95 protein-coding genes, 7 pseudogenes and 1 riboswitch (2 of these 103 only partly in view) are annotated in these 115,343 nt (G+C 38.0%); of the genes and pseudogenes, 74 read left to right on the forward strand and 28 right to left on the reverse strand.

What is annotated here, in order from left to right:
• On the forward strand, nt 1–9 hold the final stretch of the coding sequence (locus V471_RS06370) for an ASCH domain-containing protein (RefSeq protein ID WP_073949580.1). 435 nt of this gene lie to the left of the window's left edge; 9 of the gene's 444 nt are visible here — the last part of the coding sequence; its start codon lies beyond the left edge, outside the window; it ends in the stop codon at nt 7–9.
• 121 nt (nt 10–130) lie between these two features.
• Nucleotides 131–2,770 (forward strand): carbohydrate-binding domain-containing protein, encoded by a 2,640-nt coding sequence (locus tag V471_RS06375; protein WP_084871275.1) that lies wholly within the window; start codon nt 131–133, stop codon nt 2,768–2,770.
• Nucleotides 2,771–2,837: 67 nt separating this feature from the next.
• Here V471_RS06375 and V471_RS06380 read toward each other — a convergent pair whose 3' ends face one another.
• The 3 genes from V471_RS06380 to V471_RS06390 form a co-directional block, all read right to left on the reverse strand.
• Nucleotides 2,838–3,032, reverse strand: a complete 195-nt coding sequence (locus V471_RS06380; protein ID WP_084871276.1) for a CsbD family protein — start codon at nt 3,030–3,032, stop codon at nt 2,838–2,840.
• Nucleotides 3,033–3,098: 66 nt separating this feature from the next.
• Nucleotides 3,099–3,731, reverse strand: coding sequence for a DUF421 domain-containing protein (locus V471_RS06385; protein WP_002885232.1), 633 nt, complete (start codon nt 3,729–3,731; stop codon nt 3,099–3,101).
• On the reverse strand, nt 3,728–4,180 hold the full coding sequence (locus tag V471_RS06390; RefSeq protein WP_002885310.1) for a DUF3290 family protein: 453 nt from the start codon (nt 4,178–4,180) through the stop codon (nt 3,728–3,730). The genes V471_RS06385 and V471_RS06390 overlap by 4 nt, the downstream gene beginning before the upstream one ends.
• 374 nt (nt 4,181–4,554) lie before the next feature.
• Here V471_RS06390 and manA point away from each other — a divergent pair, with 374 nt between their 5' ends.
• From manA to msrB, 7 genes are all read left to right on the forward strand, one after another.
• The gene (manA, locus tag V471_RS06395) at nt 4,555–5,496 is read left to right on the forward strand and encodes a mannose-6-phosphate isomerase, class I (RefSeq protein ID WP_013990384.1); all 942 of its coding nucleotides are present in this window, start codon (nt 4,555–4,557) and stop codon (nt 5,494–5,496) included.
• Nucleotides 5,497–5,708: 212 nt separating this feature from the next.
• Complete coding sequence (gene brnQ, locus V471_RS06400) at nt 5,709–7,037, forward strand: branched-chain amino acid transport system II carrier protein (protein WP_084871277.1); 1,329 nt, start codon at nt 5,709–5,711, stop codon at nt 7,035–7,037.
• A 159-nt stretch (nt 7,038–7,196) separates the two neighbouring features.
• Nucleotides 7,197–9,671 (forward strand): dynamin family protein, encoded by a 2,475-nt coding sequence (locus tag V471_RS06405; RefSeq protein WP_084871278.1) that lies wholly within the window; start codon nt 7,197–7,199, stop codon nt 9,669–9,671.
• Nucleotides 9,672–9,690: 19 nt separating this feature from the next.
• The gene (locus V471_RS06410) at nt 9,691–13,203 is read left to right on the forward strand and encodes a helicase HerA domain-containing protein (protein ID WP_084871279.1); all 3,513 of its coding nucleotides are present in this window, start codon (nt 9,691–9,693) and stop codon (nt 13,201–13,203) included.
• Complete coding sequence (locus V471_RS06415; RefSeq protein ID WP_084871280.1) at nt 13,203–13,796, forward strand: HNH endonuclease; 594 nt, start codon at nt 13,203–13,205, stop codon at nt 13,794–13,796. Before V471_RS06410 ends, V471_RS06415 begins: the two co-directional genes overlap by 1 nt.
• Nucleotides 13,793–14,170, forward strand: coding sequence for a hypothetical protein (locus tag V471_RS06420; protein WP_049528082.1), 378 nt, complete (start codon nt 13,793–13,795; stop codon nt 14,168–14,170). Before V471_RS06415 ends, V471_RS06420 begins: the two co-directional genes overlap by 4 nt.
• Before the next feature lie 151 nt (nt 14,171–14,321).
• Nucleotides 14,322–15,272: a peptide-methionine (R)-S-oxide reductase MsrB gene (msrB, locus tag V471_RS06425; RefSeq protein WP_084871281.1), complete on the forward strand. Its 951-nt coding sequence runs from the start codon at nt 14,322–14,324 to the stop codon at nt 15,270–15,272.
• A gap of 878 nt (nt 15,273–16,150) precedes the next feature.
• Here the strand turns inward: msrB and V471_RS06435 are convergent.
• Together V471_RS06435 and V471_RS06440 are read right to left on the reverse strand one after the other, a co-directional pair.
• Nucleotides 16,151–17,500 (reverse strand): MATE family efflux transporter, encoded by a 1,350-nt coding sequence (locus tag V471_RS06435; protein WP_084871282.1) that lies wholly within the window; start codon nt 17,498–17,500, stop codon nt 16,151–16,153.
• Nucleotides 17,501–17,563: 63 nt separating this feature from the next.
• A complete protein-coding gene (locus V471_RS06440) occupies nt 17,564–18,397 on the reverse strand; it encodes a helix-turn-helix domain-containing protein (RefSeq protein WP_037601006.1) in 834 nt (277 codons plus the stop codon).
• A gap of 91 nt (nt 18,398–18,488) precedes the next feature.
• Between V471_RS06440 and V471_RS06445 the strand changes: the two genes are divergently transcribed.
• Entirely contained in the window at nt 18,489–20,090 is a 1,602-nt protein-coding gene (locus V471_RS06445) for an ATP-binding cassette domain-containing protein (RefSeq protein WP_084871283.1), read from the forward strand.
• A gap of 121 nt (nt 20,091–20,211) precedes the next feature.
• Here the strand turns inward: V471_RS06445 and V471_RS06450 are convergent, their stop codons facing one another.
• On the reverse strand, nt 20,212–21,480 hold the full coding sequence (locus V471_RS06450; RefSeq protein WP_045772319.1) for a nucleobase:cation symporter-2 family protein: 1,269 nt from the start codon (nt 21,478–21,480) through the stop codon (nt 20,212–20,214).
• The gene (locus V471_RS06455; RefSeq protein ID WP_004182304.1) at nt 21,480–22,061 is read right to left on the reverse strand and encodes a xanthine phosphoribosyltransferase; all 582 of its coding nucleotides are present in this window, start codon (nt 22,059–22,061) and stop codon (nt 21,480–21,482) included. Before V471_RS06455 ends, V471_RS06450 begins: the two co-directional genes overlap by 1 nt.
• A 147-nt stretch (nt 22,062–22,208) precedes the next feature.
• Nucleotides 22,209–22,304, reverse strand: a riboswitch (purine riboswitch).
• A gap of 205 nt (nt 22,305–22,509) precedes the next feature.
• Here V471_RS06455 and V471_RS06460 point away from each other — a divergent pair.
• The 26 genes from V471_RS06460 to V471_RS06585 all read left to right on the forward strand — a co-directional run bounded on the left by V471_RS06460 (nt 22,510) and on the right by V471_RS06585 (nt 52,811).
• Complete coding sequence (locus V471_RS06460) at nt 22,510–23,190, forward strand: response regulator transcription factor (RefSeq protein ID WP_084871284.1); 681 nt, start codon at nt 22,510–22,512, stop codon at nt 23,188–23,190.
• Complete coding sequence (locus tag V471_RS06465) at nt 23,180–24,154, forward strand: sensor histidine kinase (protein ID WP_084871285.1); 975 nt, start codon at nt 23,180–23,182, stop codon at nt 24,152–24,154. Before V471_RS06460 ends, V471_RS06465 begins: the two co-directional genes overlap by 11 nt.
• A gap of 144 nt (nt 24,155–24,298) precedes the next feature.
• Nucleotides 24,299–25,057 (forward strand): ABC transporter ATP-binding protein, encoded by a 759-nt coding sequence (locus tag V471_RS06470; protein ID WP_037610458.1) that lies wholly within the window; start codon nt 24,299–24,301, stop codon nt 25,055–25,057.
• Between the two features lies 1 nt (nt 25,058).
• The gene (locus V471_RS06475) at nt 25,059–27,059 is read left to right on the forward strand and encodes an ABC transporter permease (RefSeq protein ID WP_084871286.1); all 2,001 of its coding nucleotides are present in this window, start codon (nt 25,059–25,061) and stop codon (nt 27,057–27,059) included.
• Nucleotides 27,060–27,143: 84 nt separating this feature from the next.
• Nucleotides 27,144–27,638: a YkgJ family cysteine cluster protein gene (locus V471_RS06480; RefSeq protein ID WP_004182309.1), complete on the forward strand. Its 495-nt coding sequence runs from the start codon at nt 27,144–27,146 to the stop codon at nt 27,636–27,638.
• Nucleotides 27,639–27,650: 12 nt separating this feature from the next.
• Nucleotides 27,651–28,316, forward strand: a complete 666-nt coding sequence (locus V471_RS06485; RefSeq protein WP_084871287.1) for a hypothetical protein — start codon at nt 27,651–27,653, stop codon at nt 28,314–28,316.
• A 137-nt stretch (nt 28,317–28,453) separates the two neighbouring features.
• Nucleotides 28,454–29,131, forward strand: coding sequence for a hypothetical protein (locus tag V471_RS06490; protein ID WP_084871288.1), 678 nt, complete (start codon nt 28,454–28,456; stop codon nt 29,129–29,131).
• 66 nt (nt 29,132–29,197) lie between these two features.
• Nucleotides 29,198–30,079 carry an ABC transporter ATP-binding protein gene (locus V471_RS06495; RefSeq protein WP_084871289.1) on the forward strand — a complete coding sequence of 294 codons (882 nt, stop codon included), beginning with the start codon at nt 29,198–29,200 and terminating at the stop codon, nt 30,077–30,079.
• Entirely contained in the window at nt 30,076–30,813 is a 738-nt protein-coding gene (locus tag V471_RS06500; protein ID WP_084871290.1) for an ABC transporter permease, read from the forward strand. Before V471_RS06495 ends, V471_RS06500 begins: the two co-directional genes overlap by 4 nt.
• A gap of 10 nt (nt 30,814–30,823) precedes the next feature.
• Nucleotides 30,824–31,273 carry a cytidine deaminase family protein gene (locus V471_RS06505; protein ID WP_084871291.1) on the forward strand — a complete coding sequence of 150 codons (450 nt, stop codon included), beginning with the start codon at nt 30,824–30,826 and terminating at the stop codon, nt 31,271–31,273.
• A gap of 145 nt (nt 31,274–31,418) precedes the next feature.
• Nucleotides 31,419–32,357 carry a bile acid:sodium symporter family protein gene (locus tag V471_RS06510; protein ID WP_084871292.1) on the forward strand — a complete coding sequence of 313 codons (939 nt, stop codon included), beginning with the start codon at nt 31,419–31,421 and terminating at the stop codon, nt 32,355–32,357.
• A gap of 160 nt (nt 32,358–32,517) precedes the next feature.
• Nucleotides 32,518–32,727, forward strand: coding sequence for a hypothetical protein (locus tag V471_RS06515; protein ID WP_004182317.1), 210 nt, complete (start codon nt 32,518–32,520; stop codon nt 32,725–32,727).
• Between the two features lie 10 nt (nt 32,728–32,737).
• Complete coding sequence (locus V471_RS06520) at nt 32,738–32,917, forward strand: hypothetical protein (protein ID WP_084871293.1); 180 nt, start codon at nt 32,738–32,740, stop codon at nt 32,915–32,917.
• Nucleotides 32,910–33,788 (forward strand): ABC transporter ATP-binding protein, encoded by an 879-nt coding sequence (locus tag V471_RS06525; protein ID WP_084871294.1) that lies wholly within the window; start codon nt 32,910–32,912, stop codon nt 33,786–33,788. Before V471_RS06520 ends, V471_RS06525 begins: the two co-directional genes overlap by 8 nt.
• The gene (locus V471_RS06530) at nt 33,788–34,525 is read left to right on the forward strand and encodes an ABC transporter permease (protein ID WP_084871295.1); all 738 of its coding nucleotides are present in this window, start codon (nt 33,788–33,790) and stop codon (nt 34,523–34,525) included. Before V471_RS06525 ends, V471_RS06530 begins: the two co-directional genes overlap by 1 nt.
• Nucleotides 34,518–35,612 carry a sensor histidine kinase gene (locus tag V471_RS06535; RefSeq protein WP_084871296.1) on the forward strand — a complete coding sequence of 365 codons (1,095 nt, stop codon included), beginning with the start codon at nt 34,518–34,520 and terminating at the stop codon, nt 35,610–35,612. The genes V471_RS06530 and V471_RS06535 overlap by 8 nt, the downstream gene beginning before the upstream one ends.
• A complete protein-coding gene (locus V471_RS06540; protein ID WP_084871297.1) occupies nt 35,609–36,211 on the forward strand; it encodes a response regulator transcription factor in 603 nt (200 codons plus the stop codon). The genes V471_RS06535 and V471_RS06540 overlap by 4 nt, the downstream gene beginning before the upstream one ends.
• A gap of 170 nt (nt 36,212–36,381) precedes the next feature.
• On the forward strand, nt 36,382–37,932 hold the full coding sequence (locus tag V471_RS06545; RefSeq protein ID WP_198166461.1) for a DUF262 domain-containing protein: 1,551 nt from the start codon (nt 36,382–36,384) through the stop codon (nt 37,930–37,932).
• 2 nt (nt 37,933–37,934) lie between these two features.
• Nucleotides 37,935–40,019, forward strand: coding sequence for a DUF262 domain-containing protein (locus tag V471_RS06550; RefSeq protein ID WP_084871299.1), 2,085 nt, complete (start codon nt 37,935–37,937; stop codon nt 40,017–40,019).
• A 157-nt stretch (nt 40,020–40,176) separates the two neighbouring features.
• A complete protein-coding gene (locus tag V471_RS06555; RefSeq protein ID WP_084871300.1) occupies nt 40,177–41,184 on the forward strand; it encodes a helix-turn-helix transcriptional regulator in 1,008 nt (335 codons plus the stop codon).
• A 665-nt stretch (nt 41,185–41,849) separates the two neighbouring features.
• Nucleotides 41,850–42,005, forward strand: a complete 156-nt coding sequence (locus V471_RS06560) for a hypothetical protein (protein ID WP_155214083.1) — start codon at nt 41,850–41,852, stop codon at nt 42,003–42,005.
• 527 nt (nt 42,006–42,532) lie between these two features.
• A complete protein-coding gene (locus tag V471_RS06565) occupies nt 42,533–43,525 on the forward strand; it encodes an ABC transporter ATP-binding protein (RefSeq protein WP_084871302.1) in 993 nt (330 codons plus the stop codon).
• 1 nt (nt 43,526) lies between these two features.
• On the forward strand, nt 43,527–44,345 hold the full coding sequence (locus V471_RS06570; RefSeq protein WP_084871303.1) for an ABC transporter permease: 819 nt from the start codon (nt 43,527–43,529) through the stop codon (nt 44,343–44,345).
• A 1-nt stretch (nt 44,346) separates the two neighbouring features.
• Nucleotides 44,347–45,132, forward strand: coding sequence for an ABC transporter permease (locus V471_RS06575; protein ID WP_045768591.1), 786 nt, complete (start codon nt 44,347–44,349; stop codon nt 45,130–45,132).
• Nucleotides 45,133–45,170: 38 nt separating this feature from the next.
• Nucleotides 45,171–45,632 (forward strand): GNAT family N-acetyltransferase, encoded by a 462-nt coding sequence (locus V471_RS06580; protein ID WP_045768592.1) that lies wholly within the window; start codon nt 45,171–45,173, stop codon nt 45,630–45,632.
• Nucleotides 45,633–46,316: 684 nt separating this feature from the next.
• Nucleotides 46,317–52,811 carry a S8 family peptidase gene (locus tag V471_RS06585; protein ID WP_045768593.1) on the forward strand — a complete coding sequence of 2,165 codons (6,495 nt, stop codon included), beginning with the start codon at nt 46,317–46,319 and terminating at the stop codon, nt 52,809–52,811.
• 427 nt (nt 52,812–53,238) lie between these two features.
• Here V471_RS06585 and V471_RS06590 read toward each other — a convergent pair.
• Nucleotides 53,239–53,435: pseudogene (locus V471_RS06590) on the reverse strand (transposase); the annotation flags it as partial.
• A gap of 32 nt (nt 53,436–53,467) precedes the next feature.
• On the opposite strand from V471_RS06590, the gene V471_RS06595 reads away from it, so the two are divergent.
• Both V471_RS06595 and V471_RS06600 read left to right on the forward strand, forming a co-directional pair.
• Entirely contained in the window at nt 53,468–53,980 is a 513-nt protein-coding gene (locus V471_RS06595) for an NAD(P)H-dependent oxidoreductase (RefSeq protein WP_004182329.1), read from the forward strand.
• A gap of 177 nt (nt 53,981–54,157) precedes the next feature.
• Nucleotides 54,158–54,256, forward strand: a pseudogene (locus V471_RS06600) (helix-turn-helix domain-containing protein); the annotation flags it as partial.
• 87 nt (nt 54,257–54,343) lie between these two features.
• Here the strand turns inward: V471_RS06600 and V471_RS06605 are convergent.
• The 4 genes from V471_RS06605 to V471_RS06620 form a co-directional block, all read right to left on the reverse strand.
• Entirely contained in the window at nt 54,344–55,255 is a 912-nt protein-coding gene (locus tag V471_RS06605; RefSeq protein WP_084871305.1) for a helix-turn-helix domain-containing protein, read from the reverse strand.
• A gap of 155 nt (nt 55,256–55,410) precedes the next feature.
• A complete protein-coding gene (locus V471_RS06610) occupies nt 55,411–56,130 on the reverse strand; it encodes an ABC transporter permease (protein WP_004182331.1) in 720 nt (239 codons plus the stop codon).
• Complete coding sequence (locus tag V471_RS06615) at nt 56,123–56,959, reverse strand: ABC transporter ATP-binding protein (RefSeq protein ID WP_037600683.1); 837 nt, start codon at nt 56,957–56,959, stop codon at nt 56,123–56,125. The genes V471_RS06610 and V471_RS06615 overlap by 8 nt, the downstream gene beginning before the upstream one ends.
• Before the next feature lie 72 nt (nt 56,960–57,031).
• Complete coding sequence (locus V471_RS06620; RefSeq protein WP_084871306.1) at nt 57,032–57,955, reverse strand: helix-turn-helix domain-containing protein; 924 nt, start codon at nt 57,953–57,955, stop codon at nt 57,032–57,034.
• Nucleotides 57,956–58,172: 217 nt separating this feature from the next.
• Between V471_RS06620 and V471_RS06625 the strand changes: the two genes are divergently transcribed.
• The 7 genes and pseudogenes from V471_RS06625 (at nt 58,173) to V471_RS06655 (ending at nt 68,373) form a co-directional block, all read left to right on the forward strand.
• On the forward strand, nt 58,173–58,694 hold the full coding sequence (locus V471_RS06625) for an RDD family protein (RefSeq protein WP_197016868.1): 522 nt from the start codon (nt 58,173–58,175) through the stop codon (nt 58,692–58,694).
• A gap of 60 nt (nt 58,695–58,754) precedes the next feature.
• Nucleotides 58,755–59,198 carry an 8-oxo-dGTP diphosphatase gene (locus V471_RS06630; protein ID WP_014634653.1) on the forward strand — a complete coding sequence of 148 codons (444 nt, stop codon included), beginning with the start codon at nt 58,755–58,757 and terminating at the stop codon, nt 59,196–59,198.
• Nucleotides 59,199–59,384: 186 nt separating this feature from the next.
• Complete coding sequence (locus tag V471_RS06635; RefSeq protein WP_014634652.1) at nt 59,385–60,734, forward strand: DUF262 domain-containing protein; 1,350 nt, start codon at nt 59,385–59,387, stop codon at nt 60,732–60,734.
• Between the two features lie 4 nt (nt 60,735–60,738).
• Nucleotides 60,739–62,571: a GmrSD restriction endonuclease domain-containing protein gene (locus V471_RS06640; RefSeq protein WP_014634651.1), complete on the forward strand. Its 1,833-nt coding sequence runs from the start codon at nt 60,739–60,741 to the stop codon at nt 62,569–62,571.
• A 178-nt stretch (nt 62,572–62,749) separates the two neighbouring features.
• Nucleotides 62,750–63,685: pseudogene (locus V471_RS06645) on the forward strand (IS30 family transposase).
• Entirely contained in the window at nt 63,686–64,207 is a 522-nt protein-coding gene (locus V471_RS06650) for a multidrug resistance efflux transporter family protein (protein ID WP_232326830.1), read from the forward strand.
• 254 nt (nt 64,208–64,461) lie between these two features.
• Entirely contained in the window at nt 64,462–68,373 is a 3,912-nt protein-coding gene (locus tag V471_RS06655; RefSeq protein WP_084871307.1) for a GH32 C-terminal domain-containing protein, read from the forward strand.
• A gap of 181 nt (nt 68,374–68,554) precedes the next feature.
• Here V471_RS06655 and V471_RS06660 read toward each other — a convergent pair whose 3' ends face one another.
• The 8 genes from V471_RS06660 to V471_RS10960 form a co-directional block, all read right to left on the reverse strand.
• On the reverse strand, nt 68,555–69,520 hold the full coding sequence (locus V471_RS06660) for an IS3 family transposase (RefSeq protein WP_045771628.1): 966 nt from the start codon (nt 69,518–69,520) through the stop codon (nt 68,555–68,557).
• On the reverse strand, nt 69,517–70,194 hold the full coding sequence (locus V471_RS06665; RefSeq protein ID WP_045771627.1) for a helix-turn-helix domain-containing protein: 678 nt from the start codon (nt 70,192–70,194) through the stop codon (nt 69,517–69,519). Before V471_RS06665 ends, V471_RS06660 begins: the two co-directional genes overlap by 4 nt.
• 39 nt (nt 70,195–70,233) lie before the next feature.
• Nucleotides 70,234–71,115 carry an L-serine ammonia-lyase, iron-sulfur-dependent, subunit alpha gene (gene sdaAA, locus V471_RS06670; protein ID WP_084871308.1) on the reverse strand — a complete coding sequence of 294 codons (882 nt, stop codon included), beginning with the start codon at nt 71,113–71,115 and terminating at the stop codon, nt 70,234–70,236.
• Between the two features lie 12 nt (nt 71,116–71,127).
• Entirely contained in the window at nt 71,128–71,799 is a 672-nt protein-coding gene (sdaAB, locus tag V471_RS06675; RefSeq protein WP_084871309.1) for an L-serine ammonia-lyase, iron-sulfur-dependent subunit beta, read from the reverse strand.
• A 129-nt stretch (nt 71,800–71,928) separates the two neighbouring features.
• On the reverse strand, nt 71,929–72,948 hold the full coding sequence (locus V471_RS06680) for an IS30 family transposase (RefSeq protein WP_198166462.1): 1,020 nt from the start codon (nt 72,946–72,948) through the stop codon (nt 71,929–71,931).
• Nucleotides 72,949–73,086: 138 nt separating this feature from the next.
• The gene (locus V471_RS06685; protein WP_172453852.1) at nt 73,087–73,461 is read right to left on the reverse strand and encodes a transposase; all 375 of its coding nucleotides are present in this window, start codon (nt 73,459–73,461) and stop codon (nt 73,087–73,089) included.
• Nucleotides 73,462–73,492: 31 nt separating this feature from the next.
• Entirely contained in the window at nt 73,493–74,062 is a 570-nt protein-coding gene (locus V471_RS11220; RefSeq protein WP_231910688.1) for an IS110 family transposase, read from the reverse strand.
• Nucleotides 74,031–74,210: a hypothetical protein gene (locus V471_RS10960; RefSeq protein WP_145959540.1), complete on the reverse strand. Its 180-nt coding sequence runs from the start codon at nt 74,208–74,210 to the stop codon at nt 74,031–74,033. The genes V471_RS11220 and V471_RS10960 overlap by 32 nt, the downstream gene beginning before the upstream one ends.
• A gap of 295 nt (nt 74,211–74,505) precedes the next feature.
• Here V471_RS10960 and V471_RS06695 point away from each other — a divergent pair, with 295 nt between their 5' ends.
• Genes V471_RS06695 through V471_RS06720 form a run of 6 tightly spaced genes read left to right on the forward strand, consistent with a single transcriptional unit; the run spans nt 74,506 to nt 79,465 of the window.
• Nucleotides 74,506–75,513, forward strand: a complete 1,008-nt coding sequence (locus tag V471_RS06695) for a nitroreductase family protein (protein WP_157108261.1) — start codon at nt 74,506–74,508, stop codon at nt 75,511–75,513.
• Nucleotides 75,514–75,549: 36 nt separating this feature from the next.
• Entirely contained in the window at nt 75,550–76,380 is an 831-nt protein-coding gene (locus tag V471_RS06700; RefSeq protein WP_084871313.1) for a thiopeptide-type bacteriocin biosynthesis protein, read from the forward strand.
• Nucleotides 76,377–77,147 carry a SagB/ThcOx family dehydrogenase gene (locus V471_RS06705; protein ID WP_084871314.1) on the forward strand — a complete coding sequence of 257 codons (771 nt, stop codon included), beginning with the start codon at nt 76,377–76,379 and terminating at the stop codon, nt 77,145–77,147. The genes V471_RS06700 and V471_RS06705 overlap by 4 nt, the downstream gene beginning before the upstream one ends.
• Nucleotides 77,144–77,974: a hypothetical protein gene (locus V471_RS06710; RefSeq protein ID WP_084871315.1), complete on the forward strand. Its 831-nt coding sequence runs from the start codon at nt 77,144–77,146 to the stop codon at nt 77,972–77,974. Before V471_RS06705 ends, V471_RS06710 begins: the two co-directional genes overlap by 4 nt.
• A 17-nt stretch (nt 77,975–77,991) precedes the next feature.
• A complete protein-coding gene (locus tag V471_RS06715; protein ID WP_084871316.1) occupies nt 77,992–78,717 on the forward strand; it encodes an ABC transporter ATP-binding protein in 726 nt (241 codons plus the stop codon).
• Complete coding sequence (locus V471_RS06720) at nt 78,707–79,465, forward strand: ABC transporter permease (protein ID WP_084871317.1); 759 nt, start codon at nt 78,707–78,709, stop codon at nt 79,463–79,465. Before V471_RS06715 ends, V471_RS06720 begins: the two co-directional genes overlap by 11 nt.
• A 60-nt stretch (nt 79,466–79,525) precedes the next feature.
• Here V471_RS06720 and V471_RS06725 read toward each other — a convergent pair whose 3' ends face one another.
• The 4 genes and pseudogenes from V471_RS06725 to V471_RS06740 all read right to left on the reverse strand — a co-directional run.
• Nucleotides 79,526–79,729, reverse strand: coding sequence for a helix-turn-helix domain-containing protein (locus V471_RS06725; RefSeq protein WP_084871318.1), 204 nt, complete (start codon nt 79,727–79,729; stop codon nt 79,526–79,528).
• Nucleotides 79,719–80,222, reverse strand: a pseudogene (locus V471_RS06730) (DUF2326 domain-containing protein); the annotation flags it as partial. The gene V471_RS06725 and the pseudogene V471_RS06730, both read right to left, overlap by 11 nt.
• Before the next feature lie 36 nt (nt 80,223–80,258).
• Nucleotides 80,259–81,514, reverse strand: a pseudogene (locus tag V471_RS06735) (ISL3 family transposase).
• A 76-nt stretch (nt 81,515–81,590) separates the two neighbouring features.
• Nucleotides 81,591–82,151, reverse strand: a pseudogene (locus V471_RS06740) (DUF2326 domain-containing protein); the annotation flags it as partial.
• A 194-nt stretch (nt 82,152–82,345) separates the two neighbouring features.
• On the opposite strand from V471_RS06740, the gene V471_RS06745 reads away from it, so the two are divergent.
• The 10 genes and pseudogenes from V471_RS06745 to smc all read left to right on the forward strand — a co-directional run bounded on the left by V471_RS06745 (nt 82,346) and on the right by smc (nt 96,401).
• Nucleotides 82,346–83,041, forward strand: coding sequence for a YjjG family noncanonical pyrimidine nucleotidase (locus V471_RS06745; protein WP_084871319.1), 696 nt, complete (start codon nt 82,346–82,348; stop codon nt 83,039–83,041).
• Between the two features lie 59 nt (nt 83,042–83,100).
• Nucleotides 83,101–84,888, forward strand: a complete 1,788-nt coding sequence (gene uvrC, locus V471_RS06750) for an excinuclease ABC subunit UvrC (protein WP_084871320.1) — start codon at nt 83,101–83,103, stop codon at nt 84,886–84,888.
• An 88-nt stretch (nt 84,889–84,976) separates the two neighbouring features.
• Nucleotides 84,977–86,527, forward strand: coding sequence for a cardiolipin synthase (gene cls, locus V471_RS06755; RefSeq protein WP_172453862.1), 1,551 nt, complete (start codon nt 84,977–84,979; stop codon nt 86,525–86,527).
• Between the two features lie 80 nt (nt 86,528–86,607).
• Nucleotides 86,608–87,120, forward strand: coding sequence for a GNAT family N-acetyltransferase (locus V471_RS06760; protein WP_084871322.1), 513 nt, complete (start codon nt 86,608–86,610; stop codon nt 87,118–87,120).
• A gap of 128 nt (nt 87,121–87,248) precedes the next feature.
• Nucleotides 87,249–88,823, forward strand: a pseudogene (cls, locus tag V471_RS06765) (cardiolipin synthase).
• Between the two features lie 14 nt (nt 88,824–88,837).
• On the forward strand, nt 88,838–89,491 hold the full coding sequence (locus tag V471_RS06770) for a DNA alkylation repair protein (RefSeq protein WP_084871323.1): 654 nt from the start codon (nt 88,838–88,840) through the stop codon (nt 89,489–89,491).
• A 294-nt stretch (nt 89,492–89,785) separates the two neighbouring features.
• Nucleotides 89,786–90,862 carry an aspartate-semialdehyde dehydrogenase gene (locus V471_RS06775; RefSeq protein WP_003096845.1) on the forward strand — a complete coding sequence of 359 codons (1,077 nt, stop codon included), beginning with the start codon at nt 89,786–89,788 and terminating at the stop codon, nt 90,860–90,862.
• 221 nt (nt 90,863–91,083) lie between these two features.
• Entirely contained in the window at nt 91,084–92,019 is a 936-nt protein-coding gene (dapA, locus tag V471_RS06780) for a 4-hydroxy-tetrahydrodipicolinate synthase (RefSeq protein ID WP_013990425.1), read from the forward strand.
• Nucleotides 92,020–92,175: 156 nt separating this feature from the next.
• Entirely contained in the window at nt 92,176–92,865 is a 690-nt protein-coding gene (gene rnc, locus V471_RS06785) for a ribonuclease III (RefSeq protein ID WP_002885331.1), read from the forward strand.
• A gap of 2 nt (nt 92,866–92,867) precedes the next feature.
• The gene (smc, locus tag V471_RS06790; RefSeq protein ID WP_084871324.1) at nt 92,868–96,401 is read left to right on the forward strand and encodes a chromosome segregation protein SMC; all 3,534 of its coding nucleotides are present in this window, start codon (nt 92,868–92,870) and stop codon (nt 96,399–96,401) included.
• Between the two features lie 389 nt (nt 96,402–96,790).
• Here the strand turns inward: smc and V471_RS06795 are convergent, their stop codons facing one another.
• Both V471_RS06795 and V471_RS06800 read right to left on the reverse strand, forming a co-directional pair.
• Nucleotides 96,791–97,336 carry a DUF3278 domain-containing protein gene (locus V471_RS06795; protein WP_084871325.1) on the reverse strand — a complete coding sequence of 182 codons (546 nt, stop codon included), beginning with the start codon at nt 97,334–97,336 and terminating at the stop codon, nt 96,791–96,793.
• Nucleotides 97,337–97,362: 26 nt separating this feature from the next.
• Nucleotides 97,363–97,560 carry a helix-turn-helix transcriptional regulator gene (locus tag V471_RS06800; protein WP_002891190.1) on the reverse strand — a complete coding sequence of 66 codons (198 nt, stop codon included), beginning with the start codon at nt 97,558–97,560 and terminating at the stop codon, nt 97,363–97,365.
• A gap of 439 nt (nt 97,561–97,999) precedes the next feature.
• Here V471_RS06800 and pheS point away from each other — a divergent pair, with 439 nt between their 5' ends.
• The 6 genes from pheS (at nt 98,000) to V471_RS06835 (ending at nt 104,539) form a co-directional block, all read left to right on the forward strand.
• Nucleotides 98,000–99,043 (forward strand): phenylalanine--tRNA ligase subunit alpha, encoded by a 1,044-nt coding sequence (gene pheS / locus V471_RS06810; RefSeq protein WP_084871326.1) that lies wholly within the window; start codon nt 98,000–98,002, stop codon nt 99,041–99,043.
• A gap of 16 nt (nt 99,044–99,059) precedes the next feature.
• Nucleotides 99,060–99,578, forward strand: coding sequence for a GNAT family N-acetyltransferase (locus V471_RS06815; RefSeq protein ID WP_070655800.1), 519 nt, complete (start codon nt 99,060–99,062; stop codon nt 99,576–99,578).
• 364 nt (nt 99,579–99,942) lie between these two features.
• Nucleotides 99,943–102,351 carry a phenylalanine--tRNA ligase subunit beta gene (gene pheT / locus V471_RS06820; protein ID WP_084871327.1) on the forward strand — a complete coding sequence of 803 codons (2,409 nt, stop codon included), beginning with the start codon at nt 99,943–99,945 and terminating at the stop codon, nt 102,349–102,351.
• 68 nt (nt 102,352–102,419) lie between these two features.
• Nucleotides 102,420–103,001: a hypothetical protein gene (locus V471_RS06825; RefSeq protein ID WP_049554077.1), complete on the forward strand. Its 582-nt coding sequence runs from the start codon at nt 102,420–102,422 to the stop codon at nt 102,999–103,001.
• Nucleotides 103,002–103,092: 91 nt separating this feature from the next.
• Complete coding sequence (locus V471_RS06830; RefSeq protein WP_002891184.1) at nt 103,093–103,431, forward strand: ATP cone domain-containing protein; 339 nt, start codon at nt 103,093–103,095, stop codon at nt 103,429–103,431.
• Nucleotides 103,432–103,552: 121 nt separating this feature from the next.
• Nucleotides 103,553–104,539 carry an IS30 family transposase gene (locus V471_RS06835; RefSeq protein ID WP_013990094.1) on the forward strand — a complete coding sequence of 329 codons (987 nt, stop codon included), beginning with the start codon at nt 103,553–103,555 and terminating at the stop codon, nt 104,537–104,539.
• Nucleotides 104,540–104,557: 18 nt separating this feature from the next.
• Here V471_RS06835 and V471_RS06840 read toward each other — a convergent pair whose 3' ends face one another.
• On the reverse strand, nt 104,558–105,823 hold the full coding sequence (locus V471_RS06840; RefSeq protein ID WP_084871328.1) for an aminotransferase-like domain-containing protein: 1,266 nt from the start codon (nt 105,821–105,823) through the stop codon (nt 104,558–104,560).
• 159 nt (nt 105,824–105,982) lie between these two features.
• Between V471_RS06840 and V471_RS06845 the strand changes: the two genes are divergently transcribed.
• The 6 genes from V471_RS06845 to nox all read left to right on the forward strand — a co-directional run bounded on the left by V471_RS06845 (nt 105,983) and on the right by nox (nt 111,878).
• Complete coding sequence (locus V471_RS06845; RefSeq protein WP_084871329.1) at nt 105,983–106,513, forward strand: DUF5067 domain-containing protein; 531 nt, start codon at nt 105,983–105,985, stop codon at nt 106,511–106,513.
• Between the two features lie 138 nt (nt 106,514–106,651).
• Nucleotides 106,652–107,161, forward strand: coding sequence for an ECF transporter S component (locus V471_RS06850; RefSeq protein WP_002891181.1), 510 nt, complete (start codon nt 106,652–106,654; stop codon nt 107,159–107,161).
• Nucleotides 107,162–108,019 (forward strand): pyridoxamine kinase, encoded by an 858-nt coding sequence (locus V471_RS06855; protein ID WP_084871330.1) that lies wholly within the window; start codon nt 107,162–107,164, stop codon nt 108,017–108,019. It abuts the gene before it with no gap.
• Nucleotides 108,009–108,539: an ECF transporter S component gene (locus V471_RS06860; protein ID WP_073686722.1), complete on the forward strand. Its 531-nt coding sequence runs from the start codon at nt 108,009–108,011 to the stop codon at nt 108,537–108,539. The genes V471_RS06855 and V471_RS06860 overlap by 11 nt, the downstream gene beginning before the upstream one ends.
• A gap of 138 nt (nt 108,540–108,677) precedes the next feature.
• Complete coding sequence (locus V471_RS06865; protein ID WP_002891178.1) at nt 108,678–110,216, forward strand: ABC-F family ATP-binding cassette domain-containing protein; 1,539 nt, start codon at nt 108,678–108,680, stop codon at nt 110,214–110,216.
• A 288-nt stretch (nt 110,217–110,504) separates the two neighbouring features.
• Nucleotides 110,505–111,878, forward strand: coding sequence for a H2O-forming NADH oxidase (gene nox, locus V471_RS06870; protein WP_004182358.1), 1,374 nt, complete (start codon nt 110,505–110,507; stop codon nt 111,876–111,878).
• Nucleotides 111,879–111,974: 96 nt separating this feature from the next.
• Here nox and V471_RS06875 read toward each other — a convergent pair whose 3' ends face one another.
• The gene (locus V471_RS06875; protein WP_004182359.1) at nt 111,975–112,961 is read right to left on the reverse strand and encodes an L-lactate dehydrogenase; all 987 of its coding nucleotides are present in this window, start codon (nt 112,959–112,961) and stop codon (nt 111,975–111,977) included.
• Between the two features lie 221 nt (nt 112,962–113,182).
• On the opposite strand from V471_RS06875, the gene gyrA reads away from it, so the two are divergent.
• A protein-coding gene (gene gyrA / locus V471_RS06880; RefSeq protein ID WP_084871331.1) for a DNA gyrase subunit A crosses the window boundary here: on the forward strand, nt 113,183–115,343 show its 5' portion. 308 nt of this gene lie beyond the right edge of the window; the window shows 2,161 of its 2,469 coding nt (coding positions 1–2,161); the start codon lies at nt 113,183–113,185; the stop codon falls past the right edge of the window.

The raw sequence follows: 115,343 nt of genomic DNA on the forward strand, positions 1-115,343 counted from the left end.
ATAGATTGAAAGTTCCCATAGTTTTGGGGATTTTTTTTACTTTAAGGAAAGATTAACCTTTCTTTAAGTCTTGTCTTAGGTTTCTTGTGTTTAATAGAGGCATCTCAAAAGTAAGAAAGAGGTCTAACATATGACATACAAAGATACGAAACAAACACAAGAACGTTACGCCATTAAAAAATCATCAAAATGGAAAACAGCGGGTTCAGTCCTAGTAGCGAGCTTAATTTTTGGTAGCTCGGTCGTCTTAAATGAAAATAAGGCTTCAGCCGATGAGGCAAACACCGAATCAACACTCTCAACGGTTACGACGGGTGAAACCACTGCCGATTTGATTGAAGAAAGTGTTCAGACAGAATCTTCGTCAAATACTACTGAGACAAGTACAGACACTGATACAAGTACTACAACTACGACATCCGACACGGCTTCGTCAGCAACAAGTACAACATCCGACATAACAGATACATCGACAAGTAGTGAAACCTCTGATCATTCAAGCACATCCGCAACATCAGAAGCAAGTTCTTCTGAAACTGCTACAACAACTAATGAAACTTCAGAAACGGCAACAACTACTACAGATGAAAGCAGTGCTACTCATACAAGCACAAGCTCCACTGAAGCGACTGCTTCAGAGACAGCCTCAGTTCTAACTAACAATTCTTCAGATACTACGTCTGAGACAACAACAACTGAGTCTAGCAGTGATGATTCAGAAAGTACGACGACCACGATTACCTTTAATGGGACAACTGTGGTAACGAGTGATAGCAGCACAGTAACAGTTGACGGCACTACCGTTACCATTAATCAATCAGGTTCATATACTCTAACAGGTAATGGCTCAAGTTACACTATTATTGTGGCTGGTAGCGTGACGGATCCAGTTACAATCTACTTGGATGGAGTGATCTTAACAGATTCCTCAATCACTTCTAATTCCTCAGCAGAATTGACAGTGAATGTCCTTTCAGACAGTTCTATCTCTTCAACCTCTGCTAATGCAATCGAAGCAACGGGAGCTTTGACCATCACAAGCGGTACTGGAAGTAGCTTGACACTTTCAAGTACTGAAAAGCACGCCATTAAGGCTGATAGTGTAACGGTTGACTCTGTAACGCTTGATTTGACTTCTGAGGCCAAGGATGGCATCAATGCGACGACAGCTGTAACCATTAAAAATGCTACAGTTAACATCACAGCAACTGATGATGGTATTCAAGTCGAAGACGAAACAGATGTGAATAGTGGTGATTTGACAATTACCGACTCAACGGTAACCATTAATGCGACTGATAAAGGTATCACGGTTACGGATGAATTGACCGTTGAAGGCAATTCTAAAGTAACGGTCGTGGCGGGTGACGAAGGTCTTGAAGGACGCTATATCAATTTGACAGGTGGAACCGTTGACATCACTGCTGGAGATGACGGTATTAACGCCACTGAGTGGACGACCAAGGACAGTGCAGACACTTCAAGCCTAACCAACTCGACTTCTGATTTGGAAAATGAAGTTGCCATCAATATTGACGGTGCAACGGTTACAATCCTAGCAGACGGTGATGGTATCGACAGTAACGGGAATGTGACAGTTAAAAGTGGTTCTCTCTATGTCGCTCAGACAAGTGCAGATAATGCCGCTATCGACTACGATGGAACAGGTATCATCTCGGGCGGTATCGTTTGGGCCATTGGTAATCAAGGAATGGCTCAGGCCTTTACAACGGGTTCAAGTCAATCTTACATCATGGCCAACATTTCAGGTAGTGCAGGGGACACCATTACAGTCACTGATAGTTCCGGAAATGTTGTTGCCACAACGACAGCGACGTCTTCATTTGGAAATGTGGTCTTTAGTACCGAGAGTCTAACTTCGGGTGAAACCTATACCATCACGACCTCAAGTGGGTCGAGTGCCACTGCAACAGCTACTGAAGAAGGCACAAACAACGGTCCTGGTGCAGGTGGAATGGGTGGCTTCCCAGGTGGAAGCTTTGACAATACCTCAATGTCTGATAATTTCGGAGGCTATGGGGGACCAACTAGCTATGGTGGAAGCTCTACCAATACTGGTAGCATTAACACACCATGGGGACAATCTGGTTCAACAAGTTCCGAGAATACGTCTAGCACGAGTACTACAAGTTCAACAAGTCAGACAGCTAATACAGGACGTCCAACCCCACCAAACTTTGCTAGTCAAACAAGTAGCTCAAGCTCTACAAATACTAGCACTACGGCAAGCAACAGTGCTAGTCAACTAGCAGCCAACGCTTCAGAACTGACAGCAACAAACACAGCCCTATCAAGTCAAAGTACGTCAACTTCAAAAACTTCAAATCCTGAAGGAGCATCGCTTAAAACAAATACTTCTGTTGCTAACCAGTCGGCAGAAGAACAACCGACACAAAGCATGACTAATGCGACAGGTGTTGCCCAACAAGAAGGTCAAGAGACTGCTGAAAAGTTGGATAAGATCCAAGCTCAAAATCAAACTCCTGAAGCATCAAAAGGTCAGCCAAGAGAAGTTTCAAGTCAAAAGGAAAATGTAAGCCCAGTCGTACAAACGAATCTTGCACAGAAACAAAATACTCAAACAAGCTCTAAGGCTAACCAGTCTGACAAAAGCTCACAAACGAACCAAACAAGTAAATCAAGCCTACCAAATACTGGTGATGTGAGTAGCTTGGGACTAGGTGCATTAGGGGCTGTACTCATGACAACATCGTTTGCACTTAAAGGAAGTAAGCATTCTCGTAAGTAATCTCATCTTAGACAACAAATAAAAAAGAAGTTCTCTTGCCAAATGGCTTGAAAACTTCTTTTTTGTTTTATTTTTTAAAACTATTTTTAAGGCCTTCAACAGCACCTTCAACGCTATCTTTAACGTCTTCGAAACCATCTTTTGCTTTAGCTACAACTTTTTCAACAGCACCTTCGAGTTCAGTTTTTTTATCACCAGAAAGTTTGCCAGCGCCTTGTTTAAGAGCGCCTTTAGCTTGATTCAATTTATCTTCGATTCCCATGATAGAACCTCCTTTTTATGATGAGACCATTGTAGACAATATTAAACGGTAATGCAAGTATTTTGTTTAATAAGTGACAACATTAATCTTTCCTTTATCATATTCAGCGATGAAGATATCTGAAATGTTGTCATATCCCATTTTTTGAAGCTCTTCATTTAACCAATCCTCCGTTTTACCAATAGTATCAAGAATTTCTGTTTGAATGACCCCATCAGTAACGATTGGGTATTTCGGATTTTCATCACCCGCACGAACCACAATCAATTGGCCGTTCTGTTCAATAACTGCACGTTTAACCTCTTTAAGTTGAAAAATTCCTTGGGAACGTAATTTTAAAGCGACATCAGAGGCTGAAAGTCCTTTAGAGCGACAAGCTTCAGGATCTAGTTGACCATGTTTGATGATGACAGTTGGTTTACCGTCAATCAAATGTTTGATAAAGAGAATATTGGTAATTAGCCATTTTAGAAGTAAAATCAAAATCGTCCAAATAATCAAAATCACGATATATTGGAGGATTGAAACGGTACTACTATAAATTGTACCACCGAGGATTGCACCAAGAACAAAGTTCTGTACTTGGTCAGTAGCTGAGCTAGGTGCTAGGTTTCCTTTACCTGTTAAATTGATAACAAAGACGAGTGAAATAAGCCCCAAAGCTAGTTTAATTGCAACAGTAAGATAAAAAGATGTCATTTTTTAACCTCCACGAGTTCAACATCAGACTTGTAAAGTTTTATTTGTTCTAGCAAGTAGCTGTCAGGTTCTGAACCTGAGATGGCACGATAGTACTTGTTTCCAACTTTGAGGATAGCGCCATCTGTAGTAGTAGAAGTATTGACATAAACCTTGCTCTTATCAACGTCAAGATTTTTAGACACAACCTCGATAAAGTGAAGAGATGCTCTAAATTGGTCGTTGTTAGATTGATTGCTTTGGAAATTACTGATAGCAATTAGAACCACGGCAACTAAGGTTAAAATAGAAATAATAGAGAGTTCACGAAACTTAGTATCATGGCGTTCTTTGAAGGCTTTAAAAGCAAATACACCGGTCACTAAAATAAGTCCTGCAGTAATGGCAACCATAACCCAGTTTTGTTGGCTAATCTGACTTAGCACATAGTCATAGGAATAGAATTTCATTGAGAGATTTCCTTTCATAATATCAATAACATTATAGGTTAAAAAGTCTTTAAATTCAATCAATCTATCCGAAAAATGAAGGAATGAGTAGGATTCTTAAAGGAAATTTGCTATTGAAATGACTTGCAGCCATTAAGCCAAAATCTTATGATTTCTTTAAGGACTCTGTTGATATTTTCACAAATTATGCTTATAATTGAGGTAATTACTCGTCAAAGTCTGTTTGTGATTTGCTGATGATGGAGCTTACTGGCTATAGGTGATTTTTGGAACATCCGCTTTAAAGTGGAACTGATTCATTTATCATGATGTGAGTAATCATCTATGTTAAGACATAGATTTTGAGTCTATTCATTCTTATATAAGGAGTTTTTATGTCTGAACCATTATTTTTACAATCTGTTATGCAGGAGAAGATTTGGGGTGGCACGCATTTGCGTGATGTCTTTGGCTACGACATTCCAAGCGACCATGTAGGAGAGTACTGGGCTATTTCCGCACACCCAAATGGTGTTTCTACTATTAAAAATGGTCGCTATGCCGGTCAAACTTTAGATGTTCTTTATGCAGAGCATCGTGAATTGTTTGGAAATCGTCAGGAACCTGTTTTTCCACTTTTAACTAAGATTTTGGATGCCAATGATTGGCTTTCAGTTCAGGTCCATCCAGATGATGCTTATGGACTTGAACATGAAGGTGAACTTGGTAAAACAGAGTGTTGGTATATCATTGCTGCTGAACCAGGTGCTGAAATTATTTATGGCCACAATGCCAAATCAAAAGAAGAACTGCGTCAGCAAATTGAAAGTAAGGATTGGGAAAATCTTTTGACTAAGGTTCCAGTTAAAGCAGGTGATTTCTTCTATGTGCCAAGTGGTACCATGCATGCTATTGGTGCAGGTATCTTAGTTCTTGAAACCCAACAGTCAAGTGACACAACCTACCGTGTGTATGACTTTGACCGTAAGGATGACCAGGGCAACCTGCGTGAGCTCCATCTGGAAAAATCTATCGATGTCCTAAATATTGGTGAACCTGCCAACAGTCGCCCAGTCACAACAAAAGTAGATGACCTCAAATCAACGCTTTTAGTAGCAAGTGATTTCTTCGCCGTTTATAAATGGGAGATTTCAGGTAAGGCTTATTTTGAAAAGACTGCAGATTACAGTTTGTTTAGTGTACTTGACGGTCAAGGAAGTCTCCTTGTTGATGGTCAAGAATATCCAATTGCAAAAGGAAGCCACTTCATTCTACCAAGCGATGTTCAAGCTTGGGAAATTCAGGGAGAGCTTGAATTGATTGTTAGTCATCCTTAATTAAACTATCAAACTAGACGAGATAAGAATCTTGTCTAGTTTTTTCGTACAATGATACAGAAAATTTGCAATTTTAAAAACCTTTCCTAATAAGTCTGAATAGCTTGAAGTTCCAAACTAATCATGTCATACTAAGTAAGTTGACTAAAATAGTAATAAACAAGTTATCTTTTTTGAGATGATATCTTGTTTGTCTTAGATCGGAGAAACTTATGTTAAAAAAAGGAGGCCTTACAGCTTTATTGTTGTTTGGTATGTTCTTTGGAGCCGGAAATCTGACCTTTCCGCCTCAGCTAGGCTTTGAATCTGGAGGTCATTTTTGGCCTGCGATTGCAGGGTTTGTCCTATCAGGTATTGGTATTGCCATCCTAACGCTGGTGATTGGGACCCTAAATCCTAAGGGGTACATTCATGAGATTTCACAAAAAATCTCGCCTAAGTTTGCCCTAGTCTATTTGGCAGTCCTTTATCTGTCTATTGGTCCTTTCTTTGCCATTCCTAGAACGGCAGCAGCAGCCTTTTCGATTGGCTTCTCGCCTTTGATTGGCAGTGGACATACCAGCCTTTGGCTCTTTGTCTTTACCGTAATCTACTTTGCTTTAGCACTTTGGATTGCCATGAACCCATCTAAAATTCTAGATAGTATTGGACGTATCTTAACACCTGTCTTTGCTATTATGATTGTTATGGTTATTGTGGCAGGAGCACTTAAATACGGTGGTCACAGTCCTCAGGTAGCTAGTCAGGCCTATCAGGCTTCTGCTTTTGGTAAGGGATTCTTGGAAGGCTATAACACCTTGGATGCCTTGGCTTCTGTGGCCTTCAGTGTAGTGGCAGTAGTCACCCTCAACCAATTAGGCTTTAAGTCTAAAAAAGAGTATATTTCGACTATTTGGGTTGTTGGTTTTGTAGTGACGCTTCTCTTTGGTGCTTTATATTTGGGACTCGCCTTTTTGGGCAATCATTTCCCACTCCAAGTGGCAGGCCTACCAAAAGATGCCAATATTGGTGCTAGCGTCTTGTCACAAGCCACACAAGCTATCTTTGGACCAGCGGCTCAAATTTTCCTAGCTATCATGGTGACAGTGACTTGTTTCACAACAACCGCAGGACTTATCGTTGCGACTGGGGAATTCTTCCACAAGGCATTTCCGAAAGTATCATACAAGGCTTACGCTATTCTCTTTACCTTGATTGGGTTTGCGATTGCCAACTTGGGACTTAACAATATCATTGCTTTCTCAGTGCCAGTGCTTTTGATTCTCTACCCAATCACGATCACGATTGTCATGATTGTAATTGCCAACAAGTTCGTGGCCTTGTCTAAACCAGGTATGCAGGTCACAGTTGCTGTAGTCACTCTGATTGCCTTGCTCAGCGTTCTTGGTAGCCAGTTCGAGCTTGCAGGACTAAATGCCCTTATTAACTTCCTACCATTGTCAGGAGCTTCCTTACCATGGTTGATACCAGCCATCTTGTGCATCCTCTTGTCTCTCATCTTACCAGATAAGATTAAGAGCGAAAGCTTTGAAATGGAATAAAAATAAAATCCTATCACAATGTGATGGGATTTTTTGTGTGGGGTGAAAAATGAGTTAAACATTAGATAAATAAAAATAGTTAGATTTTATAGAAAGCGCATACAGAAAACCGTTTGCTGTGATATAATACACTTGTATTATTAAATAATCGGAGTAATTATGAATAAAATTAAAGTTGTAAGTAATCCTTACGAGAAGACAGTAACTTTTTGTCGCTACGACTTATCTAGTGAAAGTTGGATAACAATAAATAGTGAAAATAACTCAAATAGTAAGTTGGTTTCAGCCGTTTTTCAACGTGGCTTTTTTCCTTTTAAGGTATATGATATTTTAAAAGAAATTGAAAATGAGTATTCTGTTCCAGATGAAAAACTTGAATTAATTTTTGAGGGGCCAAATGATGAAAAGCAACAGTTAGAAGAAGCATTAAAAGATGAGCGCTTTTCAAATATTATTTTATCATCATCTACAAGCTATTTAGAGAACGCACGCGATGTTCTGCCAGAAATTAATCGTATTTTTAAAAATCTTGAGCCACTGATTATAAAGAATATTGGGGAGAGCAACAAGGAGATTGAAACACAGTTAAAACGCTTTTCGGATGCCTCCGGAGATACAGTTCCTATCTGTGTATTAGGAACCTATAGTGCAGGGAAGTCAACTTTTATCAATGCCTTGATTGGGCAGGAATTACTCCCAAGCGCTGAGACTCCTGTGACCGCTAAAATCTATAAAGTTACGGCTAGTTCTTATGAAGATCGTGCCAAAATCTCTTTTGTATATAAAGATGAAAGAGTCGTTCTCACTTTCCATGATAATCAAGTATTTTATGATGGATTGAATGTCACTGATTCATTTGGTAAGAAAGTCGATGGTATCTTGAATACTTCTTTTGATTCAATCATTTCAAAGCTACATGCAGTATTAGAAGTTATCAATGATTCTGCTGACGAAGGCGTTGGAGATTTAATCGAAATACTTGTCCCATTTTCAAAAGGTATTTTAGGAGATGTAGGTTCAAAAATTACGATATTCGACACTCCAGGTTCTAATTCATCAACTAATAGTCAGCATTCAGAAGTCCTAGCTAATGCCATGGCTGGTATGTCAAATGGCTTGCCAGTCTTTGTTACTGATAGTAGTTCCTTAGACAGCACTGATAATAGTAATTTAAAAGAAAAACTTATTTCAGTAGAAGGATTAGATGAACGGTTCACCATGATTGTGGTTAATAAGGCCGAAGCAGCGGCTCTAAGCTCGACTAATCTTAAAAGTGATTCTTTTAGAGATAGAATCATGAATCAAGCCATTCCAAGAGAATTATATGCTCAAGGTATTTATTACGTTTCATCAATTTTAGGACTTGGAGCGAAGTTAAATGGGCATTTAGAGGGAGAATTCTACTCTGAGCAATTTGATACTTATAGAGAGAAATACTCAAATCCTGAAACAAAATACTATAAGAAGCTGTATGAGTTTGACATTCTTCCAAGACAAATGTCTAATACTGTTCGAGCAACTGCTGAAAAAAGTTCCGACCTTATTTATGCAAATAGCGGTTTATTAACCATTGAGGATTCTATTAAAACCTTTGTTGACCGCTATTCACATTATGACAAGTGTCAACAGGCAAAAGCTTTATTAGATAAACTACTATTGAGAACAAATGCAGTAATTACAGAGAAAAACGAAGATTTACGTAGTAGAGAGGCAGAATTAGAGGCTAATCTTGATGGCCAAAAATCTGTCATTGTTGAAAGATTGAAATCCACTTCATTATCCCAAAAAAATGACCTTTTGATTAAGTATCCAAAGGAAATGAAGATTTTCCAAGAACGTCTAATGAAACAGATTGAAAAAGGGGATGTTCTAGACCGTTATAATGAAATACACAAAGAGATACTCTCATTAAATCCAACTTTAAATTTAACTGAGCATCAACAAATTGATATTAGTAATCTAAAGTTAGGAAATATCAGTAATGAGGTTAGTAACTATTTCAGTGTTACACGTGAGAACAAGACAAAGAAAATCAACTTAGAGAATCTAGCTTCTGCACAAACAGTCGACTATTTTAGAAATAAATTTGTAGAAGAACTTTATTTTTCAAGGATTGAATTTGAACGTATTTCTAGCAGTTTTTGGTCTAATCATGCTTCTGAGATAAAATCTCATTTTGAGCGTATTATTTCAGGTGATTTGGGACTTGAACCAGAAAAACGTCAAAAGCTTTCTCAATTGATTCTATCTTATGAAGAGATAGATTTTACTCAATTAAATCTTGAAAAGTTTAGTAAAGAAGAACTTAGTTATGTATTTAGATTGGGAGACTTTACTTTGAAATCAAGTAAAGTTAACGTATCTGGCCTTAAGAAGACCTATAATGATTTATTTAAATCAAAGATGACAGAATTTGCAGGAAGTATTTGTTCGGAACACGAGAAAGCTTTTAAAATTTGGCTAGTAAATCTTACAAGTATAATTGTTCAAAATATCATTGAATTTAGTCCAGAATTAAGTGCTTTGAATACGAAAATTCAGAGAACAAGAAACGAAGTTGCAAGCTTAGAGGAGCAACAGCAACAAATTGAAAATTATACTAACCAGATTAAACAAATGATTACTTGGAAATAGCTTTTTGTAGGTGAATCGTATGGGAATAAAAAACATTATTAATAAGGCAGGAGCTAAGGCTGCAGACAAGGTTGCGAAACTTTCAGCTTTGAGCCCTGAGCAACTCAAACAAGTTGAGGAGCAAAGAGAGAAGTATCTGGCTGATCAACCTAATATTAGCGATGAGGAGTTAACGAATCGTTTATTAGCTTCATGTGGAGTAGAAATTTTCAATTCGTATTTGGAACAAATAAAAGAACTTTATGTTCCTATAGAAAATAAGGTAGAATTTGGTACAGACTTTCAGGAATCATATAATATCAGGTATTTCAATATCACAAAATGGGTCGTTGACAAAAAAGAAAATAGTTTAGAAAAACTGGTTAATGTTTATGAAGTACTTTCTAACGAGGACTGTAATATTGCTCTCGTCTTCAATCGAACTGAAACCAATACAGAAGTTTTTCTAGCTGTAGTAAATACCAAGAATGATTCTGATAATGTCAATGTCGAAAATTATCGTAAGCGATTGTTAGAATCCATTAAAGGTAACTTTCCTGGATCTACAGTCCAGAATGAAAAGGGAATCGGTAGGATTCCTTGTCTAGCAAACTCTAAGCCTTATTCAGTGGCAACGGTGTCTAATTTACCAACTGCCAAATCTGAAAAATTTATTAGTCAAACCATCGAAAAATTGATTGATGGCATCATTCCGTCACAACCATCCGAAAACTATACCTTAATCCTTTTAGCAAGTCCTATTCAGGATATAGAAAATAGAAAGTTACGTTTATCTGAGCTATTTTCAGCTTTAGCTCCTTATGAAAAATGGCAAACCAACTATACTTTCACAGCTTCAGATGCAACGACTTCCATGGCTACTTTTGGAGTCAATGTTGGAGCAAGTGCTGGTATCCAACATGGTAAGAATCAATCAGTTAACCAATCTGCTGGGGATACGCAAACTAGTGGTCAATCTCAAACGGATTCGTCTGGTCAGACTGATGGTACCAATACATCTCATACAGATGGTACAAATAAAGGATCCACAACGACGGGAACAGTTGGAATGAGTTCTAGTTCAACTACAAGTGCTAGTGTTACTGCGGGTTCAAGTGCAAGCGTTGGTACAGCTGGTACTAAACTGGGAACTAACCACAGTGTTACTGCAGGAGTGAGTGAGACAGTGGGAGTTAACACTAGCCTTAGTCAGGCACTAACAAAGGGAATTTCATCTTCAGACACTATCGGTCAATCGACCGCAAAAACTGTTAGCCGTGCCCTTGCTAAAACTGCTAGTCGTGCCCTATCACAAACGGTTGGACAGACCTTGGGCTCTTCAAGTGGTGTTAACTTAGGTTCTAATATCGGTGCTAATTTTGCGCGTGCCTCAAATGTGACTGCGACAGTCGGTAAGAATGAGGGAATCACTCAGTCCTTTACCAATCATAATATTTCTCACGCCCTTAAGGTCCTTGAAGAACAGATGAAACGTTTTGAAAAAGGAACGGCTATGGGCATGTGGGAGTTCGCTGCCTATGTACTCAGTGAGGATCAAAATATTGCGAATAATGTTGCTCACACTTACTTAGCTTTGACCCAAGGAGAAGAGTCCTTTATGAGTCAGTCTTCGGTTAATTTATGGAGAGGGGATTTAGGTGAGAGCAGTGGTGACGCAGAGGAGATTGTAGCATACCTAAGAGAATTACGTCACCCTTTATTTGGATTGAACCCTAATTTGCTATTAGCTGATTCAACCTTTAGTGTCTACCCATCTATCGTGACATCAACAGTACCTCTTACTGGTCAAGAATTAGCCTTTTCATTGAACTTCCCAAGAAAATCTATTCCTGGACTACCGATATTAGAGTGTGCAGAATTCGGCCGAAATATTGCTAAATTTGATGAAGAAGATGTTACTGATAAGATGCTTCATTTAGGTGATATTTTCCATATGTATCATAAGGAAGATGTACCAGTAAATCTGAACCAAAACTCTTTAGCCTCTCATGTTTTTGTGACAGGTAGTACGGGATCTGGTAAAAGTAATACGATTTATCAACTCCTTAATGAAGGCAGAAAGAATGGCTTGAAATTCCTAGTTGTTGAACCTGCAAAAGGAGAATATAAGCATGTCTTTGGTAATCACGACGATGTTTCAGTTTATGGAACGAATCCTCAGTTAACACCATTGCTGAGGTTGAATCCGTTTAGTTTCCCTAAAGAAATTCATATTTTAGAGCATCTAGATAGACTAGTTGAAATTTTCAATGTATGTTGGCCGATGTATGCGGCTATGCCAGCTGTTTTAAAAAAAGCTGTTGAACAATCTTATCAAGATTGTGGATGGGATCTTCTTGAATCAAACAACCCTTATGGTAGACTCTATCCAAATTTCAATGATATAGCAGATAATATTAAGACAATTATTGATTCCAGTGAATATGATGATGAGAATAAAGGTGCTTATAAGGGAGCCTTACTAACTCGAATCGAATCTCTGACAAACGGTATTAATGGACTTATCTTTTCAAATGATGAACTCACAAATGAACATCTATTTGATACGAATGTCATTGTTGATCTCAGTAGAGTTGGTTCCACTGAGACTAAATCCTTGCTAATGGGTATTTTGGTATTGAAGTTGCAAGAGTATCGCATGACTAATGGGGATATGAATGCAGAATTAAAACACATCACTGTGCTTGAAGAAGCGCATAATCTCTTAAAACGCACATCAACAGAACAAATGTCTGAATCAGCTAATCTCCTAGGTAAGAGTGTGGAGATGTTGGCAAATGCCATTGCTGAAATGCGTACCTATGGGGAAGGATTTATTATTGCTGATCAAGCACCAGGTCTAATGGATTTGTCAGTTATCCGAAATACTAATACTAAGATTATCATGCGATTACCTGATTTTTCAGATCGTGAATTAGTAGGTAAGTCAGCTAATCTAAACGATGACCAAATCATAGAACTCGCCAAATTACCAAAGGGTGTTGCAGCAGTTTATCAAAATGAATGGATTCAGCCAGTTTTATGTAAGGTTGAAAAAGTTGAGCATGATTCTAATACATTTCAGAATACATTTGTAGGAAGTGCTACGTCTAAAAGTTTCAAAGCCAACAATGTCAAATCGGTTATTTTAGATTATCTTATAACAAATTGGATGACCAAAGGTAAGCATGTAGATTGTTCTAGTGTAAGTGAATTGATATTAAATTCAAATATCAGTTCAAAGATTAAAAGGCTTCTTATGGAAGTCAATGATTCTAGCGGGGACGTTAATTTGAAGAGTTTGAGAGAACTTGTGTATGAATTGCTAGATGCCAATAGGGCAATCGAGAAATCAAAGGATGAAGACGATATTCATGATTGGGTTGACACTGTTGTACATAACTTCCAACTACCTATCGAATCTTACCCTAAAGAAACGATTAATATCATCTTGGCATTGGTAATTGAAGAACATCAGTTTCGAGATTCCTCTTACGAAAATCTATTTAAACGTTTTGTAGAAGTTCAAACAAAAGAAGGGGGCGTATACTAATGGAAGGAAAAAATCTTGAAGCTGAAAAAAATACTGCCGATAATTTTAAAAGTATTCTCCCAAAGGATAAATTGTCTGGACAAGACATTAAAAATTTTACAAAATCACTATTTAAAATAAATGACAATAATTTTGAAAAGCAATTTATTCCTAGCACAAATGGTAACTGGACTGGTGAGCCTGGAAATTCGAAATGGATTCCTGATCCAAACTATGTCCCGCAGAATACACAAACTAATCCAGAACAGAAAACGATTAAGGAAATATTTCAACCATATGGTATTGATGGAATTACCTTTAAAAATTTTGAACCAGATTTTACACCTATAGCTAAAGAAAGCTTTAAATTAAAAAACTTTTCAGAAAAAAGGAATAAAAATTTTAAACAAGGTGATTTACAATTAGCTATCAAAATGGGAGTCAGTCCCGAAGAGGCAAAAGCTTATAGAAAAGAACATAGGCTAACCTATCATGAAAGAAGTGACATGAAAACCTTAGATCTAGTACCTATAGATGCCCACGGTGCAATTCCACATAAAGGTGGAATTGCGAAATGTAAAGAATTAATTGAGAAGAAAGGTAATGAATCATGATAGAGTCAAAATTTGGTGAATTAGAATTTGATTTTGGGTATTACACCAAGCTTGAAGTAAATTTGTTTTCACAGTCTCAAATTGTGCCAGTTGATTTTTCTGCGTATTATGAAAATGATGGTATTACAGAACAGCAAGAGTCGGTATATTCTCAGTTTTTAGAGGAAAAAGATAAACAGTTAGAAAAGCTTCAAGCCCTGTTGATAGCTGAATTTGGTATTGAAAGTAAACAGAGATTTAGTTTAAGTGAATTGTACATCGAGAGAACTGGAGAACTAGCATTCCTATTTGATGATTCTGAAAATCCTGATGAAGGAATTGTTGTCCAGTTGTTACCTAAGGTATTGATTACCAGTCAATCTGTTTATTTGTAGATTTATCAAGGTAATAAAGTCATCTATTTGAATCCTATCACACTTGTGATGGGATTTTTTCTCCCTCAAGTCACTATAAGTGCGAAATCTTCTCAAAAGCGTTACACTTAAGGCGTGGAGATGAAAGTATCTATTGAAGGGAGTGTTAAAAATGTCAAATCTAAATAATCATACTATCTATCTTGCTGGTGGCTGTTTCTGGGGTGTTGAGGAGTATTTTTCTCGCGTACCTGGTGTGCTTGATGCGGTTTCGGGTTATGCCAATGGCCGTAGTGAGACAACTCGCTATGAGCTTATCGGTCAGACGGGCCACGCTGAAACCGTTCAGGTGACCTATGATGCTAGCAAGGTATCCTTGCGTGAGATTCTGCTACATTTCTTCCGTATCATCAATCCTCTGAGTAAAAACAAACAGGGCAATGATGTGGGTAGCCAGTACCGTACGGGTGTTTACTACACGGATGTAAATGATTTATCGACTATCGAGCAAGTTTTCCAAGAAATGACTGAGCAATACGGTCAGCCTTTGGCGGTTGAATTGTTTCCACTTCAGCACTTTATTCCTGCTGAAGATTATCATCAAGATTATCTCAAGAAAAATCCTAATGGTTACTGTCATATCAATGTCAATCAGGCAGCTAGTCCTGTTATTGATGCTAGTGCTTATCACAAGCCAAATCGGGAGGAACTTAAGGAAAGTTTGAGTCCAGAAGCCTACGCTGTGACTCAGGAGAATGGAACAGAACGGGCCTTTACGAGTCCGCTTTGGAATCAGTTTGAGCCTGGGATTTATGTTGATGTGGCGACTGGTGAGCCACTCTTTTCATCAAAGGACAAGTTTGATTCAGCCTGTGGCTGGCCAAGTTTCTCTAGACCCATTAGTCCTGAGGTAGCCAACTACAAGGAAGATCATTCTCACCATATGGATCGTATTGAGGTTCGTAGTCGTGTGGGCGACTCCCATCTAGGTCATGTCTTCCCAGATGGGCCAAGTGATAGAGGTGGTTTACGCTACTGTATCAATGGGGTAGCGACACGATTTGTTCCTAAAGCTGACATGGCAAAAGAAGGCTATGCTTACTTGCTTGATCAAGTGGACTGATTAGTTATTCTGAAGGAATGAATTATTTACTAAAAAGAGGTTGGTTCCCCTTGGTTCTAACCTCTTTTTTCATGACAGAAGAAGATGTAAATAAGATGAAAGCCTTTTAAACCTAACATGATATGTAACCTAACCATTCAGGACAAAAAAGTGACCTTTCATTACATTTTTTTACAATTTTATACAAATTGTTTTACGTGTCAAACTAAAAAGTAGTACATTATAACAGTGAGAAATCTAACAAGTGTCAAAGTGTTATTTTTCTATAGATTTTGCTAGTTTTGGTGTCTGTAAACATTATTGTACTTTGTGTAATAACTAGTCTTCCCAACCTCCCAATTATGATTTTATATGTCTTAACTTACCTAAACATAGCTAGCAAAAGAGTATAAATTTCCATAAAGAAATATGACAGCACTTGTTAGATTTTGTGATAACATTCAGATAGTTCTAAGGACTATTATATTGTGCTAAACCTTTTTGACGGAGCTTATTATGGAATTGCTGAATAAACTACTCATATTAATAGCCATTTGTGTCTTGTGGTTCTTGTCTTTTCTTTTACTTCCTAAAACAGCGGAGAAAGTAGTTTATCTTTATCATTTCCTAGCTCTGTGTGGTTTAGTCATGATTTATTTTGCCCTAGTTGACCCAGCTGGTCTCTGTGATACTTTTTTCAATATTAAACATCTATGTTTTCATTAATGAATCTAGTTTGGCGATAGGTCAGGAAAATCTGAATAAAATTAATCACTCATAAAAAAAGCTTTGTGTACATTGACAACAGTTTATCTGTTTTCAATATGCAGGAGGCTTTTTCTTTATTATCAGGATGTGAGCAGAGAAAAAAGCAGTCTGACGAGACTGCTTCAAGTATATCAAAGTTGATTTTCGTAACGTTTGACGATTCTATTTAGGCGCCATTGATAACAAATACCACTGACGATAAGACTGGCAATCAGGCCAATCCAGTAACTATATGGGCCCAGTTCAGTGACTTTTTCAAGAAGGTAACCAACAGGGAAAGTCATGCCCCAGTAAGCCAAAACACCGAGATAGAAAGGGACCTTGGTGTCCTTATAGCCACGCAGAATTCCTTGAAGGGGAGCCGCAAAGACATCCGCCACTTGAAAGAAGAGGCTATAGGTCATGAAAATAGCCGTCATTCTCAAAAACTCAGGTTCATGTCCATAGAGTTCAGCCAAATCGTAGCGCAAGAAATAGAGGAAAATCAAGGTAAAACCAGCAAAACCTAAAGCAGTCAGACGACCTAGCTTGCTATAGCTCTTGACCGCATCCATGCGTTTAGCTCCAAATTCGTAAGAAATAATGATAGCCATAGCACTGGAAACACTGAGAGGAAAGGCATACATGAGGTTTGAGAAATTCATGGCTGCCTGATGACTAGCAATCACAAGGGATGGATACTTGGCCATAACTAGACCAACACCTGAGAAGATGGCGACCTCTGCAAAAACCGTTCCACCAATAGGGAGACCCAGTTTAAGTGCCTCAAGTAGAGAATTTTTATCAAGGGGTTGAACCTTTTCAATGTGGTAGGGTTTAACCTTCTTATGTTTTCTGATAACTGCGATGGAAATAAGGAGAAGGGCCCAGTAAGCCAATGAAGTTCCCAGACCTGCTCCGGCTCCCCCCAACTCTGGTAGACCAGCAATGCCATAGATAAGGAGAAAATTGAAGAAACCATTGAGAGGTAGAAGCAAAAGCATGAGGTACATGGACAGGCGCGTGAGGCCAAGCGCATCAAGGAAGGAACGAATCACGCTAAAGAGTAGAAGGGGAATAATCCCAAGACTCAAAAATCGTAGATAACCAAGGGCGACTTCTCTGACCAAAGGCTCCAGACCTAGATGATTCAAAACCAAGGGTGCCCCCAGAAAAACGAGGGCAAAGAGGATTAGTGATAGACCCAAAGCCATATAAAGAAATTGATAGAAATCAGGTGCCACTCGGTCCTTGCGACCTGCCCCTAGATGGTGTCCGATAATCGGAACCAAGGCAGAGACGATACCTGTTAAGAAGGTGAAAAAAGGACTCCATAAACTCGTTGCCATGGCTACCCCCGCCAAGTGTAGGGCATCGTATTGCCCAGTCATGGTAGTGTCCACAAAAGCTGCTGAAAAGTTGGCAAACTGATAGATCAGTATGGGCACAAAAATCTTGAAGAAAACAAGAAATCGCTCACGGAGAGAATGTGTTTCGTGCATTCTGTTTTCCTTTCTAAATTTTTCAAATTATATAATCATTGTACAACTGTTATCCAATAAAGTCTATAATTGACGGAAAGTTTGGTCCCATTCTCTCAAATTATCGTCATCTCCCATAAAAGCCAAGTAGTGGAGAATTTCTTTATGTATAGTCATTCCCATATTCTTATCGATAAATTTATAAAGGTATGCGGCTTTTAGTTCTTTAAGATAGAGTTTTTGTAACATGAAATAGTCTGGTAATTGAATAGTTTTTAGTTCGTTTATATAGTAGTCACTATCTTCTTGATTTCCGTAAAGAATGATTTGGAAAATACAACGACTGATAACTTCTAAAGTGATTCGATCTAAATTATTTCTAGGATTTTTATTGAGTATTGATAGGAATTCCTTAATGTAGATTTTTAGCGCATCTTCTGTGAAGATATCCTTTACCATATTCAGTAAATTAATATCGAGAAGTGTCCAAATATCAATCGAAAAGAAGTAGTTTTGAAGTTCTGTAGCAATATCTTGGTTAACTGAACGGTTTTGAAGTTTTGAAATCTGACAGTCAATACAAAGACTAATCAGATAATCACTATAATTGGTTTCTCCTAAAATGCGAAACTTTTCTGCGACTTGCTCCAGTGCTTCAAAGTCTAGATGATTTGAGGCTTGATTGAATTGATTAGCAAGTTTTATGTAGGTTTCGTCCACAAGATATTCTTGTCCGAAAAATTCATTATATTCGACTTTTAGATGTTTTAAAAGTTTGAAAAGAGTATCATTTGAGAGTGATGTTTTGTTATTTTCAAAGTCTGAAAGACTCGCTACAGATCCAGCTACTTGAGCGAGTCTCTGAATAGTGTATTTTCTCTGTTTTCGAATCTGTTTAAATTTTTGACCTTGTTCCATATAAAATTCCCTTATCGGATTTCCGAAATTTCAATAGTTGATACTATTAATAAACTAAAATAATAGTATCAAATTGAAGGAGGTAAAAGCAATGATTATTGAAAAAACTAAATCGGTTGCTGTGTCACTGCTTAGATTTATTAAGCTACTTCCTAAGAAGGAAATGGTACTTTATATCATTTTTGCGCTTCTTTATTCGTGTCAAGGCATTGTAATACCTATAATTATCCAGATGGCAGGTCATATAGATAGTAGTGATAGTCGGGATTTAATAGTTTTTACATTTTCGAGTATCTCTCTTTGGGTGGTTGTGTACGCTTTTATGTATATAGAGAATATTCTGCTTCGTTCTATTATTAGAGCGTTTAATGTAAGCCTATCAGAAAATATTTTAAAGAATCATGCTGCCTTTCCTAAAAACATATCCGATTCTGAGCTTTGCTCACTCTTGACACAAGATCTTGGAATTGTAGACCAGGAGTTCCTCCAATCTTTTCTTATCTCGCCAGTGTGGGGCGCCTCTGTCCTAGTATCTGTAATTTATCTGCTCAAACAAAATATTATTGTAGGTAGTCTTTTTACTGTAGGTGCCTTTCTGATGATTTTGCCTCAGTTTATATTTAAGAGAAAGTTAAAAGAGTCAGGAGAATTACTAAGTAGCTCAAAAGAGAAAAATTTAAGAGCTATTACAGACTTTGGTAAAGGGATTGAAACTATTATTTGCAACCAAGCAGAAAAAGAGAATGTAAAGCAAACTCTCATAACCCTTAGTGAGATGGAGACGACACAATTTAAGTATTATACACTTCATAATTTAGTTATGTTTTGGACAGGACCTCTGAAAGCTGTCGGCTTGATTGGACCATTTGTGATTGGTCTTGTCATGAAACAAAATTCAATTACTACACTTATTGCTATGATGTCTGCTTCAACATATCTTATTAACCCCTTACAACAGATTCTGGAGGCTATTGCAAGTATTCAATCAAGTCAAGTGATAAAAGATAAATTATTGACATTTGGAAGTGAGTCAGAAATTCCTTCAAAAGGGCTTCACATACATACTTTAGAAGAAATTCAGTTAAAAAACGTCACTAAATCTTATGATAATCAAGAGATTTTTCGAGATGTTACGGTTACTTTTTCATTGTCTCAGCATAATCTTATAGTTGGTGATAGTGGTATTGGAAAAACAACACTTTTTAGGTTAATATCAGGGCAAGATAAGGCATATAGTGGGAAAATCATTTTTAAAAGCATTGATGGAAGGGAGCTGACTCCAAATTTAGATAATATTGCAATTATTCATCAAAATCCCTATGTCTTTCATACAAGTGTGCGACATAATCTAACTCTTTATCAAGATTATTCTGACTCATTGCTCATTTCAACACTAAAAAAAGTTGGACTATGGGAGGCTTGTTGTCACCAATTAGACTATGAATTAACTGGAGATAACTTTTCAGGTGGTCAAATCATAAAACTTGAGATTGCACGTGCTATTTTGAGGGGCAAGCAGGTTTTACTTGCGGATGAGATGATGGCTTCTTTAGATGCAGCAAGTTCAAAAGAAATAAGTAATGTCCTGAAACAGTTGCCTAATAGCATTATTGAAATTGCCCATCATTACAATCTGGAAGATTATGATGCTGTCTATAGAATTGAAAATAAGTCAATCGTAAGAATTAAATAGCAAGAGCTACTTTCAGTAAAAGTTAGACAGATTAGTTGCTTAGTTTTTTCTTTTGCTTTACAACTTGAAGATTTTAATTTCAAAGAAAACACCTAAGTCAAGTGACTCAGGTGTTCTTGTGTTATTTTTCTTTTTTGTTATGGTTCAAAATGGCATTGAGGACGATGGCAAGCAAGCTTGCAACGACGATACCGTTTGAGAAGAACATTTGGAAAGCATTTGGTAGGCTGTTGAAGAGGTTGCTACCGTTAAGACCAACCCCTGCAGCGATTGATACCGCAGCAATCAAGAAGTTGTGTTCGTTGTTGGCAAAATCAACACGTGCCAAGATTTGCATCCCTTGGATAGAAACAAAACCGAACATAACAAGCATAGCGCCACCAAGGACTGGGCTTGGGATGATTTGAGCCAAGGCACCAAACTTAGGAAGGAGTCCAAGAAGAACAAGGAAACCAGCTGCATAGTAGATTGGCAAGCGAGTCTTGATACCTGACAATTTCACAAGACCAACGTTTTGTGAAAAACCAGTGTATGGGAAGGTGTTGAAGAGTCCACCAAGGAGAACAGCCAAACCTTCAGCGCGGTATCCGTTACGAAGGCGAGTGCTATCGAGTGGTTCTTTGGTAATATCAGAGAGGGCCAAGTAAACCCCAGTTGATTCAACCATAGACACAGTAGCGATAATACACATCATAATGATTGATGACAACTCAAACTTAGGTACCCCGAAGTAGAATGGCGTTGGCACGTGGACAATAGGTGCCGCAGCTACTGGTGAGAAGTCAACCAAGCCCATGCTTGCTGCGATAGCAGTACCGACAACCAAACCGATCAAGATTGAGATGGATTTGATAAATCCTTTGGTGAAAATATTAACCAAGAGGATGATGAGAACCGTGATAGCGGCAAGGAAGAGGCTTTGACCAGTTGGTTTATCAACATTGTTTCCCATATTTCCGATAGCGACAGGGATGAGGGTCAAACCAATAGTTGTGATGACTGATCCTGTAACGATCGAAGGGAAGAGATTGGCCACTTTTGAAAAGACGCCAGAAACGAGGATAACATAAATCCCTGAAACGATAAGGGCACCAAACATAGCACCGCTACCGTGTTTCTCACCAATCATAATAAGTGGTGCTACTGATTGGAAGGCAACCCCGAGAACAACTGGAAGACCGATACCGAAGTATTTATTAAGTTGAAGTTGGAGGAAGGTTGCTACACCACACATGAAAATGTCGGTTGAAATCAAGTAGGTTAATTCATGAGCTGAATACCCCAAGGCTCCAGCAATCATGATTGGCACCAGGATTGATCCCGAGTACATGGCAAGTAGGTGTTGCAGTCCTAGGACCGCTGCCTGCGAGTGTTTCTCTTTGTTTTGCATTAGATGTCTGCCTCCTTAAATACGACCTGACCATTTTCAAAACGATCCAAACGAGCAAGTGAAACGACTGGGTAGCCAGCTTCTTCCAGAAGGGCACGACCATCTTGGAAAGATTTCTCAATAACGATACCAACCGCTTCAACGTGTGCACCAGCTTCTTCAATGATTTGAATCAAGCCTTTGGCAGCTTGGCCGTTAGCTAGAAAGTCATCAACGATGAGGACCTTATCTTCAGGAGTGAGGAACTTGCTTGCGATAGAGACAGTACTAGTCACCTGCTTAGTGAAGGAGTAGACCTCAGCAGTGAGAATCCCTTCATTCATGGTGATATTTTTAGCCTTCTTAGCAAAAATCATAGGGACATCCAAGGCCTCAGCAGCATAGAGGGCTGGAGCAATACCAGATGCCTCGATAGTCACCACCTTGGTGATGCCTGCATCCTTGAACTTTTCAGCAAAGACCTTTCCAATCTCACGCATGAGGTCAAAGTCCACTTGGTGAGTGAGGAAAGAGTCAACTTTGAGGATGTTCTCCCCAAGGACATTCCCATCTTTGAGAATGCGGTCTTCCAGTAATTTCATATTACCTCCTATAAAAAATATAACTAAAGTGTATTTTGATTTTCCCAGATTCTATTAAGACTCTGACAAAGATCAAAACCATCGAATAACAGAAAAAGGCTTGCAAAGCAAGCCTTTAAAATCATAAAAAGACGGTAAAATCTTTTGATGACTTTCTGACTTACTCATTGTTAGGTGTTACGGCACCTTGTAGAAACGTCACGCCGATTCGTGACATAAATAAGTAATGTTCTCATTATTCGATGAAGCTGTCGTTGGTTGATGATAAACCAACATCAACTCTATTATAATACTATATTTTCTTTGAAGACTCAAAGGATTTTTCCTATGAAAACGCACTATTTTAAAAGTTGGAAAATTCAATCTAACATTATTGTAAGATTTGCTGAGAATTGTCGTTTCTTATAGCATTTCTGTTATAATAGTGGGAAATGAAAGAGGTAGAGTTATGCATAAGATTTTATTAGTGGAGGACGACGAGGTTATCCGTCAACAAGTCAAAAAAATGCTAGAACAGTGGGGTTACGAAGTTGTTCTTGTTGAAGATTTCATGGAAGTATTATCTATTTTTGTAAAAGTAGAGCCCCACTTGGTTCTTATGGATATTGGTTTACCTCTATTCAACGGTTATCATTGGTGTCAGGAAATTCGTAAGGTCTCCAAGGTGCCTATTATGTTCTTGTCTTCGAGAGATCAGGCCATGGATATTGTTATGGCAATCAATATGGGCGGGGACGACTTTGTGACTAAACCTTTTGACCAAAATGTTCTCCTAGCAAAAATTCAAGGGCTTTTGCGTCGTTCATATGAGTTTGGTAAGGATCAGAGTCTCTTGGAATATATGGGTGTGATTCTGAACCTTAAGGCCATGGATTTGGTTTATCAGGGAGAGGTCGTTTCTTTGACAAAGAATGAGTTTCAGATTTTACAAGTTCTCTTTGATCATGCTGGTAATATCGTTAGTCGGGAAGACCTGATGAAGGAGCTTTGGAATAGTGACTTCTTTATTGATGACAATACCCTGTCAGTTAATGTAGCTCTTTTACGTAAGAAGTTAGAGGCAGTGGGTTTGAAGGATTTTATTGAAACCAAGAAAGGTGTTGGCTACGGGTTGCGTCATGATGGGTAAGTGTCAATTTATCAAATACCATATTAGGTCTCGTCTGACTTTCTATCTTTTGTTTGTCTTTAATGGAATCATATTGGTCTTGTTTGCCTTTTTATTTGAAGAGGTGGCAGATATTCTTTATTATGCTTTGACCATAATGACCTTTGTGACTATCATCATGGTTATTTGGGACTTGGTTAGGTCCTATCACTCTTATAACTTAGCCTATCTCTATGAGGAAATAACACCATCAAGTCCTTTAGAATTTTACCTGGCCCAAGCTTTGGAAAGTGCTAGGGAGGGCCAGATGTCTCAGACTGAGGAGGAGCGCAAGCGCTATACAGATTTGATGGACTACTATACCCTTTGGGTGCATCAAATCAAGACGCCAATAGCAGCCAGTCAATTATTGCTTCAGGATGTTACGGATAGTAAAACGAGGGCTCTCTTGGAGCAAGAGGTATTCAAGATTGATTCTTATACCAATTTGGTTTTGCAGTATTTACGTTTAGAGAATTTTCATGATGATTTGCAGTTGAGGCAGGTTACATTAGAACCCTTGGTTAAAGAAGTTGTTAGAAAACATAGTCTTTTCTTTATTCAAAAAGGATTGACTATTAATCTACATGACTTAGATGTTAAGGTCGTTTCAGATGAAAAATGGCTCTTGGTTATCATAGAGCAGGTCTTGTCAAATAGTTTGAAGTACACAAAAAGCGGTGGTATTGAAATTTACTTCAAAGATAACTGGCTTCATCTTAAAGATTCTGGGATTGGTATTAAAAATAGTGATATTCTACGGGTTTTTGAGCGTGGCTTTTCAGGTTACAATGGTCGACTGACTCAGCAGTCCTCTGGGCTAGGTCTCTATCTTTCTAAGAAAATTGCTGATCAGCTTGGACATGATATTAGTATTAGCTCACAAGTTGGCCAAGGAACCACAGTCTCCATTCATTTTCAAAAGCAGAAGTTGGCGATTGATTAATAACTTACAAAAGTGTAAGAAATATGACCACAAATGAAAGCAAGGGTTATGGTTGAGACCTTGCTTTTTCTATAAAATGGTATCAGAAGTTAAGTAAGAGGTTCCAAAAATCTCTTCCAAATTTATTAAATAAAGGAGCTTATTATGGCGTTACTAGATGTTCAACATGTTAAAAAAATCTATAAAACACGTTTCAAAGGAAATCAGGTTGAAGCCCTTAAAGATATCCATTTCACAGTTGAAAAGGGTGACTATGTTGCAATCATGGGTGAGTCTGGCTCAGGAAAATCAACCTTGCTCAACATCCTTGCCATGCTTGATAAACCAACAGCAGGGCGTGTCTATCTTAATGGTATGGACACAGCAACCATTAAAAATAAGGATGCTTCCAGTTTTCGTCGTGAAAAATTAGGGTTTGTTTTCCAAGATTTCAACCTTTTGGATACCCTATCTGTTAAAGATAATATCTTACTACCTTTGGTCCTTTCTCGACGCCCACTTAAGCAAATGATGACACAAGTAGAAGCTATCAGTCGTCAATTGGGGATTCATCCCTTGCTAGAGAAGTACCCTTATGAAATTTCAGGTGGACAAAAGCAAAGGGTTGCGGTTGCGCGTGCAATCATCACTAAACCAGAAATACTCTTAGCAGATGAGCCAACAGGTGCCCTGGATTCCAAATCTTCAGCAGCTCTCTTGGATGTCTTTGATGCAATCAATGCCAGTGGTCAGACCATTCTTATGGTAACTCACTCGACAGCGGCTGCCAGTCGTGCACAGCGTGTTCTCTTTATTAAGGATGGTATTCTATATAATCAAATCTTCAAAGGAGATAAGTCTGAACATCAAATGTTCCAGGAAATTTCCGATACACTAACTGCAATGGCAAGTGAGGTGAACTAATATGTTTCTTCTGACCAATAGACTGGCTTTGTCCAATCTCATAAAAAATCGTAAGCTTTATTATCCATATGCTTTAGCAACTATTTTGGCTATTGCCATTACCTATATTTTTACATCTTTAACGCTTAATCCGCATCTGGATGACTTAACTGGGTCAGATCCTATCAAGATGGTTTTGGGGATGGGACTTGTGATTGTCGCCCTCTCTTCTGGAATTATTGTTCTTTATGCCAATAGCTTTGTTATGAAAAATCGTTCAAAGGAGCTTGGCCTCTATAGTATGTTAGGCTTAGAGAAGCGTCACCTCTTTAGTATGATTCTAAAAGAAACGGTGATTATGAGTTTTGTGACTCTGCTTCTAGGTATAGGTGTGGGAGCACTATTTGATAAACTCATTTATGCTTTTCTTCAAAGGCTTATCGGTGAAAGTACTGGTTTAGTTTCGACCTTTCAAGTAATGACAATTCCTATTGTTCTTGTCATCTTTGCTTGTATTTTTAGTTTATTGGTTTTGGTAAATGGTTTCCGATTGCTACGGCTTAATCCTTTACAATTAACTAAAGATGGCCTTAAGGGTGAAAAAAAGGGACGTTTCCTAGTTATTCAAACCTTTTTGGGGCTTGGGTCTATGGGGTATGGTTACTATCTTGCTCTCTCTGTTCAGAATCCAGTAATAGCTATTATGAGTTTTTTCTTGGCTGTTTTACTAGTTATTCTAGGAACTTATCTTCTCTTTAATGCCGGGACTACAGTAGTTCTGCAACTCTTGAAAAAGAAGAAAAACTACTATTACAAGCCTAATAATATGATTTCCATTTCCAACCTTGTCTTTCGGATGAAAAAAAATGCAGTTGGTCTGGCGACTATTGCTATCCTCTCAAGCATGGTTTTGGTGACGCTTGTAGGCGCTGCAAGTATCTATGCTGGTAAAAAAGACTATCTAGCGAGTGCTACTCCACATGATTATTCAGTTGCGGGCAATAAAGTTGACCTTACAAGCACTAAAAAGCTTATGGATGATTTCTTAATCAAAACAGGTGAGCAAGCAAATGAAAAAGTAGCTGTCTCTTATCTTTTATTTGGTATAAAAAATCAAGAAACTAATAAGTTAACCGTTTTTACTAAAAATGAAAGAAAAGTTGTTCCAAAATCAATTGTTCTGGTCTTTTCTCAAGAAACCTTTAAGCAATTGACAGGGAAAGAACTCAATCTCAGTTCTAATCAAATTGCCTTATACACTAAGAATAAAACATTGAAGACGCAAAAGAGTCTGTCCATAGATGGTAAGAACTACCAGATTCATAGGCAACTTGGTGACTTTATCAATAAAAAAATACCAAATATCTATAAGATTATTGTGTCAGATTATAGCTACTTAGTTGTACCAGATATCAAGATTTTTGAGTCATCAATGAAAGGGACATCAATAACGCAAGCTACTTATGTTGGTGTTAACGTCAAGAACCCTACACATGATGCCAAGAAAAATTTAGATTTGCTAGACCAAATAGCAGGTGAAGCAACAAAACAGTTAGATAGTCAAACTACTGGTGTCCCTGTGTCTTACTTCTCTGCAAACAGCCGATATGATGCAGAAGGGATGGTAAATGGCTTTGTTGGTGGAACCTTCTTTATTGGTATCTTCCTATCCATCATCTTCATGCTTGGCACAGTTCTTGTGATCTACTACAAACAGATTTCTGAAGGTTATGAGGATCGTGAGCGTTTTGTTATTCTTCAAAAGATTGGTTTGGACGACCTTCAAGTCAAGCAAACCATTCGTAAGCAAGTTCTTACAGTCTTCTTCCTTCCTTTGATTTTTTCCTTTATTCACTTGGCCTTTGCCTATCATATGATCAGTTTGATTGTCCGTATCATTGGAGTTCTCAATCCAGATCTTATGTTAGTAGTTACAATCATTGTTTGTGGGGTATTCTTCCTAGCCTATGTCTTGGTTTTTGCCCTTACTTCACGTTCATATCGCAGAATCGTATCAATGTAACTGACCTAGAGTCTAGCTTCAAACTAGGCTCTATTTTTTTATGCTATAATAGATGACAGAATTATAAATCATCGGAGAAAACACATGTCACAGACCATTGATGTCAAACGTTACGAGGAATTGGCACGTCAAAAGCAGGGGGAGCACCGTAAATTTCTAGCACAACTCAAGAAGAAAGCTCCTAAAAATTTAGATAAGATTGTTCAGCAGGTACACAATGAAGTTTTTCAGGAGATTGATTGTGTCCAGTGTGCCAATTGTTGTAAGACGTTAGGCCCAGACTTTACAGAGCAGGACATTACTCGTATTGCTAAGCATTTTCGCATGAAGTTACCTGCCTTCGAGGAAATGTACCTGCAGGTAGATGAGGATGGCGACAAGGTCTTCAAGTCCATGCCTTGTCCATTCTTAGGGCCTGATAATCTCTGTGACATCTATGATGTCCGTCCTAAGGCTTGTGCCGCCTTTCCTCACACGGATCGTAAGAAAATCTATCAGATCAATCATCTGACTATTAAAAATACGCTTTTCTGTCCAGCCGCCTACCTTTTTGTGGAAAAACTCAAGGATAGGATTTAGAAAGGAACTGTTATGAGACGCTTTAATGCAGGTGTTATCACCCTACTTATCATTGCTGCCTATTTTATCGCAACAGCTTTTATTCCAGATTTGTATTTGGCCTTTAATTATAAATTGATTTTAGCCTTGCTTTTTGTGCTTTTGAGCTGGCAATCTAAGGGGAAATTTCTCTTTTTCTTGGGGATGGCTTTTCTATCAACCTATATTCATGACCTCTTTAGATTGGACTATTCGGAATGGACCCTCTTTGTAGGGATTCTTATCTTGGGAATTGCGGTGGACCGTTTGAGCAAGCCAAGTTATAAGAAGAACTTCTCTTACAAGGTGTCTAAAGAACATGAGCGAGAGATTTTTGCTAAGACCTTATTTTCAGAGTCTGTTCAGGTGGTGACTTCACAAAACCTCGAAACTGTCTATGCCAATGCCGATTTTGGACGTTTGACTTTAGATTTGCGTCAGGCTCAGTTTATGACGGACCGACCTCAGATTGTGGTTCAAGCCAATTTTTCTCAGGTTATCATTCGAATTCCTAAGGATTGGCAAGTGGATACACACGGGCTTCATACAAGTCTAGCAGGAGTGAAAGGCTACGATAGTCTGGGAGAGCGAGACTTGTCTAGCACTACAGTTTCTCTAACAGGTTCAGTATCCTTTGGACAGGTAACTGTCAAACATTGAAAATGATGAAAGGGCGAAAGCTCTTTTTTTCTTGAAAATCCTTCTTAGATAACATTGAATACGTTTACAAATAGTGCTATACTGATAGTGAAAATAATTGGAAAATTGCAATCATTTTTTTAGAAAGGAGTTTCCTTATGAAACGGTTTAATGCTCGGGCCTTCTTGTTGCTTTTGCTAGCAGCTTGTTTTATCGCCAGTGCCTTTATTCCAGATTTTTGGATTATGGTCAATTATAATCTGGTTTTCTTCGTGGCCTTCTTTTGTTTTGGTATCTTGAATAAGCGGCCTCTCCTCATTTTTCTTGGTTTGGCCTTCTTATCACCCTATATTCATGACTTGTTAAACCTCGATTTTGCACAGTGGAATCTCTTTAGCGGTATCTTTCTCATTGGTTTGGCCTTAGAGCTTTTTTATGGCCGTAGTGAAAAGAAAGGCCTTACTAAAGACTATAAGGTTAATAAGAACGACCAAGAGGGACCTCATATTTCTGTTAAGACCTATATGGCTGAGGATAGGTATCGCATCTATTCTCAAGAAATCGAAACAGTTGATATGAATCTAGCTTTTGGTGAGCTTTGGTTGGATTTGAGTCAGGCCAAGTTTGCGTCAGATCAGGTAGCTGTTCATCTTGATGCTAAGTTTGGTGAAGTTCATATCCGACTTCCTCACGGCTGTGTCATGGATAGCACTGGAATTTCACATCCTCTGTCATCTGTGAAGGTGGATCGTTTTGAATCTGATATCGAGCAAGTTGAAACTAGGCTTCATCTGAGCGGAAGTCTCTTCTGTACGGAGTTGGAAGTGGAGTATTAAGGGAAGTCCAATGATGTCAGCGATATTGTCAAGCATAGCTTCTATATAAAAGAAAGGAAAGCACTGATGGGTGAGACAGTTATTCAGGTTTCTTCTCTTGGAAAACGTATCAAGGGAAAGACCATTTTAGAGGAGATTAGTTTTGAGATAAACAAGGGCGATTGTGTGGCCTTGATTGGACCTAATGGGGCAGGTAAGACTGTCTTGATGTCCTGTATTCTTGGTGATAAAAAGCCGAGTAATGGTCAGGTCCTCATTGATGGTAAGGCAGGTAAGGCCAAAAATCAAATCGCTGTTCTCCTTCAGGAAAATACCATTCCAAATAGTTTGAAAGTGGAAGAGCTGATTGCCTTCTTCCAATCTATTTCTGATAATCCCTTGACCAATCAAGAGGTACAAGACCTCTTACAATTCAAGGAAGACCAGTACCAGCAGTTTGCGGACAAACTTTCTGGTGGACAAAGACGTCTTCTAGCTTTTGTCCTTTGTTTGATTGATAAACCTAAAATCCTCTTTTTGGATGAGCCGACAGCGGGTATGGATACCTCCACTCGTCAGCGTTTCTGGGAGATTATCAATGACTTGAAAAAAGCTGGGACAACTATCCTCTATTCCTCTCACTATATCGAAGAGGTGGAACACACAGCTGACCGTATCTTAGTCCTCCATCAAGGGAAACTCATCAGAGATACCACGCCATACGCTATGCGACACGAAGAGAAAGAGAAGCAGGTCACTCTTCCAAGTAGCTTTGTTAACATTGTTCATGGACTGCCAGACATCTATGAGATTACCGAAAAGAGGGATGTCATCAGCTTCATGACCAAAGATATCGAAAAAGTATGGCAAAAGCTTGAAGAAGCAGGCTGTGGAATTTCTGATATTGAAATTCAAAATAAAACACTCTTGGATAGCCTATTTGATTCAACAAGGGAGGACAAGTCATGAAAGCATTATTAAAAATAGAATGGATAAAAACGTGGCGTAGCTGGCCAGTCTTTATCATGGGAATCGGGATGCCTGTTGGCTTTTTCCTCCTTTTCTCAAGTATTGTCTCAACACCTAATCCTGAGGCTCAAAAAGAGTTTTTGCTGTCTTATATGTTAACCATGACTGGCTTTTCCATGTCTAGCTTTGGTTTATTCACCTTCCCTTATATGTTGCAAGAGGACCAAACGGAGCATTGGCTGACCTATATCGAGCATTCCAAAATCAGCATTTCGGCTTATTATCTATCTAAGATCTTTCGTGTTTTGCTGAATTTTATGGTTGCTATCATTGTGACCTTTTGTGTGGGAGCTTTTGTTCGAGATGTTGAGTTGCCTTTGTCGGGTTGGCTAGGGTCAGGTGCCCTCTTACTCTTGTCAAGTCTGGTTTTTCTAGCTTTTGGTTTGCTTATCGCTCAGATTAAATCTCAACAAATCATGTCTGTGGTTGCAAATATCACCTACCTTGGCCTAGCTATCGTGGGTGGGTCATGGATGCCTATTTCCATGTTCCCTAAGTGGGTTCAGAGCATCTCTGAGTGGACACCTGTCTATCATGTCAATGAGTTGGTCGTTAATTTTGCAAAGGACGGGACATTTTCATGGAAATCACTCTTATTTATTTTGGCTTATACTGTAGTAGCAACAGGGCTTGCACTCTTTATCAAGTCGCAAAGAGAAAGTGATCGAGGTTAAAGGAGAAATAATGGATATTTGGCAGGAAATGTATGAAAAGGCTCAAGCCTTGTATCAGCCACAGGAAGTCTCAGACTTTGTCTATGCTAGGCACGTTGTCGCTGCCGTTGAGGCTGAAGATGGACAAATTTTCACAGGCTTTTGTATGGAAGGGACGTGTGGTGTTTTCCACCTATGTGCTGAAAGGGCTGCCCTTTTCAATATGTATCAAGAATCTGGTCAAACTAAGGTCAAGCGTATTATCGCCTTTCGTGACCAGCCACCTCATGGTGGACCGTCTGGTATGCCTTGTGGGGCCTGTCGAGAATTTCTAATGGAACTCCATCCCGATAATCGTAGCTTGGAGTTTATGGTTGACTACGAAACACGTCAAACCATTACTTTGGGCGAATTATTGCCACTATGGTGGGGAGAAGAACGGGCTCTACAGTTTGAAGAAAAGTCGCAAGACAAGGCTTAAAGTTTATCGAAATTACAAAATCCTCACATCTTGAGTGTGAGGGTTTATTTTTTTTTGGAATTAATTTCAGAAAATTCGAAATTTACCTTGAAATTCAAAATGAAAGTGCTATACTATTCTGTGAAAATAGAAAGAAGGTTTCATTATGGAGTCACTTGTATCTTTTAGTAAATGGCTCAGCAAATGGTTTACTGTAGCTGTTATCCTTTGGGCGGCCTTTAACTATGCCCTTCCCGCAACTAGTAGTTGGGTCATTCCCAATACGGCTTATCTACTTGGTTTGATTCTCTTTGGTATGGGACTTACCTTGACCACTGAAGATTTTAAACGTATTGCTAAGCGTCCAATTACAGTTGTCCTTGGGACTGTTGCCCACTATGTCATCATGCCTGGTTTGGCTTGGTTACTTTGTATGATTTTCCATCTGAAAGGTGCGACAGCAGCAGGGGTTATCCTTGTTGGGTCTTGTCCAAGTGGAACTTCATCTAGTGTTATGGCCTTCCTTTCAGGTGGGGATGTTGCCTTGGATGTCTCTATTGAAACCCTCTCAACTCTCTTGGCACCACTCATGATTCCAACCCTCTTGTCATTCTTGGCCGGTCAGTACGTGAGTGTCCCTGCCCAAAGCCTCTTCCTTAGTACCTTGCGTATCGTGGTTGTCCCTATTATCTTGGGTGTGCTTGTTCACTCAATCTTTGGTAAGAAAATTGATGCCATCATCAAGATTATGCCTTTGATTTCTCAAGCTGCCATCCTCTTGATCGTTGGAGCAGTGGTTTCTGCCAACCATGCTAATATTTTCACAGCAGCGACAGCTCTTGTCATTCCAGTCGTTATGCTCCACAATCTTTGTGGTTATGCCCTTGGTTTTGGATTTTCAAAAATTCTTGGTTTGGAAGAGCCACAACAAAAAGCTATTACCTTCGAAGTGGGGATGCAAGACTCAAGTCTTGGAGCAACCCTTGCCATGAAATATTTCGTGCCACAAGCTGCTATCCCATCAACTATCTTTAGTATTTGGCACAATATCTCAGGTTCTATCCTTTCATCATGGTGGAAGAACCATTCAAAAAATAGTCATTAAGATAAATAAAAGCTAACCTTGGGTTGGCTTTTTTTCTTGTCTTTACGTCACATGACAAATGTCATGTCATGTCATGACATCTGGTGCTAAAAAGAGAGTGACTAAAAAGATATACTTTAGTCATAACTTAGAAATAATAAAAAACGAAAGAGGTCATCTCATGAAAATCAAAACATCTTATCTTATCTATGCTGTTATCGGAACTGTCTTTGCTGGACTTAGCATGTTTACTGATATCTTTGAAAAAGGCAACTTTGAAGCTATTTTCTCAAATCTTGGCATGATTATTGGCTTGTCTATCTCAGCCTACATTCTCATCACTATGGCTAAAAGTTTTATCGACCTTGTTATTAATGAATTGAAAAACTAGGAGATCCAGCATGAAAAAACTAAAAATACTGAGCATCATGCTCCTAGCGGCAATTTGGACTATCCTCTTTGCCTATGTCCTATTTCATGGTAGCAGTGATATTCTCTACAGTGTTATGGGCGTCTCAATTGCAGCCTGTTATGTTTTTCTAGCCTTCTACCAAAAGAAAGGAAGTCACAAACATGAGTGAAGCGGTCCTTCAAGTCACAAATCTTGTCAAAAAGATCAAAGGTAAAACGATTTTAGATCATATTAGTTTTGAGGTGGGACAAGGTGACTGCCTTGCCTTGATTGGGCCCAACGGTGCGGGTAAGACGACCTTAATGTCCTGCATACTTGGTGATAAGAAAGCCAGTAGCGGTCAAGTCTTTATCAAGGGCAAAAAGGGGAAAGCACAAGATCAAATTGCAGTTCTCCTCCAAGAAAATACCATTCCCTCAAAATTAAAAGTTAAGGAACTGATTGTTTTTTTCCAAGATATTTCTGAAAATGGATTATCTAAGGAAGAGATTCAAGCACTCTTACAATTCAAAGACGACCAGTATCAGCAGTTTGCGGACAAACTTTCAGGGGGACAAAAACGTCTTCTTGCCTTTGTCCTCTGTCTCATTGGCAAGCCTGACATTCTCTTTTTAGATGAGCCGACAGCAGGGATGGATACGACGACACGCCAACGCTTTTGGGAAATCATCAATGACCTGAAAAAGTCTGGTGTAACCATCCTCTATTCGTCCCACTATATTGAAGAAGTGGAACACACAGCTGACCGTATCTTGGTCCTCAATCAAGGGAAACTCATCAGGGATACTACACCACATGCCATGCGTAGCGAGGAAAAGGAAAAACAAGTCACTTTACCAAGTCGCTTTGCGCCAAGTCTTGATAAACTGGCAGCCATTTATGAAGTAACTAAAAAACGTGATGTTGTAACCTTTATGACTAAAGATATTGAAAGTATTTGGAGTAGTTTACAAGCTCAAGGCTGTCGCATTTCTGACATTGAAATTCAAAATAAGACACTGTTAGATAGCCTATTTGATAGCACAAGGGAGGACAAGTAATGCAAGCACTACTTAAAATCGAATGGATAAAAACATGGCGCAGTTGGCCTGTCTTTATCATGTCTATCGGAATGCCCGTCGGATTTTTCCTCTTGTTTTCAGGTATGGAGATGAGTCCTGACCCAGCGTCACAAAAAGCTTTTATCTTGTCCTATATGTTGACCATGACAGGATTCTCTATGTCCAGCTTTGGCTTTTTTACCTTTCCCTACATGCTTAGAGAGGACCAAACGGAGCACTGGCTAACCTATATCGAACATTCAAAAATCAGTATTCAGGCCTATTACCTCTCTAAAATCTTCCGTGTTCTTATGAACTTTATGGTAGCTATCCTAGTGACTTTCTGTGTGGGAGCTTTTGCGCGTGATGTTGAGATGCCATTATCACATTGGCTTGGTTCAGGGGCTCTTTTACTCTTGTCAAGCCTAGTCTTCCTATCCTTTGGCTTGCTTCTTGCCCAAATTAAGTCTCAACAAATCATGGCTATCGTCGGAAATATCGTCTTTCTAGGTCTTGCTATTATCGGTGGTTCTTGGATGCCAGTAACCATGTTTCCAAAATGGGTTCAGCACATTTCGGAGTGGACACCCATCTATCATATCAATCAGTTAGTAGTCAATTTCGCAAAAAAAGGGGAATTTTCATGGAAATCGCTCATTTTTATCTTGGTCTATGCTACAATAACTACAGGCTTAGCCCTTTTTATCAAATCTTACAGAGAAAGTGACCATGTTTAGAAGTTACCAGAAGAATGATTTCGCTTATTTTGTTAGTCTGATTTTCCTTGTTTTCCCAATCTTAGGAGTTTTTGGCGGGTATTTTCCAGTCTGGACCCTGTTATTGACAGGTTTGTTTACCATCGCTTATCTCCTTATAGTGTATTTGAAAAAAGCTTATAGCAAGTGGATTCCCTTTCTGTGGTTTTACACTCTAGCTTACATTATCTTTATGTCCATGACCTTCCAGGGTGGCATGATGTGGTTTGTTTTTTTCAACGTTAATCTTCTCGTTTGGCACTTTGAGGATAGCATATCTTCTTATCGATTCTTATCCTTTCTAACGACACTCTTGATTTTGACGTCATCATCCTTCCAACTGACAGACGATTTGAGCACCCACCTCATGTCTCTGGCTATTACTCTTTTTTCTTTGGGAATGTACTATTTTCAAAACCGTATACGTCAGGAGAGAAAGATGGAAGAAGCCCTTGCAGAGCAGAATCGGACCATTAATATCCTGTCAGCTGAAAATGAACGCAATCGTATCGGTCGTGATTTGCACGATACCTTAGGACATACCTTTGCTATGATGAGTCTTAAAACAGAGTTAGCTCTGAAACAGATGGACAAGGAGCAGTATGAAGCTGCTAGAAAGAATCTGGAAGAATTGAACCAGATTAGTCGTGACTCCATGTACGAGGTGCGTGAGATTGTCAATAAGCTTAAGTACCGAACCGTGGCCGAGGAGTTACTGGAACTCGAGCGACTCTTTGACCTATCTGATATCGTCTTGACCGTGGATAGTAGTCTTGACTTAGACAGCCTGTCACCTGTTAGCCAGTCGACCTTGTCCATGGTGCTTCGTGAACTGGCCAATAATGTCATCAAACATAGTCAGGCTGAAAGCTGTCAGATTCGTCTAAGACGTGATCATGGTATTGTCCTTGAGTTTGAGGATGATGGTTGTGGCTTTGAGGAAGTCACAGGACAAGAGCTACACAGTATCAGAGAGCGTCTTAGTTTGGTAGATGGAGACTTGGAAATTCTGTCTCAATCGCATCCAACCATTATTCGTGTGCATTTAAAAGAGGGAGGAAAAGCATGAAATTATTAGTCGCCGAAGACCAGTCAATGTTGAGGGATGCCCTCTGCCAACTCCTTATGTTGGAAGACGATGTCGAAGAGGTCCATGCGGCCAGTGATGGCCAAGAAGCCATTGCTCTCTTGGAAAAAGAAGAAGTCGACGTAGCCATTTTAGACATTGAAATGCCAGCTAAGACAGGCCTTGATGTCCTTGAGTGGATTCGAGCCAATCAAAGAGAAGTAAAGGTCGTCATTGTGACTACTTTCAAACGTAAAGGCTATTTTAAACGAGCCCTTGCAGCACAGGTGGATGCCTACGTGCTCAAAGAGCGTTCCATCAGTGACCTCATGGCTACCATCCATAACGTCCTAGCAGGTCATAAGGAGTACTCACCAGAGCTTGTCGAAGGTGTTGCCTTTGACAATAACCCACTCAGCCAACGTGAACAAGAAGTCTTGGCCATGGTAGCCCAAGGTTCAACCAATCAAGAAATTGCAGAAAGCCTCTTTCTTTCAAATGGAACTGTCCGAAATTACATGACAGCCATCCTGACTAAACTCGATGCAGGCAACCGAACAGAAGCCGTTAGCATTGCCAAAGAAAAAGATTGGTTGGGGTGAGGAGAGGTAGATAAGAATGAAGTCACCATTGGTGGCTTTTTTCATTATCCTGTCCTATATAGAAAGTATTTTGCATTTTTTCCAATATTTTGATTTATAATAGTGCTATAATTGTAGATAATAATTTTGTTAATTCTAATAACAACCTTTGGATGAAAAGGAGATATCAAATGGTAGTTTCTGAAAAACGAATTGAAGACCTAAAAGGATTAAAATTTAATGTTCCTTCATATCAAAGGGGATATCGCTGGACTGAACATGAGGTTACAACTCTTTTAGAAGACCTCTATACACATAGTAAACAAAACAGAGATTATAAGTACTGTTTGCAGCCCTTGATTGTTAAGAAAGTTTCAGATAATACTTATGATGTAGTTGATGGTCAACAGAGGCTAACAACGATTTTTATTTTTTTGAAATTTATGTCTGCTGAATTTAGTAGTGGCCGTAGAAGAAGTAATCAATATGATTACTTTGAGTTGGTTTATGAAACAAGAGAACAGAGTGCTAAATATTTAAAAGAATTAAATTTTGATACTTATCAAGAAATCGAGGATTATGATATTGATGCACATCATATCAGTAAAGCTTTTGCTGCTATTGATAAATGGGTGGAACGAGAAGATATTAATTCGGATAATGCTTTACACGATATTTATCAAGTCTTAACAGAGGCTGTTTTCTTTATTTGGTATGAAATTGATGAGACAGAAGACCCTATAAAACTATTTACTAAAGTTAACTTAGGTAAGATTCCTTTGACTAATGCTGAGCTCATTAAGGCTCTATTGTTAGATCAAACTAATTATGAATCTGAAAATGATAGTGAAAGGATACAAAGGGGGATAGATTGGGATAATATTGAACATCGACTTCAAGAGGAATCATTTTGGAAGTTTCTTACAAATAGTGAGAATTATGTCACTAGGATAGATCTTTTGTTTAACCTACTTGAACATCGTACTTTAGAAATACCTCAAAATGATATTTACTCAACTTTCTACTCAACTTTCTACTCAATCTACGCAAAATATCAAAATGCCGAAAATAAACCGACTTTTATAAGTAACTACTGGAATGAAATCGACTTATTATTTGATGAATTAACTAACTGGTACAGGGACCTAAATAGATACCATTTAATCGGCTATCTATTATCGGTTGACGCTAAGAAAATTGAAGAGGTCTTTGAAGCTACTAGAGGGATGAAAAAGTCGGAAGCTTTTTCTAAATTAAAAGACCTTGCTTATAAAACTCTTGCGGGTGATATAGATTCTATAGAAGAACTTTCCTATGGTACTAAAAATAAAACTATCAAATCTACTCTTTTACTGTTTAATCTCGTTACTTTGATTAATAAGAGTGAAAAACAATATCGATTTCCTTTTGATATTTATAAGAAAGAGAAATGGGATATCGAGCATATTCATGCTACGGCTGATGAGACTGCTGAAGCTGATGATAGTCTAGCTAATTTAACTTTGCTAGACGCTAATACGAATCGATCTTATGGAAATAGTCCGTTTGATCAAAAACGAAGAATTATTATTGAGGTTGATGCAGAAGGGAAATTTGTACCTGTTTATACGCGTAATGTGTTTTTGAAAGTCTATAGCAATGAGGTAGATGGACTTGATGACTGGACTGAAAAGGATAAAGACAGTTATATTCAAGCGATAAAACAGGAATTTAACCAATTTTTTGGAGATTATGAGGAGTAGTCATGCAAGAGATCAACGCAAAATATAACTTAAAATCATTGTTAGAAAATTATCGAGTCGTAATTCCCTTGATTCAGCGAGACTATGCACAAGGTAGAAAGGATAAAAGAACCACCGAAGTTCGAAAAAAATTACTGCAGGATATTAATACTGCCTTAATTGACACAAACGTTGGGCCACTCGATTTGAATTTTATTTATGGAAAATCAACTAATGGGAAGTTTATTCCATTAGATGGACAACAACGTCTGACAACTTTATTCTTGGTTTATCTTTTTGCTTATAGAGATAATGATGAGTGTGACTTTTTGGGTAATTTCTCTTATGAAACTAGAAAGTCTTCTACACAATTTTTCGAGAGTCTAGTTGAGAATAGAAGAATTTTTTTTACAAAAGCAAAAAGTCCTTCCGAAATCATAAAAGATGAGCCGTGGTTTGCAGATTCATGGCAGTTAGATCCAACTGTACAAGGTGCTTTGAAAACACTAGATGACATTTCTGACTCTTTTGATTATGGGTTTGATTATGTTTCAGTATTATCAGATTCTAGTAACCAAAAACTTGTGTTCAATTTCCTTGATATAGATAAACTTGGTTCAGAAGATGAGCTCTATATCAAACTGAATTCTAGGGGGCGCCCGTTAACTGACTTTGAAAATTTTAAAGCAAGATTAATTGATAGAATAAAGAAAATAGATAGTCATTTAGAAAGGGAATTTTCCCAAAATATTGATACAAAATGGACTGATGTTATTTGGAATATTGATAAAAATGCCTTTGACACCAACTTTTTAAATTTATTTGAAATTGTCCTTATCAATAATTTAGATAGCCTTGATTATTCTAAACGTGATAATTGGACTCTTGAAATTGACTTTGAAACTATAGAAATAAGTCATATAGAAATAATTGTATCTGTTCTTGATTTCCTCTCCAAGAATAAAATGACTGATGCTTCATCTATCTTAGAATGTTCAATAGTTAACAAAACTCTGAAGGATAGGGTTTACTTTCACGTTATTTCAACATTCATTGAACATCAGGGTGATACATTAGATACTAGCTATAAAAACTGGTACCGTATCTTTAGGAACCTGATTAATAACTCAGTTATAGATTCTCAAGATTCATATGAACGGGCAATCAAGGGGATTAATGAACAAATCGAACATACTTCAGACCTGCTAGAATATCTAGCCGAGGGAAATAGAATTAATGGTTTCAGTATTGACCAAGTTGACGAAGAGATTGAAAAAGCTAAATTGATAACAGCAGATGATTCCTATAGAGAGATTATTGAAGTTGCTGAAAATCATCGCTATTTTGATGGTCAGATTCGAAGTTGCTTCTACTTCGAAGAGAATGATTTGCCAAGCAGAAAGATTGATGATATTTCAATCTATTGGAATAAAATATCAAAAATGTTTACTGAAATAGAGCCTAAAGAAGGTCTATTAATGCGGGCAGCTTTGCTAGCTCTAGGAGACTATACAATGACTACAGCTAATAATTATAAAACGCTGTATCGGGATAATTCAAATGAGTCTTCTGGGTATGCACCAAGCCTTAAAAGTTTATTTTCATCTCGAAATGAGTATGTCAAAAGATTACTTGATGAAGTAGATATTACCAAGCCACTAGATGGTGAGTATCGTCGTATTATCCAAGACAATATTAGTCATCTGACTCCTCAGGAATGGCGTTATGCCTTCATTTCTTATTATGAAACCATGTTTAGTAAAATGGATTCTTCACAATATAGAATGAAATCTCCGTTCTGGCTTAATCGGTCAGAAGAGATGTTGTTAATTCCCAATAAGAGCTCTAGTGCTAGAAACTATGATATTCATTTGATAGCCCTAGAAGAAAAACTAAAGGAATTAGGAATACAATCTTATTATCAAAGTGAGAAAGGGATTGAAAGTACCAATAGGATTCTTTATGTAAACGAAGTATATGAAGTCAGATTTCGAGGAAATCATTTTAGCCTTAATTTAATAGGTGGTGAAGAAGCAGAGGAAGAACATTTTGATCCTACGCTATCATTTTTGGATATAGCAGAATACTTGAATAATAAATTGCACTAATATTATCACAAAGGCTAGTGAAGTTCACACTGGCCTTTGTGTATTAAATCTCAATTTTTATTGTAAGCTAGTATAAAAAAGACTTGAGATAATTACGAATAGAATGAGGATAATGATATTATATTCTAGAAGTTATAATCAAGCATGAGGTCGATTAATGAAAGAAGAAAATAATTTGCAAGGGAAAACCAGTCGCCTTTTATATTTTATGTCTGAATTGGAAAAGGGGCATAAGGTTAATAAAACTGATTACCTTAAACGTTTTAATATCGCCGAGCGAACCTTTAAAGATGATTTAAGGGAATTAAAGGAAAATCTAAAAATACTTAGAGATGACATGAAAATAAAGTATTCTCGACTTGCAGGAACCTATGAGGCAGAATATAACCATGGTTATGGTAACTTAAAGTACAACCAGGCCGTCATCTTGTCTAAGATTCTTTTAGAAAGTAGAGCACTACGTGTTGAGGAAGTTAGAGAAATCATTGATACCTTTGTAGAGAGAGCTGTTGATGATAGGGAACGTCAGCGTATTAGAAACTTTACGGAACGGGAACTAGAGGAGTATAAGGAATTATCGATTTACAGGGACAATAAGAGTAAATCAATCTTGCCTCATCTATCCGCTATTTTTGATGCTATTGAGAATCAGAAGCCTCTTTCTTTTAAGTATACGAAATACCAAGGTAAGGATGCCGATTATGATGTGTTACCGGTCTCGATTATGTTTAATGACCATTATTTTTATTGTATGGCATATAAAGTTGAAGAAAAAGATGGAAGATTAAAAATAGATACAAGGAGTCTGCGTAATTTTCGACTGGATCGTTTTAAAACTGTTCATCGTTCGAAGCATAATACAGAATTAATATTAAGTTCTGAGGAATTAACTCAAATTTTGTCAGATAGTGATGTTCGTTATCATACTTTCTTGATGTTTTCAGATACGGAAAAATTTCGGATTAGATTCAGATATGTTGGTCAGTTTTGGGAAGTACTTGAAGATGATATCCCTGCACTTAAAGTTATTGAGAAAGATACAAGGAGTACAGTTCCTAGGGTAATATATGAAATTGAAACCTATGGCAGAGATAGTTTTCAACGTTATATTGATCGATTTAATGGGGTGTTTACTATACTTGAACTAGAAAAAATAAATAAGTAAAATTGACACTTATTTTAAATAGCATTTCGCAAAAAAACAGAAGTACGTTTTATACGTACTTTTTTTGTTGTATTGTTTGAAAGTATAAAACAGATGGACAATGATATGTTTAAGGTACTTGTATTGTGTATTTCTGGTGATAAAATATAGTTGTAAATAAATAATGCAAAACAAAAGTACAGCATTTATTACCAAAAGGAGGAAAGCAAAATGTCTAAAATTAGAAAGATTATTTATAGAAACAAAATGAAACTAATGGAGAACAGACACTCAACAAAAGGTGTTTATTGTCATGGAGCTAAAAAAATAAAATAGTTTATGAGACTAATGCCAAAGCACTTCGTGCAGTAATGTTGTGTGAGGATCAAACCATTCGTACTTATTATTGTCATTATTGTGCAGGATTTCATACAACCTCAAGACCTGAACATGATGAATTAGATGATTTGTATATGTTTGCGAGAGCATATGTTTGTTAATGGTTAACACTAATAATGAACATAAACAAGGAAAACACATCTTTTCAGTGTGAAGTGTTGAAATTCATTCAATAGTTTAGGGATAAGAAATTTTATTTTAAAGGGAGAGAAATTATTATGAACCTTATCATATTTTTTACCACAATTAATGTGTTAACATTCATGGCTTATGGAATTCTTTTTTGCATGAAATTAAAAATTAAGCGACTTGAAAAAGAAAACGAAAAGATTGAAGCTCGAAGAAAGATATATTTAGCCATTTTGGAGGATGACGAAGATGCATTGTTAGCCATTATGAAGAAGGACAAAGAGTTATTGTTAGATGTGATAAATGGACTTTAATATATTTTTTCGTTTTTTAGATGAAGACTTTCATCTTTTCCATAGCTTGGTTCTAAAGCTTACAACTACTTGAAGCAATTGTTCAAAGGAATTTTTATCATTGTGTAAAGTTATGATTTATACTCACAGAACTCAAAAAAGTAATTATTCCAAATTCTTTTTAGATTGTCTATCATTAAGTCACCATATGGTGGCTTTTCTTATGCCTTTTAATCTATCTAAACATTCACAAGCAAGAATGAGAGAAGTTGAAATGAGCCTCTACAGGAATATGTAGAGGCTTTGATGAATTATTGAATTGTGTCATTTTATTTAGTGAATTAGACGGGTGGTTTTGATTTTTTCAAGTATCAAAACTATTTTCTCTTTTGAGAGAATAACACTTGGTTTCCTTTTTTAACTGCTTTATAATAGAGTAATACTAAGGTCTTCTACTGTGATAAAGAAGGCAGATTTTAGGAGATGAGAAGTTGGCTTTTTGTGTTTAGAGGACACGGTTTGTTGATTTTTTACTGTAGGAGATAGATATGGCAATGATAGAAGTGAAACATCTTCAGAAAAATTTTGTGAAGACAGTCAAGGAACCGGGGTTGAAGGGGTCTTTGCGTTCCTTTATTCATCCTGAAAAGCAGACCTTTGAAGCGGTCAAGGATTTGACCTTTGAGGTGCCCAAGGGGCAGATTCTAGGTTTTATCGGGGCAAATGGTGCTGGGAAGTCGACCACCATTAAAATGCTGACAGGAATTTTGAAACCGACATCTGGTTTTTGTCGGATTAACGGCAAGATTCCACAGGATAATCGCCAGGATTATGTCAAGGATATTGGGGTTGTTTTTGGACAACGAACTCAGCTATGGTGGGACTTGGCCCTGCAAGAGACTTACACGGTTTTGAAGGAGATTTACGATGTCCCAGACTCGCTCTTCCACAAGCGCATGGATTTTTTGAATGAAGTCTTGGATTTGAAGGACTTTATCAAGGATCCCGTGCGGACTCTTTCGCTAGGTCAACGGATGCGGGCGGATATTGCGGCTTCCTTGCTTCACAATCCCAAGGTTCTCTTTTTAGATGAGCCGACCATTGGTTTGGATGTGTCGGTCAAGGATAACATTCGTCGGGCCATTACTCAGATTAATCAGGAGGAAGAGACAACTATTCTCTTGACCACTCACGACTTGAGCGACATTGAGCAACTCTGTGATCGGATTTTTATGATTGACAAGGGGCAGGAGATTTTTGATGGGACGGTTAGCCAGCTCAAGGAAACCTTTGGCAAGATGAAGACTCTCTCCTTTGACCTGACGCCAGGTCAAAATCATCTAGTCTCTCATTATGAGGGCTTGCCTGATATGTCCATTGATAGACAAGGAAATACTCTCAATATTGAATTCGATAGTTCCCGCTACCAGTCGGCCGATATTATCAAGCAAACCTTATCTGATTTTGAAGTCCGTGATTTGAAGATGGTAGATACAGATATTGAAGATATTATCCGTCGCTTCTATCGAAAGGAGCTCTAAGATGGTCAAATTGTGGAGACGTTATATACCCTTTATCAATGCAGGGATTCAGGAGTTGATTAGCTATCGAGTCAACTTTATTCTCTATCGGATTGGTGATGTCATGGGGGCTTTTGTGGCCTTTTATCTCTGGAAGGCAGTCTTTGACTCCTCCCAGAAGCCTTTGATTCAGGGCTTCAGTATGGCAGATATCACTCTCTACATCATCATGAGTTTTGTGACCAATCTTTTGACCAGGTCTGATAGCTCCTTTATGATTGGGGAGGAGGTCAAGGATGGCTCCATTATCATGCGCTTGCTGAGACCAGTGCATTTTGCGGCCTCTTACCTTTTCACCGAACTTGGCTCCAAGTGGTTGATTTTTATCTCTGTTGGACTGCCATTTTTAAGTGTCATTGTTTTGATGAAAATCTTATCTGGGCAAGGTATTGTAGAAGTGTTGGGATTAACTGTCCTTTATCTCTTTAGCTTAACTCTGGCTTATCTGATTAACTTTTTCTTTAATATCTGCTTTGGATTTTCAGCCTTTGTATTTAAAAATTTATGGGGTTCCAATCTACTCAAGACTTCAATAGTGGCCTTTATGTCTGGCAGTTTGATTCCCTTAACGTTTTTTCCAAAGGTGGTTTCAGATATTCTCTCCTTATTGCCATTTTCATCCTTGATTTACACTCCGGTCATGATTATTGTTGGGAAATACGATACCAGTCAGATTCTTCAAGCACTTTTGCTTCAGTTTTTCTGGCTTATAGTGATGGTGGGCTTGTCTCAGTTGATTTGGAAACGAGTCCAGTCATTTATCACCATTCAGGGAGGTTAGGATGAAAAAATATCAACGCATGCATCTGATTTTTATCAGACAATACATCAAGCAAATCATGGAATACAAGGTGGATTTTGTGGTTGGTGTCTTGGGAGTCTTTCTGACTCAAGGCCTAAACCTCTTGTTTCTCAATGTCATATTTCAACACATCCCCTCGCTAGAAGGTTGGACCTTTCAAGAAATTGCCTTTATCTATGGATTTTCCTTAATTCCAAAGGGATTAGATCATCTCTTTTTTGACAATCTCTGGGCCTTAGGTCAACGACTAGTCCGAAAAGGGGAATTTGACAAGTATTTGACTCGTCCTATCAACCCTCTCTTTCATATTCTGGTTGAGACCTTTCAGATTGATGCCTTGGGGGAACTTTTGGTCGGTTGCATTCTATTGGGAACAACAGTATCAAGCATTGCTTGGACGCTTCCCAAATTCCTGATTTTCCTAGTCTGTATTCCATTTGCTACCTTGATTTATACTTCCTTGAAAATAGCGACAGCCAGTATCGCTTTTTGGACTAAACAGTCAGGCGCCATGATTTATATTTTTTATATGTTCAATGATTTTGCCAAGTACCCGATTTCCATTTACAATTCGCTCCTTCGTTGGTTGATCAGTTTTATCGTGCCATTTGCCTTTACGGCTTACTATCCTGCCAGTTATTTCTTGCAGGGTAAGAATGGGCTCTTTGATATCGGTGGTTTGATTCTGATTTCCCTTGTCTTCTTTTTCATTTCCCTCAAACTCTGGGATAGGGGCTTGAATGCCTACGAAAGTGCTGGCTCGTAAGGGGGAAAGTAAGACTAAAATCAAGAAAGGAACTTATGATGTTTACAATTGAAGAAGTCAAGGATGAAGATCAAAAAATGGCAGTTGTTGATGAGGTTTTAAAGGATTTGCCAGAATGGTTTGGAATACCTGAAAGCACGCAAGCCTACATCGAAGGAGCCAAAGATTTGCAAGTTTGGGCAGCCTATCAGGAGAGTGATTTGACTGGATTTGTAAGCTTGTCCTATTCTAGTGAAGAGTGTGCAGAGATTGATTGTCTCGGCGTAAAAAAAGCTAATCAAGGTAGAGGAATTGGGAGTCAATTGCTTGCTACTTTAGAAAGTGAAGCACGCAAACAAGTAGACTACCTACAGGTAAAAACAGTAGCAGAAGGCTCTAATAAAGATTATGATCGAACAAATGTCTTTTATCGAAGTGTTGGTTTTAAAAAATTAGAGATTTTTCCTCAACTATGGGATCCCCAGAATCCTTGCCAGATTTTGATAAAGAAAATCGTTTAAAACTTCCTGACAAAAAATTGAGAGTGCCATACTATAAAAGTGTTAGCCAATTTAGCTCAGTTGGTAGAGCAAGGCACTCGTAAAGTCTAGGTTATAGGTAGATAAACGACTGAGGATTTGAAAAAATAGATATGTAGAAGATAACCGTTAAGTCTTATTCTTAGCGGTTTTTTATATTGTTTAATAGCGCTGATATTTCATTAATGATGTTTGACTTTGTGATGTTGCTAGTGCTTTAAGTTGATTGCTACTATTTTTGATGGTGTGAATGTTCTGATAATGTACCCCAGCTAACTACGAAAGTTTTTGACTCTATGTTTTTAACGCTTATTAAAAAATAAATTAATGTAGGTTAATTTTTCTTGACTTAAATTTTTTAAATGATATACTATTTTTCTGGAGAGCTAACAATTATATATAAATGTACTACTCTATTTCCTAGATAATACTTATACTCGATGAAAATCAAAGAGCAAACTAGAAAACTATCCGCAGGTTGCTCAAAGCACTGCTTTGAGGTTGTAGATAGAACTGACGAAGTCAGTAACCATACATACGCTAAGACGACGTTGACGCGGTTTGAAGCGATCTTCGAAGAGTATTAGTAAAACTTTTTATAACAAATGCTAGCAAAGTTAAAGTTTACTATCTATTGGAAGTTAAATAAATATGTAAGGAATTAAAATGAAAAAAAGTACAGTATTGTCATTAACCACAGCTGCAGTTATTTTAGCAGCATATGTCCCTAATGAGGTAATCCTAGCAGATACACCTAGTTCTGAAGATTCTTTAAAAATATCTGATAAAGAAACAGTAGTAGGTAAACAAAACGAAAACAAAGAAAAACTTGAAGATATTCATAATGTTATAGAAACTTCAAAGGATACTGAAGAAAAGAAAACAACAATTATTGAGGAAAAAGAAGTTGTTAGTAAAAATCCTGTGATAGACAATAACACTAGCAATGAAGAAGCAAAAATCAAAGAAGAAAATTCCAATCAATCCCAAGGAGATAAAGCGGACTCGTCTGCAAGTAAAGACCCAGAAAGTCCCAAAAAAGAGGATAAACTTGTCTATATTGCTGAATTTAAAGATAAAGAATCTGGAGAAAAAGCAATCAAGGAACTATCAAATCTTAAGAATACAAAAGTTTTATATACTTATGATAGAATTTTTAACGGTAGCGCTATTGAAACAACCAAAGATACTCTGGACATAATTAAACTAATAGAAGGTATTTCATCGGTTGAAAGGTCACAAAAAGTCCAACCTATGATGAATCATGCTAGAAAAGAAATTGGAGTTGAAGAGGCAATCGATTACCTAAAATCTATCAATGCACCATTTGGGAAAAACTTTGATGGTAGAGGTATGGTCATTTCAAATATCGATACGGGAACAGATTATAGGCATAAGGCCATGAGGATTGATGATGATGCTAAAGACTCAATGAGATTTAAAAAAGAAGACTTAAAAGGTACTGATAAAAATTTCTGGTTGAGTGATAAAATCCCTCATGCTTTCAATTATTATAATGGTGGTAAAATTACTGTAGAAAAAGCTGATGATGGAAGCGATTATTTTGATCCACATGGGATGCATATTGCAGGGATTCTTGCGGGAAATGATACTGAAAAAGATATTAAAAACTTTAACGGAATAGATGGAATTGCTCCTAATGCACAGATTTTCTCTTATAAAATGTACTCTGACGCAGGATCTGGCTTCGCAGGAGATGAAACAATGTTTCATGCTATTGAAGATTCGATCAAACACAATGTCGATGTTGTTTCGATATCATCTGGCTTTACAGGAACAGGTCTTGTAGGTGAGAAATATTGGCAAGCTATTAGAGCATTAAGAAAAGCAGGCATTCCAATGGTTGTAGCTACGGGTAACTATGCGACTTCTGCTTCAAGTTCTTCATGGGATTTAGTGGCAAATAATAATCTGAAAATGACCGACACTGGAAATGTAACACGAACTGCAGCACATGAAGATGCGATAGCAGTCGCATCTGCTAAAAATCAAACAGTTGAGTTTGATAAAGTTAACATAGGTGGAGAAAGTTTTAAATATAGAAATATAGGTGCCTTTTTCGATAAGAATAAAATCATAACAAATGAAGAAGGATCAAAAGCTTCTAGTAAATTAAAATTTGTATATATAGGCAAGGGGCAAGACAAAGATTTGATAGGATTGGATCTTAGAGGCAAAATTGCAGTAATGGATAGAATTTATACAAAGGAGTTAAAAAATGCTTTTAAACGTGCAACGGATAAGGGTGCACGTGGCATTATGGTTGTAAATACTGTAAATTACTACAATAGAGATAATTGGACAGAGCTTCCAGCTATGGGATATGAGGAGGATGAAGGAACTACTAGTCAAGTTTTTTCAATTTCAGGAGATGATGGTGTAAAGTTATGGAACATGATTAACCCTGATAAAAAAACTGAGGTTAAAAGGAATAATAAAGAAGATTTTAAAGATAAATTGGAGCAATACTATCCAATTGATATGGCAAGCTATAATTCTAATAAACCGAATGTAGGTGACGAAAAAGAGATTGACTTTAAGTTTGCACCTGACACAGACAAAGAACTGTATAAAGAAGAGATCATCGTTCCAGCAGGGTCCACATCTTGGGGACCAAGAATAGATTTACTTTTAAAACCAGATGTTTCAGCACCCGGTAAAAATATTAAATCCACTCTCAATGTCATTAATGGGAAATCAACTTATGGTTATATGTCAGGGACTAGTATGGCAACTCCAATCGTGGCAGCTTCTACTGTTTTGATTAGACCAAAATTAAAGGAAATGCTTGAAAGACCTGTGTTGAAAAATCTTAAGGGAGATGACAAAATAGATCTTACAAGTCTTACAAAAATAGCCCTACAAAATACTGCACGCCCTATGATGGATGCAACTTCTTGGAAAGAAAAAAGTCAATACTTTGCATCACCTAGACAACAGGGAGCAGGGCTAATTAATGTTGCCAATGCTTTGAGAAATGAAGTCGTAGCTACTTTTAAAAACACGGATTCTAAAGGTTTGGTAAACTCTTATGGTTCTATTTCTCTTAAAGAAATAAAAGGAGATAAAAAATATTTTACAATTAAGCTTCACAATACATCAAACAGACCTTTAACCTTTAAAGTTTCAGCATCTGCTATAACTACAGATGCTCTAACTGACAGACTCAAACTAGATGAAACATACAAAGATGAAAAATCTCCAGATGGTAAGCAAATTGTTCCAGAAATCCACCCAGAAAAAATCAAAGGAGCAAATATTACATTTGAGTATGACACTTTCACTATAGGTCCAAATTCTAGCTTTGATTTAAATGCGGTTATAAATGTTGGGGAGGCTAAAAACAAAAATAAATTTGTAGAATCATTTATTCATTTTGAGTCAGTGGAAGAAATGGAAGCTCTGAACTCCAACGGGAAGAAAATAAACTTCCAACCTTCTTTATCGATGCCTCTAATGGGATTTGCTGGGAATTGGAACCACGAACCAATCCTTGATAAATGGGCCTGGGAAGAAGGTTCAAAATCAAAAACAATGGAAGGTTATGATGATGATGGCAAACCGAAAATTCCAGGAACCTTAAATAAGGGGATTGGTGGAGAAGGTATAGATAAATTTAATCCAGCAGGAGTTATACAAAATAGAAAAGATAAAAATACAACATCCCTAGATCAAAATCCAGAATTGTTTGCTTTCAATAACGAAGGGATCAACGCACCATCATCAAGTGGTTCTAATATTGCTAAAATTTATCCTTTAGATTCAAATGGAAATCCTCAAGATGCTCAACTTGGGAGAGGATTAACACCTTCTCCACTTGTATTAAGAAGTGCAGAAGAAGGATTGATTTCAATAGTAAATACAAATAAAGAGGGAGAAAATCAAAGAGACTTAAAAGTCATTTCGAGAGAACACTTTATTAGAGGAATTTTAAACTCTAAGAGAAATGATGCAAAGGGAATCAAATCTTCTAAGCTAAAAGTTTGGAGCGACTTGAAATGGGATGGACTCATCTATAACCCTAGAGGTAGAGAAGAAAATGCACCAGAAAGCAAGGATACCAAAGATCCTGCTACTAAGATAAGAGGACAATTTGAACCGATTGCAGAAGGTCAATATTTCTATAAATTTAAATATAGATTAACTAAAGATTACCCATGGCAGGTTTCCTATATTCCTGTAAAAATTGATAATACAGCCCCTAAGATTGTTTCGGTTGATTTTTCAAATCCTGAAAAAATTAAGTTGATTACAAAGGATACTTATCACAAGGTAAAAGATCAATACAAGAATGAAACCTTATTTGCGAGAGATCAAAAAGAACATCCTGAAAAATTTGACGAGATTGCAAACGAAGTTTGGTATGCAGGCGCTGCTCTGGTTAATGAAGATGGAGAGGTTGAGAAAAATCTTGAAGTAACTTATGCAGGTGAGGGTCAAGGAAGAAATAGGAAACTAGACAAAGACGGAAATACTATTTATGAAATTAATGGTGCAGGAGATTTAAGAGGAAAAATCATTGAAGTCATTGCATTAGATGGATCTAGCAATTTCACAAAGATTCATAGAATTAAATTTGCTGATCATGCTGATGAAAAGGGGATGATTTCCTATTATCTAGTAGATCCTGATCAAGATTCATCTAAATACCAAAAGCTTGGCGAGATTTCCGAATCTAAATTTAAAAATTTAGAAAATAGAAAAGAGGATAGTCTTAAAAAAGATACAACTGAGGAAGAAAATCATCAAGAAAATGAAGAGTCTATCGAAGAAAAATCAAGCTTGACTATTCATAAAACTATTTCAACAATTAGAGATTTTGAAAGTAAAGACTTAAAGAAACTCATTAAAAAGAAATTTAGAGAAGTTGATGACTTTACAAGTGAAACTGGTAAGAGAACAGAGGAATACGATTATAAATACGATGATAAGGGAAATATCATTGCTTATGACGATGGTAGTGCCTTACAATATGAAACTGAAAAACTTGACGAAATCAAATCAAAAATTTATGGTGTTCTAAGCCCGTCTAAAGATGGACACTTTGAAATTCTTGGAAAGATAAGTAATGTTTCTAAAAATGCCAAGGTATATTACGGCAATAACTATAGATCTGTAGAAATCAAAACGACTAAGTATGATTCCCACTCAAAAACGATGACATTTGATTTATACGCTAATATTAATGATATTGTGGATGGATTAGCTTTTGCAGGAGATATGAGATTCTTTGTTAAAGATGATGATCAGATAAAAGCTGAAACTAAAATTAGAATGCCTGAAAAAAATAAGGAAACTAAAACAGAATATCCCTATACATCAAGTTATGGGAATGTAATAGAATTAGGAGAAGGTGATCTTTCAAAGAACAAACCAAACAATTTAACGGAAATGGAATCTGGTAAAATCTATTCTGATTCAGAAAAACAACAATATCTGTTAAAGGATAACATCATTCTAAGAAAAGGCTATGCACTAAAAGTGACTACCTATAATCCTGGAAAAACGGATATGTTAGAAGGAAATGGAGTTTATAGCCAGGAAGATATAGCAAAAATACAAAAGGCCAATCCTAATCTAAGAGTCCTATCAGAAAAAATAATTTATGCTGATAGTAGAAATGTTGAAGATGGAAGAAGTACTCAATCAGTATTAATGTCGGCTTTGGATGGCTTTAACATTGTAAAATATCAAGTGTTTACCTTTAAAATGAATGATAAAGGGGAGGCAATCGATAAAGATGGAAATCTTGTAACAGATTCTTCTAAACTGGTATTATTTGGTAAAGATGATAAAGAGTATCATGGGGAGGATGAGTCCAACGTAGAAGCTATAAAAGAAGATGGTTCTATGTTATTTATTGATGCAAAACCAGTAAATCTTTCAATGGACAAGAACTACTTTAATCCATCTAAATCTAATAAAATTTATGTACGAAATCCAGAATTTTATTTAAGAGGTAAGATTTCTGATAAGGGTGGTTTTAACTGGGAGTTGAGAGTTAATGAATCGGTTGTAGATAATTATTTAATCTACGGAGATTTACACATTGATAACACTAGAGATTTTAATATTAAGCTTAATGTTAAAGACGGTGACATCATGGACTGGGGAATGAAAGACTATAAAGCAAACGGATTCCCAGATAAGGTAACAGATATGGATGGAAATGTTTATCTTCAAACTGGCTATAGCGATTTGAATGCGAAAGCGGTTGGAGTACACTATCAATTTTTATATGATAATGTTAAACCAGAAGTAAACATTGATCCTAAGGGAAATACTAGTATTGAATATGCTGACGGAAAATCTGTAGTCTTTAATATCAATGATAAAAGAAATAATGGATTCGATGGTGAGATTCAAGACAAACATATTTATGTAAATGGAAAAGAATATAAATCATTTGATGATATTAAACAACTAACAGATAAGACACTAAACATTAAGATTGTTGTAAAAGATTTTGCAAGAAATACAACCGTAAAAGAATTCATTTTAAACAAAGATACGGGAGAGGTAAGCGAACTAAAACCTCATACGGTAACTGTGACCATTCAAAATGGAAAAGAAATGAGTTCAACGATAGTGTCGGAAGAAGATTTCATTTTACCTGTCTATAAGGGTGAATTAGAAAAAGGATATCAATTTGATGGCTGGGAAATTTCTGGTGTCGAAGGGAAAAAAGATGCTGGCTATGTTATTAATGTATCAAAAGATACTCTTATAAAACCTGTATTCAAGAAAATAGAGGAGAAAAAGGAGGAGGAAAATAAACCTACTTTTGATGTATCGAAAAAGAAAGATAACGTGCAAGAAAATCATAGTCACTTAGATGAAAATTACAAAAAGGAGGATTTACAAAGAGAAAATCATTCACACAAATCTGATTCAACTAAGGATGTCACAGCTAAAGTTCCTGATGAAAATGATAAAAACTTTGAAAATAAGAAGGAAGTTTATCTTAATGAACCAGACAACATAGATAATAAACATACCAATATTGATAGTAAATCAACTACTAACAATGATAGGTTGCCAAAAACCGGAACAGTTAGCGAAGTCTTCATGTCATTAGTTGCCGGAATAATGTTTACCTTAGGTGCGTTTCTTGGATTAAAGAAAAAAGATCAAGATTAAGACAAAGCTATAGAAAAATGGTTTGTGTACTGAGATAGTGTGATGATGAAACAGTTTTGTGAAAATAGCCATTTATAACTCAATTATTTAGTTTACTTTACTATTGATACTCTTTTTGGATTTATTAATGTACTTAGTTTCGACAACTAATGAATTGATTGAAAGGGTTAGTATTGATAATATTGGTCATATTAATTAGAAAATAGAGTCTATCAAAATTTAAAGGCTAATAGAGGTGATGAGATAATTTCAAGGAATTAAGTAGCGTTTGGTTGCTTAATTCCTTTTTATTATGTGACTATTAGTCCGTTTCGCTCCGAAGGTGCGAAACAAATAAACCACCCGCTATGATTGATATGCCCCCTGTCAAGTAGACAGGTTAAATATGGCTCTTTGTCAACTGTAGTGGGTGACGAAAAGCTAACATCTAGAGAGAACCTGATAGGTTTTCTCTTTTTGTATGTTCAGAGTGATGAAAACACGCTTCCTAAAGTTAATAAAGTTTCTAAAACCGAAGCCCAGACGTTTGATGTCTTTGATAAGCTTATTGGTCCCCTCCAATTTTGCATTTGAGTAATGTGTTTCTAGTGCGTTTTTGATGTATGGTTTGTGTCTAAGGAAGGTCAAGCATAATTAAGATAAGAAAGAGAAACGATATGAAAACCACAATTTTTACATTTCACCCTCAATTAAAAACGGGCTCACGCATTAATAAAGAACTGGCAACAGCTGCTGCTGGAGCTGGTTATGACGTGCGAGATATGTACCAACTGTATCCCAATTTTGACATTGATGTCAAAACGGAGCAAAAGATTCTAGAGGTAAGTGATCGCATTGTACTCCAGTTCCCAATTTATTGGTACCAAACGCCAGCCCTCATGAAACAGTGGTTTGACGTTGTTTTTGAATACGGTTGGGCCTATGGTTCGACTGGTACTGCCTTACAAGGCAAGGAAGTCATGTTGGTAGCTAGTTTTGGAGCTGGGCAAGATGACTACACGAGAAACGGCCGCTTCCATGTAACAATTGAAGAGATTTTAAAGCCTATCACTATGATTCAGTATTTGACAGGTCTAACATTTCTGGAACCTCTTATCATAACTGGTACTTTAAACATGGATCAAGAGTTATTATCAAATAAAGTAAATAAATACCTACAAATAATATAAATAAGACATATCAACCCTCTATAAATGGAATATACTTTATTATTTTTCTGTTTCAAACAATAAAGCATCAATCAATATACTTGAATACTAGTGGATATTATTGAGTATATTTCATATTGTCCAATTAGGACAATACATAAAATTTTTCCTCTATACTTTTCCTTAGGAGAAAGATTGATGTACCGACGTTTAAGGGATTTGAGAGAAGACAATGATTTCACTCAAAAATTCGTTGCCGAAAAACTTTCGTTTACTCAACGATATTCAGGAAAGATAAGAAGCATCTGAGTTTAACTTCAGATGCTTCTTTGGTAGTTATTACATTTGGAATGAATCATGTTTAAAATGTTGATGATATATTTTCTATTTTATGTTTAAATCTTTTTCCATTTCCATTTTAAGATTTTTGATGAAGACTTGATCACCAAAAGCTTCAGCTAGTACGGTAGCTGTATTATAAAGCTCAGTCGCTTTATCTCTATTGTTCTCATAGAAAAGATAATATTTCGCTTCAAAAATGAGTACGGCGGGTTTGTAAGCATGTTGTAGCGTCTTATCAATAATAGTATGCATTTTATCGACAATAGTTTTCATATTTCTATAATCATGATGCATCACATAGATTCCACCTATAGTTGACAATGCCCCTAGTAGTTCAACATTAACTAGCTCTTCCCCTTGTAATTCTTGATTAATTAATTTACATCGAAAACTTTCAACAATTTCTTCATCATAGTCACCAACTTGACATTGAAAGGTATAGTATTTTCTTAGCAGAAGGTCATTCAAGGTGTACTCTTCTTTTTTTAATACCTGGTTCAAATAGTCTTCATATACAATCTCAACAAGATCTTCTTTCTTCTCTTCAGATATAAAATTCAGGGTTCTTTCAATGATATCAATGGTTAATAGTTCTTCTTCTGGTAGAATATCAATATAGTTGTCGTAGAGTTCCTCAATATCTTTTAGCTTTTTCTTGATACGTTCGAGGTCGCCATAGACAGGAGACTTCATGAGTTTATATTTAGCCTGATAGTACTCCTCAGGAATGTCTAGTTTTGTTTCACCTAACAAATAGTTGAGGGAAACACCCAATTTATCACTGATGTATTGCAGTTTGACAATGGTTGGTAAAGAACGACCTAGCTCAATTCTCATCAGTTGTTTTACTGTTAATTCTTCTTCGGTATCACAAACTTGCTCACGTGTTAAACCAAGTCGCTCACGTTCTTCACGAATTCTTTTTCCAATCTCGATTTTAATCTCTTCAGACATCTGTATTTCCTTTGAGTTTTAATTATATAATAATATACCTTAAAATCATGTGAATGAAAAGACTCCAGGGATTTGTCTTTTTATGGTTAGAGAAAAAGATGGGGAATAAACAAAATAACCATCTAACACTCAGTTTAGATGGTTGTGGTTTGGAATTAGGATATTTTTCGTAATCTCTTAGATTGTAGAATGGTCAGTGTAGCAAAGAGGAGTAACCAGGCTAGTAGAGAAAGTGAGCTTGCTATTTGGTCTTGCCACTTAAAGCTTTCAAGCTGGCTTATAGATTTTGTGAACAATCCCATATAACTGTACTTCGTGACATTATCGAAATCTTTACTAATCCCTGAAAGCATTGGAATAAACATACTAATCATTGATACTGGAAGGCTAATTACTTGGGCAGATACTTGAGTTTTACTGATTAATCCGATGAAAAGATTAATCAGCATCATTACTAAAGCTGTAGCAAGCGAGATGATAAGATAAGGACCATAATTATTTTCAATATTAAGTTCGAGTATTCTCGGAATAGCAGTTGTCATAACTAAGCTAATAAGCACTGGATAAAATAAAACTGAAAGAATATAGTTTTTACTGTTAACACCACTTAAAAATAAGGTTCTTAAAATATTTTTTTCCTTTTCTTCGGAAACAATAGTACTGATTGGATTTCCAACTGATAAACTCAAAGATAGGGCTAAACAGTTGACTAATAGATTGACTTTCATTGAGTTGTTTAGGCTACCTTGAATCTCATAGATATGTTTGTAGAGAAAGGCAAACCCTAAAGGAAGGAGAATTTGTAGGATAATGGTTTTATTAGATTTGATAACTCGCTTTCTAAGCCATAGTAAAGATTTTAATTGGTTAAACATTAAGTTTTCCTCCTGTAAGTTGGATGAAGATGTCCTCTAAAGTTGGTTCACATGAGTGGATGGTTTGAATATCTTGAGTAGCACTAATATGATTTAATTCAGAGAAAGGAATCACTTTTTCTTGACCTGAGCAGTAGGTCACTTTTACCATTTTATTTGTATTATATTTCTGAATAAGTTCAGCAGGTTTACCTTCTTCGACAATCTTACCTTTATTTAGAAGTACAATCTTATCGCACAAAATTGTAGCCTCGTGCATGTCATGTGTCGTCAGAAAAATGGTTGTTCCTTGTTGTTTTAGTTCTTCAATAAGAGAATGAATGGTTTGAGACGTTGATGGATCTAGTCCAGAAGTAGGTTCATCAAGAAAGAGAACTTTTGGCTTGTTTATGATAGCTCTCACTAAAAGCATCCGTTGTTTCATCCCTGTGGAGAGCTTTTCTGCCAAGGTTTTACGATGGTCATAAAGACCTACACGTTTTAACAAATCATCAACATACTCTGTCGAAACATTATAGAGTTTTGCGAAGAATAGAAGATTGTCATAAAGTGTCAATTTTTCATAAAAACCACTATTTTCAGTGATTAAACCAATCTTTGACAAATCATCTTCTTTTAACTGAAGGGATGATTTGCCCAAAATATAAGTTTCTCCCTGACTAGGAGTGAGTTGACCTGTTAAGATATTGATCGTTGTCGTTTTACCAGATCCTGATGGTCCAAGGAAACCTAGAATTTCACCTTTTTCAACTGTGAAGTTTAGATTTTCTATTGCTTTATATTTTTGAAATTCTTTGGTTAATTGTTTTGCTACGATAAGGTTTGTCATATCTTGATTTCTCCTATTTGATTATATGAACGAGTATAATCAAAAAAATAACGAATCAAAAGGACATCTATGTCACTTTGACTCGTTAATTGTCTTTAAATCTTTATTTATTTCCATTTTTAAATTCTTGATGAAGACTTGGTCACCGAAAGCATCAGCCAGAACAGTTGCCGTACTATAGAGTTCAGTTGCTTTATTTATGTTATTCTCATAGAAGAGATAGTATTTTGCTTCAAGCATTGTTATACCTGGCTGATATGAGTGTTGCATAATGGAATGTATGATTTCATACATCTTATCGACGAGAGACTTCATATGTTCGTATTCATGGTGCATAACATATATCCCAGCTATAGCTGATAATGCTCCCAATAGTTCTACATTGGTTAATTCATCTCCTTGCAATCTTTGTTTTATCAATTTTTTTCGAAAATTCTCGATCATAGATTCATCATATGAAGATGATTGGCACTGTACAGAATAATATTTTATCAATAAAAGATCATTCAATGTGTACTGTTCCTTTTTCAATACTTGATTTAAATAATCTTCAAATACAATCTCAACAAGATCTTCTTTCTTCTCTTCAGATATAAAATTCAGGGTTCTTTCAATGATATCAATGGTTAAAAGTTCTTCTTCTGGTAGAATATCAATATAGTTGTCGTAGAGGTCTTCAATATCTTGTAGTTTTTTCTTGATACGTTCCGGGTCGCCATAGACAGGAGACTTCATGAGTTTATATTTAGCCTGATAATAATCTTCAGGAATGTCTAGTTTTGTTTCACCTAACAGGTAGTTTAGGGAAACTCCCAATTTATCACTGATATACTGCAGTTTTACAATGGTTGGTAAAGAACGTCCAAGCTCGATTCTCATCAGTTGTTTGACGGTTAATTCTTCTTCGGTATCACAAACTTGCTCACGTGTTAACCCTTGACGTTCACGTTCTTCACGAATTCTTTTTCCAATCTTGATTTTAATATCTTCTGACATACATAATTCCTTATGATTTAGATTTTAAATAATAATATAACGTAAAATTGAAATAAAGTCCAAAAGCCATAATAGAAGTAGTGTATAATAGAATCTACAGGTGTTTACAGTTATGAAACAATCTCAATTTGCGAGCTCAATAGCCAGCAGATTTTCTTCTCAAATATTATTTAGAATATTAAAAATGTTATAATAGGAGATGAGAAAGGGGGAGACGATGATGAAAATTATAGCAATAAACCCTATTCCGTTTAAAAAAAGAATGATTGAATTTCTATTCGATTATCTTTTCATTTTAGCTTATTTAGTTCTTCTGTTTTTAGGTTCTATGCTTATATACATTATTCTTTTTAATGGCGTCCCAGAGTTTACAGAAATTCAGTCGCAGTGTCTTGCATTTTTTACCTCTGTTTTGCCAATCACTCTACTTTTTACATTCTTAGATTATACAAATAATGGGAGTTTTGGGAAGGTAAAAGCGGGACTTCAATTGGTCTACCAGAAAAAAACAGTGCAAGCTAGCTTGATTAGAAACACCATTAAATTTTTGCCTTGGCAACTCGGTCATATGGGCACGATACATGGTGTCTATAGTGAGTTTGATGTGTTATCCATTAGCCTCTCTATTTCGGCGACTCTCCTTGCAGTTTTGCTACTGGCAATGACGATTTTTAGGAAAGATAAGAGACATCTGGGAGACCTACTAGCCCGTACACAAGTACAACTAAAAGAAGAATAGGGTAGAGATTGTTTATCCTATCCTTAAAGAAAAAGACAAACATAGTTAGGAAGTATTTGTATGAATGAGACTGTTGAGTTTACAAATCTTTGTATGGTAAGAGACGGCGATAGAGTTCTTGTTATTGATCGTAAAAAAAAGGACTGGCCAGGCATAACCTTTCCTGGTGGTCATGTCGAAGCGGGAGAATCATTTACGGAAGCAGTAATCCGTGAAGTGAAGGAAGAAACTGGCTTAAGGATTGCTTCTCCCCGGATTTGTGGAATGAAAGATTGGGTAGAAGACGGCATTCGTTATGTAGTTCTCTTTTATAAGACAGAAAAGTTTGACGGAGAATTAATATCCTCTGAAGAGGGGGAAGTCTGGTGGGAGGACCTGAAAGAATTGCCAAATCTAGACCTCTCTCTAGATATGGAGGATATGCTTCGTATCTTTCTTGAAGAAGACCTGTCTGAATTTTTCTACTACCAAGATGGAGAAGACTGGAAGTACGATTTAAAGTGAATTTGGATACTGATTCTTTTAATAATTAACTTGATAACTTTTTTTAGCAGTTAACCCAATGGTTGGCTGTTTTTCTTTGTCATAAATAAAAATTCGTCATCAATCTTGAGTTGACTTCTTAAAATGTTATAATGAGTGATATAAAACCGTATTTAAAGAAATTGAAGTAGATAGAGGAGTTGTTCAATGTCAAACTTGAATGAAAATTTGCGCATTGTCAGTGTTAGAGAAATGATGGTAGAAAGGTTAGCGATTCCTAATTATCAGAGACCGTATCGTTGGGGAACACAATCAGCACTTAGACTGATCACAGATACTTATGAGGCGTTTAAGAATAGAATTCCAGAATATCGAATGGGGTCTGTTGTACTCCACAGAGAAAACATAAATGACGCATCTTCTAAACTTAATATTGTCGACGGCCAGCAGCGCTTAACAACTCTTTCTATTCTTTTATTTGTGGTGTATGAGATACTTCAAGAGGCATCATATGCTAATCTTTCATCCTTGCTGAATGAGGAATATAATGAACTATCTAGAGAAGCGATCGTGCATAATTTCCAAATCATCAAGCGCAAGCTAAGAGAGTTTGACGGACAAGAAGTTAAAAAGTATGCTGATTATCTTCTTGATAACTGTTCTTTGGTAAAGATTATCACGAATGATGAGCAGGAAGCTTTTCAATTCTTTGACTCCCAGAATTCTCGGGGGAAGGCTCTCTCTCCACATGATTTGTTGAAATCTTATCATTTGAGAGAAATGAATGATGAATCTGAAAGTGATAAGATTGAGATCATACAAGCTTGGGAAAATAAAAATCAAAGCGAACTGGAGGATCTCTTTGCAGACAATCTCTTCCCCTTAGTGAGATGGTATAAGAACAAAAATGGCCTTCATTATTCTACTAAAGATATTCAAACTTTTAAGGGAATTAAACCTTCGAATCCCCATCATTTTGCGACTTATGCTAAAGCCTCTCATCTTTATGTGGAACGTTTTAATGCTGACAAAGTGTATGAGCTAACAACTGGAATTCCTTTGAATCAATTCCAGTTAACCCAACCCTTGATTGCTGGAAAAAGATTCTTTTCATACACTTTGCATTATGCCAACCTCTATAGAGAGATTGTGAACTTGGTCGATAGTAGATTTAATGAAGAAGAGGTCATAAAAAACGGAACTGGTGATCTCTATGTTTATAATCTCTTCATAAATATTTTGATCTTCTTTGTCGATAAATTCAGTATGAAGGAATTGACACCTGCAAGATTGTCTTTTCTACATAGATGGGCTTATTCTCTAAGATTGATCATGAAAGCAGTCTATAGAGAATCGGTAAATAAGTACGCACAAGGACAATCAGATCGTATCAATAAGGGATTGAATCTCTTTGCTTTGATTTCTGAAATGCAGGATCCGATAGGGTTGGATACCATTGTTTTAGATATTATCTCAAAGGAAGCTTTCCAGAATTCCAACGTGAATAAAAAACGCTATCAAAAACTCTATGATAAAGTATTTGGAGAGGAGGACTAGTCTAATGAGAAGTGAAAAGTATATTCAACCAGATGAATTGAATGTGGACAATGTTTTTGAAAATGTCAACTATGTCATCCCAATCTATCAACGAAATTACGCATGGAGAAAAGATGAAATTGAGCAATTGCTAATGGATATTGATGATCTTGACGAAACTAATTCAAGTAAATATTACCTTGGCAGTTTAGTGGTCAATCAAGTCCAACCTCGAGTTTATGAAGTAATCGATGGCCAGCAACGCTTAACTACTTTGTTTTTGCTTCTTCGTTATCTGGATCATCCTTCTGTAGAAAGAAATCCTTTGAAATTTGAAGCTAGAGAAAAATCGAACATCACTCTAGGTGAGATCGAAACTGTAATGGATAGTAAAGAGCCTTCTCTTTATTCAGAAGAGTTAGTAGAAGGATATGAAATAATTAAGAAATATTTCCAGAGCAAAAACGCTAATGATGATTATAAAAAACGGTTTAGAGATAAGTTTTCTACTGTAACAATCATCCGAACCCAGGTTCCTCAAAATATCGATTTGAATCACTATTTTGAGATCATGAATACTCGTGGAGAGCAATTGGAGCTCCATGAAATTGTGAAAGCAAAGATTTTGGGTGCTATCAAGTCTGAAAATGGATTCAGTGAAGAGGACAAAAAAGATAAACTAATTGCAGCTACGATTTGGGATGCTTGTGCACAAATGGACAACTATCTTCAGATGGTTCTCCCAGTAAAAATACGTGAAAAACTATTTAGTGCAAATTGGGATATGCTGAGGGTGGCTGACTTCTCAGATCTTCGTGACATTTTTAATGCAGAAAATAACAGTGATGAGACTCAATTTACCTTAAAAACTATCTTGCAAGCGCCGGATTCTACTGTGTCTAATCAAATTGATGATAGGGAAGAAGAAAATGAACGGTTTGAGTCTATCATTAACTTTCCAAATTTTCTTTTGCAGGTCAATGAAGCCATGGAGATGACTGAGACGGATCGTGATAGTGGATTAGATGATAAGCGATTCCTTGACTTATTAAAGGACAGATGGGCTAGTAAAGAAAAGGCCTTGGAGTTTATCTATGCTCTTTTGAAGTATCGGTATCTATTTGATCGTTATATTATTAAAAGAGAATATATCGGTGAATACAAGGTCGAAGGGAAATGGTCTTTACAAAAGCTCGTCATGTATGAGGATAAAAAGGGGAGAAAACCATCCTATAAATCTACTTTAGACTCAATGGATCAAGAAGAAGGAACGGATAATCAACAATTACGACTCCTAGAATCTTGCCTGCGCGTGACCTATACTTCCCCTAAGACCATGCACTGGATTGCTAGAGTCTTGACGAATGTGAATAAAGAGCAAGATGGCAAACTCCTTATCCCTACCTTAGAAAAGTATTGCTGCAAAAAAATTGAATCTTCAGATTATCGAAATCGAAGTGGATTTGGTATCGATCGGATTGTCTTTACTTATTTGGATTATCTGTTGGCGAGGGATAGAGCATCTGAATTTAGCAATTTCCAATTCCAGTTCAGAAATTCTATCGAACATTTCTTCCCTCAGCACCCTATTAACGCTGATAATTCAGTGACTGTTGAAAATAGAGATCTGTTGGGGAATCTTGCTCTCATCACTGTTTCAGCCAATTCAAAGTTTTCGAATCGGTTTCCAATTGAGAAGGTTGAGCATTTTCCAAATATAATAGAGCAAAGTCCCAAGTTGAAGGCGATGAGTGACCTGCTCAAGAAATATGATCGAAAATGGGATAATAACAGTGTCAAAGAGCACAATGCTAGCATGCTCAGTCTATTAGAAACGGAGATAGAAAAGTACAAATAAGTGTTAATCTTTTCAAAATAGTGAAAAGCTAAAAATTATAGGAAAGAAGAAAACTGTAAAGTAGAAATTGCAGTTTTTCTTTTTGATAAATTGTAAAATATAGTGCAACAAAAAAACTCATAGCGTTTCATTGGTGTAAACTGTAAGTAACCACACAAACAGAACCCGAGGAAAAACTATGAGCTACTCCCATCTTACCATAACCGACCGAATAAAGATAGAAACTTACTTGGACTTAGGTTTGAAATCTTGCCAAATTGCAAGTAAACTTGGTGTCCATAAGTCTACCATTTCAAGAGAGTTAAGACGATGCCAAAATGGTTATTCCGCCGTCTTAGCACAGGAACAGTACGACCACAGGGCTAAGCAAAAGGGTCGGAAGTCTTGTTTGACACCAAAGTTGAAAAAGAAAATTGAGAAGGGGTTAAAAGCCTCTTGGTCACCTGAACAGATTTGTGGTCGCTATCAGCTTGAACAAAAGCCAATGGTAGCTTTTAAAACCATCTATAATTGGCTCTATGCTGGTTTGATTGATCCGGATTTAAGCGTCCTGCGCCGAAAGGGAAAAAGTCGACAGCCCAAAGAAACACGTGGGACATTTAGGATTGGCACGTCGATTGCCAAACGTCTTAAAGAGGTCAGGAATCGTGAGACTTTTGGCCACTGGGAGCTCGATACTGTGGTGTCTTCCAGAGGCAAAAGTAAGGGCTGTTTAGCGAACTTTCTAGAGCGAAAAACTCGTTTTTACTTAGCTTTCAAGATACCAGATAGAACAGCCAAAGCCATGTTTTCAGCTATCGAACAACTTTGTAGGCTATTTCCAAAAGAGACTCTTAAAACCTTCACTTCAGACAGGGGAAAAGAGTTTGCCTGCTATCCTCTGGTGGAGAACTTAGGAATTCCCTTTTTCTTTGCGGACGCCTATTCTTCCTGGTAGAGAGGAAGCAATGAAAACGCAAATGGCTTACTAAGAGAATATTTCCCAAAGAAAACAGATTTAGCCGCTATCTCTGAGGAGGCTTTGAACAAAGCCTTATATGATATCAATCACCGACCGCGAAAATGTTTAGCTTACAGAACTGCTTGTGAAGCTCTAGAGGATGAGTTTGACTAAATGTTGCACTTATTCTTGCAATTTATCATTTTTAATCGAAATATGAATCTTTCGGGTGGGTCCTGGATGTGGAGTGCTAGCCTTTTGATTTTACTGGCTGCTTTTGCCTATCCTTTGGGCAATCGTAAGATGATGGTCCACTGTAAGCAGGATCAGCTTTCAACGACGCAGCGCGTGTTTGGGATGACCTTGATGAGTACACCTTTTTGGTTGCTTTTGTCAGTTTTTGCTGGTGCAGATGCAGGTCTTCCATCAGGCGGACAGATTTTACAGTCTTTAATTGTGGCTGTCTTTTCTGGGGTTGTCGCAACCTTGCTTTTCTTCGAGGCGACTAATCTAGTTAAGCATAACCATAAGCAACTGGCAGTGGTTGAGGCTACTCAGGCTGGTGAAGTTCTCTTTACCCTCTTGGGTGGATGCCTCTTCCTCGGAGATAGTCTACCTAGCCTTTTGGGATTCTTTGGGATTGCTATTGTAACCATTGGTATTATTGGAAATAGCCTGCTAACAGGCTCAGATTAAACATAAGTAAGGGACTTTCGAATGGCAAATTCGGAAGTTTTTCATTTATATGAAAAAAATTACAGAAAAAGATGGTATTTTCAGATTATAGTGCTATAATGATATTAAAAGTAAACGTTTACCGTTTTAATGTAAATCCTAGAGATATTTCCGGAAACTTTGATAGGCTTATTAATAAAGGCAAATGTATTGACTTTGAATTTTCATGAAAAATGAGTTAACATTTAATGTTACTCTAAAGAAGGAGAAGAGTCATGAATGATACTGTTTGTAAAAATTGGTTTATGCGCAAAAGTGGGAAGACTTGGGTCTACGGCTGTGCCTTGGTAAGTTTTGCAGGTTTGGCCCTGGCTGGTCCTGTCTATGCGGACCAAGTGGAACAGGCAACTGTGAGCCCAACACCTCAAGAAGTGGTAACTCAAACTGACTATCAAGTTGCCCCTCAAGTGGAGCTTGCACCTAGCACGACCAAGGAAGTCCCCCAAGTGGTAGAGCCGAGCCAGTCTCTTGTTTCCGAATCTGCTAAAACAGCTCAAGAGAATCCCACTCAGCCTAGCCCTGACCAGTCAAAAGAAGTACAAACACAGGCTAGTGTGGCTGAGAAAGTGACTAACCAAACGCAAGAAGCCGATTTGAATCAGACCAATCAAGAACAATCTCCAGTTGTAACGAATAGCACCAGTCCTGTTCATGTGACAGAGGAAAAAACGGATTTGCCTAATAATGAAGCAGTTACCAATCTTGAAGGGATGACCGCAGACCAAAATGGTCACTGGGAAATGCAGGCTGACGGTATTCATTCAGAAGCCAAAGACAAGGGAGACTCTTTCCTTTATTCTCAATCTGAGGGCAAGAATTTTATCTATTCAACAGATGTGACCTTCAAGGAAGCTGGTGGTGCCGCTGCCCTCATTTTCCGTGGTAACAATGATAGTAGCGATAAAAATATGTACGGGGTCAATGTAGACTCTGGTAACCATAAGGTTAAGTTTTGGCGTTGGGTCAATAATCATGATATTCAACTTGTAGATGAGAAAGATGTGACACCAACTGCCGATGAAACCTACAATCTTAGAGTAGTTGCGGCTAATCAGTGGCTATCTTACTATGTCAATGATGTGCTTGTCGCAAGTACAGGTGACGCTGTTCTTCAAAAAAGTGACAAGGGCCAACCTCAAGTCCTTCCAGAAGGTTACTTTGGACTTCTTAATTGGAATGCCAATGTCATTTTCAAAAACACCCGCTATGTTAATCTTGATGATGCCAGTCTTCCTTTGATTGACAATCTTGTGGTGACCTCAAAGACAGGTTCTGTTGAAAAACAAGCCCAATTCTTCTCTGAAGAACCACTCCATATTCAATATGTGGGACACAATGCTGAGACAGTAGGCTTTGACATCACTAAGCATAATCCAAATGCTGTTATCAAGGTAGAAGATGCCAAGGGAAATGTCTACACAGATATTTCACAATTGCCAGTGGCTGTAGGTGCCAATTACTTTATTATTGAAAGTAGTATGACTGATTCACTAGGCCGTCCTGTGACCTTGACTTATCGTGTTAATATCCACCGTAGACAAAGTGATGATGTGTATTACAACGAGCTTTATCGTGATCAGTATCATTATTCTGTCAAGGATGGCTGGGCTAATGACCCTAATGGTTTAGTCTTCTACAAGGGACGTTACCATCTCTTCTATCAATTTTACGATGATACCAAATGGGGTCCAATGCACTGGGCCCATGCGACCAGCCGAGACTTGCTTCATTGGGATGAAGAGCCGATAGCATTTTATCCAGATGCGACAGGTCACATGTTCTCAGGCTCTGTCGTGGTTGATAGTACCAATAGCTCAGGCCTCTTCAAATCTCCGGAAGGTGGCCTGGTAGCTATTATTACTTCAAATGGTAATGGGCAACGGATTGAAATTGCCTATAGTGAGGACGAGGGTAGAACTTGGCAAAAATATGACAAGGTAGTTGCCGACTGGTCTCAGGACCCACTTCAAAACCAAGATTTCCGTGACCCTAAGGTCTTCCGCTGGGATAACCAATGGTTTATGGTCCTTGCAGGTGGTCCACTCCGCATTTATTCTTCACAAGACTTAAAGAACTGGCAAGTGGAAACGACCTATAAGGATTTGCATACGGAATGTCCTGACCTCTATCCGATTGTGGCCAATGATGGGGCTCTCAAGTGGGTTCTCTCACGTGGTGGTCGTTCTTACAAGGTTGGTGATTTTAAACCAGTTGATGGCAAGTGGGCCTTTGTAGCTGATGATGTTTACCAAGACCATGACGAAATCATGAATTTTGGTAAGGATTCCTATGCTGCCATGACTTATTATGTTCATGATTTTGGGACAGCTGACCATCCAAACATCCCACAATTGACTGAAATCAACTGGATGAACACTTGGGAAGATTATTGTAATCTGGTTGCAGATACTGTAGGTCAAAAATTTAATGGTACCTTTAACCTTAACCTTGACCTTGGTTTGGTTAAATCAGGCGACCGTTACCTCTTAACCCAAACCCCTGTTAAGGCCTACGAAAGCCTTCGTGACACAGAAAATGCCCAGTATTTTGAAAATGTCACAGTAGCTTCTGACAATGAACTGCTTAAAGATTTCAAAGGTGACACTTATGAAGTGGTTTCTCACTTTGTACCAGGCAAGGACACGACAGCAGTTGGATTTAACCTTCGTGTTGGTGATGGTCAAGCTACAAAAGTCGTTTACGACTTAACTAAGGAAACTTTGTCTATTGACCGTAGCCAATCTGGTACTATCCTTTCAGATGCCTTTGCTAAGGTTAATAGTCAACAAGTGACTCGCAATGAAGATGGTTCTATTGATTTGCATCTTTATGTGGACCGTGCGAGTGTGGAAGTCTTTGCTAAGGGCAATACGGTAGCTGGTGCTAATCAGATTTTCCCAAGCCCAAGAGCCGTTGGAGCCAGTGTCTTGGTTGAAGGTGGTCCAGCCAAAGCAAATATTGCTATCTACCCAATTAAGAGTACTTGGACTGACAAGAAGGAAGTCACTAAGGCTGTTGCCATGAACACCACGGCTGCGGGTCATTTGGCTCTTGAAGTTGGTCAAAGTAAGGACTTGCAGGTTTACCTCGCACCTGCTTCTGAAGAGCAAGATGTGACATGGACAGTTAGTGATCCAAGTTTGGTGTCCTATACTGAACATGACAATAAACTTTCTCTCAAAGCCCTTCACAAAGGTCATCTCACTGTCACAGCAACTTCAGTTGAAAACCCATCATTGACCAAGACCTTTAATATTGCTATTACGCTCAACAATTTTGCGACCAACCTTAAAGGATTGAAAGCTGTCACTGGTGATTGGTATATTGATGACGATACCCTTTACGATAGCAATGTCAGTGCCAATGACTTCTTCATGGCCTATGAAAGTAATGGCTTCAAGCAATTTGACTATGATATCGATGTCAAATACCAACATGGTTTGGTCAACCTCTTTGTAGCTGCGGAACGTGAAGAACCAGGTCGTGCCTACTCTGTCCAATTTGCTGACAACGACACTGTTCGTCTCTTCCGTTTTGGTGGTGAAACCATCGCTGAAGCTCACTTGGATAAGGCTATCAATGACGGTCAGTACCACCATGTCAAGGTTGTGAAAGGCAAGGACACCATGACAGTCTATGTCGATGGCAAGGAAGTGCTCCATCATCAATTTGATGCTGTGGATAATTACTTCAATCAAGCCCATGTAGGTGTCGGTCTTTGGGATGGAGCAGTAGAATTCAAAAACTTCTTCGTAACTGAAAAAATGACAAACACAAGCAGTGACACTACTGACGAACCAATCAAACCTGATCCTCAGCCAGAACCAAGTCCAGAGCCAAATCCGGAAAATAAACCAGTTGAACCTGAGCATCAGCCTGAGGTTGCTCCAGAGCCTGAACCAACTGGGCAAAATAATGGTCACGACAGTACAAACACAGTGCCAGATTCATCTCAGGATAATACTAGTAAGCAAGAAGAAAGTAACACTCCAGTGGAAACACCTAAGACTGTCGCTCCACTTGTTGATAATCTCCTCAAAAAATTCAACGCATTTAGTCTCTCAACCTTCCTTGCAAGTATTGCCAAAGAAACATGGCACTTTTTAACAAAATGGCTATTCAGCTAAAATCAAAACGTTGAAAAGGCTATGTAAGAAGAAAAAACTTAGAAGTATGAATGCTTCTAAGTTTTTTACTAAAAATCACCCAAAAATTTGATATGCCCCCTGTCAAGTAGACAGGTTAAATATCTAAAAAAGTGTCTGTTTTTGAAGGTCAGTCGTACAAAATAAATGTACGGCTGTTTTTTTATGCAGACCACTTTGACTTGTACTTTTCAATTTTGTTATTCTTAGCGATTGGGTATGACAAAGGATGTTCTGATGTTAAGGCAGCGTTTCTGACTTCCAAAGGCGTTCTACAGTCATATCTGCTTTGTGGACGCTCTTGACAGTAAAATCGGATATAGTCTTTGATGGCATATCGGAGGGAGGCCTCATCTGAAATCTCATACATCTGATACATTTCCGATTTTATAATTCCCCAAAAACCTTCTATTGGTCCGTTATCAATACAATGGCCTACTCTTGACATGGATTGAATCATATCAGTATCTTTCAGCTTTTTTTGAAAGTTTTTATTGGTATATTGAAACCCTCTATCGCTGTGAAATATAGGCTTAGCTGTGGGATTTTTTTCAATAGCTTTGTCAAATGTTTTGAAGACTAGCCGATTGTCATTTCGACCACTTATGACAAAAGCAATAGGATAGCGGTCATATAAATCAAGTATGGCACTCAGATAAAGTTTCTTATGAGAGTTAGGAATCTTAAACTCTGTAACATCTGTTACCCATTTTTTGTTCGGAGCAGTCGTATAGAAGTTTCTTGATAACTTATTTTCTGCAGTTTCTTCAGACTTGGCAGTCTTGTATTTTTTCCTTTTCTTACGGATAAAAGCGTGAATATCGAGTATTTTCATAATTCGGTGAATTCTCTTTCTTGAGTAATTCGTATGATTGAAATGATTGATCCAATCGGTCATTCTTCGGTATCCCAAGATGTGTGAAAAACGTTCGTCATATTCTTTAATTAATTCCGCAATTTCGCTGTTTAATTGTTCTTGTTCTGGAACTATTCTATGTTTCCATTTATAAAATGCAGACCTCGTAATGCCGAGCTGATGACACATCCAGCTAATGCTCCACCCTTTATTTGTGTTGAAGTCTTCAATCGCTAAGTATTTTGATTCGTGGCGCTGTTTCCCTAGCCTCACATCCTTCCGAATTCTTTCACTTTTTTTAAGAGTTCAACAGCCATATCCTTTTCTTCTAACTGACGTTTTAAGCGCACATTTTCTCTTCGTAAACGTTCTAATTCATCAACCTCATCATCTAGTTTGTGATGACCCCTTTTGTCAACTAAACCTTCTTCACCATCACTATCATACTTTTTCACCCACGAATACACTTGGCTATAAGAAACATCATAAAGTGACGCCGTTTCCTTATAATTGCGATTGTGTTCAATACAATAATTGACAATCTCTTTACGCTCATCAATAGTAGTTTTACGTCTTGCTTTTGCCATATAGACCCCCTGTTTTGGATTGTAATCCTTAAGTTCTATATTGGCATTATACATCCTAATCCACTTTCTTAAAAGTCCTGAAGAAATATCATACTGATGACCTAAATCAATAGATGAAGCCTCACCACTAATACATTTTTCTACAAGTTCCATTTTAAATTCTTTTGAATAGGAACTGTTTTTTGTTTTCTTTGTGAATCCTAAAATCCCATATTTTTTATAGATGGCGGCCCAATCTTGAATCGTCCTTGTGGAAATATGGAGACAGTTACATATTTCAGATCTGGAACGATTTCCATTAATATAATCGAGACAAGCTTGTTCTTTCTCGTATGGGGTGAATCTTTCTCTTCTAGACATAAAAATACCTCTTAAGTAGATTTTAGGTATTTACCTTGTCTACTTAAGAGGTATCATATCATTTTCTTTTGCGAGTGCTTTTCCTTTCGGAGTTGCTGCTAAGCCACCTTCAGCAGTTTCCCGAAAGGCAGTTGGCATGGCTGAACCAACCTGATACATCGCGTCAACAACCTGGTCGACTGGAATGGCTGATGTGATGCCTGCCAAGGCCATGTCAGCAGCTACTAGGGCAAAACTTGCTCCCATGGCATTACGTTTGACACAAGGAACTTCGACTAATCCGGCTACAGGGTCGCAAATGAGTCCCAACATATTCTTTAGCACAAAGCAGATGGCCTGGCTGGCTTGGAAAGGTGTACCACCAGCAGCCATTGTAATAGCGGCAGCAGCCATAGCAGAGGCGGAACCGACTTCGGCTTGGCAGCCACCCTCGGCACCAGAAATCGAGGCATTATTAGCGATTACTAGACCAAATGCACCAGCAGTGAAAAGAAAATCCAGTTGTTGTGATTCACTCAAGCCCAATTTTTCGATAGCAACCGTGAGAACAGCGGGCAGACAACCTGCTGAACCAGCAGTTGGAGTAGCACAAACTAGCCCCATCTTAGCGTTAGATTCATTGACGGCCATAGCATTTCTCGCAGCCCCTAAGACAGCAGAGTCAGCCAAAGTCTTTCCTCTTTTGATGTAGGCATCTAGTTTGGCAGCGTCCCCCCCAGTTAAGCCTGTCGGTGATTTCTCTGGGGACAAACCAGCCTGAACAGAATCTTTCATCACTTCGAGATTTCGAGTCATAAGAGATAGGATTTCAGAACGGTCACGTCCAGATAGTTCGATTTCTGTGGCAATCATGAGTTCAGCGATATTACCTTGGTAATCTTGGTCAGCTTGTTGAACTAATTCTTCAATAGTGTAAAACATGGAAATCACCTCTTAGCTGAAAAAGTTTACGTTGTGTAAATGTGGAATTCTTGCAATCTCAGTGACAGCCTCATCACACTGGTGCGAGTCAATTTCGATAATCATAATAGCCTTCTCACCAGCATTTTCTCGAGTGACAGTCATCTGAGCAATATTAATACCATAACGAGATAAAATATCAGTCACAAGGGCAATCATTCCTGGAACATCTTGGTGAACAATGATAAGTGTAGGTGTATTCATTTTGAGGTTGACCGCAAAACCATTGAGCTCAGTCACTTGGATATTCCCTCCACCTATGGAAACACCAGTGGCAGAGATAGTTTTTTTAGCATTTTTTAGAGTAATACGAGTGGTGTTGGGGTGTGGTGCATTGCTATCTTTGTTGATTATCCAGTAGACCTTAATACCTTTTTCGTGTGCAATATCAAGCGCATGCGGAATATCGGGGTCATCAGTTTCCATACCTAAAATACCAGCCACAAGAGCCACATCTGTCCCATGCCCCCGATAGGTTTTTGCAAAGGAATTAAAAAGTTGAAATTCTACTTCAGTGGGTGTATCACCAAAGATGGCCGAAACAATTTTTCCGATACGAACAGCTCCTGCAGTATGGCTTGAGGAAGGCCCTACCATGACAGGACCGATGATGTCAAAAACGGATTGAAATTTTAAATTTTTCATAGCATGCCTCGTCTGATTAATCTTGTATTCCCAGTATACCATGAATTAGTGATATCAGGTGCCTAAGTAAAATCCTTAATTGTCAAGTCAAGTGCAACAAAGTTGTTCCTCTGATTAAGTGAGTATCTTTCAAGCTGTTTGAGTTAGCTCAAACAGCTTTTTTGCGGACTGATAGCCATGAATTCGTCTAGGTCTTTCATTGATAGACTTTGTATAGTCCTCTAAAAGATTCTGATTTAGTTCTTTTAACGAACACCCCTTCGGAATGAACTCTCTTAGTAGTCCATTGAAATTCTCATTTGTACCTCGTTCATAAGATGAATAGGCATGTGCAAAATAAACATCTAATCCCTCTATCTTACTCAATGATGAAAATTCGTTTCCATTATCTGCAGTTATGGCCTTAATAGGATAAAGTTTCATACACTCTAAGACTGCTTGATTGACATACTCTGCTTTCTTTTCCACGAGTTTCTTTGTGACAGCATAGCGTGTTTCTCGTTCTACCAAGGTCAGAATAGAAGGTTCTCCTATTGTTTTTCCACCCATAACAGAATCGATTTCCCAATCTCTAAAACGGGAACGATTATTGATTTCTTCTGGTCTTTCTTCAATTGACTTTCCTAGATGTTTCTTGGTAGAGGGGCGCTTGGTAAAATTCTTACGGATCCGCACTGCTCTTGGCAAATCAATGACCTTAATCTTTAACAATCCTTGATTGATATAGTTATAGAGCATCTTGGTTGAAGGAACAACTGCATCTACATGTTGGAGTCTATAGGTATGAACAAAGGTATCCACGCTATGCACCCTTGGTTTCTCTCTCATTGCTTCTGTAAATGCTCTCAGAAAGTCATCCAATACAGAATCCAGTTTCAGATAATAGCTGGCTTCTCTAGCATGACGATAACGGTTATGAGCAGCATCTGCATAATAGTGTTGGTAATAGACCTTTTGCCCATTTACTTTTTTCACTTGTGTTATGGAACCACGATTAATTTCACGAGTAATAGTAGAGCGATTTCTCCCTAGTCTACGAGCAATCTCAGCAGGTTTGAGTCCTATGCTTAAATAAGCTTCAATTTCCCCTCGCTCAGCTTCAGATAAGTGCTTGTATGATTGATTTGTGGTTGAAGAATTAGTAGACATGTTCATCTTCCTTTATTCCGTTTTTCGCAACTTTAGTATATCAGATGAACATGTCTTTTTATTTGAAAAAAACATCAAAAATAGCGCAAAAACTCTTCTTGTGCTATACTGTAATTGAGATTTTTTAAATTTTTGGTGTTAGAACTGTTGCCTCAGTCCTAGCACTTTTTCTTTGTCGTATTCTTGGTGTGTTGCGAGAATTTTGTAAATGATACGAAGCAGCTTATGTGCGCAAGCAATGACGGCTTTCATCTTACTTCCTCTTTGGGAAATTCGATTGTAAAAAGAAGAAAAAGCTGGATCCTTAGAATGTGCTGCAATCAATCCCGACATAGTCAAAGCCTGTTTGATATAGCGATTTCCTTGCGTGATGTGTGAGGATTTTTTAATGCCAGCACTTTCATAAGACCCTGGGCAGAGTCCAGCCCATGATGCTAAGTGTGCATCGGATAAAAAGGCTGTAACAGTTGGTCCAATCTCAGATAGAATAGTGGCAGCACAGTTTTCATTCACACCGGGAATGGTTTAAAGTATCCTATTTTCCTCAGGGGAACTCCTTTTCAATGAGTTCCTGATACATCTGACATTCCTCTAAACTCTGGTCTAAGAGAAAGCGGTTTTCTAGTGACAACTTTCCTTCCATCCCTTCAACGAGTTCTTCTGGACTTGCTTTCACTCGCTTTTGGATACAAGGGATAACAGATTCTACATCAATTGTTTCTCTGTTAATGAATAATTTTAAAAGTGCTTGCTTTGTCTTAGAAAAAATATCAGAAAGATAACTGGTTAGCTTGATATTAGCACGTTGTAAGAGGTTATGAATCTCATTCTTTATTTGTGTTTGACGTTGTTTGTAAGAACGTAATCTACGAGTGAGTAAACGTAACTGCATCACTTCAGGACTAGGAATATAAGATGGCTCAATAAGTCCACAACGTCCGAGCTGTGCAATCCATTCGGCATCTTTCATGTCTGTTTTTCGACCAGGCACATTCTTGATATGTTGGGGGTTAGCTAATATCAAATTGAGCTCTGAGTCTGAAAATATATTAAAGAGCAGCACCCAATATTGGCCAGTGCTTTCAAAAAAGACATGTGTGACGTGATTTTCCAATATCCAAGCTAAGGCATTTTGGAGAGCTATAGTTGTTGTACCAAATTTTTTTAGGTTTATTGGTTTCTAGTGGACCATCTAGAATACAACAAACGATAGACTTTTGGTGGACATCAATTCCACAACAAGTTTCAATCATAACTTCCATTACAAAAACCTCCTGTTAACTATTGAACAATAGAACAAGAGGCTATTAGTAAGATATTTTCATGCTCAAGGCATATTCGAGTTATCTCATGACTCTTGTTCATCCAGTTTTTGTTACAGGCTAGGCAAAGCCCTATTAAAGACAACGGATTGGTATTGTTCACCTTCATTATAAGCCGAACGTTCTTTTCTGTCATGAGTTAGCAGGCTAAGCCTGCTTAGAGTTTTTGTTGCACTTCATTTTACAACAGGGCGGAAAATATTTTATTTCGGAATTCGATAATTATAGTAACTCTTTGGTAAATTTACGATGTTTTGAAGGAGATACACTTAATATCTTTAGAGAGAATTTGATAGAGGCTAAGACGGTTGTTGTTTTTTCATTTGATTTCAATATATTAGCACCAATTTACGGAGAATTTTTTTATCAGTTAACTCTACTTGATTGTGGTCACATAATAAAGCATATGGCACTATTGCTTGATAGAAAAGATATTGATTATAAGATTATTACAACTTTAGGAGAGGATGAATATCAATTAAATAGTTTGTTCTTGGATGATAATTTCGCACTAGCTGTAATGGTGATTGATGCTAAAGAAAAAAATGATTATTTGGATTTTTGCAAAGAAACGTTAAATCTAAGTGTCACAACCTCAATGTTTCAAAAGTACTTCCCAGATACCTTTGAAATTTATAGGTTGACACATAGAAGCAAGTTTCCAAGTATATTGCCAATTTCATCGAATCCATTCTTTTTAAGAATATCCGAGGATTTTTTTAAAGATTTACAGTATAATAGAACATCTGCCCATAATCCTATTGGCTTATCTGGTTTTGTATCGTTTGATTGGAAAAATAAAAAAAATCAAATTATAGATTTTTGTATCTCTTTACATATGGAAAGAATTAAGCTTTATGTCTTTAGCATTAATGATTGTAGTTGCTATCGAATTTCACACGGAAAAGTTAAACAATTAGGTGGTGATTTTTCGGAACTACAATTAGATAAATTTCTTTTTATGTATAAAACAGGAATAACTTTAGATTCACTTGATTTTATTATTTGGTTAACTTTTGATATAGACGACCTAGACACACCAGACAGTTATCATTTAATTCATTTTGAAGCCGGAGGAATAATGCAGGAGATATGTTTGTTTATGTCTCAATTCTATTATTTCTGTCGACCAATAAAAAATAATAACGAAAATTTCTTTAAAGAAATTTTCGAAACAGAATTAATTTATACTGCGTGTATTGGAAACACTATTTATGATAATATAACTGTAGATCTACGGTGATTTTTGAGTATTAAAATTATAATATGGGGGGAGTTTATGGCGGAAAAGTGGTTTGCACTTCATATCTTTATTCATGAAAAAAATATGCAGGATGATTTTTTGTTATATATTTATGAGGTGATTTACAATAAAATGAATAGTGGAAATATGGCTCAATGGTTCTTTATTAGGTATTGGGAGGGCGGTCCGCATATTAGATTGCGTATAAAAGGAAACAGGAAAGTGTTTAAAGAAATAGAGGAGGAAGTGCATAATTGGATCAATCAAAATCGATTCTCAAACTTGTTGAATAAAGAGATCTTTTATGCAGCTAGTCAATTTGATGGCTCTCCAGTAAATACAGAACAATTACCGTGGTATAACAATGGAAGTGTAGAAGAATTCCTATATGAACCAGAGATAGATAGGTATGGTGGGGAGAATGTCATTCCTTATTGTGAGGTTATATTCCAAATATCTAGTTATTTTACTTTGATGACTATGAATAAATCAAGAAATATTGGTAAAGATCTTTCAATAATTTCTGGAATTGCTTTTCTATTGAAGTGCATAGAAATAATTGAAGAGAACTTTAAAGAAGTTATCTCAGAAGGAATTTATTATTGGAAAAAATTTGAAGACAATGTTGAAAGAAAGTTTTCTAATGAACTTAATTTAGCTCAAAAAATAATTTTACCAACTAATTTAGTGGATGACTTAACTCGATTATTATTAATAATAAAAACAAGAGTACCTAATCGCAATTATTTAAAAAGCATAATCATTTCAATAATACATATGAATTTCAACAGATTAGGCGTCACTCCTCCTGTTGAATATACTATCTATCAGTATCTAAAAGAAACATATTCAGGAGAAAAAATATGAGATGGGATTTTAGTAGAAATGTTGACTATTTTACTTCGGTTGAAAAGATAACGAAGTTTCATAACTCATCAAAGCAAGCAGAACATCTCGTTTCTTTACAAAATCCGAAACTTTTTTATAAATATACTCCAAATTTCTTGAAATATGCTTTCCAGATGGAGTTACCAAATGTTGAAATTGATGCACCCATTATTGATATTTTTTTTAAAAGAAGAAGCTCTTGGGAATTTAGTGATGAATATCTAAATTTACATGATTTTTTAAAGTTTATAAAAAATGCAGTAGGAACGAGTATTACAACTGTTGATGATTATGGTAATTTAGTTAATAAGAGAAATTACCCATCTGGTGGTGCTCTATATCCAATTAAAATATACATTTTAAATAATAATGTAGCTGGGCTTGAAAAAGGGCTATATGAATTTCGTACGCTATATAGTAAGGACGTACTTTGCTGTGTAAAAAAGATTGATGAATATGATATTGATTCGTTTACTTCTTTTAAATATTCTAATAAATCTTTCAAAAATGCTGATTTTATTATTTTTCTTGCAAGTAATTTAAAAACGGACACTAGATATGGTTTGTTACAATATAGACTGACATTACTTGAGGCTGGGCATATTGCTCAAAACATTATGTTAATGTCTACTATTTTTAACAAAAATTGCATACCTATAGGTGGATTTTTTGAAGATAAGTTAAATAAATTTTTAGAAATTGATAAAATAAATGAGACAGTCATATATTTTTTAGGTGTAGGATGAAATTAATTAGATTGAAAGCAGATTTTTTTATTGAAATTATTGGTAATGAGTTGGGAATATACGATTTTATTAATAATAAAATTGTATGGGCTTGTAGAGTAAGGGAGGACAGTTTAGTCGAAAATATTGAGGATTTATACTTTGGTATTGATTTGAAAAAAGTAAAGAATAATAGTTTAATAAGTTTCTTATTAACGCAAATAGGAAATAAATATTTTGAAGAATTGGATTTAAAAGATATGACAATTCAGGAATACGAAAGTATATACTATGAGGGATTAAAACGCATTAAGAGAAAATTTATAAAAGATAATGCGCAATCAAAATTAGAAAACATTGATATATGTCTTGTCTGTGAGCATGAAATATTTTCTGTATATTTTGAATCATTATCTGATGAATTAGGAATTAAAATAGTTCATTTTGACGAGCTATATAGTGTCCAGAACACCAGCTACAATTTGTTTTTATTTTGTGGAAATTTTAAAAAAGCTGACTATATGAAGGTATTGAATACCATTAATTCTGATGCGTTCTTGATATTTATTGACTGGACTAATACTTCTGTGCGTCTAGGACCATTAATAAATAATATTATCTCTTTTGATGAGAAAGAGGAGGTACTGAGTATGATTTCAACAGATAGTTGTTTTAGTGTTATACCAATACATGCTATATATTTAGTATTAGGAATTCTAGTTAAAGAGATACAATTTATTAGTAATAATTTTGTTTACTTATTATCGAATGAATATAGTACACTACTAAATAATCGGATAGTCATTGAATATGAAAGTTTAAATGGTTATTCTGAAAATAATTTTTAAATAAGATAGGAGGATTTATGCTGAAAATTTCTAAGTTAAATTTTTCGTATGGAAAAAATAAAGTTTTAAAAGATATATCTCTTGAAATATTTGATTCTGGAGTTTATGGACTGATTGGGGCAAATGGCGCGGGAAAATCAACATTATTAGAAGTTATTTCTACGATTAGGGGGAGTCGTTTTGAGGGGGAAATTGATTTCAATCAGATTTCTCAAAAGAAAAATTTTAATAGATTTAGGCAAGAAATCGGAATTCTATTTCAAAATGAATCATTGGAAGAAAAGTTAACGGTTGTTGAAACCTTCAACTATTTTAGATCTTTTTATCAAAATAAATCTGGGTTTTATACAAATGATGAGTTGTTAAAAATATTTAATCTATATGAACATAAAAATAAGTTAATACGTCAACTTTCAGGTGGGTTGAAACAACGGGTAAGAATTGCTGTAACCTGTATGAATAAGCCTAAACTAATTCTACTTGATGAACCTACAACTGGCTTAGATCCCATGTATAGGAGGGACTTTTGGAAAGTCTTACAGATGATAGTCCAAGAAAATAATGTGCTAATCCTATTGTCTACTCATGATATGTATGAATTAGAGAATTACGCAAAAAAAATAATATATATTGATGGTGGTAAAATCAAGGCTTTTGACTCAGTACCTAATTTATTAAAATTTGAAAAAGTTGATAGTTTAGAAGACTATTACTTGAAGATGGAGGGCAACATTGTTAAATAGAATTTTAAAACAGACTTATTTTAAATTATTAGTTTTTTCTCGAACCCCTTTTTTATACGTGACAACATATTTTATTCCAGTTTTTTGTTTTTATTTTTTTGGTAAAAATAACAATTTATATCAGTTAAAATTTGAAAATCAGTCATATGTTGATTGGTATCTTCCAATATACATTGTAATTGGCAATATTGCAATTTCAATATTTACGATAGGAATGAATTTGGTTCAAAAAAGAGAGAAACAGCTATATAAGAGAATCCTTTTAACCAATCAAAAAAAGATTGAATCATACGCTTCGGATATTGTTCAAACCATTATTTTATCCATTCCGCTTACAATTATTCTGATAATAGAAGCAATTGTTTTCTTTGACTTTTCTACTTCATTTTGGAAAATTCTTATCAGTGTGCCAATAATTGTTTTAACTAGTATTTGTTCAAATATCATTGCTCACTTTATTTTTAATTTAATCAGTAGTTCAATGATTGCTAGTCCATTACAAATTTCGGTTTTTGGTTTTTCTTTATTTGCCTTAGGAATTATCATGCCCTATACTATTTTGTCAGATAAAACGATGAACTTCATAAAAATGACACCGTATTACCAATTGAATAGATTTGCGATTATGCTTTGGAATAAGGAAGTAAGTCTGGGAGCAGTTAACAGTGCAGTGTTCTATTTGGTAACATTCTCAATCATTCTTGTAACGTCAACTGTCTATATAGAAAAACTGTATGATAGAAGATAACAGTAAGCGACCAGTAACTAGGTGTAAAGATAAAAATACTTGGTTATTGGTCGCTTAAAATTAATCAGAAACTATTTCTAATATTTCATCAATTTCATAATCAAATGCTATGCAATTTCTTAAGAGGACCGTGGTTGTGAAATTCTCTCCCTTTCCTAACTTTGCGATAGTGGAAGAGCTAATTCCTGCTTTATGTCTGAGTTCCGACTTAGTCCATCCTTTATCAATTAGCAACTCCCATAATTTATTGTAGCTAAACTTCATCTGAGTTTTCTCCTTTGTTCCATGAAATACCGTAGAGTTCATTTCCGTTACTAGAGAGTCGCAATACCGTATTTTCTAATAAGAGTTGATTAGCTTCTGGAGAGTATGAGTTTGCTTTATCGAAAGCTAAGAACACCTGCTTATTTAGTGATTTTGATTGGTCATATAGCTTCAACAGGGCTTCGGTTGCTTGGTAACTGATATTACTTAAGAGTAATGAATCGTGGGCAAGTGCTGGAAGCTGAGTTAGATAGAGTATTGATAAATCGTACAATATCATTCCTTTGAACTTAGTTCCTGTACCATCATCATCTGGAGTATGGAAGGAGTAGCTGTTGTTAGCTTTTAGGTTAATTTGAGGAGCTTTATGAATATCTGGGTAAAGGATATTATTGAACTCTCGCATTTTAGCATTGATTTTTCCTTCTAACTCTATTAGAATATCCTCGGTACTACGCTTCAAGTCAGAGTCTGCTTCTGACTTTTCTTGGCTCTTTGTCAACTGTAGTGGGTGACGAAAAGCTAACATCTAGAGAGGACCTGATAGGTCTTCTCTTTTTTTATGTTCAGAATGATGAAAATACGCTTCCTAAAGTTAATAAAGTTTCTAAAACCGAAGCCTAGACGTTTAATGTCTTTGATAAGCTTATTGGTCCCCTCCAATTTTGCATTTGAGTAATGTGTTTCTAGTGCGTTTTTGATGTATTGTATGTGTCTAAGAAAGGTTCTAAAGACAGTTTTGAAGTAGTGATTGACCTTGCTTATATTCTCCTCCATTAACTCAAAAAAACTCATCCACTCTTTTTTCCTGAAAGTGAAAAAGCAAAAGCTGATAGAGGTGATAATAATTGGCGAGTTCTTCTGAGAAATTCAGTGTCTTCTCAACGACTTCATGTGGACTTAAGGTTTGACAAAAGGTCTTCGAGTGAAATGAGTTACAAGATAACTTACGGCTGTCCTTTTGGAAGAGTCTCCAGTGATTTTTTAAAGCTCGATAAGGTAGCGACTTCTTATCAAACTGGTTCATAATGGCAATTTTCGTCTTTAAAAAGGCTCGACCAAGGTGCTGGATGATGTGGAAACGATCAATAATGATTTCGGCATTTAGGAAAAGCCTTCGAGCTAGTGGCATATAGGCTCCTGACATATCCATCGTTATAAACCGTACCTTTTGGCGTACTTTCAAAGGATACTTCAAAAAGTAGTTTCGAATAGTGGTTTGACGGCGATTATCAAGGATAGTTATGAGTTTGTTGGTCTCATAGTTTTGAGCCACAAAAGCGAGTTCACCTTTCTTGAAAGCAAACTCATCCCAGGACATAACAGCTGGGAGTTTGTCATAATGTTCCTTGAAAGTAAACTGGTCAAGTTTACGGTAAACAGTGGACGTCGCTATACGAAGTCTTCTGGCAATATCCGTTAGTGATACCTTCTCAGTTAGAAGTTGAGCAACCTTTTCTTTTGTCAGACAAGGTTGGAGATTTGGTGGTTTTTCTCAACGATTGATGTCTCAGCTACCATGACTTTCCTACAATTTTTACACTGGAAGCGACGTTTTTTCAGGCGTAGTAGTGTTGGAGTTCCAGCTTGTTCGAGCAGAGGGATTTTAGAAGATTTTTGAAAGTCATATTTGATCATCTTTCCTTGGCAATGAGGGCATGGTGGTGCAGGGTAATCCAGTTTTGCATGAATCTCGATATGAGTATCAGTTTCAAAAACAAGAGAAATAATGATGTTAGGGTCTTTAATTCCGATTAATTCTGTGGAATTCTTAATAAGTCTCATAAGTTCTTCTTAATGATGGTTTGGTTGCTTTTCATTATAGTTCTTATGGTACTTTTTGTCTGCATTCAAAAAGCTCTATAATCTCTACAGTAGTTTTACCCACTACAGAAATTATAGAGCCCTTTTCTTTTGACAAAGCTGATTCTTTCAGATAAGCTTCGTTTTGCTCTTTGAGTGCATTGACCGTTGCTGTTAGTTTAGAGTAGTTTTCTAAGAACTCAGTTGAAAGATTTGGGATGCTTTCTAGTTCTTGAAGATCTTGGTTTAGAGTTGCTAATTGACTCTCTAATTCGTCAATCTCACCTACTAGGGATTCACATTCGGTTGAGAATTCAGAATCTAAAATAGTTGCCAACTTTTTGTGGTAGGCTTCAACTTCATATAATTTCTTGAGATTAGTATCGGGGAAGTATTGCTGAAGTTCTGTTAAATCCGATTCGGTTGGATATAAACCAAATTCGATATTGATATCCAATAGTTTTAGACGTCTCTGCTTATCACGAATAATATTCTCTAGCTCCAACTTAGTATTTCTAAGCTGGAGTTTTTTCTGATTCTTTTCGATATCATCGAACCCAACTTCGCCTTGATAGTTATCTTGTAGGTGTGATAAATCGTACTCTAGTCTTTTGATTTGATAAAAAAATACCCTATTTTAAGGTTTCTTTAAGCTTTAATGGATATAATGATAGTCTATTAAGTAAGCAATACTTATTTTTCATAAATCAGAGAGGACGGACTATGGGTCGTCCTTTTGTGTTTCTTTGTTTATATATAGCTAGATTATGGTAAAATAAACCCTGATGATTTAACTGTCAGAAAGGATATACCATGACCTACACCCATTTACTTTTCGACCTCGATCATACTCTCCTAGATTTTGACCGTGCTGAAGATTTGGCCTTAACTTTCCTTCTAGAAGAGGCTGGTGTGGCATCCCAAGAGCTCAAGGTTTATAAAGACCACTATATTCCTATGAATCGTGCCATGTGGGAAGACCTCAACCATGGTTTGATTACAAAACCTGAATTACTTCGCACGCGCTTTTCACGTCTCTTTGAGCACTTTGGAAAAGAAGTAGATGGCAGTCACTTAGCTGGCCGTTACCAACATTTTTTGAGTCAACAGGGGCAGGAACTTCCTCAGGCTCATGCTTTTTTAGCGGATATCAAAGACCGTGGCCACAAGATTTATGCAGCAACTAATGGTGTTAGTTTTATCCAACGTGGTCGCCTTCAGGCTTCAAGTATTTTACCTTTCTTCGACGATGTTTTCATCTCTGATGAGGTGGGGGCCCACAAACCGTCTACAGACTTTTTTGATAAAATTGCCAATCAGGTCCATGATTTTCACCCAAGCTCAGCTCTCATGATTGGTGACAGTCTAACTGCTGATATCCAGGGTGGTAATAATGCGGGCATTGATAGTGTCTGGTTCAATCCAAGTAACCTAGTCAATGAGACTCCAGCTGTTCCAACCTATCAAGTCAAAAGTTATGAGGAAATCCTGAAGATTTTGTCCAAGTAAAGCTATGATAGCCATGATTCCGAAGAGCTTTTTAGCTCTTTTTTTGCTACAATGAAAGCATGAATGATCTGATTAAACATAAGTTGGAACTGCTCCCAAGCAACCCGGGGTGCTATCTCCACAAGGACAAATTCGGCAATATTATTTATGTCGGTAAGGCTAAAAATCTAAAAAATCGTGTGCGTAGCTATTTTCGTGGAAGTCATGATACCAAGACGGAGCTTTTGGTATCTGAGATTGCAGACTTTGAATTTATTGTAACCGAGTCTAATATCGAGGCCCTGCTTTTGGAAATTAACCTCATCCAAGAGAATATGCCTAAATTTAACATTCGCCTCAAGGATGATAAATCTTACCCTTTTATCAAGATTACCAAGGAGCTCTATCCAAGGCTCTTGATTACTCGCCAGGTCAAAAAGGATGGTGGTCTTTATTTCGGCCCTTACCCAGACTCTGGTGCAGCCAATGAAATCAAGAAGCTGTTGGACCGTATTTTCCCCTTTAAGAAATGTAAAAATCCCGCCAACAAGGTCTGTTTCTATTACCATATTGGCCAATGTAATGCCCATACCATCTGTCACACCACTGAGGACTATTGGCAAGGTTTGGTTGAGGATGTCAAGAATTTCCTAAACGGCCATGATGATAAAATCGTTAATCAGCTTAAGGCCAAGATGAAGGATATGTCTGACCAGATGGAGTTTGAGCGTGCTGCGGAGTATCGCGATTTGATTGAGGCGGTGTCGACGCTCAGGACCAAGCAAAGGGTTATCCGTCAGGACATGCAGGACCGTGATATCTTCGGTTACTACGTGGACAAGGGTTGGATGTGTGTTCAGGTTTTCTTTGTTCGCCAAGGAAAACTCATTCAGCGTGATGTCAATATGTTCCCTTATTATAATGATGCTGAGGAAGATTTTCTAACCTATATGGGTCAGTTTTATCTGGATAGTCGTCATCTTAAGCCTAGGGAGATTTTCATTCCAGGAGACATTGATCAAGATTCTGTCGAAGCTCTAGTTGGAGATGAGGTCAAGGTCTTTAAACCCCAACGTGGAGAGAAGAAGCAGTTGGTGAATCTGGCGACGAAAAATGCCCGTGTCAGTCTGACTCAAAAATTTGATCTCCTTGAAAAAGATATAGCCAAGACACAAGGAGCCATTGAAAATCTAGGCAAACTCATGGGAATTCCGACACCTGTTCGCATCGAGTCCTTCGATAACTCAAACATCATGGGAACGAGTCCTGTCTCTGCCATGGTCGTCTTTGAGAATGGCAAACCCAATAAAAAAGAGTACCGCAAATACAAGATTAAGACGGTTGAAGGGCCTGACGATTATGCCAGCATGCGTGAGGTCATTCGTCGTCGTTATAGTCGTGTCAAACGCGATGGGCTAACGCCACCAGACCTTATTATCATGGATGGTGGTCAAGGGCAGGTTAATGTGGCCAAGGATGTCCTGCGCAATGAATTGAATCTCTCAATCCCAGTTGCGGGGCTTCAGAAAAATGACAAGCACCAAACCAACGAATTGCTCTTTGGGGACCCCTTGCAAGTCATTGATTTGCCACGGCAATCCGAGGAATTTTTCCTTCTTCACCGTATCCAAGATGAAGTTCACCGCTTTGCCATCACCTTCCACCGTCAAGTTCGTAGTAAAAATAGTTTCAGTTCCAAACTTGATGGCGTGGAAGGGCTTGGACCTAAGCGCAAACAAAAACTCCTCAAACACTTCAAGTCTATGACAGCTATCCAAAAAGCTACCGTTGAGGATATCCAAGCACTTGGCATTCCAGAAAAAGTAGCTCAGGCTCTATTGGATAAGTTAAGCGAAGATAACAATTAAAGAAACTTAAATTCATTAAGCCATTTTTTTGTTATAATAAGAATAATTAAAAAGGGAAAGGAGTCCTGCTATCAAAAACGAAGCTAAAATTGAACGTCTTTATGATAGGGGGCGTCGTGGCTTTCTTCGAGGTATCTTTAGTCGTGCTACGATTATCTTCCTAATCATCTTACTACAGCTTGTTGTTGTGGCCATGTCATACTTGTGGCTGAGTCAGTATAGGGTGCACTTGCAAGTAACAGAAGTGGTCCTTCGTATTCTGGCCATCATCTATCTCTTCCAAAGTGATATGGAATCAACGGCTGTTAATACTTGGCTGCTGATTGTCTTACCTTTCCCTATTATCGGAACCTTACTCCTAGCCTATACCAAACTAGATTTGGGCTATACAGGGATGAAACGTGCGATTCAGAGCAATATTGACCGTAGTTCTGGCATATTGAAACAGGATGATCAGGGCCTGGAAGAGCTTAAGCAACGTCACACGAGCAACTATAACTTGGTCCAATATCTTGAAAATGTGAATGGGCATTTTCCTGTCTATCGTCACACGAAGACGACCTATTTTCCAAGTGGTGAAGCCAAGTTTGAGGAAATGAAGAAGCAACTCCTTAAAGCGGAGAAGTACATTTTCTTGGAATATTTCATTATTGACGAAGGTGAGATGTGGGGTGAAATCCTAGCCATCTTGAAACAGAAGGTTCAAGAAGGGGTGGAAGTGCGAGTCCTATATGACGGAATGAATGAATTTTCAACCTTGAGTTTCGACTATAAGAAACGTTTGGAGAGAATTGGGATTCAATCTCGTGTTTTTGCCTCTGTAACGCCTTTCTTGTCTACCTATTACAACTACCGTGACCATAGAAAAATCTTGCTGATTGATGGTAAGGTTGCTTTTACAGGTGGGGTTAATCTAGCTGATGAGTATATCAACAAAATTGAGCGTTTTGGCCATTGGAAAGATACTGCACTTATGGTTGAGGGGCCAGCAGTCGATACTTTCTTAGTCCTCTTCCTTCAGATGTGGACTTACTCTCATGAAACACTGGATGTGACACCCTATATGGTTGAGCATGAGGCCTTTGATACTCCTGGTTTTGTTGTCCCTTACGGGGATATTCCACTTGATAAGGATAAGGTTGGTGAGAATGTTTATATTGATATCCTAAACCATGCGCGTGATTTTGTTCATATCATGACACCTTATCTTATTTTAGATGGTGAGTTACTGCATGCTTTGAAGTTTGCGGCTGAGCGTGGGGTAGACGTCAGTATCATCATGCCTGGTATTCCTGATAAAAAGTCAGCTTACTACCTCGCTAAGACTTACTACCCAACACTTTTGGCATCCGGCGTAAAAATCTACGAGTACACACCTGGATTTGTTCATGCCAAGGTCTTTGTGAGTGACAATAGCAGGGCTGTTGTTGGAACGATTAATTTAGATTATCGTAGTCTTTATCACCACTTTGAGTGTGCGACCTATCTTTACAGGACGTCATCAGTGGTTGGTATTGAGGAAGATTTCCAAGCGACAATGGCCAAGTGTCATCGAGTCAGCATGGCTGATGTTAAAAATCGACCATTTCACCAGAAGTGCTTGGGCTTATTGACCAGATTAGTTGCGCCATTGATGTAGTGACAAGACTTGTTATAAGAGGGTTGAGCCCTCTTTTTTTATAGTTTAAAATAAAGATAATGAAGTCGAAGGAGAAAATGATGTTAACCATTCGTTCAGCTAGCTTGTCAGATGCACAAGCTATTCAGGCTATTTATGCACCCTATGTCGAGAAGACAGCTATTACCTTTGAATATGAAGTTCCCAGTGTTCAAGAGTTTGAAAAACGCATTAGCAAGACGCTTGAAAAATACCCCTATTTAGTAGCAGAAGAGAATGGCCAAGTTCTAGGCTATGCTTATGCCTCAACCTATTATGCTCGCGCTGCCTATGATTGGACCACTGAATTGTCTATTTATGTAGCAAAAGAAGCGCGTGGACAAGGGATTGGATCGGCCCTTTATACGGCCTTAGAAGAGGAGTTGCAAGCACGTGGCTACTTACGCTTTCTGGCTTGTATCGCAGTTCCGAACGAAGCGAGCATTTCCATGCATGAAAAGAGGGGCTATGTCCAAGTCGCTCATTTCCCAAAGATTGGCTATAAGTTCAACAAATGGCATGATATCGTCTGGATGCAAAAGACAATAGACGGCCCTGTTAGGAAAATAAAGTAGAAATCACGCCAATCATAATCGCAATGGCTAATTATCCCTGCCTTTTTCATAGGCTAAAATGATACTAATAAAATTACTGAAAGAGACCGGAAAGTTGTAATGGTCTCCCCTACACGAAAGGAGCCTATATGACTCAAGAACAAAGTGCTAGACTGTTACCCCAAAAGCCCTCTAGATGGGCCAAAATTCTACTTAACCGAAAGGTTCCCATCCTCCTGTTCTTCTTACTGGAATTGGCCTTTCTTGTCTTTTCATATCTTAGCCTACAAGAGCATTTCCCATCCATTATCTTATGGGAACACCTATTGAGTGTCTTTACCTTCTTTTACTTGCTCAATCGTTCCATGGATTCTCGTTCCAAACTGTCCTGGGTGATTATCATTGCCCTCTTTCCAATTTTTGGGACGGCTCTGCTTTATTTTTCACTGGCTGATTTGGGTGTGAGACGCTTGAAGAAACGACTTGAGGATGCTACAGTGCAGGCATCCGACCATTTAAGCACCGATCCAGAAGTTGCTGATTATTTATCCCAAAGTGATCGCCAATTACAGAAATTATCCTATTTTCTGGAGCATAGTCCAGCACAGTTTCCTATCTACAGAAACACAGAGGTTACCTATTTTCCACTTGGAGATGACATGCTACCAGCCTTATTAGAGGATTTGAAAAAGGCGGAGCGTTATATCTTCATGGAATATTTCATCATTGACGAAGGGATCATGTGGGGTGAGATTTTAGCCATTTTAGAGGAGAAGGCCAAGGCAGGTCTGGACGTTCGTGTCATGTTTGATGGGATGAATGAGATGACTACCTTGTCCTACGATTATATCGAGCGGTTGCACAAGGTTGGTATTAAAGCCCAGGCCTTTTCACCAGTCAAGCCCATTCTATCAACCTATTACAATTACCGAGACCATCGAAAAATCACAGTAATTGATGGTCAAGTTGCTTATACTGGTGGGGTTAATATCGCTGATGAGTATGTCAATAAACGAGAACGCTTTGGTCATTGGAAGGACACGGCCATTCGATTAGATGGTTCAGCAGTTCAAACGCTAAAAGCTCTCTTTTTGACCATGTGGACAGTGACTGGAATAGAAGATAAAAGGGATATGGAGCACTATCTACAAGAAAAACCTCAACAAAGAAAGAGTTCGGGCTTTGTACTCCCTTATGGCAATTCGCCACTGACCTACCACAAGGTTGCAGAAAATGTTTATTTACATCTTCTGAATACATCAACTAATTATGTCTATATCATGACGCCTTATTTGATTTTGGATGATGAATTGGTTCGAGCCATGACCTTTGCGGCCAGATGAGGTGTTGATGTTCGTATCATTATGCCAGGGATTCCAGATAAACAGTATGCCTTTGATATTGCGACGACCTATTTTAAAGCCCTCTTGGATGCTGGCGTCCGTATTTTCCGCTATACCCCAGGCTTTGTCCATGCTAAAGTTTATGTTTCTGATGGTCAACAAGCTGTTGTAGGAACCATTAATACAGACTATCGAAGTCTCTATCAAAATTTTGAAGACGGGGTTTATCTCTACAAAAATCTGGAAGTGATTAAGATTGAACAAGATTTTGAGAAAACCCAGGCTCTCTCAGAGGAAGTCACTCTGGAAAGTTTGTCTAAAATGCCTATGGCTCATCGTCTAGGTGGCTATCTCTTTTCTTTGATTGGACCTTTGATGTAAAAAAGAGGAATCATATGGATACAAAAATTCTTTTGAAATTGTTAGAAGACCAAGCTGATCCAACGAAAGTCCTAGCAATGGAAGCTTATATGAAAAATAAATTTAGCTTTCTTGGCGTTCAAAAACCAATTCTCAAAAAGATTGAAAGAGAGTTTTTTAAGCCTTTCATAAAAAATCCAATTGATTGGACTTTTGTGGAAGAGTGTTGGCAGCAACCTTACCGTGAGTTTCAATATATTGCTATGGATTATCTGGATAAAAAGAAGAAGGAGCTTAGACCTGAAGATTTTTCAAAGCTAAAGGAATTGGCTCAAACCAAATCATGGTGGGACAGTATAGATCAATTGGACCTTATCATCGGAGAGATTACTTTTCACTATCCAGAAACCAAGAATATCATGCGCAAATGGAGTCTTGATGAGGATTTTTGGTTAAGACGTATTGCCATTGACCACCAGCTTATGCGTAAAGATTTGACAGATACTGATCTCCTAGCAGAGGTTATCTGTAACAACTTTGGGCAGACGGAGTTTTTCATTAATAAGGCTATCGGTTGGAGTTTGCGCAATTACTCGAAGGTAAATCCTGATTGGGTTCGGGCTTTTATTGATCAACATGCTAGTCAAATGGCATCTCTTAGCATTCGTGAGGCAAGTAAGTATTTATAGAAATCAAGAGCTTGACTCTGTCGTTCATTATGCTAGAATAGAAACATGCGATGAGTCGATTGGCTCTTTAGAGCCTTTTGCGCTGAGGAGGTCTACATTAAATTGTAACGCAGGAGCGGACCTTGAGTAGTTGTGTGAACCTGCTACTCTCATCGAAAGATGCCTCTTATCCCTTACCATTTGGTAGGGGATTTTCTTTATTCTTGGCGTTTTAACCCTTTTCAACTGGGCTTAAACGTAGTATAATAGATTCACTAAACTAAATTGATAGAAAATTCCGAAAGAGGTTTTACTATGGGATACACAGTTGCTGTTGTCGGTGCTACAGGTGCCGTTGGTGCTCAAATGATCAAAATGTTGGAAGAATCAACACTTCCAATCGATAAAATTCGCTACCTTGCGTCTGCACGTTCTGCAGGGAAAGTCTTGCAATTTAAAGGACAAGATGTGACCATCGAAGAAACGACTGAAGACGCATTTGAAGGTGTAGATATTGCACTTTTCTCAGCTGGTGGATCTACCTCTGCTAAATATGCACCATACGCCGTTAAAGCAGGTGCAGTAGTCGTTGATAATACATCATACTTCCGTCAAAACCCAGATGTACCATTGGTTGTACCTGAGGTCAATGCACATGCGCTTGATGCTCACAACGGTATTATCGCTTGCCCTAACTGTTCAACGATTCAAATGATGGTTGCTCTTGAGCCAGTTCGTCAAAAATGGGGCTTGGACCGTATCATCGTGTCAACTTACCAAGCCGTATCAGGTGCTGGTATGGGAGCAATCCTTGAAACACAACGTGAGTTGAAAGAAGTTTTGAATGACGGTGTTAACCCACGTGATGTTAAAGCTGAAATCTTGCCATGTGGTGGCGATAAGAAACACTTCCCAATCGCCTTCAACGCCTTAGCTCAAATTGACGTCTTCACTGAAAATGACTACACTTACGAAGAAATGAAGATGACAAACGAAACTAAGAAAATCATGGAAGACGATAGCATTGCTGTATCAGCAACATGTGTGCGTATTCCAGTCTTGTCAGCTCACTCAGAGTCAGTTTACATTGAAACAAAAGAAGTGGCACCAATTGACGAAGTGAAAGCTGCTATTGCAGAATTCCCAGGTGCAGTCCTTGAAGACGACGTTGCTAACCAAGTCTACCCACAAGCCGTTAATGCTGTAGGTTCACGAGATACATTCGTCGGACGTATCCGTAAAGACTTGGATGCTGAAAAAGGTATCCACATGTGGGTTGTTTCAGATAACCTCCTTAAAGGTGCCGCTTGGAACTCAGTCCAAATCGCAGAAACACTTCACGAACGTGGTTTGGTTCGCCCAACTTCAGAATTGAAATTTGAATTGAAATAGGGAGCGAAACAGAAATCAGTAGGGATTTAGTGTTGTATTTGAATACTAAAATCATGCTGAATCCTATAAAGCAGAGAGACTTCTCTCTGTTTTTTTGTTTATTGGCCATCAAATTGAAATAATCAGTCTTCATGTTTTCAGAAAATTGTCAACTTATCTGTCTGTCTGGTCAAAATTATGGTAAAATGGAAAGGATTAGAAAACGGTTGAAGGAGAATATTATGTCAATTGATCAATTAAGAGATGTCAAACTGATCACAGCCCTTATTACACCTTTCCACGAAGATGGCTCTATCAATTATGATGCCCTTCCAGAATTGATTGAGCATCTTTTGGCTCACCATACAGAAGCTCTTCTTTTGGCGGGAACAACGGCTGAAAGTCCAACACTTACTCACGATGAGGAGTTGGAACTCTTTGCGGCTGTTCAGAAAATTGTTAATGGACGTGTGCCATTGATTGCTGGTGTCGGTACCAACGATACACGCGACTCTATCGAGTTTGCTAAAGAAGTTGCCAAATTTGGTGGTTTCGCAGCTGGTCTTGCTATCGTGCCTTACTACAATAAGCCATCACAAGAAGGTATGTACCAACACTTCAAAGCCATTGCGGATGCTTCTGATTTGCCAATTATCATCTACAACATCCCTGGTCGTGTGGTTGTTGAAATGGCTCCTGATACCATGCTTCGTTTGGCGGAACATCCAAATATCATTGGTGTTAAAGAATGTACCAGCCTTGCAAATATGGCCTACCTTATCGAACATAAACCTGAAGATTTCTTGGTTTATACAGGTGAAGATGGGGATGCCTTCCACGCTATGAACCTTGGGGCTAACGGTGTCATCTCAGTAGCCTCTCATACAAATGGAGATGAGATGCATGCTATGCTTGAAGCTATTGAAAATAGTGACCTCAAGACAGCAGCAGCTATCCAACGTAAATTCATTCCTAAAGTTAACGCTCTCTTCTCAGTACCAAGTCCTGCACCTGTTAAGGCTGTTCTTAACCATCTTGGTTTCGAAGTTGGACCACTTCGTTTGCCATTGGTTGCATGTACTTCAGAAGAAGCTAAACGTATCATCAAGGTTGTCCTTGAAGAAGATGTCGAGGCAACACGTGAGACAGTTACAGGTGTCGTTCGTCCTGATTATTAAGAAAATGAAGTTGAGCAGCTTGCTCAGCTTTTTTAGTTGAATAGGTTAAATCTCACAAAATAAGCTGATATAGGGTCTAAAAGCAGTTTTCTATCATGAAAATTGGCTTTTTTTGATATAATTATAGTTAGTGTGCTTAAAAAGAAAGGAAGTTTCATGAATCAACTTGAACAAAAACTTGAGCAGGATTTTGGTATTGTTTTTAGCCAAAAAGACCTCTTAGAAACAGCATTTACCCATACCTCATATGCCAATGAGCACCGCCTCCTAAACATTTCACATAATGAACGTTTGGAATTTTTAGGAGACGCGGCTCTGCAATTAGTCATTTCTGTTTATCTATACAAACGCTACCCTAATAAGCCAGAGGGGGAAATGTCTAAGATGCGTAGTACTATCGTTCGTGAAGAAAGTTTGGCAGGTTTTACAAAGGCCTGCGGTTTCGAGCAGTATATCCGTCTTGGTAAAGGGGAAGAAAAATCTGGTGGACGTGAGCGTGCCACTATCCTTGGTGACCTCTGGGAGGCCTTCCTGGGTGCCCTTTATCTGGATCAAGGGTTACCTGCTGTTGAGAAATTTTTGAATCAAGTCATGATTCCTCAGGTTGAAAAGGGGAACTTTGACCGAGTAACCGACTATAAGACAGCCTTGCAAGAGCGTCTTCAGGTCAATGGTACGGTTGATATTACTTATACCGTTATCGACGAGTCTGGACCAGCTCATGCCAAAGAATTTACTATGCAGGTAGCTGTTGATGGTAAGGAACTCAGCACAGGTCTTGGAAAATCTAAGAAATTAGCTGAACAGGCAGCGGCTAAGGCTGCCCTTGAACAACTAGGGAATTAAGCATGTATTTGAAATCAATTGAAATGCAGGGCTTTAAATCCTTTGCGGACAAGACGCAAGTTGTCTTTGACAAGGGAGTAACAGCCGTTGTAGGTCCAAATGGATCGGGAAAATCAAATATTACAGAGAGTCTACGCTGGGCACTGGGTGAATCCTCTGCCAAGAGTTTGCGTGGAGGCAAGATGCCTGACGTTATTTTTGCAGGGACAGAGGTTCGTAAGGCTCTCAACTATGCGGAAGTGGCAGTTACTCTTGATAACAGTGATGGCTTTATCGCGGGTGCTAGTGAAACCATTCGTGTGGAGCGTCACATTTATCGAAATGGTGACAATGATTACTTGATTGATGGTCGTAAGGTTCGTCTGCGTGATATTCATGACCTCTTCATGGATACCGGTCTGGGGCGTGATTCTTTTTCCATTATTTCCCAAGGTCGTGTTGAGGCTATTTTTAATGCCAAACCCGAAGAACGCCGCGCTATTTTCGAAGAAGCCGCAGGGGTTCTTAAATATAAGACACGTAAGAAAGAAACGGAAAGTAAGCTTAATCAAACCCAAGATAACCTTGATCGTTTGGAAGATATCATCTACGAGCTGGACGGTCAGGTTAAACCGCTTGAAAAGCAAGCAGCGACAGCTAAACGTTACTTGGAATTAGATGAGGAACGTAGACAGACTCAGCTTAATCTTTTGGTCCACGATATTGAAGTTGGTAAATCTGATTTGAGCCAGACCCAAGAGGATTTGGCAGCGGTCAAGGAAAAGTTAACCAGCTATTATGAGGAACGCCATCGTCTAGAGAATGAGAACCAGGAACTCAAACAAAAACGCCATCAAATTTCGGAACAAATTTCTTCTGACCAACAAACCTTGGTGGATGTCACACGTCTTATTAGTGACTTTGAGCGTCAAATTGATCTTTATACCATGGAGAGTCAGCAGCGTTCAGAGAAAAAAGAAGAAACGGAAGCTCGTCTCAGTGAGTTAGAGCATTTGAAAGAAGAAGCTCAGGCAGCACTCGATAAGGTTAATCAAAGCCAAGTTGAATTGAATGCGGAGTTGGATAGCCTTGCCAAAGAGCTGATTGCTATTCAAAAAGAACTGGAGCAATTTTCTGATGACCCGGATACGCTTATTGAACGTTTACGTGAGGACTATGTTGGTCTGATGCAGGAGGAAGCCAAGGTTTCCAACAGTTTGACTCAGGTCACTCACGACATGGACAGTCAGACACAAGCGCTTGAGGCACAAGCTGAAGAATATAAACAAGCTCAAGCTGATTTGCTTTCCGCTCAGGAAGTGGCTAGCGAAACCCAAAAAGCTTATCAAGCAGCCAAAGAGAGTCTTCAAAGCCTCCTAGCTAGCTACAAAGAAAAGGCTCAGGCTTATCAAGCTATTGACAAGGACTATCAAGAGGCTCAAAAGCAGATGTTTGACCTCATGGATCACCTTAAAAGTAAAGATGCCCGTCGTCAAAGTCTTGAATCTATTCAAAAGAATCATAGTAATTTCTATGCAGGGGTTAAGGCTGTCCTTCAAAATGCCCAGTCCATTCAAGGAATTATTGGTGCAGTTAGTGAACACTTGACTTTTGATACACGTTATCAGACAGCTCTTGAAATTGCTATGGGAGCTAGCGGGCAAAATATTATTGTTGAGGACGAAGCGGCTGCTAAGCGTTCGATTGACTACTTGAAGCGTAATCGTCAGGGACGTGCGACCTTCTTGCCGTTGACTACTATTAAACCACGTCAACTTAATGGACAATTTGCTCAAAGTCTTGCCAATGCACCAGGCTTTATTGGTATGGCTTCCGATTTGGTTACCTATGAGGACCGCTTATCTAATATTTTTCAAAACCTCCTAGGGGTAACGGCAATCTTTGATAACATTGACAATGCTAATAAGGCAGCTCGAGCTGTTCGTTTCCAAGTACGTATGGTTACTCTTGACGGGTCTGAGATTCGTCCCGGTGGTGCCTTTGCTGGTGGTACCAACAAACAAAACAATAACCTCTTTATCAAGCCTGAACTGGATGCATTGACTGCTGAAATTAACCAGATTAAGGCTCAATTAAGTGATAGTGAAGCCAAAGTTGAAGCCCTCAAGATCAAACGTAAAGCTCTACAGAAAGAACTAGAAGACCTTAAGGTAGATGGTGAAAATGCTCGTCTGCAAGAGCAAAAACTAGACCTAGAACACCAACAAGCCTTGTCAGAGGTGGAGAAAAATCAAACCCTAGTGGATAGTTTCAAACAGGATTCTCAGGGAACTGATGGGGCAAATCTTCAAGATAAGGCTGAACAACTTAAAGCAGAGTTAGCACAAATTGCATCTAAGCGTGAGGCCATTAACGACCGTATTGAGGCTATTAAGGAAGACAAAGACGCACTTGGCCAACAAAAACAGGTTCTCTTAGACAAGCAATCTGAACTTCAGTTGAAGGAACGTGATTTGCAAGCAGAATTACGTTTTGCTAAGACAGAAAATAATCGTATTCAAGCCGACTTGTCTGAGTTAATGAAGGAATCGGATAGTCTTAAAGCGCTCCTTAATAATCAGGTCAATGATGACCAAACTGACCGTCTTCCGCATTTGCAAGCACAGCATAAAGAAGCTGTTCAACGTAAGGACGATTTGGAACAAGCTCTTGTCCGTGCCAAGATTCAGGTGCAAGATTACGAAGGTCAGTTGGAAGACTTGGAGGAGCGTTTGGCAAAAGCGGGTAACCGCAATGAAGATTTGATTCGTCAACAGACTCGCTTGGAAGAGCGTGAAAGTCAGATCAGTCAATCACTTCGTAAGTTTGCGACTCAGTTGGCTGAAGATTACCAGATGACACTTGAGGTCGCCAAAGGTCAGGCTAGTCCTCTTGACAATGTCGAACAAACTCGCCAGAATCTGCAAGGTCTTGAGCGTTCGATTAAAGCTTTGGGTCCGGTCAATGTAGATGCTATTGCCCAATTTGAAGAGGTTAAGCAACGTCTTGATTTCTTGAACGGCCAAAAGGATGATTTGCTCGAAGCTAAGAGTCTCCTTCTGGATACTATAAATGACATGGATGATGAAGTGAAATCACGCTTTAAAGCAACCTTTGAGGCTATCCGAGAAAGCTTTAAACAGACCTTTACCCAGATGTTTGGTGGAGGTTCAGCAGACTTGATTTTGACCTCAGACAATCTCCTAGAGGCTGGGGTAGAAATTTCTGTGCAGCCACCAGGTAAGAAAATTCAATCACTTAACCTTATGTCTGGTGGTGAGAAGGCCTTGTCAGCTCTTGCCCTTCTCTTTGCCATCATTCGTGTTAAGACCATTCCATTTGTTATCCTAGACGAAGTAGAAGCGGCTTTGGATGAAGCCAATGTTAAACGCTTCGGTGACTACCTTAATCGTTTTGACAAGTCCAGTCAATTTATTGTAGTTACCCACCGTAAGGGAACGATGTCTGCTGCAGACTCTATATATGGGGTAACTATGCAGGAATCAGGTGTCTCGAAAATCGTCTCGGTCAAACTGAAAGACCTTGATTTAGACTAAAAATAGATTATATTTTCATGAAAGATAGTTGATAGCTTTATCACTATCTTTTTTCATAGTCTCAAAAAATTTGCAAGGACTTTCAGAAAATAATTAAGTTTGCGCTTTCAAATTTACGCAATCGATTGCGTAAAATAGCATAACAAGGGCTATGATTAGGATTTTAGGGTTTATGAGAGAGAGGGTGACTTGTCATTTTGCACTGACATGTTACAATATTTAAGGAAATGTCATATGGGGATATGGTGTTTTTTGAAGTTAGTTATAGTGTATGTGTTAAGATACGATTTTCTGGACACATTTAGGCTTCGCGTATACAAGTCTAAGAAGTCTTCTTTCGAGCGAAAAATCCAGGCTGGGAAACCTGGATTTTTCTTTGTCTTTTTAGTTTATTGGTCACCTTTCTCAGCTTGAGATTTGGCTTGTTTGATACCAGCATTGACCAAGCCCTGCATGATAGCCCCAAAAAGGATAGCTTCAAAAATGCCTGATAGCATATTATGGATTGAGAATAATTCTGTCAAATAGTCTTTATTGTCAACTAAGAAGTGAACTAGGGGCATGCCTAAGAACATGCTAATCCCAAAGTATAAACCTGACTTAAGCCCCACGTGCTTAAGTTGTTTTTTCTCTTTCTCAGTCAGTTCTTCCTCGTCAAAAGCATTAACAGCACTTATCTTTAACTTATAAGTAAGGATGCTGCCAACTACCATACTGATAATCAAAAGGAGAATAGGATAAATACGAGCCACAAGTTCGGGATACTTAGAGCTTAGAAGAAAGGCAATACAATTACCAAAAATTAAAATATAGAAGAGAACAACGAAAGCCATGTTACCCATTCGATCAACCTGTTGGCGCTTTTGTTCATCTAAAGGTCCAGTAATACCGTAAAAACGTTTGATTAGTTTATCAGTGAAAGTTTCTTTAACCATAATTTACCTCTTTCTATCTTATATTTCTATTCGCAATTTCCATCCCAAAAAAGACTGTTAAGATCAGTATCTAGTGCTTTAGCTAGATTAAGACAGAGCTCAAGTGTTGGGTTATACTTGTTATTCTCAATCATGTTAATGGTCTGTCGGGAAACACCAATAGACTTTGCAAGTTCTAATTGCGAAAGCCCCATATTCTTTCTAAATTCCCTGACATGATTCATAATGGACCTCCTTCTGAAAGACAAGCTAATGTGTTGCTGTAAGTCGCAATTTATTAATTATGTCAACTTTATCTGACATAATTGTAGCAAGTTTATATAGGTGTGTCAATTATCTTAGACATATTTTCCATTTTGGTATTAACTAAAGGATTCTTTGTCAGCTCTTGAAAGCTTTTTGTTTTTTTGGTAAAATTGATAGTAATTGAATAGAAGTCGTAGAGACTAGTAACCTTATGGAAATTGACAGGGATTGGGGGCCATGGACTGGAAGCCTCCTCAAGGGAAGTTTGGCGAATTCACTCATGAAGACGGCTGGCGAATCAAGGTCTGGGTAACCAGATAAAAAACGGATGGTACCGCGTGTCAACGCTCCGGGTTGGAGTTTTGGCATGTGGTTTTTTGTTTGCGATTCGAAATTGTTACATCAGAAAGGAATCTCATGGATTTACAAACACAATTGCAAGAGTTGAAAACATCAACGCAGGCTAAATTGGCTGAAATGCGTGGTGAACACTCTAAAGAATTACAAGAATTGCGTGTTGCAGTTTTGGGTAAAAAAGGCTCTTTGACAGATCTTTTGAAGGGGCTTAAAGACCTTCCTAATGAAGAACGCCCTAAAGTTGGTAAAATGGTCAACGAAGTTCGTGACGTTTTGACTGAAGCTTTTAACGAAGCAGCTAAAGTTGTTGAAGCCGCTAAAATTCAAGCACAACTTGACTCTGAAAGTCTTGACGTAACCCTTCCAGGACGCCAAGTCAAACTTGGTAACCGTCATATTCTTAGCCAAACAGCTGAAGAAATCGAAGACATTTTCTTGGGGATGGGCTTCCAAATCGTTGATGGTTTTGAAGTTGAGACTGACTACTATAACTTTGAACGTATGAACTTGCCTAAGGACCACCCAGCGCGTGACATGCAAGATACCTTCTACATTACGGAAGAAATTTTGCTTCGTACACACACAAGTCCTGTTCAAGCTCGTACACTTGATAAACACGATTTTTCTAAAGGTCCACTTAAGATGATCTCACCAGGACGTGTTTTCCGTCGTGATACAGATGATGCGACTCACAGTCACCAGTTCCACCAAATCGAAGGTTTGGTCGTTGGTAAAAACATCTCAATGGGTGATCTTAAGGGAACGCTTGAAATGATTATCCAAAAAATGTTTGGTGCAGAACGTCAAATCCGTTTGCGTCCATCTTACTTCCCATTCACTGAGCCTTCAGTTGAGGTTGACGTGTCATGCTTCAAGTGTGGTGGTAAAGGATGTAACGTATGTAAGAAGACAGGTTGGATTGAGATCCTCGGTGCTGGTATGGTGCACCCACAAGTGCTTGAGATGTCAGGCGTTGATTCTGAAGAATATTCAGGTTTCGCCTTTGGTCTTGGTCAAGAACGTATTGCCATGCTTCGTTATGGTATCAACGACATTCGTGGTTTTTACCAAGGGGATGTTCGCTTCTCAGAACAGTTTAAATAAGGTTTAGGAGGTTGTCATGACAGTAGCTATTCGTAAGGTTCTTCCAGAAGAAGTAGCAGAATTAAAAGTTATCTCCGAAGATACCTTTAGAGAGACTTTTGCTCATGATAATACCGAAGCCCAGTTGCAAGGTTACTTTGACACTGCACTTTCTGAGGAAGTCCTCTTAGATGAAATCACTCATGAAGAATCGCGTTACTTTTTCATTCTCGTTGATGGTGAAAAGGCAGGTTTTCTAAAGACTAATGTAGGTTCTGCTCAAACAGAGCAGCACTTGGATAATGCCTTTCAAATTCAACGTATTTATATCAGTCAGGCCTTCCAAGGCATGGGCTTGGGTAAGCAACTCTTTGAATTTGCCCTACAAGAAGCTCGTGATCTAGGTTGTGATTGGGCCTGGTTGGGTGTTTGGGAAAGGAATTTCAAAGCACAGATATTTTACGATAAATATGGCTTCGAAAAATTCGCAGAACACGATTTTCCAGTTGGTGATGGTAAAGTTGACCGCGACTGGTTGCTTAAATTAAAACTATAAACCGATTATTAAGTTGATTGAGAGGAGTTTATAAGGCGGTTAAACGTGTTAGTTCGTCTTCCTCTTATATCAGATATACATATTCCTAAATTACAGAAAGGATTTGAACCCGCTTAAGTAGAGGTTTGAACTCTTCTCTCATTTATCAGTTGAACTGATAATTTTACAGAAAGGATTTGAATACGACCTCAAAGTTCGAGATTAGTTGTTTTTGAATCTGAATGTTTTGTTCCTAATCATACAGAAAGGATTTGAACCCGCCCTAAGCTCTGGGCAAAAAAGATAAAGTCACCTAGGTGCAGATGCACCAACGTTGCCTTTCCTATTTTTGCTGAGAGCTATTAACGGGCTTGGTATCATAATTATGCTAGTTAGTTATAAATGGTTAAAAGAGTTGGTTGATGTGGATGTTACCACTGCTGAACTCGCTGAAAAAATGTCGACGACAGGTATTGAAGTGGAAGGTGTTGAGACACCTGCTGAGGGCTTGTCAAAATTGGTTGTTGGTCATGTCTTGTCATGTGAAGATGTGCCTGACACACACTTGCACTTGTGTCAAGTAGATACAGGAGATGCTGAAGGTCCACGTCAAATTGTTTGTGGTGCTCCAAATGTCACTGCTGGTATCAAGGTAATTGTTGCCATTCCTGGTGCCCGTATTGCGGATAACTACAAGATCAAAAAAGGTAAGATTCGCGGCATGGAATCTCTCGGTATGATCTGTTCTTTGGCAGAGCTTGGCCTTCCGGATAGCATTATTCCTAAGGAATTTGCGGATGGTATCCAAATTTTGCCAGAAGATGCCGTTCCTGGCGATAGCATTTTCCCATATCTTGACCTTGATGATGAAATCATCGAATTGTCAATCACACCTAACCGTGCGGATGCTCTTTCTATGCGTGGTGTGGCACATGAAGTCGCTGCAATCTATGGAAAATCTGTTCACTTCCCAGAAAAAACGGTTACTGAAGACAGCAAACCAGCTTCTGATAAGATTTCAATAGCCATCGAAAGTGATAAAGTGGCTACTTATGCTAGTCGTGTGGTTGAGAATGTTACTGTTCAACCAAGTCCACAATGGTTGCAAAACCTTCTTATGAATGCTGGTATCCGTCCAATCAACAACGTGGTTGACGTGACAAACTATGTTCTTCTTTATTTTGGACAACCAATGCATGCCTTCGATTTGGATAAATTTGAAGACTCACGTATCGTTGCTCGTGATGCCCGTGATGGGGAAAAATTAGTCACTCTCGATGGTGAAGAACGTGAATTGACTGCTGAAGATATTGTTATTACAGTTGCTGACAAACCAGTTGCCCTCGCAGGTGTTATGGGTGGCGCTTCAACTGAAATTGACAACAATTCTAAAAATGTCGTTCTCGAAGCTGCTGTTTTTGATGGAAAATCAGTTCGTAAGACAAGTAGCCGTCTCAACCTTCGTTCAGAATCATCATCACGTTTTGAAAAAGGTATCAATAACGACACTGTCCTTGAAGCGCTTGATTTTGCTGCAGCAATGTTGCAAGAATTGGCAAATGGAACGGTTCTTGCAGGCCGTGTTCAAGCTGGAACTGTTGATACAGAGCCAGTTCAAGTTTCTACAAGCCTTGACTACGTAAATGTTCGCCTTGGTACAGAATTGACTTTTGCGGATATTGAAGATGTGTTTGCGAAACTTGGTTTTGGATTGACTGGTGATGCTGATAAATTCACTGTATCTGTACCACGTCGTCGTTGGGATATCAGTATCCAAGCAGACTTGGTTGAAGAAATTGCACGTATCTACGGCTATGAAAAATTGCCTACGACACTTCCAGAAGCAGCAGGGACAGCCGGTGAGTTGACTGAAACACAAGCGCTTCGTCGTAAGGGTCGTACCATTGCTGAAGGTGCTGGATTGACTGAAATCATCTCATATGCTTTGACAACACCTGAAAAAGCTGTTGAATTTGCTGTGACACCTACTAACTTGACTGAGTTGATGTGGCCAATGACTGTTGACCGTTCAGCCCTCCGTCAGAACATGGTCTCTGGTATGCTTGATACTGTTGCTTACAATGTTAACCGTAAGAATAGTAACGTTGCTATTTATGAAATCGGTAAGGTCTTTGAACAAAATGGTAATCCAAAAGAGGAATTGCCAAATGAAATCAATACCTTTGCCTTCGCTATTTCTGGTCTTGTAGCTGAAAAAGATTTCCAAACCCAAGCAACGCCTGTTGATTTCTTCTATGCCAAAGGTATCGTTGAAGCTCTCTTTGATAAACTTGAAGTTTCAGTTGACTATGTACCGACAAAAGACCTAGCAAGTATGCACCCAGGTCGTACAGCTGCTATTGTCCTTGATGGTCAAACGATTGGATTCCTTGGTCAAGTTCACCCACAAACTGCTAAAAACTACGGTATTCCAGAAACTTATGTGGCTGAAATTAACCTTAGTGCTGTAGAAGCAGCCTTGCAACCGGCTCAACCATTTGTTGAAATCACAAAATTCCCTGCAGTATCACGTGATATCGCCCTTCTTCTCAAGGCAGAAATTACTCATCAAGAAGTTCTTGATGCTATCTACTCTGCAGGAGTGAAACGCTTGGTTGCCGTTAAACTCTTCGACGTTTACGCAGGTGAAAAACTTGGTGCTGGAATGAAATCAATGGCTTATAGCCTTACCTTCCAAAATCCAAATGACAACCTCACAGATGAAGAAGTTGCTAAATACATGGAAAAAATCACCAAAGCCCTTACTGAGAAAGTCGAAGCAGAGGTTCGTTAATAGTTAAAAAATCCATCTGAGAAGATGGATTTTTAAGTGACTAGACTATATTACAAAAAGGAGTTAATTTGTTTTTAGAGTTTTTTGACGGGGTATTAGGACATTACACTTTTGAATCTGATAAAGTCAATGTTCTGATTGATGGTTTACCCAGTTTTGCTTATCCCTTGGGGCAAGTAATATTTGTATTATTAGTCTACAGGTTACTCGTTCATCAATATTTTAAAAAATTTTTAACCATGTCACCTCAGGATATTTGGGCTTGGCATAAAGAAATGTTCCGCAAAAGTAAATTATCTTTCATTGTCGTCCCAATAGTTTATCTGTTCGTTTTCGGAATGACCTATGTCTTAGTTGAAGATGTTTTGGCTACCGTCACTATTTACAAAGACTATAGAGGCCCTATAGCTAAAACCATTGATGGTCAAGTGGAAAAAATAGATATTAGTCATGTTGGGACAAAAACGAGTAGTGCTAGGATTAATGCTCACTTTGTAAGCTCTGACGGGCAGACTTATGACATTCACCTGATAAACGGTGACAAGAGAATCGCTAATTATATGCGCCATCATAAGTCAGAGTCCTACACAGCAACCCTTTCCTTTGATAAACATGGCAAACCAGTTTACATTTCTAAATTCTGGGAATAAGCAGTCTGGATAGCTCTTTCAGGGATTTGCACTTGACAAATATGTAAATTCTCTGCATAATAAAAGAAAAAGCCATGAAAAGAGGGTAGCCATGCAAATTATTAAACGTAATGGTCAAGTTGCTGAATTTGATCCTGATAAAATTTACCAAGCCATCTTAAAAGCAGCACAGACTGTGTATGTTCTTGATGATACTTGGCGCCAAAACCTTGCTCAAGTTACGAAAAAAGTAGTGCTTGATCTTCAAGATGCTCAGGTGGAACGCCCAACCATTAACATGATTCAGTCATTGGTTGAAAATCGTCTCATGGAAGCAGGCTTTATCAATATTGCCGAGCATTATATTTCATACCGTTTGCAACGAGATTTGGAGCGTAACGGTTATGGTGACAAGGTCATTGTACACCTACGCTTTGAGCAGACTAAATAAGAAAAGCCATCAAGCGATGGCTTTTTTTGTGTCTTGAATATACAATATAAGTGCACAATAAAAACTCATAAGATTTTCTAGTAAAATAGAATTGAACGAACTAGTTACGAAAGGAAATCTTATGAGCTACCATCATTTTACCATAGACGAGCGTGAAAGTATTCTCATTTACCGTACGCAAGGCCTAAATTTTTCTCAAATTGCTAAGTTACTTCATCGTCATCCGTCTAGTATTAGTCGTGAGTGGAAGCGGCATCTAAAAGAAGGAAGCTATTCTCCAAGTCATGCACAGGAGTCTTACCATAGGGCTAAATCACACTGTGGGCGGAAGCGTATGCTTGAAATAGATCACAATTTAAGCAATACCATCAAACATCTATTTCTCGATTACCAATGGTCTCCTGAAGAAATAGAAGGTCGGTTGCAATTAGAGTACGGAAAAACTGTTATTAGTTATCAAACAATCTATAGAGCCATTTACCGAGGACATTTTGAGGATAACTCATTATCTCATGGTGCTCGTGGTGTCATTCGTAAACTTCGTCATCGTGGGAAAACACGTCATACTAAAGGTCATGTTGAAAATAGAGGGAAAATATCCATTTCTCATACAATTCACGAAAGACCAGAAGAGGCTAATAATCGAACTAGAATAGGAGATTGGGAAGCCGATACTGTTGCAGGTAAAACTGGAAAAGCTTGTTTAGTTACTCTAACAGACCGTTATTCTCGTTTTCTAAAAATCAAAAAGGTAGCTGTTAAGAAAAGCAAGTTGGTAATAGAAGCTATGGTAAAACTGTTAGAACCCTTGACGAAGTATACAGTAACTCCTGATAGAGGGAAAGAATTCACCTATCATCAGAAATTGAGTGATCAATTGAACATTGAAGTCTATTTTCCTGACCCTCATGCTCCATGGCAACGAGGAACCAATGAGAACACGAATGGATTACTTAGAGAATATTTTCCAAAGGGTAGTGATCTAACATTGGTTGATGATCAGACTATTCAGCTATGGGAGAACAAACTTAATAATAGGCCACGAAAATGTCTTAACTGGAAAACACCTTATGAAGTATTCTATGGGGAGAGTATGCACTTAATTTGACAATTCAAGGTCTAATTGTCACTTTGTTTTTTTTAGAAGTTTTATAAAGGATTCCAGTTCCTGTCCATGACCTATCTGCAGATAAGTTTCAGAAGTTGGTCTAATAAAGGAGGATTCTAAAAAGCGAATCTGCTTGTGGGCTTTGAATTTTTCAAGTGAAAACTCTTTAGGAAGTTGCCAGGTCACATGCCTAGGAGAAATCTGATAAGGTATGATAACCTTAGATTTCTCAATGATTGCTTGACTTTTAGCCATGTTTTGTTGAAAGAGGTCACCAAGTTTCTTAATGTTTTTTTGGAACATGCCATTTTCGAGATAAACGGAAAGTGCTTTTTGCATGATGAGATTGGTATCATAGTCAATAAGTCCCTTGTGGCTCAAAAAGGTAGGCTTAAGATTAGGAGGTAAGACAAGGCTACCTAGACGTAAACCTGGAAAAAGAGCCATGGAAAAGGATTTGATGTAGATGGTCTGATTTTGGGTGTCATAGTAGTGAATCGGGAGATTTTTACTATCGCTAAAGTCTCCCATATAGTCATCCTCGACGATATAAACGTTATACTGATTGGCAAGTTGGGCTAGCTTTTCTTTTTCACTGGCAGAATAGCTTAATCCAAGAGGATTGGAGTAACGACTGATGGTATAGAAGAACTTAATCTGTCCAGATTTAAAGTACTCTTCCAAGCAGTCAAAATCTAAACCATCAAAACCACGGTTAATCGTCTCGTAAGCTAGATTCTGACGGTTAACGAGCTGGTTCATGCGATGATAGGTAGGTTGTTCTAAGAGAATTTTGTAGCCCCCATTACCAAAATCCATCTGTGAAAGAATGTAAAGGGCCTGTTGGCTTCCTGAGGTTATGACAATCTGATCCGAATTGACATAAATATCGTCAGCAATTAATCGACTCTTTAAGGCTTCAAGCAAATCTTTGAGTCCGGCTTGTTCATGATAATAGTTGAAGAGGTAGTCCTGGTGACCCGCCAAACTTTCATCCAAACAAAGTTTAAAATTCTCGTAGGCCAATTGATTGTAATCGTTAAGGTTAAGAAGCACCTTATTATCAACTTCATTGCGACCTTCTAGGACGTAATAGCCACTTTTGGGTACGGCGTAAATATAGTTTTGATACTTGAGTTCCAAGAGTGCTCTCTGGGCTGTGTCCTTACTACAGGCATAAGTCTGGCTTAGTTGACGAATAGAGGGGAGCCTACTCCCTTTTTTCAAAGTACCATTTTGGATATCTTTGATGATGGTCTCGACAATATCGTGATAAATACTCATAACTGACCCCTTACAGATTTTACCTTATTTTACCCTACTTGTCTTCTAAGGGCAAGAGGTCTAGAGATATTTGACAAGATTATTAGATTTTGACATAATAAAAAGGTTGTAAGGTAAAACTAAATTCCCCTTTCAAATAAGTTTAAGGAGATTATAAGAATGACTTTTAAGAAAATCTTAGGACTTCTGGCTCTTGCATTCTTAACCATTATTGGTTTGTCAGCTTGCACACCAGAGAAAGAGCCTACTTGGACCTACGATAAAAACAAAATGCTATTTACAGGACAAGATGCTAGTGTACAAGTTCTTTCTGCAACTAAAATTGAATCACCAGAAGGTCAAAAAGCTGTCCGTGTTCACTATAAACTTAGCAACTCAAGTAAAGAAACAATGAATGCCTACACTCTTTTGATGAAGGTGGTCCTTGATGTGAAACAAGAAAAGGAAGAAGTTAAGGTTGCTACATTGGTCTTTTCTAAAGATGATGACCGAGATAAGATTGCAAATAAGACCAAGATTGCTCCTAAGGAAGTTAAAGAAATCGTTGTTGACTATGCCGTTGCTGATTTTGATCATGATCTAAGCATTGATTTCTCTGATTACGGTACTGAGGCAAACGCGACTGCCAAGCTTTCACTACAAAATCTTGAAAAGGCACCTGTCAAATACTTTGATAAAAAAGCTCAATAAGTTTTATCACCACATGAATGTGTGGTGTTTTTTTATTGTCTTAAATCTGTACCCATACAGTAGTGAAAATACTATCTTGTTTAATCGTCAGAATTTTCATAAACTTATACTATATTTATTGACTAAGGAGTTTTAGGTATGTCAGCAAAACGTTTAACCATTTCTGCATTTTTCATGGCACTTGTCATTATTTTGAGTTCGAGTCTCTTATCTATTCCTGTGCCAGGAGGTCATTTCTATTTTAACGGGATTATAATTTTTTTAGTTGGTTTAATTTTCCCACCCACAGAAGCAGTTATTATTGCTGGAGTAGGTTCCTTTATTGGAGATTTTCTTTTTTACCCTCTTCCTATGTGGGTAACTCTAGTAACACATAGCCTTCAAGTTCTCGCTATTGCACTCATTGTTGGAGGACGCTTAGGAAAATTGAGCAAATCTAGGGCGGCTTTAGGTCTCTTGATTGGGGCCATTATTGACTTAGTCGGTTATGGATTAGGAAGAGCCTTTATCTATGGTACGCCTGCCTATGCTATTATGAAGATTCCTTTTGACATTGTAGCTGCTATTCTTGGTTTAGGAGTGGCCTACTACATTTATTTCCACACAGGTTTTGTTAAACAGTTTAAAAAGACCTGGGAAGGAAAATAGATGACCAAAGTAATTGTTGCCAATGACCTGGTTGGTCTAGGTAAGGTTGCTTTAACTAGTAGTCTCCCTATCATGTCAGCCTGTCAAACTGAAGTCCTTCCCCTACCAACAGTTCTTTTATCTTCGCATACAGGGGAGTTTGAAAATATCTATGTACGGGATCTTACGGATGATCTAAAGGGATTTTGTGAGCAGTGGGACCACTTGGATTTTATAGTAGATGGCCTTGTGAGTGGTTATTTTAAGTCAGAAGAAGCATTAAAATGTGTAGGTCAATTGGCTCGTGATAAACAGATAGCTCTATTTGTTGACCCTACTATGGGTGACAATGGTCGACTTTATCAAGGATTTGATAGAAACTATGTAGAAACCATGAAGGATTTCTGTCAACAGGCAGATGTCATCATTCCCAATCTGACAGAAGCTGCTTTGTTGACGGATACTCCATATCTTGAAGCAGGTTCCTATGATGAGGTCACTATTGAAAAGCTTCTGAGAGAATTGAGCAAGCTTGGACCTCGAAAAGTTATTTTGACAGGTATCTCATTTGAGACAGATAAAATTGGGTTGGCTTATTTTGATAAAGAGACTAATCGAACGATTTATCGCATGCAAAAACGTTATGGTAATCATTTTTATGGAAGCGGCGATTTGCTAACGGCAATCTTATCAGCAGGTTACTTTTATAATCTTGATTTACTAAAGGTTTGTGATTTGGCCTTGGATGTTATGGATAGGGTTCTTTCGTCAACACTGTCTGATGGTCGTCCTTTAAAATATGGTCTTTGCTATGAGCCCCATATCGGTTATTTATTCAGTGGTTTTAATGCCCTATTGGAGGAGAAAAATGAAAAGTGATAAAACACGTGAATTAGTTATTCTAAGTTTGTATGCAGCTTTAATTATTGTGAGTGTACAGTTTATTCGTATTCCTTTTGGAGCTCAATTTGTCCATCTGGGAAATGCCCTAGTTGTGATTGCTGTTTTGATTTTCGGTGCCAGAAAAGGTGCGCTAGTCGCAACAGTAGGGTTAGGGCTATTTGATATTTTCAATGGCTATGCTGCTGAGGTCTGGATTACTATTTTAGAATCCTTGATTGTTTGTTATGTTCTCTATCTTGTTTTTGAAAAGTTTTTAAAATCAAATGACAAAATGGCTAACATCATAATCATTGGAGTCATAGCGGCAGTGACCAAAATTATTTTGAATTTTGTTAAGTATACGATTATTAATAGTGTTGTTGCGGCTTTACCACTCAATGCAGCTATGGTATTGGCACTTACTAAAATTGGTGGAACCTTTGGGACATCAGTAGTGACTATCATTGCGGTGCCTCTCCTCTATCCTGTCTTCAAACGTATTTTACAAAGAAACTAAAGATTTAGCAGGTTAGTCCTGCTTTTTCTTTTTAATTTTCCAGAAGCAGAGGTCCAAATTTTCACTAAAAAATGGTAAAATAGTAAAGTTAATGTCAAGAAAGGAAAGGGCTGAAGGCAGGTTCAGCCCAGATATGCTATGTCTATTTTAGAAGTCAAAAATCTTAGTCACGGATTTGGTGACCGTGCTATTTTTGAAAATGTCTCATTCCGTTTGCTCAAAGGTGAGCATATCGGTCTTGTCGGTGCTAACGGTGAAGGAAAGTCAACCTTCATGTCTATCGTTACTGGAAAATTGCAGCCAGATGAAGGTAAGGTAGAGTGGTCTAAGTACGTTACAGCGGGTTACTTGGATCAGCATGCTGTTCTTGAAAAGGGAATGACCGTTCGTGATGTCCTTCGTACGGCTTTTGATGAACTCTTTAAGACTGAAGAACGTATCAATGAGATTTACATGTCTATGGCTGACGAAGGAGCTGACGTTGATGCTCTGATGGAAGAAGTGGGTGAGCTTCAGGATCGCTTGGAAACGCGTGATTTCTATACACTAGATGCTAAGATTGATGAGGTTGCCCGTGCACTAGGTGTCATGGATTTTGGCATGGATACAGATGTAACGGACCTTTCAGGTGGTCAACGTACCAAGATTCTCTTGGCTAAGTTATTGCTTGAAAAACCAGATATCTTACTTCTCGATGAGCCAACCAACTATTTGGATGCTGAACACATTGCTTGGCTTAAACGCTATCTTCAAGAGTATGAAAATGCCTTTGTCCTCATTTCTCACGATATTCCATTCCTAAACGATGTGATTAACATTGTCTATCATGTTGAAAATCAAGACTTGGTTCGCTATGCAGGTGATTATGACAATTTCCAATCTGTCTATGCTATGAAGAAAGCTCAATTAGAAGCTGCCTATGAACGTCAGCAAAAGGAAATTGCAGACCTTCAAGATTTTGTTAACCGTAACAAGGCACGTGTTGCTACTCGAAATATGGCCATGTCTCGTCAGAAGAAATTGGATAAGATGGAAATTATCGAATTGCAGGCTGAGAAGCCAAAACCTGAATTTCATTTCAAGGAAAGTCGTACGCCTGGACGCTTTATTTTCCAAACCAAAGACCTCGTTATTGGTTACGACCGCCCTTTGACCAAGGCTCCTTTGAATCTTACCTTCGAACGTAATCAAAAAGTAGCTATCGTGGGTGCCAATGGTATCGGTAAGACTACTTTGCTTAAGAGCTTGCTTGGTATTATTCAACCACTCGAAGGAGAAGTTGAGACAGGTGATTTTATTGATCTAGGTTACTTCGAGCAAGAAGCAGAAGGGTCACGTCAGACGCCTCTTGAAGCGGTTTGGGATGCCTTCCCAGCCTTAAATCAAGCTGAGGTCCGTGCGGCTCTAGCCAAATGCGGATTAACCTCTAAGCATATTGAAAGCCAAATTCAAGTGCTTTCTGGTGGGGAACAGGCTAAAGTTCGCTTCTGTCTCCTTATGAATCGTGAAAATAATGTTCTTGTTCTGGATGAACCTACCAACCACTTGGATGTTGACGCCAAGGATGAATTGAAGCGTGCCCTTCAGGCCTTCAAGGGCAGTATCCTTATGGTATGTCACGAACCAGAATTTTATGAAGGTTGGACAGACGTTTGGGATTTTAATGAGTTAGTATAGAGATAAAAGAGTGTTGACATTCTCTAAAGAGAAAGTTACTCACTCTTTTTTTATATTTTAAAGCAAAGTAACTTTCTAGGATTTGGTAAGACAGTGATGGTGTTAAGAAAGGTAACCGTCATCATAAAGTGTTTTTCTGCATATTTTGCCGTGACCTATTTGGGTTTTGAGCATAGAAACTTAATTTGTTCAAAAAGTAACAAAGTCTGAGCATAAAAGGTGTAACCGTTTTCCGATTATGGTAGAATGAAATAGTAAACTATTATCAAAAGAAAGTTGGATAAACTTATGTCAAAAATCGTAGTTGTTGGTGCTAACCACGCTGGTACTTTTAGTATTAATACTATTCTCGATAATTACGGAGACCAAAATGAAGTAGTTGTTTTCGACCAAAACTCTAACATTTCATTCTTGGGTTGTGGTATGGCTCTTTGGATCGGTAATCAAATCTCAGGTTCTGATGGTCTTTTCTATGCCAACAAAGAAGGACTTGAAAGCAAGGGTGCTAAAGTTTATATGAACTCACCAGTTGAGTCTATTGACTTTGATGGTAAAACTGTTACAGCCCTTGTAGATGGTAAAGAGCACGTTGAATCATATGACAAATTGATTTTGGCTACTGGGTCTCAACCAATCTTGCCTCCAATCGAAGGTGCTGAAATTAAAGAAGGTAGCCGTACTTTCGAAGCTACACTTGAAAACCTTCAATTCGTTAAACTTTTCCAAAACGCCCAAGAAGTTATCGATAAGTTGAACGACAAATCTCAAGATATCAAACGTGTAGCGGTTGTAGGTGCTGGTTACATTGGTGTTGAATTGGCTGAAGCTTTCCAACGTCATGGTAAAGAAGTTATCCTTATCGACGTTGTTGATACATGTTTGGCTGGTTATTATGACCATGACTTGACTGAACTTATGGCTAAAAATATGGAAAGCCACGGTATTAAATTGGCATTTGGTGAAACTGTTAAGGCAGTTGAAGGTGATACTAAAGTTGAACGTATCGTCACTGATAAAAATGCTTACGATGTCGACATGGTTGTCCTTGCAGTAGGTTTCCGTCCTAACACAGCTCTTGGTGCTGGTAAATTGGAAACATTCCGTAATGGGGCTTACCTTGTTAATAAGAAACAAGAAACATCAATCAAAGATGTTTATGCAGTTGGTGATTGTGCTACCGTTTATGACAATGCCCTTGAAGATGTGAACTACATTGCCTTGGCTTCAAACGCTGTTCGTTCAGGTATTGTCGGTGGTCATAATGCCGGTGGTGGCGATGTTGAATCAAACGGTGTTCAAGGATCAAATGGTATCTCAATCTATGGTTTGAACATGGTATCTACTGGTTTGACAGAAGAAAAAGCAAAACGCTTTGGTTTCAATCCAGCAGTAGTAGAATCAACAGATCTTCAAAAAGCTGCCTTCATGGAAGATGAAAATGAAGACGTTACAATCAAGATCGTTTATGACAAAGATACACGCAAAGTTCTTGGTGCTCAAATGGTATCACGTATGGACATCTCTATGGGAATCCACATGTTCTCATTGGCTATCCAAGAAGGTGTAACGATCGACCGTCTTCAATTGCTTGATTTGTTCTTCTTGCCACACTTTAACCAACCGCTTAGCTATATTGCTAAAGCAGCTATCTCAGCTAAATAATCTGAAACAGCTAATTCAGTTGAATTAGCTGTTTTTTTCTTTTTTGAAATACGAAAAAAGCCTCCTACTGGAGACTTTTATTTAACTAATGTCAAATTAGTTTTTTGAAGCTTCTTGGAACTCAGGGTTTTTCCATGCTTCATCAATGATAGCTTGCAATTCATCAGCAGAAGCTTTCATTTTTTGTTGTTCAGCATCGTTCAATGGGATGTTCACTGGACGTACGATACCGTGTGCACCTACGATAGCAGGTTGACCGATAAAGACGTTGCTTACACCATATTGACCTTCTTGGAATACAGACAATGGAAGTACTGCATTTTCATCGTCAAGAATAGCTTTAGTGATACGTGCAAGAGCTACGGCGATACCATAGTAAGTAGCACCTTTTTTGTTGATGATTGTATAAGCGGCATCACGAACACCTTCGAACAATTCAACCAATTCAGCTTCTTGAACGTTTTGAGTGTCTTTAAGGAATTCTTCAAGGTTTACACCGGCGATGTTAGCGTGTGACCAAACGGCAAATTCTGAGTCACCGTGTTCACCCATGATGTAGGCGTGAACTGAACGAGCATCAACATCAAGTTTTTCAGCAAGCGCTTGACGGAAACGTGCTGAGTCAAGTGAAGTACCTGAACCGATAACGCGTTCTTTAGGGAATCCTGAGAATTTCCATGTTGAGTAAGTCAATACGTCAACTGGGTTAGCTGCTACAAGGAAGATTCCTTTGAAGCCTGATTCAACAACTTGAGTAACGATAGATTTGTTGATTGCAAGGTTTTTACCAACAAGATCAAGACGAGTTTCACCTGGTTTTTGTGGAGCACCAGCAGTGATAACTACAAGGTCTGCATCCGCACAGTCTTCGTACTTAGCTGCGTAGATTTTTTTAGGTGAAGTGAAAGCAAGCGCGTGGCTAAGGTCAAGCGCATCACCAACAGCTTTTTCGAACAATTGTGGAATTTCGATGATACCAAGTTCTTGAGCGATACCTTGGTTTACAAGTGCGAAAGCGTAAGATGAACCTACGGCACCGTCACCAACGAGGATGACTTTTTTGTGTTGTTTAGTTGCAGTCATGGGTCTAAACATCTCCTTATTTTTTAATTGGGTTACCCCGTACACTGCTTATTCTACCACTTTAAGTGATGGATGTCACGAAATATTAAGCAAATAATAGATGAAAGCGTTTTACCTAACTGAAAAATAAAGCGTTTTATGGTATAATATTATAGAAATTTTCTATACTCTTTTATTAGAGTTTGGAATGATTTGAATGAAAGAAAAGAGGCATTTTTAGAGTGCAAGATAATAATTTAATTGACGTTAATTTGACGTCTGAGATGAAGACGAGCTTTATCGATTATGCCATGAGTGTTATCGTGTCTCGTGCTCTTCCAGATGTTCGTGACGGTTTAAAACCTGTACAACGTCGTATTCTTTATGGAATGAATGAGCTTGGGGTGACACCTGATAAGCCACATAAAAAATCTGCCCGTATTACCGGGGATGTCATGGGTAAATATCACCCACACGGGGACTCATCTATCTATGAAGCCATGGTCCGTATGGCACAATGGTGGAGCTACCGTTACATGTTGGTTGATGGTCACGGGAACTTTGGTTCTATGGACGGAGATGGGGCTGCCGCTCAGCGTTATACTGAGGCGCGTATGTCTAAATTCGCCTTGGAAATGCTTCGTGATCTTAACAAGAATACCGTAGATTTTCAAGATAACTATGATGGATCAGAACGTGAGCCAATAGTCCTTCCGTCTCGTATTCCCAACCTTCTTGTCAATGGTGCGACAGGGATTGCCGTTGGTATGGCGACTAACATCCCACCACATAATTTGGCTGAAACGATTGATGCTGTCAAATTGATGATGGATAATCCTGAAGTTACAACACGTGAACTGATGGAAGTTCTTCCTGGACCAGACTTTCCAACTGGTGGCTTGGTCATGGGGAAATCTGGTATTCACCGTGCATATGAAACTGGTAAGGGTTCTATTGTCCTTCGTTCACGTACCGAAATTGAAACAACAAAATCAGGTCGTGAGCGTATTGTTGTCACTGAGTTTCCTTACATGGTCAATAAGACCAAGGTCCATGAACATATCGTTCGTTTGGCACAAGAAAAACGTATTGAGGGGATCACAGCAGTCCGTGACGAGTCTTCTCGTGAAGGGGTACGCTTTGTCATCGAAGTGCGTCGTGATGCTTCGGCCAATGTTATCTTGAACAATTTGTTCAAATTAACGCAACTTCAGACTAACTTTAGCTTCAACATGTTGGCCATTGAAAAGGGTGTTCCTAAAATCCTTTCCTTGCGTCAAATCTTGGCTGACTATATTGCGCACCAACAAGAAGTTGTGGTTCGTCGTACACAGTTTGACAAGGATAAGGCTGAAGCACGTGCCCACATTTTAGAAGGGTTGCTGATTGCTCTTGATCATTTGGATGAAGTGATTACGATTATCCGTAGCAGTCAAACTGATGCAGAGGCTCAAGCTGAGTTGATGGCTCGCTTCGAACTCACGGAACGTCAAAGTCAAGCCATTCTTGATATGCGTTTGCGTCGTTTGACAGGTTTGGAACGTGATAAGATTCAAAATGAGTACAATGATCTCCTTGCCTTGATTGCTGATTTAGCTGATATTTTGGCAAAACCAGAACGTGTCATTGCTATCATCAAGGAAGAATTGGACGAAAGCAAGCGTAAATTCGCAGATGCTCGTCGTACAGAGCTTATGGTCGGAGAAGTCGTTTCTCTTGAGGATGAAGATCTCATCGAAGAAGAAGATGTTGTTATCACTCTTTCAAATAAGGGGTATATTAAACGTTTAGCCCAAGACGAGTTCCGTTCACAAAAACGTGGAGGACGTGGTGTTCAAGGTACTGGTGTTAACGATGATGATTTTGTTCGAGATATTGTCTCAACAAGTACTCATGATCACCTCTACTTCATGACTAATAAGGGGCGTGTATACCGTCTCAAGGGGTATGAAATCCCTGAGTATGGTCGTACAGCCAAAGGCTTACCTATTGTCAATCTCTTGAAGTTGGATGAAGGTGAGACCATTCAAACGGTCATTAACGCTAAGAGTGATGAAGCTTCTGAAAATAATCACCTTGTCTTTGTAACTCGCCAAGGTCTGGTTAAACGTACCAAAGAAGCAGAATTTAAGAACATCCGTCAAAACGGTTTGATTGCCTTGAAATTGAGAGAAGGTGACGAGCTAATCAATGTCTTCTTGACTACTGGTAATGAAGAAATTGTCATTGGTACCAAATTTGGTTACAGTGTACGCTTCAAAGAGGACACTATTCGAAGCATGAGCCGTATGGCTGCCGGTGTTAAAGGGGTAACTCTTCGTGATGGAGACCAAGTTGTTGGTGCAGCTGCCATTACAGAAGACCAAGAAGTCTTGATTATCACTGAAAAAGGTTACGGTAAGC

Source organism: Streptococcus salivarius, from assembly GCF_002094975.1.
Taxonomy (GTDB): domain Bacteria; phylum Bacillota; class Bacilli; order Lactobacillales; family Streptococcaceae; genus Streptococcus; species Streptococcus salivarius_D.

Coding starts and splice junctions, on each gene's coding strand:
- V471_RS06375 (WP_084871275.1), top strand. CDS start 131: ATGACATACAAAGATACGAAACAAACACAAGAACGTTACGCCATTAAA.
- V471_RS06380 (WP_084871276.1), bottom strand. CDS start 3,032: ATGGGAATCGAAGATAAATTGAATCAAGCTAAAGGCGCTCTTAAACAA.
- V471_RS06385 (WP_002885232.1), bottom strand. CDS start 3,731: ATGACATCTTTTTATCTTACTGTTGCAATTAAACTAGCTTTGGGGCTT.
- V471_RS06390 (WP_002885310.1), bottom strand. CDS start 4,180: ATGAAATTCTATTCCTATGACTATGTGCTAAGTCAGATTAGCCAACAA.
- manA (WP_013990384.1), top strand. CDS start 4,555: ATGTCTGAACCATTATTTTTACAATCTGTTATGCAGGAGAAGATTTGG.
- brnQ (WP_084871277.1), top strand. CDS start 5,709: ATGTTAAAAAAAGGAGGCCTTACAGCTTTATTGTTGTTTGGTATGTTC.
- V471_RS06405 (WP_084871278.1), top strand. CDS start 7,197: ATGAATAAAATTAAAGTTGTAAGTAATCCTTACGAGAAGACAGTAACT.
- V471_RS06410 (WP_084871279.1), top strand. CDS start 9,691: ATGGGAATAAAAAACATTATTAATAAGGCAGGAGCTAAGGCTGCAGAC.
- V471_RS06415 (WP_084871280.1), top strand. CDS start 13,203: ATGGAAGGAAAAAATCTTGAAGCTGAAAAAAATACTGCCGATAATTTT.
- V471_RS06420 (WP_049528082.1), top strand. CDS start 13,793: ATGATAGAGTCAAAATTTGGTGAATTAGAATTTGATTTTGGGTATTAC.
- msrB (WP_084871281.1), top strand. CDS start 14,322: ATGTCAAATCTAAATAATCATACTATCTATCTTGCTGGTGGCTGTTTC.
- V471_RS06435 (WP_084871282.1), bottom strand. CDS start 17,500: ATGCACGAAACACATTCTCTCCGTGAGCGATTTCTTGTTTTCTTCAAG.
- V471_RS06440 (WP_037601006.1), bottom strand. CDS start 18,397: ATGGAACAAGGTCAAAAATTTAAACAGATTCGAAAACAGAGAAAATAC.
- V471_RS06445 (WP_084871283.1), top strand. CDS start 18,489: ATGATTATTGAAAAAACTAAATCGGTTGCTGTGTCACTGCTTAGATTT.
- V471_RS06450 (WP_045772319.1), bottom strand. CDS start 21,480: ATGCAAAACAAAGAGAAACACTCGCAGGCAGCGGTCCTAGGACTGCAA.
- V471_RS06455 (WP_004182304.1), bottom strand. CDS start 22,061: ATGAAATTACTGGAAGACCGCATTCTCAAAGATGGGAATGTCCTTGGG.
- V471_RS06460 (WP_084871284.1), top strand. CDS start 22,510: ATGCATAAGATTTTATTAGTGGAGGACGACGAGGTTATCCGTCAACAA.
- V471_RS06465 (WP_084871285.1), top strand. CDS start 23,180: ATGATGGGTAAGTGTCAATTTATCAAATACCATATTAGGTCTCGTCTG.
- V471_RS06470 (WP_037610458.1), top strand. CDS start 24,299: ATGGCGTTACTAGATGTTCAACATGTTAAAAAAATCTATAAAACACGT.
- V471_RS06475 (WP_084871286.1), top strand. CDS start 25,059: ATGTTTCTTCTGACCAATAGACTGGCTTTGTCCAATCTCATAAAAAAT.
- V471_RS06480 (WP_004182309.1), top strand. CDS start 27,144: ATGTCACAGACCATTGATGTCAAACGTTACGAGGAATTGGCACGTCAA.
- V471_RS06485 (WP_084871287.1), top strand. CDS start 27,651: ATGAGACGCTTTAATGCAGGTGTTATCACCCTACTTATCATTGCTGCC.
- V471_RS06490 (WP_084871288.1), top strand. CDS start 28,454: ATGAAACGGTTTAATGCTCGGGCCTTCTTGTTGCTTTTGCTAGCAGCT.
- V471_RS06495 (WP_084871289.1), top strand. CDS start 29,198: ATGGGTGAGACAGTTATTCAGGTTTCTTCTCTTGGAAAACGTATCAAG.
- V471_RS06500 (WP_084871290.1), top strand. CDS start 30,076: ATGAAAGCATTATTAAAAATAGAATGGATAAAAACGTGGCGTAGCTGG.
- V471_RS06505 (WP_084871291.1), top strand. CDS start 30,824: ATGGATATTTGGCAGGAAATGTATGAAAAGGCTCAAGCCTTGTATCAG.
- V471_RS06510 (WP_084871292.1), top strand. CDS start 31,419: ATGGAGTCACTTGTATCTTTTAGTAAATGGCTCAGCAAATGGTTTACT.
- V471_RS06515 (WP_004182317.1), top strand. CDS start 32,518: ATGAAAATCAAAACATCTTATCTTATCTATGCTGTTATCGGAACTGTC.
- V471_RS06520 (WP_084871293.1), top strand. CDS start 32,738: ATGAAAAAACTAAAAATACTGAGCATCATGCTCCTAGCGGCAATTTGG.
- V471_RS06525 (WP_084871294.1), top strand. CDS start 32,910: ATGAGTGAAGCGGTCCTTCAAGTCACAAATCTTGTCAAAAAGATCAAA.
- V471_RS06530 (WP_084871295.1), top strand. CDS start 33,788: ATGCAAGCACTACTTAAAATCGAATGGATAAAAACATGGCGCAGTTGG.
- V471_RS06535 (WP_084871296.1), top strand. CDS start 34,518: ATGTTTAGAAGTTACCAGAAGAATGATTTCGCTTATTTTGTTAGTCTG.
- V471_RS06540 (WP_084871297.1), top strand. CDS start 35,609: ATGAAATTATTAGTCGCCGAAGACCAGTCAATGTTGAGGGATGCCCTC.
- V471_RS06545 (WP_198166461.1), top strand. CDS start 36,382: ATGGTAGTTTCTGAAAAACGAATTGAAGACCTAAAAGGATTAAAATTT.
- V471_RS06550 (WP_084871299.1), top strand. CDS start 37,935: ATGCAAGAGATCAACGCAAAATATAACTTAAAATCATTGTTAGAAAAT.
- V471_RS06555 (WP_084871300.1), top strand. CDS start 40,177: ATGAAAGAAGAAAATAATTTGCAAGGGAAAACCAGTCGCCTTTTATAT.
- V471_RS06560 (WP_155214083.1), top strand. CDS start 41,850: ATGAAATTAAAAATTAAGCGACTTGAAAAAGAAAACGAAAAGATTGAA.
- V471_RS06565 (WP_084871302.1), top strand. CDS start 42,533: ATGGCAATGATAGAAGTGAAACATCTTCAGAAAAATTTTGTGAAGACA.
- V471_RS06570 (WP_084871303.1), top strand. CDS start 43,527: ATGGTCAAATTGTGGAGACGTTATATACCCTTTATCAATGCAGGGATT.
- V471_RS06575 (WP_045768591.1), top strand. CDS start 44,347: ATGAAAAAATATCAACGCATGCATCTGATTTTTATCAGACAATACATC.
- V471_RS06580 (WP_045768592.1), top strand. CDS start 45,171: ATGTTTACAATTGAAGAAGTCAAGGATGAAGATCAAAAAATGGCAGTT.
- V471_RS06585 (WP_045768593.1), top strand. CDS start 46,317: ATGAAAAAAAGTACAGTATTGTCATTAACCACAGCTGCAGTTATTTTA.
- V471_RS06595 (WP_004182329.1), top strand. CDS start 53,468: ATGAAAACCACAATTTTTACATTTCACCCTCAATTAAAAACGGGCTCA.
- V471_RS06605 (WP_084871305.1), bottom strand. CDS start 55,255: ATGTCTGAAGAGATTAAAATCGAGATTGGAAAAAGAATTCGTGAAGAA.
- V471_RS06610 (WP_004182331.1), bottom strand. CDS start 56,130: ATGTTTAACCAATTAAAATCTTTACTATGGCTTAGAAAGCGAGTTATC.
- V471_RS06615 (WP_037600683.1), bottom strand. CDS start 56,959: ATGACAAACCTTATCGTAGCAAAACAATTAACCAAAGAATTTCAAAAA.
- V471_RS06620 (WP_084871306.1), bottom strand. CDS start 57,955: ATGTCAGAAGATATTAAAATCAAGATTGGAAAAAGAATTCGTGAAGAA.
- V471_RS06625 (WP_197016868.1), top strand. CDS start 58,173: ATGATGAAAATTATAGCAATAAACCCTATTCCGTTTAAAAAAAGAATG.
- V471_RS06630 (WP_014634653.1), top strand. CDS start 58,755: ATGAATGAGACTGTTGAGTTTACAAATCTTTGTATGGTAAGAGACGGC.
- V471_RS06635 (WP_014634652.1), top strand. CDS start 59,385: ATGTCAAACTTGAATGAAAATTTGCGCATTGTCAGTGTTAGAGAAATG.
- V471_RS06640 (WP_014634651.1), top strand. CDS start 60,739: ATGAGAAGTGAAAAGTATATTCAACCAGATGAATTGAATGTGGACAAT.
- V471_RS06650 (WP_232326830.1), top strand. CDS start 63,686: ATGTTGCACTTATTCTTGCAATTTATCATTTTTAATCGAAATATGAAT.
- V471_RS06655 (WP_084871307.1), top strand. CDS start 64,462: ATGAATGATACTGTTTGTAAAAATTGGTTTATGCGCAAAAGTGGGAAG.
- V471_RS06665 (WP_045771627.1), bottom strand. CDS start 70,194: ATGTCTAGAAGAGAAAGATTCACCCCATACGAGAAAGAACAAGCTTGT.
- sdaAA (WP_084871308.1), bottom strand. CDS start 71,115: ATGTTTTACACTATTGAAGAATTAGTTCAACAAGCTGACCAAGATTAC.
- sdaAB (WP_084871309.1), bottom strand. CDS start 71,799: ATGAAAAATTTAAAATTTCAATCCGTTTTTGACATCATCGGTCCTGTC.
- V471_RS06680 (WP_198166462.1), bottom strand. CDS start 72,948: ATGTCTACTAATTCTTCAACCACAAATCAATCATACAAGCACTTATCT.
- V471_RS10960 (WP_145959540.1), bottom strand. CDS start 74,210: ATGGAAGTTATGATTGAAACTTGTTGTGGAATTGATGTCCACCAAAAG.
- V471_RS06700 (WP_084871313.1), top strand. CDS start 75,550: ATGGCGGAAAAGTGGTTTGCACTTCATATCTTTATTCATGAAAAAAAT.
- V471_RS06705 (WP_084871314.1), top strand. CDS start 76,377: ATGAGATGGGATTTTAGTAGAAATGTTGACTATTTTACTTCGGTTGAA.
- V471_RS06710 (WP_084871315.1), top strand. CDS start 77,144: ATGAAATTAATTAGATTGAAAGCAGATTTTTTTATTGAAATTATTGGT.
- V471_RS06715 (WP_084871316.1), top strand. CDS start 77,992: ATGCTGAAAATTTCTAAGTTAAATTTTTCGTATGGAAAAAATAAAGTT.
- V471_RS06725 (WP_084871318.1), bottom strand. CDS start 79,729: ATGAAGTTTAGCTACAATAAATTATGGGAGTTGCTAATTGATAAAGGA.
- V471_RS06745 (WP_084871319.1), top strand. CDS start 82,346: ATGACCTACACCCATTTACTTTTCGACCTCGATCATACTCTCCTAGAT.
- uvrC (WP_084871320.1), top strand. CDS start 83,101: ATGAATGATCTGATTAAACATAAGTTGGAACTGCTCCCAAGCAACCCG.
- V471_RS06760 (WP_084871322.1), top strand. CDS start 86,608: ATGTTAACCATTCGTTCAGCTAGCTTGTCAGATGCACAAGCTATTCAG.
- V471_RS06770 (WP_084871323.1), top strand. CDS start 88,838: ATGGATACAAAAATTCTTTTGAAATTGTTAGAAGACCAAGCTGATCCA.
- V471_RS06775 (WP_003096845.1), top strand. CDS start 89,786: ATGGGATACACAGTTGCTGTTGTCGGTGCTACAGGTGCCGTTGGTGCT.
- dapA (WP_013990425.1), top strand. CDS start 91,084: ATGTCAATTGATCAATTAAGAGATGTCAAACTGATCACAGCCCTTATT.
- rnc (WP_002885331.1), top strand. CDS start 92,176: ATGAATCAACTTGAACAAAAACTTGAGCAGGATTTTGGTATTGTTTTT.
- smc (WP_084871324.1), top strand. CDS start 92,868: ATGTATTTGAAATCAATTGAAATGCAGGGCTTTAAATCCTTTGCGGAC.
- V471_RS06795 (WP_084871325.1), bottom strand. CDS start 97,336: ATGGTTAAAGAAACTTTCACTGATAAACTAATCAAACGTTTTTACGGT.
- V471_RS06800 (WP_002891190.1), bottom strand. CDS start 97,560: ATGAATCATGTCAGGGAATTTAGAAAGAATATGGGGCTTTCGCAATTA.
- pheS (WP_084871326.1), top strand. CDS start 98,000: ATGGATTTACAAACACAATTGCAAGAGTTGAAAACATCAACGCAGGCT.
- V471_RS06815 (WP_070655800.1), top strand. CDS start 99,060: ATGACAGTAGCTATTCGTAAGGTTCTTCCAGAAGAAGTAGCAGAATTA.
- pheT (WP_084871327.1), top strand. CDS start 99,943: ATGCTAGTTAGTTATAAATGGTTAAAAGAGTTGGTTGATGTGGATGTT.
- V471_RS06830 (WP_002891184.1), top strand. CDS start 103,093: ATGCAAATTATTAAACGTAATGGTCAAGTTGCTGAATTTGATCCTGAT.
- V471_RS06835 (WP_013990094.1), top strand. CDS start 103,553: ATGAGCTACCATCATTTTACCATAGACGAGCGTGAAAGTATTCTCATT.
- V471_RS06840 (WP_084871328.1), bottom strand. CDS start 105,823: ATGAGTATTTATCACGATATTGTCGAGACCATCATCAAAGATATCCAA.
- V471_RS06845 (WP_084871329.1), top strand. CDS start 105,983: ATGACTTTTAAGAAAATCTTAGGACTTCTGGCTCTTGCATTCTTAACC.
- V471_RS06850 (WP_002891181.1), top strand. CDS start 106,652: ATGTCAGCAAAACGTTTAACCATTTCTGCATTTTTCATGGCACTTGTC.
- V471_RS06855 (WP_084871330.1), top strand. CDS start 107,162: ATGACCAAAGTAATTGTTGCCAATGACCTGGTTGGTCTAGGTAAGGTT.
- V471_RS06860 (WP_073686722.1), top strand. CDS start 108,009: ATGAAAAGTGATAAAACACGTGAATTAGTTATTCTAAGTTTGTATGCA.
- V471_RS06865 (WP_002891178.1), top strand. CDS start 108,678: ATGTCTATTTTAGAAGTCAAAAATCTTAGTCACGGATTTGGTGACCGT.
- nox (WP_004182358.1), top strand. CDS start 110,505: ATGTCAAAAATCGTAGTTGTTGGTGCTAACCACGCTGGTACTTTTAGT.
- V471_RS06875 (WP_004182359.1), bottom strand. CDS start 112,961: ATGACTGCAACTAAACAACACAAAAAAGTCATCCTCGTTGGTGACGGT.